The organism is Caballeronia sp. INML2 (assembly GCF_023631365.1).
GTDB lineage: Bacteria > Pseudomonadota > Gammaproteobacteria > Burkholderiales > Burkholderiaceae > Caballeronia > Caballeronia turbans.
Genome location: NZ_JALQDH010000023.1, coordinates 284,302 through 396,864, shown reverse-complemented (window position 1 = coordinate 396,864; position 112,563 = coordinate 284,302). Strand labels below are relative to the sequence as shown.

The window sequence follows — 112,563 nt, the reverse complement described above, 5'->3', positions numbered from 1 at the left end:
GGGAGCCTGTTGCCGCTCGGCGGGCAGAATCTGATTGAAGCGTGCGCGGCGGGCGTGCCGGTGCTGATCGGGCCGCATACGTTCAATTTCACGCAGGCGACCAACGATGCAATCGCGGCAGGCGCCGCACTGCGTGTGCAGGACCCGCAGGAACTCGCGCGCGGGCTGCGCGAGATTTTCGGCGACAAGGCAAGGCGGCTTTCGATGAGCGCGGCCGCGTCGGCTTTCGCAGCGAGGCATCGCGGCGCGACGCAGCGAACGGTGAGCGTGCTGAGCGCATTGCTCGAAGAGGAAAGCGACGCGGCGAAGTGATTTCGTCATCGCGTCGGTGGTGCCTTGACCTGCGGTTCTTCGGTCAATCATCTGACCTTAACCCTTATTCCGCTGACAATTCGAGGGTTGAACGCCGGAAAGGTTAGAGGGATACTGAACCTCCACCCGGCCGCGTCGAACGCACATCCATAGGCCGGACGCCTGCGAACATGCTGCCAAGCTTCTTTCGAGGACGCGCATGCAAGATTTCATCAGGTCCGTCGTCAAAGACATGATTCCGCCAGGCCTCTTGCGCCTGCTGCGGCCCCGCCACATAGCAACCGATGCATGGGGCAGCGTCCGATACGGCACGCACGGTCTCGTGCTCCCGGGCAACAGGCGCTTCGAATATCGGCCTTGCCTCGCGGATCGCTCGGTTTGCAAGCAGATCTTCTTTCTGCGCCAGTACGCCACGGATCATCTCAGCCGCGCGAAGGAGATCGCGGCGTTCTATGAGGCTTGCGAAAATCCGCTGATCGTCGATGCGGGCGCCAATATCGGCGCCGCTGCGGTGTGGTACGCGCTCACGTATCCAAAGGCAAAGATCGTCGCCATCGAGCCGGATGTATCGAATTTTGCGCTGCTCAAGAAAAACGCGGAGGCCTTTCCTGCGATCACGCCGCTGAACGCCGCGATCGCGGCCACGCGCGGCACGCTGTATCTCAACGATCCGGGCGCGGGTGAATGGGCCTTCCGCACGGCCGACCGGCCCATGGAAAATGGGTATGCCGTCGACGCGCTGACGCTCGAAGACGTGATGCCGGCATCCGGCGTGACGCCGTTCATTCTCAAGATCGATATCGAAGGCGCGGAATCGGACCTGTTTTCGCGCCATTGCGATGCCCTGAACATGTTCCCGGTCGTCGTGATCGAGTTGCACGACTGGATGCTTCCCGGCGAATCGAACAGCCGCAACTTCCTCAAATGGCACGTCGAGATGAAGCGCGATTTCGTGCAGGTGGGTGAGAACACGGTCTCGATATCGAACTCGATTGCGCTGGCCTAGCGCGTCTTACGCGAGCAGCAGTCCCTTCTTCTCGATGAAGCCGACGACTTCATCGAGCCCGTCGAGCGCCTTCAGATTGCACATGACGAAGGGCCGCTCGCCGCGCATCTTCCTCGCGTCGCTCGCCATGATGTCGAGATTCGCGCCGACATGAGGCGCGAGGTCGGTCTTGTTGATCACGAGCAGATCCGACTTCGTGATGCCAGGGCCGCCCTTGCGCGGAATCTTCTCGCCGCCCGCCACATCGATCACATAGATAGTCAGGTCGGAGAGTTCCGGGCTGAAGGTCGCCGCGAGGTTGTCGCCGCCGGATTCGATGAACACGATATCGGCGTCCGGAAACTTCGACACCATGCGATCGACGGCCTCGAGATTGATCGACGCATCCTCGCGGATCGCCGTATGCGGACAGCCGCCCGTCTCGACGCCCATGATGCGCTCGGCGGGCAGCGCGCCCGCGACCGTGAGCAGGCGCTGATCTTCCTTCGTATAGATATCGTTGGTGATGGCGACGAGATCGTACTTGTCGCGCATCGCCTTGCAGAGCATTTCGAGCAGCGTGGTCTTGCCGGAACCGACCGGGCCGCCGACGCCGACGCGCAACGGCGGCAGTTTCTTGGTTCGGCGGGCGGCGGAAGAATAAGCGGGAGTGTTCATGAAAATACCGGTTCAGGAGCGGAAGAGCCGCGAGTATTGCGATTCATGCCGCGCGGACAAGATGCCGAGTTGCGGCGCGAAGGTGTTGACCCGTTCGGGCGATGTATCGAGCGCGCGGCGCACGGCGGCGTCGATCGGCTCGCGCAACGCGACGATGATGCGCTGCCCCGCGAGCTGGCCGAGCGGCACGGCCTTGAGCGCGGCGGCCGCCTGATTCTCGACCCAGCTGAACGCGTAGGCGGCGAGCGCTGCTTCCGCCGTCGCATCGTGCGCGAACGCGGCGAAGGCGAACGCGCTCGGTTGCGCGATGGGTTTGATCGCGGCGAGCGTCGCGCGGGGCGATGCGTCGCCCCATTCGAGCGATGCGCACAACTGCGCGAGCGACCAGCCCATCTGCTCGGTTTCGCGTCTCAGTTCCGCCGATTCGCGGCTCGCGATGTATTCATCGTTCGCCGCTCTCAACGCGGCTTCGTCGTGCGAACGCCAATGCTCGATCTGATGCGCGAGCAACGGCAGTTCGCCACGCGCGAGCACGGTGCTCAAGCCGCTCGCGATCCAGTCGCGCGCGCTGTCGCCGTCGTGGACCAGGCCGTGCTCGATCGCCGCTTCGAGTCCCTGCGAATAGCTGAACGCACCGATCGGCAGCGCCGGCGACGCGAGATGCATAAGCGCCGTGAGTTCAGCGATGCGCATGACCGTGATGATGGTGATGATCGTGACCGCACGACGAGTGATCGTGAGCATGGTCGTGATCGTGCGAATGATCATGCCCGTGATGCTCGTCGAAGACCTTTTGCGCGAGCGCGTAGTCTTCGCTGAACGTCTCGTCGTGGCCGTGCTTGTGACCGCCGCCGTATGCGCCGGTTTCGGGCTGGAACGGCTGCGATTCATGCGCGACGAGCACGCCCAGGCGCTTCAGCATGTCTTCGAGCACGGGATCCGCTTCGAGCTTGAGATAGTCCGCGCCGACTTCCACTGGCGTATGGCGATTGCCGAGGTGATAAGCGGCACGCGTCAATAGCCGCACGCTCGGCGCGCGCACGACGAGCACGTCCTGCGTTGCCGCGACCACGCGCACGAAGCCGCCGTCATCCGCGACGAGCATGTCGCCGTCCGCGAGCACGGTGCCGCGCGGCATCACGAGGGCGACTTCCTCGCCGTTGTCGAGCGTGGCGGCGAGACGGCTCTTGCCGCGCGCATCGAAAGGCAGGGTGAGGGTAGGCGCGCGCTTGACGAGCACGGGCGCGAGCTTGGCGGTCAGACGTTTGTCGATGGTACGCATGAAGACTCAGAACAGAAAATAGCGCTGCGCCATCGGCAGAACGGTGGCGGGATCGCATGTGAGCAATTGCCCATCGGCGATCACCTGATAGGTCTGCGGATCGACGCTGATGGACGGCTGCCATGCATTGTGAATCATGTCGGCCTTGGTCACATTGCGGCAGTTCTTCACCGCGACGATCTGCTTGTTGAGGCCGTAACGATCCGCGATGCGCGATTCCGCCGCGAGCTGCGACACGAAGGTCAGCGACGTCTTGCCGAGCGCGCCGCCGCGCGTCGCGAACATCTCGCGGTAATGCACCGGCTGCGGCGTCGGAATGGACGCGTTCGGGTCGCCCATCTGCGCGACCGCGATCATGCCGCCCTTGACGATCATCGCGGGCTTCACGCCGAAGAACGCGGGCTCCCAGAACACGAGATCGGCCCATTTGCCCGGCTCGATGGAACCGACTTCATGCGCGATGCCATGCGTGATCGCCGGATTGATCGTGTACTTCGCCACATATCGCTTCGCGCGGAAATTGTCGTTGCGCGCATTGTCTTCGGCGAGCGCGCCGCGCTGCACCTTCATCTTGTGCGCCGTCTGCCAGGTGCGAATGATGACTTCGCCGACGCGGCCCATCGCCTGCGAATCGGACGACAGCATCGACAACGCGCCGAGATCGTGCAGGATGTCTTCGGCCGCGATCGTCTCGCGGCGAATGCGCGATTCCGCGAACGCGATGTCCTCCGCAATCGACGGATCGAGGTGATGGCACACCATCAGCATGTCGAGATGCTCGTCGAGCGTGTTGACGGTGTAGGGGCGCGTCGGATTGGTGGAAGAGGGCAGCACGTTCGATTCGCCCGCCACCTTGATGATGTCCGGCGCATGGCCGCCGCCCGCGCCTTCGGTGTGATACGTGTGGATCGTGCGGCCCTTGAACGCGGCGATGGTCGTCTCGACGAAGCCCGCTTCGTTGAGCGTGTCGGTGTGGATGGCGACTTGCGTGTCGGTGTCGTCGGCCACCGACAGGCAATTGTCGATCGCGGCGGGCGTCGTGCCCCAGTCCTCGTGAAGCTTCAGGCCGATCGCGCCCGCTTTCACCTGTTCGATCAGCGGCCCGGGCAGGCTCGCGTTGCCCTTGCCGAGAAAGCCTAGATTGACCGGCCAGCCATCGGCGGCCTGCAGCATGCGCTCCATGTGCCAGGGGCCTGGCGTGCAGGTCGTCGCGTTGGTGCCGGTCGCGGGTCCGGTGCCCCCGCCGAGCATCGTCGTCACGCCGCTCGCGAGCGCTTCGTCGATCTGCTGCGGGCTGATGAAGTGGATATGCGTATCGACGCCGCCCGCGGTGACGATCATGCCTTCGCCCGCGATCACTTCGGTCGCCGCGCCGATCGCGATGCTCACGTTCGGCTGGATGTCGGGATTGCCCGCCTTGCCGATCGCGAAGACGCGTCCGCCCTTGATGCCGATATCGGCTTTCACGATGCCCCAGTGATCGAGGATCAGCGCGTTCGTCACGACCGTATCGACGACCTCGGCGGCGGGGCGTTGCGACTGGCCCATGCCGTCGCGAATCACCTTGCCGCCGCCGAATTTCACTTCTTCGCCGTAGGTGGTGAAGTCGCGCTCGACTTCGATGATGAGATCGGTGTCGGCGAGGCGCACGCGGTCGCCGGTGGTCGGGCCGAACATTTCAGCATAAGCGCGGCGGCCGATGCGTAGCGTCATGTTTTCGATGTCCTGTTCAGAGTGGGCCCATCACGAGGCCATTGAAGCCGTAGACGTGCCGGTCGCCTGCGAGCGCGACGAGCTCGATGGTGCGCTCCTGTCCCGGCTCGAAGCGCACGGCCGTGCCCGCCGCGATGTTCAGCCGAAAGCCGCGCGCCTTCTCGCGTTCGAACTTCAGTGCCGCGTTGACTTCGTAGAAGTGAAAATGCGAGCCGACCTGCACGGGACGGTCGCCATGATTCGCGACGACGACCGTCACGGTCTCGCGTCCCGCGTTGAGTTCGTGCTCGCCATCGTCGATGAAGTATTCGCCGGGGATCATGTTCTTAAGGGATCGGATGATGAACCGTCACGAGCTTCGTGCCATCGGGGAAAGTCGCTTCGATCTGGATGTCGGGAATCATCTCCGGCACCCCTTCCATCACGTCGTCGCGCGTGAGAAGCGTGGTGCCGTAGTGCATGACTTCGGCGACCGTCCTGCCGTCGCGCGCGGCTTCCATCAATGCGGCCGAAATGAATGCGACCGCTTCCGGATGATTGAGCTTGAGGCCGCGCGCGCGGCGGCGTTCGGCGAGCAATGCTGCGGTGAAGATCAGCAGCTTGTCCTTTTCTCGGGGCGTGAGTTTCATGAGCTTCTTTTACGGAGAAAGGCGTTTCGGGCCTTGCAATGCTAGCATCGGACGGGCTTTCGGAGAGCTTGCATGTCACTGGATGAAGCGCTGCAGCTCGACGCTCGAGGGCTTTTCGAAAATGGCTTCCGGCGCCCCCGATTCCCACACGCGTCCCTGATGCATGAACACGACCTTGTCGCTCACCTTGCGTGCGAAGCGCATCTCGTGCGTGACCATGATGAGCGTCATGCCGTCGCGCGCGAGATCTTCGACGACCGCGAGCACTTCGCCGACGAGTTCCGGATCGAGCGCCGACGTGATCTCGTCGCAGAGCAGGACGGTCGGCTTCATCGCGAGCGCGCGCGCGATCGCCACGCGCTGCTGCTGGCCGCCGGAAAGCTGATCGGGATAGGCGTCGAACTTGTCGCCGAGACCGACGCGCTCGAGCACAGTATGCGCGGTCGCGCGCGCCTTCGCCTTGTGGATCTTCCTGACCACGGTCTGCGCGAGCATCACGTTCTCTCCCGCGGTCAGATGCGGAAAGAGGTTGTATTGCTGAAACACCATGCCGACCTTCAGACGCAGCGCGCGCAGGTCGGCATGACGCGCATCGATATGCTCGCCATCGATTTCGATCGAACCTTCGTCGATGCTTTCGAGCCCGTTCAACGTGCGCAACAGCGTGCTCTTTCCCGAGCCGCTGCGCCCGATGATCGACACGACCTGACCGCGCTCGACGGCAAAGTCGATTCCCTTCAGCACCTGATTCGCGCCGAACTGCTTGTGAAGATTGCGGGTTTCAACGAGCGGCATTCCATTTCCTTTCGAGCGTGCGCGCATAGCGCGTCAACGGATAGCAAAGCACGAAGTAGATGATGGCGACGAGCCCATAGACGAGGAACGGCCGGAAAGTCGCGTTCGAAATCATCGTGCCGGCCTTCGTGAGTTCCGTGAAGCCGATGATCGATACGAGCGCCGTGTCCTTCACCGCCTGCACCGCGAAGCCGACCGTCGGACCGACCGCGATGCGTGTCGCCTGCGGCAGGACCACGTGTCGAAGCTGCTCGAAGTAGCTCATCGCGAGACTGGATGACGCTTCCCATTGTCCCTTCGGCACCGCTTCGACCGCGCCGCGCCAGATTTCCGCGAGATAGGCGCTCGTGAAGAGCGTGAGACCGACCGTCGCGGCGAGCCACGGCGAAACCTCGATGCCGAGCAGCGGCAGGCCGAAGAACACGAGGAACAGTTGCATCAGCAGGGGCGTGCCCTGAAAGATCTGGATGTACGCCTTGACGAGCGTGCGCAGCAGGTGCGAACCCGAGACGCGCATCACGAGCAGCGCGAAGCCGACGATGCCGCCCAGCACGAATGACACGATCGACAGCACGACGGTCCAGCGCGCCGCGAGCAACAGGTTCTCGACGATTTGCGCGAGGGTGAACTCGATCATCGCGCTGCGCTCCGGTTGCTCATCAGAAAGCGCTTGCCCGTCGCGTTCAACGCGGTGCGCAACACGAGCGCCATCACGAGATACGCAGCCGTAATGAAGAAGCACGTTTCGAAGGCGCGGAAGTTGCGTGACTGAATATAGCTCGCGGCGTAGGTGAGGTCCGGCACCGAGATCTGCGATACCACGGCGGAGCCGAGCATCGTGATGACGATCTGGCTGGTGAGCGCGGGAAACACCTTCGCGAGCGCCTGCGGCAGCACGACATGGCGAAACGTCTCGCCGCGCGACATGGCCAGCGACGCCGCCGCTTCGTGATGCCCCTTCGGCACGGCCGCGATGCCTGCGCGGATGATTTCGATCGAGTACGCGCCGAGATTGAGCGTCATCGCAAGAATGGCCGCGACGTATTCGCTCAGGTGAATGCCGAGCGCGGGCAGGCCGAAGAACACGAAGAACAGTTGCACGATGAACGGCGTATTGCGCACCGCCTCGACATAACCGCCGACGATCGCGGCGAGCCACGCTTGCCGGCTGTCGCGCGCGGCGGCACCGAGTACGCCGACCGACACGCCGAGCGCCGTCGACACGGCGGTCAGTGCGAGCGTCGTCGCCGCGCCGCTCGCGAACATGCCCGCGTACTGCGCGAGATCGGCGAATTGAAGTTCATAGGCCATACGTTGCCGCGCTCTTGATCAAAGGCTCGCGGGCAGCGGCTGGTTGAACCACTTCTTCGACATCGTGTTGAGCGTGCCGTCCTTTTTTGCCTGCGCGATGGTGTCGTCGACCTTGGTCATCAGGCGCGGCTCGTTCTTGTTCATGCCGACGAAGCAGGGCGAATCCTTGATGATGAACTTCGCTTCCGGCCGGCGCGGCGGATTCTTCGCAAGGATCGCGGCCGCGACGATGTTGCCCGCCGCGATCAGTTGCACCTGTCCCGAGAGAAACGCGGAGATGGTCGCGTTGTTGTCCTCGAAGCGCTTGATGGTCGCGTTCGGTGCCATCTGCGACAGCGCGATTTCTTCCAGCGCGCCGCGCGTCGCGCCGACGGTCTTGCCGGTGAGATCGGCGGGGCTGCTCACCTTGATGTCGGTCGGGCCGAACACGCCCTGGAAGTAGGGCGCATAAGGGGTGGAGAAATCGAGCACCTTCTCGCGTTCCGGCGTCTTGCCGAGCGACGAGATCACGAGATCGACCTTGTTGGTCGTGAGATACGGAATGCGGTTCGCGCTGTTCACGGGCACGAGTTCGAGCTTCACGTTCATCGATTTGGCGAGCAACGCGGCCATGTCGACGTCGTAGCCTTGCGGCTTCATGTCCGCGCCGACCGAGCCGAAAGGCGGATAGTCCTCGGGCACGGCGACGCGCAATGTGCCGTTCCTGGCGATGGTGTCGAGGGCGTCGGCGTGCGCGGCGAAGGGCGCGAGGGAAAGCAGCAACGCGACGAGTGCGGTGCGTCGCGCGCGGGAAAACGTGGTGAGCATCGATGATCCTTCGGTCTTGAACGGCCGCATTGGAAGGCGCGGCTCTCGAGCCGAGGCTTAAAGCGAGAGTCGTGCCATCGATGTCTATTCGTTGTATCGCCTGCGTTTGCCGGTTGCGAGCCTGTCGTCGCGCACAACGGGTGTGCAATCCGATGCGCTGCGCTGGTGCGTACTAGGTAGTCCACAAACGCAAAGGCCGCGCATCGACGCCATGCACGACGGGACGAAGGCGCGTCCAGCAATCGGTGAGCGTGTTCTGGAGCGGCTCCATCGAGCGGCTGATCGCGCGCACGATCAAGACGCCCGGTCCGACGCACGATGCGCCGGCGCGCAGGTCATCATCGAAGGGCAGTTGCGCGGTGAGGGCTTCGGCGAGGGCATCGTCGCAAGCGGGGCCGATCGCCCACAGCGTGCCGTAGGCGGGAAAGCCGGCGAGTCCTTGCGCGGCATCGCGCAGCGGATCGTTTGCATCGAGCAGCGTGCGCTCGAACCAGAGCGTCGAGCCGTCACGCCGCGTAATGCGCGATATCGCCTTGATGTGTCCTTGCGTCCACTTTTCGCCGGCGGCGGCGCGGCCGAGCAGCATCGCGTCCCAGCCGATCGCGCTCGCGCCTTCATCGAGTGTGAGATTGAATTCAAGTTCCACGTTCGACGACTCGAACAGGATGTTGTTTTGCGGTAGCCAGTCGAGCTTCGCGTGCGCCGCGAGAGCTATATCGACGCGCTGCGTCGCGAGCTTGCCGTTGGCCTTGTACCATTTGGTCGCGCCGGGCGTCGTGATGACGGCGTGCGTGTGCTCATCAAGGCGCACGTCGATGGACAGGCGGTCGCCGCCCGCCACGCCGCCCGGCGGATGCACGATCACCGAGTGACAGATATCGCCTTCGGGATAGAGCGGCCGTTGCAGCCTCAACGGTCCTTCGTGCTTGCGATGAACGCAAACGGTGCGGCCATGCTGATGCGCGTAGCCGAGTTCGAGCGAGCCGCGCCATGTGTTCGGATTGACGAGCGTCGCGTGCGATTCAAGAAGCATGAAAAAGAAGCGATATGCGCGATGGAGAGGGAATCGTCATCATACGGCGATCAGCTCGCGCACTCCATGCTCGTCCATCTCGGAGCCCGCGCCGCCCGCGACGATTTCGCCGCGACTCATCACCCAGTAGCGATCGGCGAGCTCGCGTGCGAAGTCGTAATACTGCTCGACGAGCAGCACGGTCATGCCCATTTCATCGACGAGCTGTCGCAGCGTGCGGCCGATGTCGCGGATGATAGACGGCTGGATGCCCTCGGTCGGTTCATCGAGGATGAGCAGTTGCGGCTCGCTCATCAGCGCGCGGCCGATTGCGAGCTGTTGTTGCTGACCGCCCGAGAGATCGCCGCCTCTGCGGTTTTTCATGTCTCTGAGGACGGGGAAGAGATCGTAGATGCGATCAGGAATCTTCGATGGCGCTTTTCGGCTCGCTGCGCCGACCAGCAGGTTCTCTTCCACGGTGAGACGCCCGAAGATGTCGCGTCCCTGCGGCACGTAGGCGAGGCCGTTCGCGACACGCGCGTGAGTTGGCATCGACGAGATCTTGTTGCCGCGCCAGTTGATGGTGCCGCTTTTGGTCGGCACGACGCCCATCAGACAGCGCAGCAGTGTCGTCTTGCCGACGCCGTTGCGGCCGAGCAGCACCGTGAGCTCGCCGTCGGGCACGGTCATCTTCACATCGCGGAGGATGTGACTGCCGCCGTAGTACTGGTTCAGGTCTTCGACTTCTAGCATTTTGGCCTGCTTTCTGTTGGGGTTTCGTTTCGCTGGATCCCGTTAGCATGTCGGGCTTGCGCCAAACGAAAGCCCGCGGCAACAAACAAATCACCGCCCGAGATAAGACTCAATAACGGCCTCGTCCCGCTTGACATCATCCAATGTTCCTTCAGCGAGAACCCGTCCTTCAGCCATCACAGTGACCTTGCCACTGTCGCCAGCAAGCGCAGCAACGAACTCCATATCATGCTCGACGACCATCATCGAACACGATCCGCGCAGCTTGTTCAGAAGCTCGGCGAGTTCCATCGTCTCGTGATCGGTCATGCCTGCGGCAGGCTCATCGAGGAGCAAAAGAGCAGGCTGCTGCATCAGCAACATGCCGATTTCGAGCCGCTGCTTCTGTCCATGCGAAAGCTCCCCCGCGAGCCGCGTCGCCTGATGCTGCAATCGAATCAGCTCCAGTGTTTCCTCGATGCGCGCCTGTGCCTGCCGATCCAGCCGCGCGCGCAGAGATGCAAACCAGCGCTTGTCGGTCTTCATCGCGAGTTCGAGGTTTTCCCACACGGGATGGTTCTCGAACACAGTCGGCTTTTGGAATTTGCGGCCGATGCCCGTGCGCGCGATCACCGGCTCCGACATGCGCGTGAGATCGAGCGTCTGGCCGAGAAAGACCTTGCCGTCATCGGGGCGCGTCTTGCCGGTAATGACGTCCATCATCGTCGTCTTGCCCGCGCCGTTCGGGCCGATCACGCAGCGCAACTCGCCCACGTCGATGGACAACGCCAGCTTGTTCAATGCGCGAAAGCCATCGAAGCTCACGGTGACGTCCTCGAGATAGAGAATCGTGCCGTGCGATACGTCGATCTCACCGGGCGCGAGCACATGGCCCAGCCCCGAGATGACGTTGATGTTCTTGTGATTCGATTCGGGCGAATCCGGCGGGGGCGGAATCGGCGGAAGGTCGACGATCAAAGCATGGTGTGCGGTCATTCTGCGCAATCTCCAGCGGTCTTCTTGCGGCGCGCGAGATCGATGAGACCCATGATGCCGTTCGGCAGAAGCAAGGGCACGAGCGTGAAGATGAGGCCGAGGAAGAACAGCCAGTACTCCGCGAAGTATGCGGTGAAAAAGCTCTTCGCGCCGTTCACCGCAAACGCGCCGATGATCGGGCCGATCAACGTGCCGCGTCCGCCGACCGCTACCCAGATGGCCATTTCTATCGAATTTGCCGGCGACATCTCGCTCGGATTGATGATGCCGACCTGCGGCACGTACAACGCCCCCGCGATGCCGCACAGCACGGCCGACACGGTCCAGATGAAGAGCTTGTACGCGAGCGGGCTGTAGCCGAGAAACATCAGACGCGCTTCGCCGTCGCGCACGCCGGTGACGACGCGCCCGAGCTTCGACGTGACGATCCAGCGCGCCGCGAGAAACGCGAGCACGAGCACGGCGAACGTGATGAGAAACAACGCCGTGCGCGTACCCGGATGCGTGACGGAGAAGCCCGCGATGCGCTTGAAATCCGTGAAGCCGTTGTTGCCGCCGAAGCCCGTTTCATTGCGATAGAAGAGCAGCATCGCGGCGAAGGTCATGGCCTGCGTGATGATCGACAGATACACGCCTTTCACGCGCGAGCGGAACGTGAAGAAACCGAACAGCCACGCGAGCACGCCGGGCACGAGCACGACGAGCAGCAACGCGTACCAGAGATGCTCCGTGCCTTCCCAGTACCACGGCAGCTTGTGCCAGTCGAGAAACACCATGAAGTCGGGCAGGTCGCTCTGATACGTGCCTTCGCGGCCGATCGAGCGCATCAGGTACATGCCCATCGCGTAGCCGCCGAGCGCGAAAAAGAGCGCATGGCCGAGGCTCAGGATGCCGCAGTAACCCCACACGAGATCGAGCGCGAGCGCGCCGATCGCATAGCACATGAGCTTGCCGATGAGCGTCATCGCATAGGCGGACAGATGGAACGTGCTCGTCTCGGGCAGCACGAGCGCGCTGACCGGCACGAAGATGCCCATCGCGATGATGAGCGCGATCAGCGCGAGCCATCCGTTACGCGGCAGGAGCGCGGCGCGCGGCGGCAGGCCGAGCGCGAACCCCGCGCGCGCGGCGCCCGCATCGGGTTGCGGCGCGACGTCGAGATTCGCGCCGATGTTGGTCGAGGCGGTCATGGCTCAGGCCTCCGCGCTGCGGCCCTTCAGGGCGAACATGCCCTGCGGACGCTTCTGAATGAACAACACGATGAGCACGAGCACCGCGATCTTCGCGAGCACCGCGCCCCAGAACGGCTCGACGGCCTTGCTCACGAGCCCGAGCCCGAAGCCGCCGATCACCGTGCCCGCAAGCTGGCCGACGCCGCCGAGCACCACCGCCATGAACGAATCGATGATGTAGCTCTGGCCGAGATCCGGCCCGACGTTGCCGATCTGCGAGAGCGCGCAGCCGCCGAGTCCTGCGATGCCCGCACCGAACGCAAACGCATACGAATCGACGCGCGCGGTCTTCACGCCGACGCACGCGGCCATGCGGCGGTTCTGCGTCACCGCGCGCACGAAGAGGCCAAGACGCGTCTTCGTGAGCACGCCCCACGCGATCGCGACCACCGCGAGCGAGAACGCGAGGATCGTCAGACGGTTGTACGGCAGGATGAGGTTCTGCATCACCGTGACGCCGCCGCTCATCCACGAAGGATTCGTCACCTGCACGTTCTGCGCGCCGAAGAGCGTGCGCGTCGCCTGAATCAGGATCAGGCTGATGCCGAAGGTCGTCAGCAGTGTTTCGAGCGGACGTCCATAAAGATGTTTGAGCACGAGCCTTTCCAGCACGATGCCGACCAGCGCCGCCGCGATGAACGATGCGGGCACCGCGAACAGCGGATACCAGTTGAACGCGGCGGGCGCGTAATGCTGCACGAGGTTCTGCACGACATATGTCGCGTACGCGCCGATCATCAGGAACTCGCCGTGCGCCATGTTGATGACGCCGATCAGGCCATACGTGATCGCGAGGCCGAGCGCCGCGAGCAACAGCACGCTGCCGAGCGAGAGGCCCGCGAAGATCGTGCCGAAGATCTCGCTGCGGCGCTGAATCGAATCGAGCGCGTAGAGGCCTTCCTGCGCCGCGTTGCGCACGCGTTCATCGGGTTCGTCGAAGGAGCCGTCGGCTTTCCTCGCGACGATGGGCCGCAGCAGCTCGTACATGTCCAGATCGTGCCGCGCCGCGACGAGTTGCGCCGCTTCAAGGCGCTTGCCGACGTCGGGATCGTGAAGGGCGGTCATCGCCCAGAGCGTGTCGAGGCGCTTCTTCAGTTCGGGATCTTTCTCGATGGCGCGCGCGCGGTCGATCAACGGCTTCATCGAGGCGTCGGGGTTCTTGAGAAGCGCTGCGATCGCTTCGCGGCGTTTGGCGGTATCGGCGGAGGCGAGCTGCAGGCCCGACAACGCGCCGGCGACCTTCGTGCGCAGGATGTTGCTCAACGTGATCTGCTGCGCATCGGGTGCTTCGACGGTCTTGCCGGTGATCGGGTCCTTCGTGCCGTCGTCGGTCTGAATGTAGACGTGGCCGTTGTCGGTCGCGACGAGCGAGCCATCGGACAGCGCGGTCAGCACGGCGACCGATGGCGAATCGGCGTTGGCGATGAGCTTGTCGATGGCGGCGGATCTGGCTTCGAAGTCGTCGCCGGCGAGCGGGGCGAGGTCGTCGCTGGTGAGTGCGCGGGCGCTGAACGGCGCGATCGCGATGAAGAGCGCGAGCAATACGCGCATGAAGGAACCGGTCATGATGGCCTTTCTGATGAGACATGGACGGCCGCGCGAATCAAGAAGGCGCGCGCGGCCTCACTGCTTCAAACCATCACGGCATCACGCGACACGCACGCGCTGACGGCGCAGGAACGCGGGAATGGAGCTGACGATATCCGGCTTGCCCTGATTGCCAGCGATATACGGACTCCACGGCTGCGCGCGCACCGCCGTCTTCGTCTTCCACACGACGTTGAACTGCCCGTCGCCGCGAATTTCGCCGATCATCACCGGCTTGTGCAGATGGTGATTGCCGTCCATCGACAGCGTGAATCCCGAGGGTGCGGCGAAGGTCTGGCCGATCATCGCGGTGCGCACCTTGTCGACGTCGGCGCTCTTGGCTTTTTCGACGGCCTGCTTCCACATGTGGATGCCGACAAAGGTCGCTTCCATCGGGTCGTTCGTCACGCGCTTGTCGCCGCCCGGCAGGTTTTGCGCTTTCACGTACTCGAAGAATTGCTTCTCGAACTTCGAGTTGTTCGTGTTCTTTACCGACATGAAGTAGTTCCATGCGGCGAGATGGCCGACGAGCGGCTTCGTATCGATGCCGCGCAATTCTTCTTCACCGACCGAGAATGCGACGACGGGCACGTCGGTCGCTTTCAGGCCCTGGTTGCCGAGCTCCTTGTAGAACGGTACGTTGGAATCGCCGTTGATCGTAGAGATGACAGTTGTCTTTCCCCCTTGGGCAAAGGTCTTGATGTTCGCGACGATGGTTTGATAGTCGCTATGTCCGAATGGTGTGTAGACCTCTTGTATGTCCGCATCCTTGACGCCCTTGGAATGTAGGAACGCGCGCAGGATCTTGTTGGTCGTGCGCGGATACACGTAGTCGGTGCCGAGCAGGAAGAAGCGCTTGGCGCTGCCGCCTTCCGGACCCATCAGATATTCGACGGCGGGGATTGCCTGCTGATTCGGCGCCGCGCCCGTATAGAACACGTTGCGCGACATCTCTTCGCCTTCGTACTGCACGGGGTAGAACAGCAGGCCGTTGAGTTCCTCGAAGACCGGCAGCACGGACTTGCGCGAGACGGACGTCCAGCAGCCGAACACGACGGCGCACTTGTCCTGCGTGAGAAGCTGACGCGCTTTCTCGGCGAAGAGCGGCCAGTTCGAAGCCGGATCGACGACGACGGGTTCGAGCTGTCGGCCCATGACGCCGCCGCTCTTGTTGATATCGGCGATGGTCATGAGCGCCGTGTCCTTCAGCGACGTCTCGGAGATCGCCATCGTGCCCGACAGCGAATGCAGGACGCCGACCTTGATCGGACCCGTATCGGCGGCCTGCGCCTTCGTGAACGGAAGCTGACCCGCGAGGGCGAGCGCCCCCGACATGGAGCCGAACTTCAGCAGACTGCGTCGTTTCATGATGAATGTTCCCCTTGCCGATGTGTTTGTTTGAGCAATGACGATTGCTCGCATCGTTCTGCAAGGGTTATGCCAATGAGTGTGGAATGCCCGGATCGCTTGGGTTTGCGGGTGGTTCGTGGAAGGTTTTACTGCTGCGTGGTCATGTTGTGGGGCGGGGTTTTGGTGCACATCGGAGGTTGCGTGCATCGTTGCGGTGCGGGTGCGCTTTGTTTTTGCTTATTGCGCGATCCCGTTATCGTGTCGGTCTATTGGCACTGCCTCTTTCCGGGGCGGCTGTCGCTTTCTTCGCACATGTGCCAACCATGTCTCCCTGCTATTGATCGGGACGTTCGATCGGTTCCCAATTCATCGAGTTTGCAGTAGTGATTTGCAAACGAGGGCGAAGTTCTGGATGCGCTTGCACCTGACTAAGAATTGCCATACATCCGATAAGTCGTGCGTGTTCGTTCGTCACTGGTTCGCCGCATTGATCGGCGCGATCAGGAGGCACGTTGAAAACGAATCCTGCGGCCGCTCGCTCTGCAATGGCTGATTGCACGGCGTCTCGATGAACAGTACAGACCTGGAGTTGCTGCGAATCTTCATCGTAAAAAACAATCGTGGCTCGGCGGCGGTCTTTCATCTCAATATCCTCGGCATCGCTGGAAGTTTTCAAAAGCTCGTTGCTTACATAGTAGGTAAGTGCGTGAATCTTGAAAGGTCGCTCGGGCGACTTGGCATTCTTCCATTTCGAAATCGTATTGCGCGTAGCACTCAGCCTCTTCTGCCTCACCGACTCCACGCGCGGCCAATTCGGTCGCATTGTCACCCAATGAATTCGGCTGATACTCGAATAGATGCGCGTCACCAATCCGTGATGACGTCGCGCGACTCTGCGGCACGCTGACTGCGCGGCGCTTCTGCCGGTCCTCTTGGATTGCCTTGACACAGGCTCGCAAGTCCTCGTGGGTCGGCATGGAGGACACAAATACGCCAAACGAACGGGAATTCGCTAGTGAGTTATTCCGAAACTGGGATGCGGACAACGGAAGGGTCCCGCGCAAATCCGATGTACCCATCGGCCGCACAGCGGGCTGGAGCTATTTTCGTGCTGAACCAGTGAAGCAAGCGATGCGATGTGCCAGACCGTGCACGAGCCAAGCCCGGTTAGGCCTTCTAGGGCGACACTTAGGCGAGTGCCATCGGCGGTTGGCAAGCATGGTCAAACTGCGTGTGGCCGCGGGCCTAAACGAGCTGCTTTCTTTGCAGCAGCAAAGAAAGTGACTGCAGCCCCGCACAGGGGCAGTGCTAATAGACCGACGCGAAATCAGGATTCCACGAAAGCTAATAGCACAAAGCCCCAATCAAAAAAACCCTACCGATTAACCATTCGCGCCGGCACGCTCAACGCGAGCAGTGCCCCAAGTACCAAAAACCCCGCAAGCATATACATGCCGCTCGCAGTAGAAGCGGTCACCTGCTTGAGCCACCCGACGAGATAGGGACTCAAAAACCCGGCCAGGTTACCCAAAGAATTGATCATCGCAATCCCCGCCGCCGCGCCCGTCCCAGCGAGAAACGCCGTCGGCAGACTCCAGAACAAAGGCAACGTAGTGAGAATGCCCATCGTCGCAAGCGTGAGGCCGATCATCGCGAGCGTCGTGTTCGACGCCCACACCACCGACAGCACCAGCCCGATCGCGCCGATGAACGCCGGAATCGCGATATGCCAGCGGCGCTCGCCGGTCCGGTCCGCGCTGCGCGCCGCGTACAGCATGCCGATCACCGCCGCGCCATACGGAATCGCGGACAGCAGGCCGACCTGCAATGCATCGGAGACGCCCATCGACTTGATGATCGTCGGCAGCCAGAAGCTCACGCCGTAAAGACCCATCACGAACGAGAAGTAGATGAGGCTCATCAGCCAGACTTTCGGGCTCGACAGGATCTTGCCGAGCGGCAGATCTTCCTTCTCGACGTTATCCGCCGCGATATTGCGCTCGAGCAGTTCGCGTTCTTCCTGCGTGAGCCACTTCGCTTTCGCGATGCGGTCGTCGAGCATCGCGAGCACGACAAGACCGACCACGACCGACGGGATGCCTTCGAGCAAGAGCAGCCATTGCCAGCCGTGCCAGCCATGCACGCCGTCGAAACTCTTCATGATCCAGCCGCTGATCGGACCGCCGATCAGACCGGACAACGCGATGGCCGTCATGAAAAGCGTCGTCATGCGCCCGCGCCTGCGCGCCGGAAACCAGTACGTCAGATAAAGAATGATGCCGGGGAAGAAGCCCGCTTCGGCCGCGCCGAGCAGGAAGCGCATCACGTAGAACATCATCGGCGTCGTGATGAACATCGTGAGCGCGGAAATGATGCCCCACGAAATCATGATCCGCGCGATCCACACCCGCGCACCCACGCGATGCAGGATCACGTTGCTCGGTATCTCGAAGATGAAGTAGCCGAAGAAGAAGATGCCCGCGCCGAAGCCGTACACGGCGTCCGAGAGTTGCAGGTCTGCGGCCATCTGCAGTTTCGCGAAGCCGACATTCACGCGGTCCAGATACGCGACCACGTAGCAGATCAGCAAAAGCGGCGAGAGCCGCCACGCGACCTTGCGATACGTGGCCTCCTCGAAGGCCGATGGCGCACCCGCGCCGGGGCGGGGCATGGGGTTGGCGGTGCTGGCCATGTTGCTCGTCTCCTCTAGTTTTTTAGCGTTCGACGTCGAGCGGATGGGCCCGCTCGCGATTACAGACGCGTAAGGATTCTAGCCCGGCGACATTCACGCCAAACGCTTGTTATTGCTAGGGAAAGCACGGATGTCCGGGCGCACGCCGCATCGTCGCGCGGCGTGCGCGCATCGCTCAGACGCAGCGGCCGCCGTCCACTTCGAGGGCGACGCCCGTGATGAACTCGGCGTCGTCGGAGGCGAGGTAGAGCGCCGCGTTGGCGATGTCCTGCGGCGTCGAGAAGCGGCCGAGCGGAATCGTCGCGAGGAACTTGCGGCGGTGCTCGGGCGTGTCTTCCATGCCCATGAACTCGGAGAGCAGGGCGGTTTCGCCCATCACCGGATTGATGCAGTTCACGCGGATGCGATCCGGGCCCAGTTCCACCGCGAGCGCCTTGCTCGCGATGATCACCGCCGCCTTGCTGCCGTTGTACCAGACGAGTCCCGGGCGCGGCCGCACGCCCGCCGTCGACGCGATATTGATGAACGCGCCGCCGCCCTGCTCGCGGAAGTACGGCACGAACTGCTCGACGCTCCAGTAGATGCTCTTCACGTTCACCGCATAGACGCGGTCGAATTCGGCTTCGGTCACGTCGAGTACGGGCTTGTTGCGATGCGTCGTGCCCGCGTTGTTGACGACGACCTGCACGCTGCCGAAGTCCTGGATGGCCGCGTCGAAGAGCGTTTGCCAGTCGGCGCGCCGGGTGACGTCGCCCGCCACGGCGATCGCGCGGCCGTGCTTCACTTCCGGCGACGACGCGAGCGCGATTTCGCTCGCCACACGTTCGGCCGCCGGGCCGTTGAGATCGTTGACGACGACGTTCGCCCCCTCGCGCGCGAAGGTCTTCGCGATGCCTTCGCCGAAGCCCGAGCCGCCGCCCGTCACGATCACGGTTTTGCCTTGCAGTCGCATGCCTGTCTCCGTTATTTACCCATGTTTGATGGCGATGGTCTTCAGCGTCGTGAAGCCGTACAGCGCTTCGAAACCTTTCTCGCGTCCATGCCCGGAATGCTTCACGCCGCCGAACGGCAATTCGATGCCGCCGCCCGCGCCGTAGTTGTTGATGAACACCTGCCCCGAGCGCACGCGGCGCGCGAGGCGCATCTGCCGCGCGCCGTCGCGTGTCCAGATTCCGGCTACGAGGCCGTAGTCGGTGCCATTGGCGAGTTTCAGCGCATCGGCTTCGTCGTCGAAGGGCATCGCGGCGAGCACCGGGCCGAACACTTCCTCGCGCGCGAGACGGTGCGTCGGCGGGACGTCGCGCAGCAACGTGGGCGCCTGATAGAAGCCCGCTTCGGGCGCATCGCCCACGACTTCGCCGTGCGCGGCCATCGGGATGCCGTCGTGCTGCGCATCGGATAGAAAGTCCCACACGCGCTGCTGCTGCTTCGCGCTGATGAGCGGGCCGCAGTCGAGATCGAGCTTGCTCGGACCGACCTTCAGCGCCGCGAACGCCTGCGACAGCCGCTCGAGCAGCGGCTCGTAGGCCGCGCGTTCGATCAGCACGCGGCTGCCCGCCGAGCATGTCTGCCCCGCGTTCTGCACGATCGCGGCGACGAGCACGGGCAGCGCGGCGTCGAAATCGGCATCGGCGAACACGATCTGCGGCGACTTGCCGCCCAGTTCGAGTGTCACGGGGACGTGGTTATCGGCGGCCATCTTGGTGACGGCCGCGCCCGTCGCGGGCGAACCCGTAAACGAGATGTGGTCGGTGCCCGGATGCCGCGCGAGCGCCGCTCCCGCTTCGTGCCCGTAGCCGGTGACGATATTGAGCGCGCCGTCGGGCAGGCCCGCTTCCGCCGCCAGTTCGGCGATGCGCAACAGCGACAGGCACGCGTCTTCGGCCGGCTTCGCGACGCACGCATTGCCGGTTGCGAGCGCGGCGCCGACGCTGCGCCCGAAAATCTGCAGCGGATAGTTCCACGGCACGATATGGCCCGTCACGCCGTGCGGCTCGCGGATCGTGAGCACGGTATAGCCGGATTGATAGGGCAGGGTTTCGCCGTGCAGCTTGTCGGCGGCGCCCGCGTAGAACTCGAAGTAGCGCGCGATGCCGGTGGCGTCGGCGCGCGCCTGTCTGAGCGGCTTGCCGGTGTCGCGCGCCTCGATCTGCGCGATTTCCTCGTGGCACGCGCCAATCAGCATCGACAGGCGCGCGAGGATGCGTCCGCGCTCGGCGGCGCTCATCGCGCCCCAGTCGCCTTCGAACGCGGCGCGGGCGGCGGCGACGGCGAGGTCGATGTCGGCCGCCGAGCCGCGCGCGATCTGCGCGAAGATCTGCCCGTCCGACGGATCGACGACGGGGATCGTCTCCCTGCCCGATGGCGCGACCCATCGGTTGTTGATGAAATGCTTCGCGTCTTCCATGCACGTCTCCTGAAATCGGGTTTCTGCTGCTGGAATTCGATGCTGAATCCGATTATCGCGCCAACGCCCGGCGCGCGCCGTGCGTGCAAAGGACGCGCAAACCGATTGGCTATAATGACGCAATCAAGCATCCACACGCGCGAGGGTTGCGCGGTTCGTCCAAGGACCGTCCGCCCGTGCGATTCCATCTCCGACCTCAACTTCTCCAGAGAGTGCTCATGAGCTTCAACAACGTACCTCCCGGCCGTGATCTCCCCCAGGATTTCAACGTCATCATCGAGATCCCCGCGCAAAGCGATCCGGTCAAATACGAAGCGGACAAGGACATGGGCCTGCTCGTCGTCGACCGCTTCATCGGCACCGGCATGCGCTATCCGGCCAACTATGGCTTCATTCCGCAAACGCTCTCCGGCGACGGCGACCCGGTCGACGTGCTCGTCATCACGCCGTTTCCGCTGCTCGCAGGTTCGGTCGTGCGCGCGCGTGCGCTCGGCATGCTGCAGATGACCGATGAATCCGGCGTGGATGCGAAGCTCGTCGCGGTGCCGCACGACAAGATCTGCCCGATGACGGCGAACATCAAGTCGATCGACGACGTGCCCGAATACCTGAAGGACCAGATCAAGCACTTCTTCGAGAACTACAAGGCGCTCGAAAAGGGCAAGTGGGTGAAGGTCGAAGGCTGGGCGGGCATCGACGCCGCGCACAAGGAAATCTCTGAAGGCGTCGCGAACTTCAAGAAGTAAGTGCGCTTTTTGACGAAACGCCGCCGCGTTGCCGAAACGCGGCGGCGTTTTTTATTCTTCTTCGCTTGCTTCTGTCTGGGGCAGCAACGATTCGAGCGTCCGCTCTCCCGCGATCAACGCGCGCTTCTGCTGCGCGCTCAGACGCTTCACACGATATTCGGCGCGCAACGCCTCCGATCTCCCTGCCAATTCGAACGACGCCAGCACACGGAGAGGTTTCCTTGCACGCGTATAGCGCGCGCCCTTGCCGCTCGCATGCGCGCAGAAGCGCGCTTCGACGTCCGTCGCGATGCCCGTATAGAGGCTGCCGTCGGCGCATTCGATCAGATAGAGGAACCACGGCATTGCGTTGGGCCGGCGCTCGATGAATGATTTGCCGCGCATTATCGCCGAAAGCACCGCGTCGGGGCGCTTTTGTCCGCTTCGGCGTGCTGCTTCGACTTGCGCGAGAATAGCCGCTTTCGGGCGCCGCTTTTGCACGGCTCGCGCTCATCGATATTTCAGCGAGGTAGCCTGTTGAATCGCGAGGTCGAAATTCATGTAGTCGATGCGCTGGACGAAATTCCGGCCGACGACTGGAACCGGCTCGCCGGCGATAACCCGTTCGTGCGTCACGCGTTTCTCTCGGCGTTGCAGGAAACGGGCTGCGCCGTCAAGCGCACCGGCTGGCGCGCGCATCATCTGATATTGAAACGCGGCGGCGAATTCGCCGGCGCAATGCCGCTCTATCTGAAATCGCATTCGCGCGGCGAGTATGTGTTCGATCACGCCTGGGCCGACGCCTTCGAGCGCCACGGCTTGCGCTATTACCCGAAGGCGCTGTCCGCCGTGCCGTTTTCGCCGGTGACGGGGCCGCGCCTCATCGCCGCGCATCACGAGGATCGCGTGTTGCTCGCGCGTGGCGCCATCGAATTGACGCGGCGTCTCGAACTGTCGTCGCTGCATGTGCTGTTTCCGCACGCGCAGGACGTCGAGGCGCTGACCGACGCGGGCTACATGCTGCGCGAAGGCGTGCAGTTTCACTGGGAAAACCTGCCCGGCGACGGCTACGCGAACTTCGACGCCTTTCTCGCGACGATGAGCCACGACAAGCGCAAGAAAGTGAAGCAGGACCGCCGGCGCGTGACGCAAGCGGGCGTGACGTACACGTGGCTGCGCGGCGCGCAGATCGACGAAAGCGCGCTCGACTTCTTCTACGATTGCTACGACAACACGTATCGCGAGCACTGGAACGCGCCTTATCTGTCGCGCGAATTCTTCGGCCAGATTCACGCCAGCGCGCCCGACAGCATGCTGCTCGTGATCGCCGAAGCAGACGGCGAGCGGCTCGCGTGCGCGCTCAACATGATCGGCGGCGACACGATGTACGGCCGTTACTGGGGCACCCGCGAATTCATCTCGGGGCTGCACTTCGAGACGTGCTACATGCAGGGCATCGCGTATTGCATCGAGCACGGGCTCGCGCGCTTCGAGGGCGGCGCGCAGGGCGTGCACAAGATGTCGCGGGGTCTCCTGCCGACGCCGACATGGTCCGCTCACTGGATCGCCGACCAGCGTTTCGCGCACGCGATCGCCGAGTTTCTCGATGCCGAGACGCAGGCAATGGATCAGCATATCGAGGAACTCGAAGCGCATACGCCGTTCAGGAAGAAGACGTGATGCGATAATCGACGAGACCTTTCGTTGCAATACGCGCACATCCATGTCGACCATGAACAGAAACTTCTTCAACCTGTACAGCCACGACTTCGCGCGCGTCGCGGTCGGCGTTCCGGCCTGCAAAGTGGCCGATCCGGCGTTCAATGCGGCGCAGACGATCGAGCTGGCGAGAGAGGCCGCCGCGCGCGGTGCGGTGCTCGTCGCGTTTCCCGAGCTCGGCATTTCCGCCTACACGTGCGACGATCTCTTCCATCAGCGCGCGTTGCTCGATGCCTGCGAAGACGCACTGCAAAGCATTCTGGACGCGTCGAAGGGACTGAATATCGCGATGATCGTCGGCGCGCCGATCAAGACTGAGCACAAGCTCTTCAATTGCGCGATCGTCATCGCCGACGGATTCATTCGCGGCGTCGTGCCGAAGAGTTATCTGCCGAACTACGGCGAGTTTTACGAGGCGCGTCAGTTCAGCCCCGCCGATGCCGCGGCGACGAACACGCTCACGCTCTGCGGTCAGGACGTGCCGTTCGGCGCATCGCTGCTGTTTCAGATCAAGGATCTTCCGCTCTTCAGATTTCACGTCGAGATTTGCGAGGACGTGTGGGTGCCGATTCCGCCGTCGTCGTTCGCGGCGCTCGCCGGCGCCACCGTGCTCGTGAATCTGTCGGCGTCGAATATCGTCGTGGGCAAGTCGGCGTATCGGCATCAGCTCGTCGGGCAGCAGTCCGCGCGTTGCGTCGCGGCGTATCTGTACACCTCGGCGGGCAATGGCGAATCGTCCACCGATCTGGCCTGGGACGGGCAGGGCCTCATCTACGAGAACGGCGAACTGCTCGCGGAATCCGAGCGCTTCTCGGATCAGTCACATCTGATCTTCGCGGATGTCGATCTCGAACGGCTTTCGCGCGAACGCATGAGACAAACCACGTTCGGCCGCTCGACGCACCGGCACGCACACGAAGTCGAACAGTTCGATGTCGTCGAATTTCCGCTGGCGGTGCCGGCCGACGAGAAGCTGCCGCTCGAACGTCGCGTCGCGCGCTTTCCCTACGTACCCGCCGACGCCGCGCGCCGCGACGAGCGATGCAACGAGGTGTACAACATTCAGGTGCAGGCGCTGTTGCAGCGGCTTCAGTCGTCGGGCATGTCGAAGGTCGTCATCGGCATTTCGGGCGGGCTCGACTCGACGCATGCACTGCTCGTGTGCGCGAAGGCGATGGACCGTCTCGGCTTGCCGCGCGCCAATATCCTCGCCTACACGATGCCGGGCTTCGCAACGAGCGATCGCACGCTGCGGCAGGCGCGCGAGCTGATGGAAGTCGTCGGCTGCACGGCAAGCGAGATCGACATCCGGCCGAGTTGCGTGCAGATGCTCTCGGACATCGGCCATCCGCACAGTTCGGGCGCAGAGCAGTACGACATCACGTATGAAAACGTTCAGGCCGGCGAGCGCACGAGCCATCTGTTCAGGCTCGCGAATCTGAACAACGCGATCGTCATCGGCACGGGCGACCTGAGCGAGCTCGCACTCGGCTGGTGCACCTACGGCGTGGGCGATCACATGTCCCACTACAACGTCAACGCGAGCGTGCCGAAGACCTTGATCACGCATCTGGTGCGCTGGGTCGCGGAGTCGGGGCAGATCGGCGGCGCCGGAACCGATGTGCTCGAAAACATCCTGAGCACCGACATCAGTCCGGAACTCATTCCCGGCAAGACGAGCGGCGTGGTCGAGCAGAAGACGGAGAGCGTCATCGGTCCGTACGAACTGCAGGACTTCAACCTCTACTACACGTTGCGCTTCGGATTTGCACCAACGAAGGTCGCGTTCCTCGCGCTGCATGCATGGCGCAACCGCGATGCGGGCGCGTGGCCGGAAGGTCCGACAGTCGCGCGGAATCAGTACGACCTCGGCGAGATCCGCAAGAATCTGCGGATATTTCTCGATCGGTTCTTCCGCACGAGCCAGTTCAAGCGGTCATGCATACCGAACGCGCCGAAGGTCGGCTCGGGCGGCTCGCTTTCTCCGCGCGGCGACTGGCGTGCGCCGAGCGACGCACAGGCAACGGTATGGCTCAAGGACCTCGAACGCGTTCCTGCGAAAGAGTGATGGCGCGCGAAATTCCGTCATTACATGGCCACCTCGCGATTTTCCGGACGGCTTGCTAGATGAAACGCGGCTAGAATCGAAACCATCTGCCCCACGCGGGGCACGACGTTTTTTTCGAACCCCTTGAATCGATCTTTACGCGAGGCACGCCATGAAACGCATCACCGCCATCATCAAACCGTTCAAGCTCGACGAAGTCCGCGAAGCGCTCGCCGAAGTGGGTCTCACGGGCCTCACGGTCACGGAAGTGAAGGGCTTTGGCCGCCAGAAAGGGCACACCGAGCTTTATCGTGGTGCAGAGTATGTCGTCGATTTTCTGCCGAAGGTGAAGATCGAAGTCGTCGTCGCAAACGATCAAACCGATCAGGTCATCGACGCAATCATCGGCGCTGCGCGCACCGGCAAGATCGGCGACGGCAAGATCTTCGTCGCCGATGTCGAGCGCGTGATCCGTATCCGTACCGGCGAGGAAAACGAAGCGGCGGTCTGAGCGCCGCGTTTCGTCACGTCGATCGCGCCATCCCGGCCCGCCGTTCGCGCGGGCTTTCTTTTTCTTCTCTCGCGTCGTGCATGCACCAGAGCGATGCGCCTCGTCGCTGTGGACTTTTTTGAGCCGGCTTTATTGCCTGGGCGCAGGATTGTCCCATCCGTGCTGTAACATCGAATTCCTGGTTATATCTTTGTAAGGAATTGTTTGATGCATCACGCGATAGGCTTCATTCAGGATCTCGCGGTGATCATGGCTATCGCGGGCGTCGTGACAGTGCTGTTCCACCGTCTGCGGCAGCCGGTCGTCCTGGGCTATATCGCCGCGGGCGTGATCATCGGGCCGTACACCCCGCCGTTCAATCTCATTCACGACGAAGCGACGATCCAGACGCTCGGCGAACTCGGTGTCGTGTTCCTGATGTTCTCGCTCGGGCTCGAATTCAGCCTGCGCAAGCTCTTCAAGGTCGGCGCGACGGCGTTCGTCGCGGCGCTCTCGGAGATCGTGCTGATGATCTGGGTCGGCTACGAGATCGGGCGATGGTTCGGCTGGACCGCGATGGACTCGCTCTTTCTCGGCGCGATGCTCGCGATCTCGTCGACGACGATCATCGTAAAGGCGCTCTCCGAACTCGGCATGAAGGGCGAGCACTTCGCGCAGATCGTGTTCGGCATTCTGATCGTCGAGGATATCCTCGCTATCGCGATGCTCGTGCTGCTCTCCGGGATCGCGCAGACGGGCTCGGTGAGCGCGGGCGTCGCCGTCGTCACGCTCGGCAAGCTGTTGCTCTTCATGACGGTTTCGCTCGTCGTGGGCATTCTGACGGTGCCGCGCGCGCTCAATTACGTGGCGCGCGCGAAGAGCGACGAGATGCTGCTCGTCACCGTGCTCGGCTTCTGCTTCGGCTTCTGCCTGCTCGTCGTGAAGCTCGACTATTCGATTGCGCTCGGCGCGTTCCTGATCGGCGCGATCATGGCGGAATCGAAGCATCTCGCGCGCATCGAGCATCTGATCGCGCCCGTGCGCGACATGTTTTCGGCGATCTTCTTCGTGACCATCGGCCTGCTGCTGAATCCGTCCGTGCTCGTCGATTACGCGTGGCCAATCGCAGTCATCACCTTCGCCGTGGTGCTCGGCAAGATCGTCTCGTGCGGGCTCGGCACGTTTCTCGCGGGCAAGGACGGGCGCACGTCGATGCGTGTCGGCATGAGCGTCTCGCAGATCGGCGAGTTCTCTTTCATCATCGCCTCGCTCGGGCTGTCGCTCAAGGTCACGAGCAGCTTTCTCTATCCGATCGCGGTGGCCGTGTCCGCGCTCACGACGCTCTTCACGCCGTATCTGATCCGCGCCGCCGATCCGCTCACGATGCGCCTCGCCCGTGCGATGCCCGCGCCGCTCGCGCATACCTTCGGACTCTATTCGCAGTGGCTCGCGAGCCTCGCGCCCGTCTCCGGCGGCCCGACGCTCTTCTCGATGACGCGGCGCATCGTCCTGCAGATCGCGGTGAATCTCGCGCTCGTCGCGGCGATTTTCCTCGGCGCGTCGTATTCGGCGCCTTTCGCGTCGGGCTATCTGGCGCGCTGGCTCGACACCGACAACGCGCGGCGCGTCGTGCTGTGGAGCGCGGCGCTCGTGATCGCGCTGCCGTTTCTGGTCGCGGTGTATCGCAAGCTCGAATCGCTCGCGCTGCTGCTCGCCGAAGTGAGCGTGCAGCCCGCGAAAGCGGGGCGCTTCACGCGCGCGATCCGCTCGGCGATCTCCGGGCTCATTCCGATCGTCGCGATGTTCGGCGTCTTTCTGCTCGTCGCGGCGCTGTCGGGCGGCATCCTGCCGCCGTTCGGCCTGATGGTCGGCGTGCTGCTGTGCGCGGCGCTCCTGCTGACGGTGTTGTGGCGCTGGTGCGTGAAAATCCACGCGACGATGCAGATCGCCTTGCGCGAGACTTTCGAGGAACCGCGCGACCATTGACGGCTTTCTTCACGGGATTGCCCTTACAGCGGCTGAAGGGTTCCCCGCGATAATGTGAGCCGATGTGACCAAATGTTTGCTGGTTTGCCCCGTGCCGGTCTGAGGCGGATAATCGGAGTCTGTGCATTCTCCTTATGGCGTTCGAGCGCCTGAATCCGGAATGAGCGATAACAAAACGTCCAACGACGCAAGCAGCACCGCTGCGCGCGCAAGCGCCGCCGACTCTCAAGCCGCTCCGCACAGCGCGAATCCCACGGCGCCGCCCGAAGCGGCGGCAGCGGCCTCGGCGCCCGGCCCGAAGGCGAGCGCGACCGAGCGGGCAGCGACGGATGCGCCTTCCAGCGCATCGAACGTCGAACCGGTCGACACGGCGCAGGCCCGCCGCGACGAAGCGCAGCAGGCCGCCCGCGACGCGCGCGCATCGGCGGCGAGCGCGGCTGCGGCGCAGGAAGCCACGGTGCGCGAAACACCGCGCGCATCCGGCAAGCCCAAGGCGAGTCTCGCCGAGAATTTCGAAGCCGCGACCGAAGCGGAAGCCGCGAGCACGGCCAGTGCGCACTCCGCGGCGTCCGATTCGCCGACCGGCCGCGCGACCGTCCTGCCGCCCGAATTGACGGAGGCGCCGGACTTCAGCAAGCTCAATCCGCCGCCGCTGCCGTTGTCCGAAGAGGCGGCAGCGCCGGCACAGCCCGCATATCTCAAGCACTCGGATTCGGCGTGGTCCGTGTTCGGCCGGATCATCGCCGCGCGTGCGCGTCAGATTTTCGACCGCGCGGGCCAGCGCATCACGCAACGTACGTTGCGTATCGGCGTATCGGCGCGCATCTTTCATCCCGAGCCGGGGGCGAAAGGGCTGCGCGGCAAGACGCTGCAATATCTCGAGGAGTCGATCGCGCACTGGGTCATGTCGCGCGACGTGCTCGTGTTCATGATTCCGACGGTCGGCCATCAAGGGATGCTGCATCCGAGCAACATCCGTCTGCGTGACTATGCGAAGCATCTCGACGGCCTGCTGCTCCAGGGCGGCGCCGACGTTTCTCCGCAGTCCTACGAGGAAGCGACGACGCGTCCCGAATGGCCGGGCGACCGCGTGCGCGACATGTACGAGCTGGAACTGCTGCATGAGTTCGTTGAGTCGGGCAAGCCCGTGCTCGGCGTGTGCCGTGGCTGTCAGCTGATCAACGTGGCGTTCGGCGGCACGCTCTACGGCGACATCGCCACCGATGTGCCGACGGCCGGCATCCACGTCAACGAACACTACGACCAGCATCGCCATTCGATTCGCTTCCCCGATGGTTCCACGCTCGCCAACATGTTCCCGAACCAGCGCGAGGCGATCGTCAACTCGATCCACCATCAGGCGGTGAAGTCGATCGGGCGCGATCTGAACATCGAGGCGGTGTCGGCGGCGGACGGGATCATCGAGGCGGTGCGTTATCGGAAGGCGCCGTTCGTCGTCGGCGTGCAATGGCATCCGGAGTTTCATCGGGCGGGCGGCGCGGAACTGCTCGATTGCACGCCGCTGCTCGATACGTTTCTGCGCGTCGCCCGCGAAACGCGCTTTTGAGCCGAATTTTTGAGCCGAATTCGCGTTTCGGCATGTCGCAAAACGAGAAGGCCCGCTCGATTCGAGCGGGCCTTCTTGTTTTCAAATCCGTGCAGCCGATCTCACCGCGATGGCGTCACGCTCACCGGTGCGAGTCCCGCTTCCGTCTGCTTCTGAAGCTGTTCGACCTGCAATTGCAGCGCGCGCAGCTTGCGTTCGGCTTCCAGCTTGTCCGTCTGCAGCACGGCGGATTCGGCCTGCAATTGCTGCTGACGCTGCGACACTTGCGAATCCTGCTGCTGCGCGAGTTGGAGGTCGGCGGTGAGCCGGTTCGCACGGTCAGCCGATTTCGCGATCACGCGCTCGAGCAAAGCCTTCTGCGCCTGCAATTGCGTGCGGCGGATTTCGCCATCGGCGAGTTCGAAGCTCTTGCGCGAGAACTGCGCATAGATCGATTCGGCGCGGGCCGCGTCCTGTGTCTTGACGACGCGCCACCAGCGCGCGTCCTGCGAGAGCGCGACGTAGTAGAGCATCTCTTGCGCGAGGAAGAAGAGCTTCGCGCCGTAGCTGCCGTTGTGCGTCGCGCGCAGTTCCGTGAGGCTGCCCGCCTGCGCGAGATTCTGCAATTCAGCGATGTTGCCTTCGACGCGCGGCGCGTTCGAATCGGCGTTCAGATCGGACAGATCCATGAGTGCGGACTGTGCGGGCTCGTTTGCGGGAGCCGCAACTTGAGCCGTCGTCGCGGCGGCTTTTGCCGTCGCGGGTGCCGCGAACGTGCTCGTGAACGGCGCGAGGAGGCCACAGAGGGATAAGGCGAGCGTGAGCGTCGCGTAACGGAGATAACGTAGTTGCATCATGTTGGCGTCGGGGCCGGAATGGTTGATTGGGCTGGCGGTGCATGTAGCGCGGCTAACGCGCGCCGTTCGCAGCGCCGCGGCCGTAGGAGGCCGCGTTGCTGTCGAGGGTCGGTGAATGCTGGAGCATCGAATAGAGCGTGGTCGGGTCCATCGACACGGCAACCTTCGTCGGCTGGCTTGCGACTCTTTCGACCGATGTCGCGTGCGCGCGCCGCGGCGCCTCTTGCTTCACGACGCGCTCGCCAACCGTGTGAGCACGCAATGCCGCGCGCTTCGTGTGCGGCGTCAGCACGGCTCTCACGCGAACGTTGTGCTTGCGGTCTTCCGTTGGCGCGATGAAACGCACGCGTGTCTTTTCCGGCGTCGTCGCGGCAGGCGCAGCTTTCGTGTCAGTCGCGGCCGGGTCCACGGCTGCGATGGTGTGGCTGTCTGCGCTCACCGGCGCGGCGACTGCCGATGAAGCCAGCGCTTCCGATGGTTGCGCGATCTGGCCGCGCGTGGGTGCCGCAGTGGCCGTGAGCGCTGCCGTAGCGGCTGCGGGCTGGCCCGGCTGCGTGCGAATCCTGACTTCTTCGGCCGGCGCGGTGCGCATAGTGCTCCGCGAGACCGGTGCGTGACTGAACAGCAACCATACGATGAGCACGCCGCAAGCCGCAGCGATAGTAGCGACGATCGGCTTGCTGAAGCCATGCGTGCCGGCGTCCGACGGCGCGTTGACCGCGAGATGAACGGGAGCGGCGCGGGTTTCGCCGGCCTGGTCTGGAGTGTCCGAGCCTTCGGTCAGGTGCAGCATCGCGCGCGGAATCTCTTCCTTGGAGAAGACGCCCCAGAGGCTCGTGGCGCGGTAAGGCGAGTGGATGTCGGACAGACTGAGGGCCGGCACATAGGCGGTGACGAAGCGTGCCGCGAAAAGCGCAGTTTCGGACTGCGACTGAACCGGGCGCGAGCGCATAGGTGACCATTCGAAACCGAAGCTCAAGGACGGATCCGTCGGCGAGCGCGTCGTCGGCAGACGCAGATTGCCTTCCACTACGATCAAGGGTTCGGACATGAAGTTTCCACATGCATGCGCCCGGGCGCGGGCAAACGAGACGGCCCGCCCGGACCTTCGGGGCGCAAGGAGATAGCACCGCGGGTTCGGCGCGAGGATGGCCGAAATTTGACCCGCGATCATACGAAACGGTTACGTGCCCGACGACCAGAAGATTCCTATTGTCTGTTTTTGACAGGAATGCTTATTGACAGGTGTGATTTCCTTATGCTCAGTCGAGCGCAAACACATAGCGCAGTGAGAAGACGTCGATGCCTGCCATGTGATCCGCTTCGCGTTCGGCGAATGTCCAGCCGCGCGATTCATAGAAGCCGATTGCCGCAGCGTTCTGCTCCAGCACGGAGAGATACAGTTGCCGTGCGCCTCGCGAGCGAGCCCAGCGCGCCGCTTCGTCGAGCATCACGGTGCCTGTGCCGAGGCCGCGATGCCCGGGCAGCGCGTGCAGATTGTCGACGAGCACGCTGCCTGTCTCGTCCGGCTCGACGAGACAAATGAAGCCGACCGGTTCACCTGCATGCTCCGCGATGAACACGCTCGCCGCGCCGGCGGCGACATCCTTCATGCGCGCGTCCCAGTGCGCGACGCGCTCGGCCTGAAGATCGCGATCGAGATACGTGTCCGGCAGGATGCCGCGATATGCCGACGCCCAACTGCGGGCGTGCATCGAGGCGATGAGCGCCGTGTCGTTCGTCGTAGCGACGCGTAGCGAGATTTCCGTATTCATGAATGGGCCGCTTGTAATGTTCAAGTTAGGCGTACGTAACCGTATTTTAATATTGTTTGCGTGAAATTGAGCGAAGTTGCGTGCAGTCATCGGTGGCGCGGCGTTAAGATCGAGGGCGTTCGCATTTACAAGAACCGAAACAGAATCCGCCTCAGTCTTGCGGCCGGTCACGTCCGGACGGCCGTGTACGGTTTTGCGATCGCGCAGAACCGAAGTGCGGCCCACAGCTCCCGAGAAAGTCATGTCCACGACCCATATAGCACCTGCCAACGAATCCAAATTCAAGACGGTATTTCGCGTCGTCAGCGGAAACTTCCTGGAAATGTACGACTTCATGGTCTACGGCTATTACGCTTCGGCGATCGCCAAGACCTATTTTCCGAGCGGCGACGAGTTCGCCTCGCTGATGCTCGCGCTGTCCGTATTCGGCGCGGGCTTCCTGATGCGGCCGGTCGGCGCCATCGTGCTCGGCGCGTACATCGACCACCACGGGCGGCGCAAGGGCCTTATCCTCACGCTCGGGCTGATGGCGGTCGGCACCGCGTGCGTCGCGCTGGTGCCGGGCTACGCGACCATCGGTGCGCTCGCGCCGATCATCGTGCTGGGCGGGCGGCTGCTGCAGGGCTTCTCGGCCGGCGTGGAACTGGGTGGCGTGTCGGTGTATCTGTCCGAGATCGCGACGCGGGGCAACAAGGGCTTTTATTGTTCATGGCAGTCCGGCAGCCAGCAAGTCGCCGTCGTGTTCGCGGCGCTGATCGGCGTGATCATGAACCGCCTCTTGCCGCCTGAGCAGATGAGCGCCTGGGGCTGGCGCGTGCCGTTCCTGATCGGCTGCCTGATCGTGCCGTTCCTCTTCATCATCCGCCGCTCGCTGCGTGAAACCGACGAGTTCCTGGCGAGGAAGCATCGCCCGAGCATGAGCGAGATCGCGCGCTCGATCGCGCAGAACTGGGGCATCGTGCTTGCCGGGATGGGCATGGTCATCATGACGACCGTGTCGTTCTACATGATCACCGCCTATACGCCGACCTTCGGCAAGGAAGTGCTGAAGCTCTCCGCCATCGATGCGCTCGTGGTCACGGTGTGCGTCGGCATCTCCAACCTGGTCTGGCTGCCGGTGATGGGCGCGGTGTCGGATCGGGTGGGGCGCCGTCCGGTGCTGCTCGTGTTCACGATCCTGACCATTCTGACGTCGTATCCGGTGGTGCAATGGCTCGTCGCGGAGCCGTCGTTCGCGCGCCTGCTCATGTGCGAACTGTGGCTGTCGTTCCTGTACGGCAGCTACAACGGGGCGATGGTGGTCGCGCTGACCGAAGTGATGCCCGTCGATGTGCGCACGACCGGATTCTCGATGGCCTATAGCCTCGCGACGACCATCGGCGGATTCACGCCGGCGATCTCGACGTATCTGATCCATGTCACCGGAAACAAGGCCGCGCCCGGACTGTGGATGGGCCTTGCCGCCATTTGCGGGCTGATCGCGACGCTCGTGCTGTATCGCTCGCCCGAGGCGCGCAATCAGTACAAGACGGCCTGACGCATTCGCGAACGTCGAAGAGATCCCCGCTTCGGCGGGGTCTTCTTATGCAGGCAGCAACGCCAGCGCGGCCGTCGTCGCCTCGATCACTTCGCGCCATCGGCCCGGCGCGTGCTGGCGCACGAGATGCGCCTCCGGATACCACGGGTTGTCGGCGGCGCCGATACCCCAGCGCCAGTCGGCGGCGAAAGGCAGCATCACCCAGAGCGGCTTGCCGAGCGCGCCCGCGAGGTGCGCGACGGACGTATCCACGGATACGACGCCGTCCAGCCGATCGACTATCGCGCCCGTGTCGGCGAAGTTCTCGAGACGGCCTTCGAGCGTGTGAATCGACTTCGCGTTCGGATGCGCGTTCAGCACGTCATGCTCGCGGCCTGTCACGAACGGTTGGAGCACGACCCAGTCGATGCCCTCGAGCGCAAAAAGCGGCGCGAGCTCGCCGACCGGCACCGCGCGCGTCTCGCCTGGCTGCATCCGCCCCGACCACGCAATGCCGATCTTGCGCCGCGCCTGGCCGCCGATCGAGCCGCGCCACTTGCGCCGGTAATCGGCGGGCACGACGAGATAGGGCGCGCGGGCCGGAATCGCATCGGGCGAGGTCATGCCGAGCGCGAGCGGCAGGCTGAGCAGCGGGCAGAAAGCGTCCGCGTGCGCCGGGGTTCCATCCGACTTGCTCTTCAATTCGACGCGCGCGGCATGCGCGGCCGGCGCGAGCAGTGGCACGAGCGCGGGCTGCACTTCCAGCACCAGCTTGCCGACGAGCTTCGCCGCAAAAGGCACGAAGCGCGCGAACTGCAAGGTGTCGCCGAAGCCCTGCTCGGCGCGCACGAGCAGCGTGCGGCCCGGCATCGGCTCGCCATTCCAGCGTGGCAAGCGCGGCGAGGGTTCGCCGCCGGGCGTCTGCAAACGCCATTCGTAGGCGGGCAGTCCGCGCGCGTAATCGCCGGTCGTGAGCAGGGCGAGCGCGCGGTTCAGATGCGCGGCGGGCATCGAGGGATCGATGCGCAATGCTTCGTCGAACGCGCGCAGCGCCGCGCGATGTGCGCCGAGCGCGAGATGCGCGTTGCCGAGGCAGAGCCATGCGACGCCATATTTCGGATCGAGACCGATCGCCCGCTCGAAATGCGGCACGGCTTCTTCGTGGCGCCCGAGCTTCGCGAGCGCGTGTCCCAGCCCGAAATACCCTGGTGCGAAGTGCGGCTGCAACGCGACGGCCTTTCGCAGCACCGGCAGCGCATCTTCGGGGTGGCCGTTCGTGTCGAGCAGATTGCCGAGATTGAAATGCGCGGCGACGTAATTCGGCTCGGCATCGAGCGCGGCGCGAAAATGCGCGATCGCGCCGAGCGTATCGCCGAGCGCGTTCAGCGCCATGCCGAGATTGTTGTGCGCGCCGGCATGGCGCGGGCGCAGCGCGAGCGTGCGCTTGAACGCGTGCGCGGCGTCCTTGAAACGGCGCAGCGCGGAGAGCGCATTGCCGAAGTTGTTCCATGCGGCCGGATCGTCGGGCCGCAGGCGCAAGGCCTTTTCGAAGGCATCGGCGGCGTCTTCGTGGCGACCGGCTGCCGTGTAGGCGTTGCCGAGGTTGTACTGCGCGAGCGGAAAACCCGGCGCGAGCGTCAGTGCGTTGCGAAAGCGTTCGATCGCGTCGTCGAGGCGGCCGAGCGCTTTCAGCGCGTTGCCGAGGTTGAGCTGCAGGCCGGCGTCGGTCGGGCGCAGCTCGACGGCGCGGCGCACGAGTTCGGCCGCCTCCGCGTGCTGGCCCTGTTGATGGCGCAGCACGCCGAGGTAATGCAGTGCGTCGACGTGTCGGGGTTCGGCGGCGAGCGCGGCCTGGTAGTCGCGCTCCGCGTCGGTCAGGCGGCCATCGCGATGGGCCGCGAAACCGCGGGCGAATACGGTGTCCATGACGGGGAAGACTTCTGGCCGGGAAAAGCAAACCCCGCATTTTCCCACACCGTCGCCGCGCTTCCGGAGAAGCGCGTTGACATGTTGCGGCGATGGCACTTAACATGTGAACACCTATTCATATGTTAGCGATGACTGTGGCTTCCGATCCGTCCACCACTGCCAGCACGAGCACGTCCGACGACCGCGTCGTCCCGCTCGCCGATCTGTTTCGCCTGCTCGGCGACCCGACGCGCCTGCGCATCGTGCTCGCGTGTGTCGACCAGCGGCGCGCGGTCGGGGCGATCGCCGAGTTGCTCGGGCTGTCGGCGTCGCTCGTGAGCCATCACTTGCGGCTCTTGCGCGCGGCGCGGATCGTGCGCGCCGAGCGCCAGGGCAAGCAGGTGTTCTACGTGGCGGCGGATCGCCACATTAGCGCGATGCTGGGCGAGTTGCTGGAGCACATCGCGGAGCCGCAGGCCGACGCCACCGACATCGAATGACAGCTACCGGAACACGAGTACCTCCCATGAGCACGCATCAGCACGAAGAACACGAACACCACGACGGCCACGCACACGGCCACGAGCATGGGCATTCGCACGGACACGGCGGGCATGGTCATCACCATCACGGCGCGCCGCAGGAAGGGCAGGGCCGAACGTTCGCGCTCGCGGTCGGCCTGAACGTGCTGATCGTGATCGTGCAGGCCGTCTATGGCTTTCTCGCCCATTCGACCGCGCTGCTCGCCGATGCCGGCCACAATCTCTCCGACGTGCTCGGCCTCCTGCTCGCATGGGGCGCCGTGTGGCTCGGCGAGCGCCAGCCGAGTTCGCGCTATACCTTCGGCCTCGGCAGCTCGTCGATTCTTGCTTCGCTCGCCAATGCGGCGCTGCTGCTCTTCGCATGCGGCGCGATCGTGCTCGAAGCGATTCAGCGTCTGCTCAATCCGGCGCCCGTCGCGGGGCTCGACGTGTTCATCGTCGCGACGCTCGGCATGATCGTGAACGGTTTCTCCGCGTGGCTCTTCATGCGCGGCAGCAAGGAGGACCTCAACGTGCGCGGCGCCTTCCTGCACATGGCCGCCGATGCCGCCATCTCCGCCGCCGTCGCGGTCAGCGGTCTCGTCATCCTGTTCACGGGCGCGAGCTGGCTCGATCCGCTGATGAGCCTGATCGTCGTCTCGGTCATCGTCTACGGCACGTGGGGACTCGGGCGCGACGCGATGCGCCTCGCGATGGCCGCGGTCCCGTCCTCGGTCGACATGCCGCGCGTCGAGCAATATCTGAAGCAGCTTCCCGGCGTGCGCGACGTGCACGACCTGCACGTGTGGGCGCTCTCGACGACCGAAAACGCGCTCACGGTCCATCTCGTGATGCCTCAGGGTCACCCCGGCGATGACTTCGTGCAGGGCGTCGTCACGACGCTGCGCCGCGAATATTCGATGCATCATGCGACCGTGCAGGTGGAGTTCGGCGAGGCCTGCCACGCGTGCGTGCTGAGCGAGCGCGGGCACGCGCACTGAGTCCGATGCGGCCGGCGCACGTGCTAAAAGCGGAGGGTACGGGCGTACACTAGACGCCGTGACGTTTGGGAGAGGACTGCATGTTCGCGCCAAAGCTGAATCCGAACGACAAGCTGGATGTGGCGCCCGTTCTGATCGTAGGCGCCGGTCCAACGGGCCTCGCCGCCGCGATGAGCCTCGCGCGCGCGCACGTCCCGGTCAGGCTCGTCGACAAGGCGCGCGAGCCGTCGCCGCATTCACGCGCGATCGGCATTCAGGCGCGCACGCTGGAACTCTTCGAGCAGCATCGCGTGGTCAAGCCGTTTCTCGAACTCGGCCATCGCGCGCGCGTGGCGAATCTCTATTCGAACGGGCAGCGCCTCGCTCGCCTCGACTTCGATCCGCTGCAGACGCGTTATCCGTATCTGCTCTTTCTCGAGCAATCGCAGACCGAACGCCTGCTCGCGCAGCATCTGAAGGGCTATCACGTCGATGTCGAGCGCGGCGTCGAAGTGGTCGATTTCTCGCAGGGTTCGGCAGGCTTGCAGGCGACGCTGCGCCATCCGAACGGACGTGATGAACTGTTGCGGCCTTCGTATCTGATCGCGGCGGACGGCGCGCATAGTTTCGTGCGGCATCGGCTCGGCATCGGTTTCGATGGCAAGACTTTCGATCAAACGTATCTGCTCGCCGATCTCCAGGCGGACTCCGACTGGCCCGATGACGAATTCCACATCTTCGCGTCGGGCGAGGGCCTCGCCGCGCTTTTCCCGATGGGCGGCGACCGCGCGCGCCTGATCGCGGATCTGCCGGCGCCGGTGGCGAGCGCCGTCAACGCGGCCGAAGCGAAAACGGGCCCGACGCTCGATGAATGCCGTGCGCTCATCGAGCGTCGCGTGCATCACAAGATCGCGCTGTCGAACCTGACGTGGTCGTCGTACTTTCACCTGAACAGCCGCATGGTCGACAGGCTGCGTGTCGAGCGCGTGTTCCTCGCGGGCGATTCGGCGCACGTGCATAGTCCGGCCGGCGCGCAGGGCATGAACACGGGCATTCAGGAGGCGTTCAATCTCGGCTGGAAGATCGCGCGGATGCTCGCGGGCGGCGCGCCCGAGCGGCTGCTCGACAGCTATCACACGGAGCGGCATCCGATCGAACGCGACGTGCTGCGCCAGACGAGCATGCTTACGCAGATGGCAGGCGCCGAGCACGGCCCGATGAAACTGATGCGCGATCACGTAATGCCCGCGCTCGCCGCGATCGGCCCGCTGCGCGACGCGATGCGACGCACGGTGAGCGAACTGTCGATCAACTATCGCAAGAGCCCGCTCACGCTTGAGCGTCTGCTCGACGGCGGCCCGCGCGCGGGCGAGCGCGCGCCCGATGCGCGCGTGCATGTCGTCGACGGGCCGCTCGGGCGGCTTCCCGGCGTCGGCTGTCTTTACGATTTGCACGATCCCGGCTGCTTCTCGCTTTTCCTGCTCCTGAACCCGTCCGGCGAGGACGACATCGCGCTTGCGCCCGCGACGATCACCATCGCGCACGCGATGCGCGATCCGGACCTCGACGGCTTCGTGAAAGCGCTCGACAACATCATGCCGAACGCGGTGCGCGTCTGGCGCATCACCGATACGCGCGGCGAGGGCGCGAATTCGCTCACCGACAACTACGGCCGCACGCGTCCCGCGTTCTATCTCGTGCGTCCCGATGGCTATATCGCCGCGCGCGGTCGCGCGCCGTCGGATGTGCATGCGCTCCTGCGTCACTGCGAAATCTGGTTCGGCGCACAGGACGCGAACGCCGAGCGACAGGCGGAACGCGAATACCGCGAAGATTGAAAAAAGCCCTGCATTGCAGGGCTTGGTGTGGTCCGCGTTTGAGTCGTGAACGACGTCAGGCGGGCGCCGTCTTCGGCTGCAAATCGGCCTTGTGCAGACTGAGCGCCTCGCGCACGATCGGCTCCATCGACGCGCTCGCTTCCGGATTGTCGAGCGCGGCGAGAATCGCGAGCCGCATGCGCGGCTCCCAGAAGCGGCGGATATGATCCGCGACGCTGTCGACGGCTTCGGCGCGGTCGGGCATCGAATCGAAAAACTGTCCGATGCGGTTCGCCATCTCGATCAGGTTATCGACATCCATTCGTTATTTTCCTGAAGAAGTGGTCGTGGCGAGGTTGAGTAGCTCGAGCTGCTGCGTGTTGAAGCGCGAGTAGTCCTTCTGCCATTGCGACGGCTGCTCCACCGGCATCACCTGCACCGCCGTCACCTTGTACTCCGGACAGTTGGTCGCCCAGTCGGATGAGTCCGTCGTGATGACGTTCGCGCCCGATTCCGGGAAGTGGAACGTCGTATACACGACGCCCGGCTGCATGCGCTCGGAGATCTTCGCGCGCAACACCGTCTGTCCGGCGCGCGACTCGATGCCGACCCAGTCGTCCATCTTGATGCCGCGATCTTGCGCATCGACCGGATGAATTTCCAGACGATCCTCGTCGTGCCATTGCGAGTTCTCGGTGCGGCGCGTCTGCGCGCCGACGTTGTATTGCGACAGAATGCGCCCGGTCGTGAGCAGCAGCGGATACTTGCGCGTGACCTTCTCCGGCGTCGCGATGAACTTCGTGATGACGAAACGTCCCTTGCCGCGCACGAATTCGTCGATGTGCATGGTCGGCGTGCCGTCCGGCGCCTTCTCGTTGCAAGGCCACTGAATGCTGCCGAGCTCGTCGAGCCGGTCGTACGAGACGCCGTGGAAAGTCGGCGTGAGGCGCGCGATCTCGTCCATGATTTCGGACGGGTTCGCGTAGTTCATCTCATAGCCGAGCGCGCGCGAGAGCTTGATCGTCACTTCCCAGTCGGAGTAGCCCGCGAGCGGCGGCATCACCTTGCGCACGCGCGAGATGCGGCGCTCGGCGTTGGTGAAGGTGCCGTCCTTTTCGAGGAAGGTCGAGCCGGGCAAGAGGACGTGCGCGTACTTCGCCGTTTCATTCAGGAAGATGTCCTGCACGACGATGCATTCCATCGACGACAACGCGTCCGCCACGTGCTGCGTGTTCGGGTCCGACTGGACGATGTCCTCGCCCTGGCAGTAGAGGCCCATGAACGTGCCGTGCATCGCGGCATCGAACATGTTCGGGATGCGCAGGCCCGGCTCCGGCTGGAGCTTCACGTCCCATGCTTCCTCGAAGAGCGAGCGCACGGCCGCATCGCCGATATGGCGATAGCCCGGCAACTCGTGCGGGAACGAGCCCATGTCGCACGAGCCCTGCACGTTGTTCTGGCCGCGCAGCGGATTCACGCCGACGCCTTCGCGGCCGACGTTGCCTGTCGCCATCGCGAGATTCGCGATGCCCATGACGGCGGTCGAGCCTTGCGCATGCTCGGTCACGCCGAGGCCGTAATAGATCGCGCCGTTGCCGCCCAGCGCGTAGACGCGCGCGGCTTCGCGGACCTGTTGCGCGGGCACGCCGGTGATGGCTTCCATGGCTTCGGGCGAGTTTTCTTCCTTCGCGACGAAATCGCGCCATTGCCCGAAGGCGCGCGCCTCGCAGCGTTCAGCGATGAAATCTTCCTTCAGCAAGCCTTCGGTGACGATGACGTGCGCGAGCGAATTGACCATCGCCACATTCGTGCCGGGGCGCAATTGCAGGTGATACTGCGCCTTCACGTGCGGCGTATCGACGATATCGATGCGGCGCGGATCGATCACGATCAGCTTCGCGCCTTCACGCACGCGGCGCTTCAAACGCGAGCCGAAGACCGGATGGCCGTCGGTCGGATTCGCGCCCATCACGATGATCACATCCGATTGCTCGACCGATGCGAAGGTCTGCGTGCCCGCCGATTCGCCGAGCGTCGTCTTGAGGCCGTAGCCAGTCGGCGAGTGGCAGACGCGCGCGCAGGTATCGACGTTGTTGTTGCCGAACGCCGCGCGCACGAGTTTCTGCACGAGATACGTCTCTTCGTTCGTGCAGCGCGACGACGTGATGCCGCCGATCGAGTCGCGGCCGTACTTGTCCTGGATGCGGCGGAACTCGCTCGCCGCGTAGTCGATCGCTTCGTCCCACGACACTTCGCGCCACGGATCGGTGATCTTCGCGCGGATCATCGGCTTCTTGATGCGATCCTTGTGCGTCGCGTAACCCCACGCGAAGCGGCCCTTCACGCACGCGTGGCCTTCGTTCGCCTGGCCGTTCTTGTTCGGCGTCATGCGCACGACTGTGTTGCCCTTCATCTCCGCCTTCAGCGAGCAGCCGACGCCGCAGTACGCGCACGTCGTGATGGCCGAATGCTCGGACTGGCCGAGCATGATGACGGTCTTTTCCTGCAGCGTCGCGGTCGGGCACGCGGCGACGCATGCGCCACACGACACGCATTCCGATTCCATGAACGGCACGTTCTCGCTCGCCGCGACGCGCGATTCGAAGCCGCGTCCGGCGATGGTCAGCGCGAACGTGCCCTGCGTTTCCTCGCATGCGCGCACGCATCGATTGCAGACGATGCACTTCGACGGATCGTAAGTGAAGTACGGATTCGACTCGTCCTTCTTGTCCTTCAGATGGTTCGCGCCTTCATAGCCGTAGCGCACTTCACGCAAGCCGACGACGCCCGCCATGTCCTGCAATTCGCAGTCGCCGTTGGCCGGGCAGGTGAGGCAGTCGAGCGGGTGATCGGATATATACAGCTCCATCACGTTGCGGCGCAGCGATTGCAGCTTGTCGGTTTGCGTGCGCACTTTCATGCCCGCTTCGACGGGCGTCGTGCACGACGCCGGATAGCCGCGCTTGCCCTCGATCTCGACGAGGCACAAGCGGCACGAACCCCACGGCTCGAGCGAATCCGTCGCGCAGAGTTTCGGCACGTTGACGCCGGCTTCGATGGCGGCGCGCATGACAGACGTGCCCGCGGGCACGGTGACGGATTCACCGTCGATTTCGAGCGTCACGTCGATATCGGCGTGACGCAGCGGCGTGCCGTAGTCGGTTTCATCGAGCGGATCGCGGCGCTGCACGGACGCCGCGCTCTTGCACGCGCAGTTGCCGGAGCCGCAGCCGTTGATGGTGTTGGACATTGTCGTCTCCTTGTTCTATGCCGCTTTCTGTGCGGGCGTGCGGGGCAGCCCGAAGTCCTCGGGGAAGTGATCGAGCGCGGACATCACCGGGAACGGCGTCATGCCGCCCATCGCGCAGAGCGAGCCCGACACCATCGTGTCGCACAGCTGGCGCAACAGCGTGATCTGCTTCACCGATGTATCGCCTTCACGGATCTTCGCGATGACTTCCTCGCCGCGCGTCGAGCCGATGCGGCAGGGCGTGCACTTGCCGCACGATTCGAGCGCGCAGAAGTGCATCGCGTATTGCGCGAGTTCGGCGAGGTTCGAGGTGTCGTCGTGAACCACGAGCCCGCCGTGACCGACCACCGCGCCGACCTTCGCGTATTCCTCGTAGTCGAGCGGAATGTCCCACTGGCTTTCCGGCAGATAAGTGCCGAGCGGCCCGCCCACTTGCACCGCGCGCGCCGGACGGCCGCTCGCGGTGCCGCCGCCGTAGGTGTAGAGCAGTTCGCGCAGCGTCACGCCGAATGCCAGTTCGACGAGTCCGCCTTGCTTCACATTGCCCGCGATCTGGAAGGGCAGCGTGCCGCGTGAGCGGCCCATGCCGAAGTCGCGATAGAAGGCCGCGCCCTTCGCGAAGATGATCGGTACGGTCGCGAGCGTGATGACGTTGTTGATGACCGTGGGTTTCCCGTACAGTCCGGTGAGCGCCGGCACAGGCGGTTTCGCGCGCACGATGCCGCGCTTGCCTTCGAGCGATTCGAGCAGCGCGGTTTCCTCGCCGCACACATACGCGCCCGCGCCCTTCGCCACATACAACTCGAACGCATGCGACGTGCCGAGCACGCTCGCGCCGAGCCAGCCGGCATCGCGTGCCTTGTCGATCGCGCGGTTCAGCGTGGCGATCGAATGCGGATACTCGCTGCGCACGTAGATGTAGCCCTTGGTCGCGCCCACCGCCACGCCCGCGATGATCATGCCTTCGATCAGCATGTACGGATCGCTTTCCATGACGAGACGGTCGGAGAAGGTGCCGGAATCGCCTTCGTCCGCATTGCAGACGATGTACTTCTGATCGGCGTGCGCCGCGCGCACCGTCTTCCACTTGATGCCCGCGGGGAATGCCGCGCCGCCGCGTCCACGCAGGCCGGAATCGAGCAGCGCTTCACAGACTGCGTCGCCGTTCATGTCGAGCACCTGGCGTAATCCCTGAAGGCCGCCGAGCGCGGTGTAATCGTCGATCGACAGCGGGTCCGTGATGCCGATGCGCGCGAACGTCAGGCGCTGCTGGTTCTTGAGATAAGGAATCTCATCCACGATGCCGACGTTCTTGTCGTGCGCCTTGCCCTCGTGAAAACCGGCATCGAAGAGCGCGGCGACATCGTCGGCTTCGACATTCGAATAGCCGATGCGCCCCTCCGCCGTCTCGACTTCGACGAGCGGTTCGAGATAGAAGAGCCCGCGCGAACCGTTGCGCACGAGTTGCACGTCCACGCCGCGTTTCTGTGCTTCGCCTTCGATGGCCCGAGCGACGGCGTCCGCGCCGAGCGCGAGCGCAGCGGAATCGATGGGAACGTAAATGCGCGTCATGCCGTCACCTCCGCCACCTTCGTTTGCGCCGCGGCGTACAGGCGGTCGAACTTCGCCGGGGTCACGCGCGCGTGCAATTCGCCGTTGATCATCATCGACGGAGAGAGCGCGCATTGACCGAGACAAAACACGGATTCCAGCTCGGTGTCTTCGGCATGACCGCTGTCGAAGCGGCAACCCGTGTGCCCTTCGATATGGTCCTTCAACGCTTCCGTGCCCATGCTGCGGCACGCTTCCGCGCGGCAAAGCTGCACGGTCACGCGCGCCGGCGGGGCGGAGCGGAAGTGATGGTAGTAGGTGATCACACCGTGCACTTCCGCACGTGACAGCGAAAGCGCCTGCGCGAGCGGCGCGATGGCCGTGTCAGGCACATAGCCGACCTCGTCCTGGATGGCGTGAAGAATGGTCATCAACGTCGCGTCTTGTACCGCGTGGCGACGCACGAGTTCAGCGGATGCAGCGGCGGATAGCTGCGGATGTGTCATGGGGCTCCTCCAACACTCGGCATATGTTTTGTCGGTACATATTTGCGTCGATATAATTACGGGTGCCGAGCCTGAATAAGAACAATAGGCGCCGTGATATATCTTGGCAATAGGATGGAGGATTGCATATGGTGGACGTCGAATGCCGCGCCGAACTGGTCCTGCGGGATGCCGATGGCCGGGAAACCAGTCTCAGCGCGGTTGTGCCGCTTTTACAACTCGTCGCGCAGACGGGCAGTATCGCGAACGCCGCGAGCGCTAAGGGTTTGTCCTATCGGCACGCGTGGGGTTTGTTGCGCGAAATCGAAGCACGTCTCGGCGGCGCGCTGATCACGAAATCGCGCGGGCGGGGCTCGGTGCTTTCTGAACTGGGCGAATCGGTTCTGCGCGCGCAACGTGTGTGCGGCGAACGGCTCGAAGCGCCTCTGCAGGCGGTGGCGAACGATGTCGCCGTGGAACTGAACCGGCGTCTCGCGGGCGGCATCACGCAGGTGCGGATTCACGCGTCGCACGGTTATGCAGTCGCGACGCTCGTGCGCGCGCTCGGCGATCAGCGCGTGCCGGTCGACATCAAGTATCGGGAGAGCGCCGAAGCGGTGAGCGCGCTCGCACGCGGCGAGTGCGAACTGGCGGGGTTTCACTTGCCGATCGGCGAGTTTCGCTCGACTTGCGCGGAGATTTACCGGCCGTTTCTGGACCGCAACAAGCATCAGTTGATCCGGCTCACGCGTCGCACGCAGGGCCTTTTTCTGCCCAAAGGCAATCCGAAGGGTATTTGCGGCTTGCGTGATCTCGCGCGCAGCGACGTGCGCTTCGTCAATCGTCAGCCAGGCTCGGGCACGCGCATGCTGCTCGATTTGTCGTTGCGTCGCGTGGGTGTCGATCCGGACCAGATCAATGGATACGCGACGACTGAACTCACGCATTCGGCGATCGCCGCATTCGTCGCCAGTGGCATGGCCGACCTGGGCTTCGGCGTGCAGCCCGCGGCGCAGCATTTCGCACTCGATTTCATACCGATCATCGACGAGGACTACTTCTTCGCGTGCGAACGCGCGCGGCTCGACGAGGCGCGGCTTGCTTCTGTGTTGCGCATCTTGCGCAGCGCGGGCTTCACGGACAGCGTCGCTCATCTGGAAGGGTACGATCCGGCCCACTGCGGCTTGCTCGTCGATATCGACGACGGCTTGCGCGGCTGAAGTGGGCGCGTGAGGAATTTCGGAAACGCGCGGTAAGAGAGCGGGGCGGGCGTAAAACTGCCGTCGGGGGCGAATTGGGATAACCTAACGCTTTGCTGTCGACTTCTCTGCTCTGCGCGTAATCTCTTCGCGCGATATACCGCCATGAAACTTTCGTTGCTCGCCTGTTCCTCCGCCGCGCTGATCGCTGGCGCGGCGTATCTGGTTCCTGTCGCCTTTGCCCAGAATTCGCCGGGCCTGCCGGGCGGCGTCCTGCAAGACCAGTTCCGCTTCAATGAGCATCCGCAGATGCAGTTCGCGGCCTCAGAGCCTTCGGATAAGTATCAAAAGGGGAAATCGGCGATGCGCCGCCGGGGCGACGAGGGCGATCCCAACGGCTGCAATCTGAAGTGTCCGAAAGACGGCTCGAACTAACTGCTCTTCTGAAAGCGGGGTCCAGGGGTGTCGGCCTGCTGCATCGCGGTTGGAGTCGCCGTAGAACACGTGAGGGATCGGTTGATAATTGACACAAGGCAACAGTATTCGGACCGGTCTGATTTGGTCGATGCGTGTCGCGGCTTATTCTCTCTGGCGTAGCGAAGGTTGTCTCTGTCCTTGCTACGTCTCTCAAGGATGTTTGCCCCGCCTCGTGCGGGGTTTTTTTTGCCTCTCGTGGGCCAAAGAAAAAACCCGCGATGCTTGCGCAGTCGCGGGTTTTTACCGGGTGTTCTGGTGGAGGCGGCGGGAATCGAACCCGCGTCCAGAAGCGCTCTACGAACAGTTCTACATACTTAGTTCTGTCTTTTGATTTAACCGGAACGACGCGGACGAACACGCTTCGTTACAGCGATTCACTAAGTTTTCGACCTTGGCGTCGTGACGCCGCAAAGGCTTATCTGACGTATATGACCTCTCGTGGTATTGCTACCCTAACCCGTCAGTGAATTAGTGAGAGGACGGCGGCCCTTAGGCTGCCAGTGCGAACGTATCGTCGTTTGCAGTTACGATTTTCCCATTGATTAACGAGGTGACGGGTCCTCGGTATGCCCTGACCGCTTCACAACCCCTGTCGAAACCAGGTCGCCCCCAAAGCGTAGGGAAGATTATCCCACGAAAAGCCAAATGAGGCGAACGGCGCGATTTTCAAGCCGTTCGCCTCGCAACTCACGCGATGTCGCGCAACAAGTGCTGAAGTTCTTCCGGCGAATCGACCACGTGATTGGCGTGCCAGCGGTGCGGCGGAATGTCGTCGCCGCAATAGCCGTATGCGGCCGCCACGGTGATCATGCCTGCGGCAAACCCGGCCTGCACGTCGCGCAGATCGTCTCCGACATAGACGATGCGCTCCGGCGCGACATCCAGCAATTCCGCGGCGTGCAGGAGCGGCGCGGGGTGCGGCTTCGAATGCGGCGTGGTGTCGCCGCAGACGAGGCAGCCGGCTCGCGTGTCGAGTCCCAGCAGGCCGATGAGCGGCGCGGCGAGCCGCGTCACCTTGTTCGTGACGATGCCCCAGCGCACGCCGCGTGCATCCAGTTGATCGAGTATCTCCGCGATGCCCGGAAAGAGCGTCGTTTCGATGCACAGATCGGCCTCGTAGTTCGCGAGGAATTCCTCGCGCATCGCGGCAAATTCGTGATGTTCCGGGCCGATCTCGAAGGCGCCGCCGAGCAGTCCGCGCGCGCCCGCCGACGCATAGGGCCGCAGCATTTCGAGCGGCCGCATCTCGAGGCCGCGGTCGTGCCGCATCTTGTTCACCGCGGCGACCAGATCAGGCGCGGTGTCGGCGATGGTGCCGTCGAGGTCGAACAGCACGGCCTGGCACAACGCGAGACCGTCGCCCTCGGTGAGGCGCTGAGGCAGGGGAGTCGTGTCTTCCGGCAGGGGCTTGGTATCGATGGTGCCCGTGGACAAGGGATCGTCGTTGATCATGGCGTCAGGCTTCGCGGCGGCAAGCCATCATATAGTTGATGCTCGTGTCGTTTGACAGACCGAAATGCTTGGAGATCGGCCGATACGTGATGCCCTTGATGTCGACCGTCAAAAGCGAGGCCGCACGCGCGAACGTGGCCAGCTCGGACGGCTTGATGAAGCGCGCGTAATCGTGTGTGCCGCGCGGCAGCATGCGCGCGATGTATTCCGCACCGATTACGGCGAACAAATAAGCCTTCGCGTTGCGATTCAGCGTGGAGAAGAACACCCAGCCACCCGGCTTCACGAGCGCAGCGCAAGCGGCGACGGTGCCCGCGGGATTCGGCACGTGCTCGAGCATCTCCATGCAAGTCACGACATCGTATGAACCGGGCTCGCGCGCGGCGAGGGCTTCCGCCGAGATCTCTTCATACGCGACTTCGACACCGCTTTCGAGGCTATGCAGATCGGCGACGCCAAGTGCGCTCGCCGACAAATCGATGCCTTTCACAGTTGCGCCGCGCGTGGCCATCGACTCGGACAGAATGCCGCCGCCGCAGCCGATATCGAGCACACGCTTGCCCATCAGATGCGCATGCGCATCGATCCAGTCGAGCCGTACCGGGTTCAGTTCATGCAGCGGCTTGAACTCGGCGTTCGGGTCCCACCAGCGATGCGCGAGCTCGCTGAATTTCTGAAGTTCGTGGGGATCGACATTGGTCATGTTCGGAAGGGCCTTGATTGAGTCGTGAATCGATTAGGACCGAGTATATAGGCGCCGCAATGGGCGGGCAAAAAGCTGGATGGATGAAGCCTACCTGAATTGCGCGGCTGATTAAGCCAATGCCCAAAAAGCTTCGGGCATAAAAAAACCCCCGCCGAGGCGGGGGTTCGATCTGCGGCAATCCGGCTCGCGATTACTGCTGCGGCTGACGCGTCGTGCCGACAACTTCGACTTCCACGCGACGATCCGGTGCGAGGCAGGCGATGAGTTGCTTGCGGTTCTTCTGTTGGCAGCTACCCTTCGTGACCGGGTCGCGCTTGCCCTTGCCTTCCGTGTAGATGCGGTTGGCTTCGATGCCCTTGCTGACCAGGTAAGCCTTCACAGCTTGCGCACGGCGCAGCGACAGACGATCGTTGTACTTGTCCGAACCAATACGGTCGGTGTAACCCGTTGCAACCACGACTTCGAGGTTCAGCGCGCCGATCTTCGATGCGAGATCGTCCAGCTTTTCCTTACCGGCCGGCTTCAGGACTGCCTTGTCGAAGTCGAACAGAGCGTCAGCCTGATAGGTAACCTTTTGGCTCTGGATGACCGGGGGCGGCGGAGCGACGGGTGCCGGCGGCGTCGGTGCTTGCGCGACCAGTGCGCCATCGCACTTTGCGTTTGCCGTAGCCGGGGTCCAGAATGCGTCGCGCCAGCACAGTTCGTTCGTGCCGTTCATCCACACATACTCGCCCGTACCGTTCACCCAGTTGTCGTTCACGGCTTGTCGCGAGGCCGGCACCGACTGTGCCGAGGCCGATGCAGCCATAACTGCGGTAGCTGCAATGAACGCGAGCTTTGAAAGTTTATTCATATTTCTCCTCTCGAAATTGAGATTACCGCAGGTTTACTGCGAGCCTGTAGACGAAGACAAGTCATACATTGCTCGAAGTATAACATTCCCTACGGAACAAAACGCGTTGTATAGACTTCGAGCAATGTCTAAGTTTGTGCGTTGGCATTTTGCCATATCGTTCCCTTGCAACGATAAAAATATCCCCGCACGCGCTACGCTCGCAACCTTATGTGGTGCATGCGCAACAAGAAGGGGACAGGAGGCGGTCGGGGTCGGAGAAAGCGCGAAACGTGCGCATATCGCGTGCCCGAGAGCGTTTTCCTGCGGATTTTTATCGTGCGTGTTTATGCGTCTGGCAGAACGGCGAGGCGGCATGATAGCCCGCCTGCGGGACGAACAGACGGAATTCGTTCCCCAGTTTTTGTAAGTAATTGGTACAGCATTGCGCATTGCGAAGTGTCGACGCGCATGCCAGTTTCGGACCCGATACACACTGTATGTATACAGCAGGCGTCCGGGGGCAAATGTCGCGCATGGTAGAATCTCCTGATGCGCTGCGTTCGCACGCATACAAAGGCATGCGCTGCATACGCAGCGCGCAGCGTACGTCGGCTACGCGCTACGCCGGCGCATGTCGCGCGGCCGGCGGGCGAGTCCGCGAGATCACCGCGCGCGCTGCCGTGTCGCCGCTGCAAAGTTCAAGACACGGATAATGGATCAATTCGCCAAAGAGACTCTGCCAATCTCCCTCGAGGAGGAAATGCGCCGTTCGTATCTCGATTACGCGATGAGCGTGATCGTCGGGCGCGCGCTTCCCGATGTCCGCGATGGCTTGAAGCCGGTGCATCGTCGGGCGCTCTACTCGATGCACGAGCTGAACAACGACTGGAACCGCGCGTATAAGAAATCGGCGCGTATTGTCGGCGACGTCATCGGTAAATACCATCCTCACGGCGACGCGTCCGTCTACGAGACGATCGTTCGGATGGCGCAGCCGTTTTCGCTGCGCTACATGCTGGTCGACGGCCAGGGCAACTTCGGTTCGGTCGACGGCGACAATGCCGCGGCGATGCGCTACACCGAAATTCGCATGGCGAAGATCGGCCACGAACTGCTGGCCGACATCGACAAGGAAACCGTCGACTTCGGTCCGAACTACGACGGCAGCGAGAACGAGCCGCTCGTTCTTCCGGCCCGCATCCCCAATCTGCTGATCAATGGCTCGGCCGGCATCGCCGTGGGCATGGCGACGAACATTCCGCCGCACAACCTGCGTGAAATCGTCGACGCCTGTCTGCATTTGCTGAACACGCCCGAAGCCACCGTCGACGAGCTGATCGAGATCGTGCCGGCACCGGATTTCCCGACGGCCGGCATCATCTACGGCGTAGCGGGTGTGCGTGATGGGTACCGCACGGGGCGCGGACGCGTCGTGATGCGCGCGGCCACGCACTTCGAAGAGATCGACCGCGGCCAGCGCATGGCGATCATCGTCGACGAGATTCCATATCAGGTGAACAAGCGCACGCTGCTCGAGCGCATCGCCGAACTCGTCAACGAGAAGAAGCTGGAAGGTATTTCCGACATCCGCGACGAATCCGACAAGAGCGGCATGCGCGTCGTGATCGAACTGAAGCGCGGGGAAGTGCCGGAAGTCATTCTGAACAACCTGTACAAGCAGACGCAGCTTCAGGACACCTTCGGCATGAATCTGGTCGCGCTCGTCGACGGCCAGCCCAAGCTGCTGAATCTGAAGGAAATGCTCGAATGCTTCCTGTCGCATCGACGGGAAGTGCTGACGCGGCGCACTGTATATGAACTGCGCAAGGCGCGCGATCGCGGGCACGTGCTCGAAGGTCTCGCCGTCGCGCTCGCGAACATCGACGAATTCATCGCGATCATCAAGGCCGCACCGACGCCGCCGATCGCGAAACAGGAACTGATGGCGCGTCCGTGGGATTCCTCGCTCGTGCGCGAAATGCTGACGCGCACCGAGACCGAGGCTACGGGCGGCCGCGTGGCCTATCGTCCCGAAGGGCTGAATCCGGCGTACGGTCTCCAGGAAGACGGTCTATATAGATTGTCGGACGTCCAGGCGCAGGAAATTCTGCAGATGCGCCTGCAGCGCCTGACCGGGCTCGAGCAGGACAAGATCGTCGGCGAGTATCGCGACGTGATGGCGCAGATCGCCGACCTGCTCGACATCCTCGCGCGGCCTGAGCGTATCCGTCAGATCATCGTCGATGAACTGGGCCAGGTGCGCGCCGAGTTCGGCGACGAGCGCCGTTCACGCATCGAACTGAACGCGACGGAGCTCAACACCGAAGACCTGATCACGCCGACGGACATGGTTGTGACCATGTCGCACTCGGGCTACGTGAAGTCGCAGCCGCTTTCCGAATACCGCGCGCAGAAGCGCGGCGGGCGCGGCAAGCAGGCGACGCAGATGAAGGAAGACGACTGGATTGACACGCTCTTCATCGCGAACACGCACGACCACATGCTGTGCTTCTCGAACCGCGGCCGCGTGTACTGGATCAAGGTGTACGAAGTGCCGCAGGGCTCGCGCAACTCGCGCGGCCGCCCGATCGTCAACATGTTCCCGCTGCAGGACGGCGAGAAGATCAACGTCGTGCTGCCGATCAAGGAGTTCTCCGCGGACAAGTATGTGTTCATGACGACCGCGCTCGGCACCGTCAAGAAGACACCGCTCGAAGCATTCAGCCGTCCGATGAAGAAGGGCATCATCGCGGTCGGTCTGGACGATGGCGACTATCTCATCGGCGCTGCGATCACCGACGGCGAGCATGACGTGATGCTGTTCTCGGACGCGGGCAAGGCCGTGCGTTTCGACGAAAACGACGTCCGCGCGATGGGTCGCGAGGCGCGCGGCGTGCGCGGCATGCAACTGGAAGACGGGCAGCAGGTTATCGCGATGCTGGTCGCGGGCGGCGAAAACCAGTCGGTGCTCACGGCGACCGAGAACGGTTACGGCAAGCGCACGCCGATCAATGAGTACACGCGTCACGGTCGCGGCACGAAGGGTATGATCGCGATCCAGACGTCGGAGCGCAACGGCCGGGTCGTCGCGGCGACGCTCGTCGAACCGGAGAGCGAGATCATGCTGATCACGACCTCGGGCGTGCTCATTCGCACGCGTGTCTCCGAAATCCGCGAAATGGGGCGTGCAACTCAAGGTGTTACACTCATCAGCCTTGACGAGGGAACCAAGTTGTCGGGACTGCAGCATATCGCCGAGGCGGAAGCCGAGGCTGAACTCGAAGCAGACGCCGGTTCGGATGACACGGCGGCCAAGCCCGGTGACCCAGAGAATGGTGAAGGCGGAGAAAGCGCCTGATATTTTTTGTGTCGCGGGCCTCTCGTTATCGCTTTTGAAAGCTCGGATTAGTTAAGCTGCGCGACGTGAGTTCGTTGCCGGCGTCAGGCGAGGCCGGCGTCGGAAAACGGGCAAGCTCGTCGCCAGTGCTGAACTGGATATTTTTTACAGGGAGTAATGATGCAAGGACGTTTCAAGCAGTGGATGTTGCTGGCCGCTTTCGTGCCGACTTTCGCGATGGCTCAGTCGCTTCAGAACCAGGCGCCCGCACAGTCGGCCGCACCGGCGGCCGCAGCAGCACCGGTTGATCCGGCCAAGCAAGCCGCGATCAAGGACCTGCTCGACGCGATCGATGCGCAGAAGCTGGTCGGTGCGATCGGTAACAGCGCGCAGATGCAATCGAAGCAACTCGTGCCGGCGATCCTCTCGGACGCGCTGTCGGAGAACAAGACGCTGAACGACAAGCAGAAGCAAGCCGCCGTTCCGTCGCTCCAAAAGAATGCAGTGCCGAAGCTGGTCGATTCCGCTGGCCAGGTCTTCGCAACCGACGCATTCCGCAAGGACGCGATGCAGGCTCAGTACGACGCATACGCGAAGTACTACTCGACCGACGAGATCAAGGATCTGACCAACTTCTACAAGAGCCCGACCGGCCGCAAATTCATCCAGGTTCAGGACCAGGTTGGCCGCGACGTCGTGAACGGCCTGATGCAGAAGTACATGCCGCAAGCCATCAAGGCAACGCGCACGCAAGCCGATCAGGAAGTGGCAAGCGTCAAGCCGAGCGCCAAGTAAGCCCGGCGCCGGCCTGACGGAAATCCGCTGGACGGCGCTTGCCGTCCTCTTCATTGGCGGGTTTTCAGGACAGTGCGATAATGGCTGTTTGCGCAAGAAGCGCAAGCAGCCATTTCTTTTTTGGACGTGATGACGCGGTCGTCGTTCGATCCGCCTTCATTCGCGTCTGTCAAATCGGAATTCCGGGATCTCCAGATGCGCGTGTTCAATTTCTCCGCCGGCCCCGCCGCCATGCCAGAAGAAGTTCTGAGGCAAGCAGCCGATGAAATGCTCGACTGGCAAGGCAGCGGCATGAGCGTGATGGAAATGAGCCACCGCGGCGCGGAATTCATGTCGATCCACGAAGCTGCGCTCACCGACCTGCGCGATCTGCTGAAGGTGCCTGCGTCGCATCGGATCCTTTTTCTGCAGGGCGGCGGCATCGGCGAAAACGCGATCGTGCCGATGAACCTGCTCGGCAGAAAGCAGACCGCCGACTTCGTCGTGACCGGATCCTGGTCGACGAAATCCTTCAAGGAAGCGCAGAAATACGGCACGCCGCATCTGGCGGCCAGCGGCAAGACGGAACAAGGCTTCACGCGCGTTCCGGCCTTCTCCGAATGGAAGCTGTCGGACGATCCGGCGTACGTGCATCTGTGCTCGAACGAAACCATCGACGGCGTCGAAGCCTTCGAGATTCCCGATCTCGGCGACATTCCCCTCGTCGCCGATGCCTCCTCCCATATCCTGTCGCGCCCGATGGACATCGCGAAGTACGGCGTGCTCTTCGGCGGCGCGCAAAAGAACATCGGCATGGCGGGCGTAACCGTCGTGATCGTGCGCGAGGATTTGCTCGATCGCGCGCTGCCCATCTGTCCGTCGGCTTTCGAGTGGAAGATCGTCGCGGAAAACAACTCGATGTACAACACGCCGCCGACCTACGCGATCTACATCGCGGGCCTCGTCTTCAAGTGGCTGAAGAAGCAGGGCGGCCTGCAAGCGATCGAGGCGCGCAACGTCGAAAAGGCGAAGCTGCTGTACGACACCATCGATTCCAGCGATTTCTACGTCAACAAGGTCGAGCGCCAGAACCGTTCGCGCATGAACGTGCCGTTCTTCCTCGCCGACGAATCGCGCAATACCGATTTCCTGGCCGGCGCGAAGGCGCGCGGGCTGTTGCAACTGAAGGGCCACAAGTCCGTCGGCGGCATGCGGGCATCGATCTACAACGCGGTGCCGATCGAGGGAGTCAACGCTCTCGTCGATTACATGAAGGAATTCGAGCGCACGGGCGCTTAATAGCGACGACGCTCACTTAACCGCACAAGCTCAAGCACCGCATGGACGACGATCTCAATTCAAGACTCAAACCGCTGCGCGAGCGCATCGATGTGCTCGACGCGCAGCTCATTGCGCTGTTGAACCAGCGCGCATCCGTCGCGCTGGAAGTCGGCGAGGTGAAAAAGCATTTCAATGCGCCCGTGTTTCGCCCGGAGCGCGAGACGCAGGTCATCGCGCGACTGCAGGAAATGAGCGACGGCCCGCTCGCCGATGAACACATCGCGTCGATCTGGCGCGAGATCATGGCCGCGAGCCGCGCGCTCGAACAAACCATCAGCGCCGCGTTTCTCGGGCCCGTCGGCACGTACAGCGAACAGGCGATGTTCGAATACTTCGGGCATTCGATTCATGGCGTGCCATGCCCGTCGATCGACGAGGTGTTTCGCGCCGTCGAAGCGGGCGCGGCGCAGTACGGCGTCGTGCCAGTCGAGAATTCAGCGGAAGGCGCGGTGTCGCGCACGCTGGATCTGCTGCTGCAGACGTCGCTCCTGATCAGTGGCGAGCTCGCGTTACCGATCCATCACAATTTGTTGACGGCGTCCGGCACGCTCGATGGCGCGAAGCGCGTGTGCGCGCATCCGCAGGCGCTCGCGCAGTGTCAGCGCTGGTTGAGCGCAAACGTGCCGCAGCTGGAGCGGCAGGCCGTGTCGAGCAATGCGGAAGCTGCGCGCATGGCGGTCGAGGATCCGACGGTCGCGGCCATCGCCGGCGATCGCGCCGCGACGCACTACGGTCTCGGCGTCGTGTTCTCGATGATTCAGGACGACCCGCATAACCGCACGCGTTTCGTGATCATCGGCAAGCAGCCGACGGATTCGAGCGGCCACGATCAGACGTCGCTCATCGTCACGGTGGAGAACGAGTCCGGCGCCATGTTCAAGCTGCTGGAGCCGCTCGCAAAGCACGGTGTCTCGATGACGCGCTTCGAGTCGCGCCCGGCGCGCTCCGGCGCGTGGGAGTACTACTTTTATATCGACATCGAAGGCCATCGCGACGATGCCGCAGTGGCCGCCGCGCTGGCGGAGCTGGGGCGCAAGTCTGCGTTCCTGAAAATTCTCGGCTCGTATCCGCGGGCGCGCTGATTGGCTCGTCGCCGCTGCGATCGGTCGCGGCGGTTCGTTTCACCTTGCGTCGGACGACGCGCTCTTATCGATGTCCCGTGGCTGCGTTCTCTTTCAACAAACTGGTTATCTTCGGCGTCGGCCTGATCGGCGGATCGCTTGCGCGCGCGTTGCGTGAACGCGCGGGGCTCGCGGGTCGTATCGTCGGCGTCGGGCGTTCGGCTGCATCGGTCGGGCGGGCGCTCGAACTCGGCGTAATCGACGAAGCCGCCGCGCTCGAGGACGACGCCGCGCTCGCCTGCGCGCTACAGGGCGCCGACGTCGTGCTGCTGGCCGCGCCTGTCGCGCAGACCGAGCCGCTGCTCGCGCGCATTGCGCCTTTTCTCGACGCGCGGACCATCGTCACCGATGCAGGGAGCACGAAGACGGATGTCGTCGCTTCGGCGCGCCGCGCCTTGGGTGAGCGCCTCGCGCAGTTCGTGCCGGGGCATCCGATCGCCGGGCGCGAGTCGAGCGGCGTCGATGCCGCGTTGCCGGACCTGTACGTCGATCGCAATGTCGTGCTGTGCCCGTTGCCCGACAACGCGGCGGACGACGTCGAGCGCATCGCGTCGATGTGGCGCGCGACCGGCGCGTGCGTGCGTCAGATGAGCGAGGCGCAGCACGATCGCGTGTTCGCGTCGGTGAGTCATCTGCCGCATGTGCTGTCGTTCGCCCTCGTCGATCAGATTCTCGATACGCCCGACGCCGATCTGAAATTCTCGTTCGCCGCGGGCGGTTTCCGCGATTTCACGCGCATTGCGGCTTCGAGCCCGGAAATGTGGCGCGACATCTGTCTCGCGAACCGCGCCGCGCTGCTGGCGGAACTCGACGATTACACGGCCGTGCTCGCACGGTTTCGCGCGGCGATCGACGCATCGGATGGCGCGGCGCTCGAAGCCGCGTTCGCGCGTTCGCGCGTGGCGCGCAAGGAATGGCAGGAACGCGGCGGCATCAAGCCATCGAACGACATCGCCGCGAAATAAGCTGCGACCCAAGGAAACACTATGGAACATCTCGATCTCGGACCTTTCTCCCGCGCGTCCGGCACCGTGCGGCTGCCCGGCTCGAAGAGCATTTCGAACCGCGTGCTGCTGCTCGCGGCGCTCGCGAGCGGCGAAACGTCCATCACGAATCTGCTCGATTCCGACGACACGCGCGTCATGCTCGCCGCGCTCAACACCCTCGGCGTCGCTGTGCATGAGGATGGCGAGCGCGTGATCGTCGGCGGGACGGGCGGCGCGTTTCCGTCGAAGTCGGCGGAGCTCTTTCTCGGCAACGCGGGCACGGCGGTGCGGCCGCTGACCGCGGCGCTCGCAGTGAACGGCGGCGAATATCGCGTGCACGGCGTGCCGCGCATGCACGAGCGGCCGATCGGCGATCTCGTCGACGGGCTGCGTCAGATCGGCGCTGCGATCGATTACGAACTGAACGACGGCTTTCCGCCGCTGCGAATCCACGCTGCGAAGATCGCGATCGACAAACCGATCCGCGTGCGTGGCGACGTGTCGAGCCAGTTCCTCACCGCGCTCTTGATGAGCCTGCCGGTTGTCGTCGGCCGTAGCGGGCCCGTTGTAGTCGAGATCGAGGGCGAACTTATCTCGAAGCCGTACATCGACATCACGATCCGTTTGATGGAGCGCTTCGGCGTGACCGTCGAGCGCGAGGGCTGGTCGCGCTTCACGATCCCCGCGGGCGCGGGCTACAAGTCTCCGGGCGCGATCATGGTGGAGGGCGACGCGTCGTCCGCGTCGTATTTCCTGGCCGCGGGCGCGATCGGCCACGGGCCGGTGCGCGTGGAAGGCGTCGGGCGTTCGAGCATCCAGGGCGATGTCGGTTTCGCGGACGCGCTCAATCGCATGGGCGCGAACGTGATGATGGGCGAAGACTGGATCGAAGTGCGCGGCGTCGAATCGGATGATGGCAAGCTCGCGCCCATCGACATGGATTTCAATCTGATTCCGGACGCCGCGATGACCATCGCCGTGGCCGCGCTCTTCGCGAGCGGCACGACGACGCTGCGCAATATCGCGAGCTGGCGCGTGAAGGAAACCGACCGCATCGCCGCGATGGCGGCCGAACTGCGCAAGGTCGGCGCGACGGTGGAAGAGGGCGCGGATTTTCTCGTCGTCGCGCCGCCGGCGACGCTCACGCCGAACGCGGCGATCGACACCTACGACGATCACCGCATGGCGATGTGCTTCTCGCTCGTCAGTCTCGGCAGCGTGCCGGTGCGCATCAACGAGCCGAAATGCGTGAACAAGACCTTTCCGGACTACTTCGAGCGTTTTTCGACGCTCGTGAAAGCGTAACCGGAGCGCTGTACCGTGAAACGCGATGACTTCGACTTCAATGACCGTAATAACGGGCCAGACCGGCCAGACTCGATGAAACCGACCCGTCCATTCGACCCCACTCCAGTGATCACCATCGACGGGCCGACCGCTTCGGGCAAGGGCACGGTCGCGGCGATCGTCGCGGCGACGCTCGGCTTTCACCTGCTCGACAGCGGCGCGCTCTACCGGCTCGCGGCGCTCGCGAGCATCCGCTACGAGGTGGCCAAAGACGACGCACCCGGCCTTGCAAAGCTGATCGAAGCGCTCCACATCACCTTCCGCGAAGGTTGCGCGCAACTCGACGGCGTGGACGTCTCGAGCGAAATCCGGCAGGAAGAAGTCGGCAACCGCGCCTCCGCGATCGCCGTTCATTCCGAAGTGCGTCAGGCGCTGGTGGCGCGTCAGCGCGCCTTTCGAAAGCGCCCCGGCCTCGTCGCCGACGGCCGCGACATGGGCACTGTGATCTTTCCCGACGCCACGCTGAAGGTATTTTTGACCGCGAGCGCCGAGGCGCGTGCGGCCCGGCGCTATAAGCAATTGATGCAAAAAGGTTTTTCTGCTAATATGGATGACTTGCTGCGTGATTTGCGCGCACGCGACGACCGGGACATGAACCGGAGCGCCGCGCCGCTCAAGCCGGCGGCGGATGCGAAGACGCTGGACACCTCCGGTTTGTCGATCGATCAAGCGGTCGAACAGATCATCGGCTGGTATAGCGAAGTTCGCGTGTAACGCGTTTGTGTAGTGAAGCAAGGTGCTCCCTCGAAAACGGAGCGTGTGTTAAACCCTTTAACCCCGTGCGGCGTTGCGTCTTACCGGTCCATTGGGGACCATCGCGCAAAGGCTGTGCAAATACAGATTTTTATGTCCGACCTGCAAACCTCCACCCCGAATACCGAATCCTTTGCGGCTCTGTTCGAAGAGTCGCTGACCAAGCAGGACATGCGCGCCGGCGAAGTGATCTCCGCCGAAGTCGTGCGTGTCGACCACAACTTCGTGGTCGTGAACGCTGGTCTTAAGTCCGAAGCCTATATTCCGCTCGAAGAATTCCTGAACGACGCGGGTGAAGTGGAAGTGCAGGCGGGCGACTTCGTTTCCGTCGCGATCGACGCGCTGGAAAACGGCTATGGCGACACCATCCTGTCGCGCGACAAGGCGAAGCGTCTCGCTTCGTGGCTGTCGCTGGAAAAGGCGCTGGACAACAACGAACTCGTGACCGGCACGATCACCGGCAAGGTCAAGGGCGGCATGACCGTGATGGTCAACGGCATCCGCGCGTTCCTGCCGGGTTCGCTCGTCGACACGCGTCCGGTCAAGGACACGACGCCGTACGAAGGCAAGACGCTCGAATTCCGCGTCATCAAGCTCGATCGCAAGCGTAACAACGTGGTGCTGTCGCGCCGCGCCGTCATCGAAGCGACGCAGGGCGAAGAGCGCGCGAAGCTGCTCGAGACGCTGAAGGAAGGCGCGATCGTCGAAGGCGTGGTCAAGAACATCACCGACTACGGCGCGTTCGTGGACCTCGGCGGCATCGACGGCCTGCTGCACATCACCGACATCGCATGGCGTCGCGTGCGTCATCCGTCGGAAGTTCTGTCGGTTGGCCAGGAAGTCACCGCCAAGATCCTCAAGTTCGACCAAGAGAAGAACCGCGTTTCGCTCGGCATCAAGCAGCTCGGCGACGATCCGTGGGAAGGCATCTCGCGCCGTTACCCGTCGGGCACGCGCCTGTTCGGCAAGGTCACGAACATCACCGACTACGGCGCGTTCGTCGAAGTGGAATCGGGCATCGAAGGCCTCGTCCACGTGTCGGAAATGGACTGGACCAACAAGAACGTTGCGCCGTCGAAGGTTGTCCAACTGGGCGACGAAGTCGAAGTCATGGTTCTCGAAATCGACGAAGACCGCCGCCGTATCTCGCTCGGCATGAAGCAGTGCAAGCCGAATCCGTGGGATGACTTCAGCCGCAACTTCAAGAAGGGCGACAAGATCAGCGGCGCCATCAAGTCGATCACCGACTTCGGCGTGTTCATCGGTCTGCCTGGCGGCATCGACGGTCTGGTTCACCTGTCGGATCTGTCGTGGTCGGAAACCGGCGAAGAAGCCGTCCGCAAGTACAAGAAGGGCGACGAAGTCGAGGCCGTGGTTCTGGGCATCGACGTCGAGAAGGAACGCATTTCGCTCGGCATCAAGCAACTCGAAGGCGACCCGTTCAGCAACTTTGTCGCGATCAACGACAAGGGCGCAATCGTCGATGGCATCGTGAAGTCGGTCGATCCGAAGGGTGCGGTCATCACGCTGTCCGGCGAAGTCGAAGGCTACCTGCGTGCTTCGGAAATCGCGCAAGACCGCGTGGAAGATGCGCGCAACGTGCTGAAGGAAGGCGACAAGGTCAACGCGATGATCATCAACATCGATCGCAAGTCGCGTGGCATCAACCTGTCGATCAAGGCGAAGGATTCGGCCGAACAGCAGGAAGCCATGCGCAGCCTGCAGGGCGACTCGAACGCCGCCGCGACCGGTACGACCAACCTCGGCGCGCTGCTCAAGGCCAAGCTCGACGGCCAGAACAGCTAAGCCCTTAACGGCACAGCTGCAGTATGACCAAATCGGAATTGGTCGCCCAGTTGGCGTCGCGATTTCCGCAACTTGTCCTTAAGGATGCGGATTTCGCGGTGAAGACGATGCTCGATGCGATGTCGGAGGCTCTGGCCAACGGTCACCGCATCGAGATTCGCGGCTTCGGCAGCTTCGGGCTCAATCGTCGTCCGTCTCGTGTCGGGCGCAATCCAAAATCGGGCGAGAAGGTGCTGGTACCGGAGAAATTCGTGCCTCACTTCAAGCCGGGCAAGGAATTGCGCGAACGCGTGGACGGCCGCGCAGGCGAGCCTCTGAAGGCGTCGAATGACGACGATGCGGACGATCTCTGATCGGCGCGCATCTTGACTGATGATCCGTCTGGATTTTCGGTTCGCGGCGTCCGGCCACGAGGCAATCGACCAGGAAAGCACCCTTCGGGGTGCTTTTTTTATCCGCGGCGTATTTTTATCGCAGATGTGACGCAACGGGTGCATTGTTTGCTTAAACTCCGCACGGCGAGCGGGCAACCGCCGGCGCCCGGACGCATCAATTACAATACCGGTCACTTTGACCTGGGTGTTCGACCGCGCAGGCCCGGCCGGAAAGGCCGAGTCGACTGGTGCAACCGCTCTTGCGAGACCGTACATGAAATTCATCGTCTGGCTGATCCGCGTTCTGGTATTCGTGCTGTTGCTGGTGCTGGCGCTCGCCAATACCCAGTCCGTGACGCTGAACTTCCTCGCAGGCTACGCCTGGACTGCACCGCTGATTCTGATCGGCCTCGCGTTTTTCGTCGTGGGATTGTTGGCAGGGCTCGTGTCGGCGGTGCCGGCGATGGTGCGTCTGCGCATGGAAAACGGCCGCTTGAAGCGCGAACTGCGCGTCGCGCGTGAAACGCCGGTGGTCAAGGAAGAGCCGCCGATGCCGCCGCTCATCTGATGCGACGCGAAAGCAGACACCTCACATTCAACGACTAATCGCATGGATCTAGACTTCTGGTGGCTGCTCGTCATTCCCGTCGCATTCGCGCTGGGGTGGATGGCGTCCCGCTATGATTTGAAAACGCTGTTGTCCGAGAATGCGAATTTGCCGCGCTCGTATTTTCGCGGTCTCAATTTTCTGCTGAACGAACAGCACGACAAGGCGATCGACGCATTCATCGAGGTCGCCAAGCTCGATCCCGAAACGATCGAACTGCACTTCGCGCTCGGCAATCTGTTCCGTCGCCGTGGTGAAACCGACCGGGCAATCCGCGTGCACCAGAACCTTCTGAGCCGCGCCGATCTGCCCGCGGCCGAACGAGATCACGCGCTTTATGAACTCGGACAGGACTTTTTGAAGGCGGGCCTGCTCGATCGCGCGGAGGAAACATTCCGGTCGCTGAACGCGGGCGAGTACTCCCTCGGCGCGCAGCGGGCGCTCTTGACCATCTACGAGATCGAAAAGGACTGGCCCAAGTCGATCACGACGGCCGAGCAGATCGAGAAGATGGGTGCGCCGTCGCTGCATATGGAGATCGCGCATTTTCATTGCGAACTCGCGCAGGAAGCCTTGCAGCGCAAGAATCCCGACGGCGCACGCGCCGAACTGAAGCTCGCGCTGGCATCCAACCCGGACAACGTGCGCGCGACGATCCTGGCGGGCGATGTCGAAGCGGCCGCAGGCAACGTCGAAGCCGCGATAGCGCACTGGAAGCGTGTCGAGGAACAGAACGAAGCGTATCTGCCGCTCGTCGCCGAGAAGCTGATGAAGGCCTACAGCGCGCTCGGGCGCAGGGAAGAGGGCGTCGACCTGCTGATCGACTACACGACCCGCTATCCGTCGAACGATTTGCTCGATGTCGCCTACAAGCACGTTCAGGAGCTGCGTGGCCTCGAAGCCGCGCACGCGCTCGCGCGCAAGCAGATGCAAAGCGCGCCGAATCTCGCGGGCATGACGCGCCTGCTCGAAGCACAGGAAGCGACGGCCGACGAGCCGCGGCGCGGCGAGCTCGAGTTGATGCGTAATCTCGTGAAACAGCGCACCAAGAACCTGCCGCGTTATACGTGTCAAACTTGCGGTTTCCGCGCGCGACTATTCTATTGGCAATGCCCCGGCTGCAGCGGCTGGGAGACGTACGCGCCGCGCCGCGTCGAGCCGATCACGAGCTCGGCCTGAACGCGCGCTGCACGCATGACAGCAGGCGGCGCGTGAGTGCGCCGCTTCCGCCACCGGCATTTCAAAAACCACCGGAAAGCGTATGAAAGTAACCATCGTCGGCACGGGTTACGTCGGTCTTGTGACCGGCGCGTGTCTTGCCGAAATCGGCAACGACGTGTTTTGCGTGGACGTCGATCCGCGCAAGATCGACATTCTCAACAATGGCGGCGTGCCGATCCACGAGCCGGGCCTTCAGGAAATGCTGAGGCGCACGCGCGCGGCCGGCCGCATCCAGTTTTCCACCGACGTGAAAGCCAGCGTCGAGCACGGCGATATCCAGTACATTGCCGTGGGCACGCCGCCCGATGAAGACGGCTCCGCCGACCTGCAGTACGTGCTCTCGGCGGCGCGCAACATCGGCAAATATTCGAACGGCTTCAAGGTGATCGTCGATAAATCGACGGTGCCGGTCGGCACGGCGCTGCAGGTGAAGAAAGTCGTCGACGAAGAGCTGAAGACGCGCGGGCTCGAAGGCTCGGACAAGCATCGCTTCTCGGTCGTGTCGAATCCCGAGTTCCTGAAGGAAGGCGCGGCGGTCGACGATTTCATGCGTCCCGATCGCATCGTGATCGGCATCGACGACGACTACGCGGGCAATCTCGCACGCGAGAAAATGAAGCGCCTCTACGCTCCGTTCAACCGCAATCACGAGCGCACGCTGTACATGGACGTGCGCTCGGCGGAGTTCACGAAATACGCCGCCAACGCGATGCTCGCGACGCGCATCTCGTTCATGAACGATCTGTCGAATCTCGCGGACACCGTCGGCGCCGATATCGAATCGGTGCGGCGCGGCATCGGCTCGGACCCGCGCATCGGCTATCACTTCCTGTATGCGGGCTGCGGTTATGGCGGCTCGTGCTTCCCGAAGGACGTGCAGGCGCTCGTGCAGACGGCTCGCGAAAACGGCCACACGCTGCGCATTCTCGAGGCGGTCGAAGCGGTGAATCACGACCAGAAGGAAGTGCTCGTCAACAAGATCGTGAAGCGCATGGGCGAAGACCTGCGCGGGCGCACGTTCGCCGTGTGGGGCCTCGCATTCAAGCCCAATACCGACGACATGCGCGAGGCGTCGAGCCGGCGCATCATCGAGGCGCTGCTGCAACGCGGGGCCACCGTGCGCGGCTATGATCCCGTTGCCCGCGAGGAGGCAGGGCGCGTGTTCGCGCTCGATCTCGCGGATCGGCCCGAAGACCTGAAGCGCCTGCAGTTCGTGAATACGCAACAGGATGCGCTGACGGGCGCGGACGCGCTCGTCATCGTGACCGAATGGAAGGAATTCAAGAGCCCGGATTTCTGGCACTTGAAGAGCGCCTTGAAGACGCCGGTGATCTTCGACGGCCGCAATCTGTATGAACCGGAAGCGATGGCCGAAATGGGCATCGACTACTTTGCAATAGGACGTCCCCATGCCGAACTCGACCGCAGCGACAGCAACTAACCCCGACATTCCGGTCGTGCCGCTTGCGCGCATCTCAGCGGCGCGCGTGCTGGTGGTCGGCGACGTGATGCTCGACCGTTACTGGTTCGGCGACGTCAACCGCATCTCGCCCGAAGCGCCGGTTCCCGTCGTGCACGTGCAGAGGAAGGAAGACCGGCTCGGGGGCGCGGCGAACGTCGCCCGAAATGCGGCGGCGCTCGGCGCGCAGGCGGGTTTGCTCTGCGTGGTCGGTCATGACGAGCCGGGGGAGCGCGTCGTCGAACTGCTCGGTGAAAGCAAGGTCGCGGGGCACCTCGAGCGCGACCCCGAACTGCTCACGACGATCAAGCTGCGCGTGCTGTCGCGCCAGCAGCAACTGTTGCGCGTCGATTTCGAGAACACGCCGAATCACGAAGTGCTGCGCGCGTGCCTCGCGCGCTTTGCGGAACTTCTTCCGCAGCACGACGTGATCCTCATGTCGGATTACGCGAAGGGCGGGCTCACGCACGTCACGCAGATGATCGCCGACGCGAAGCGCGCGGGTAAGCCGGTGCTCGTCGATCCGAAGGGCGATGACTGGGACCGCTATCGCGGCGCCACGCTCATTACGCCGAACCGCGCGGAACTGCGCGAAGTGATCGGCCAATGGAAGTCCGAAGAAGACCTGCTGGAGCGCGTGACGAAGCTGCGCACCGAACTCGACCTCTCCGCGCTTCTGCTCACGCGCTCCGAGGAAGGCATGACGCTCTTCACCGAGAACCAGGTGCTGCACACCTCGGCCGAAGCACGCGAAGTGTATGATGTCTCCGGTGCGGGCGACACCGTCATCGCAACGGTCGCGACCATGCTGGGCGCGGGCGTGCCGCTCGTCGACTCGATCGTCTATGCGAACCGCGCGGCGGGCATCGTCGTAGGAAAGCTCGGTACGGCGACCGTCGACTACAACGAACTCTTCGCCTGACCCTATCTCATACTTCGCCATGACCATCATCGTTACCGGTGCTGCCGGATTCATCGGCAGCAATATCGTCAAGGCGCTGAACGAGCGCGGCGAGAACCGCGTGATCGCGGTCGACAACCTCACGCGCGCCGACAAGTTCAAGAATCTGGTCGATTGCGAGATCGACGATTACCTCGACAAAACCGAGTTCGTCGAGCGCTTCAGGCGTGGCGATTTCGGCCGCGTGCGCGCGGTGTTCCATGAAGGCGCCTGTTCGGACACGATGGAAACCGACGGCCGCTACATGATGGACAACAACTTCCGCTACAGCCGCGACGTCATGGACGCGTGCCTCGCGCAAGGCGCGCAGTTCCTGTATGCGTCGTCGGCGGCGACTTATGGCGGGTCGAGCCGCTTCGTCGAGGAGCGCGAAGTCGAGAAGCCGCTCAATGTCTACGGTTACTCGAAGTTTCTCTTCGATCAGATCGTGCGTCAGACGTTGCCGAAGGCGCAGAGTCAGATCGTCGGCTTCCGCTACTTCAACGTGTACGGCCCGCGCGAGACGCACAAGGGCCGCATGGCCTCGGTCGCGTTCCACAACTTCAACCAGTTCCGCTCGGAAGGCAAGGTCAAGCTCTTCGGCGAATACAACGGCTATGCGGCCGGCGAGCAGACGCGCGACTTCATCTCGGTCGAAGACGTCGTGAAGGTGAACCTGTTTTTCTTCGATCATCCGGAGAAGTCGGGCATCTTCAATCTCGGCACCGGACGCGCGCAGCCTTTCAACGATATCGCGTCGACGGTCGTGAACGCGTTGCGCGCACTCAACGGCGAAGCGTCGCTGTCGCTCGCGGAACTGGTGCAGCGCGGGCTCATCGAGTACGTTCCGTTCCCCGACGCACTGCGCGGCAAGTATCAATGCTTCACCCAGGCGGACCAGTCGCGGCTGCGCGCGGCGGGTTACGACGCGTCGTTTCTGACCGTTCAGGAAGGCGTCGATCGCTACGTGCGTTGGCTATTCGGCCAGCTATAAACGCGTTTCGAGTCTCTCTACACTGGGTCTCACGGTCGGCGCTGGTGCCGGCCGGTCCTTCACGGAGACTCAGTCATGTTCAAGCAAGCACTCTCGTCGATCGCCGCGCTCGCCCTCATCTTTTCCATCGAAAGCGCGTGGGCGGCCGTCGATGTCAACACCGCGAACGCCGACGCGCTGCGCGGCGTCAAGGGCATCGGTCCGGCGAAGGCGAAAGCCATTCTCGATGAACGTCAGGCGCACGGCCCATTCAAGGACGCCAACGATCTCAGCACGCGCGTGAAGGGCATGGGCGGCAAGACGGTTCAACGTCTCGAAGCGGAGGGGCTGACCGTCGGCGCCGCGCCGAAGACGGCCGCGCTCGCAACACCGGGTAACGCCGCACCGCCGGGCGCGGCGAACTCGGCGGTCGCGACGCCGGTTTCGGCGTCCACGTCGGCCAAGCCGGTCGTCGTGAAGAAATAGCGGAAGACACAACGGCGCGCCCGGTGCACGGGGCGCCTCCGATCTCCTTCAGCCTTCCGATTTTTTGGGCTCCCCGCGGACGGCCTCCCCGCGGGGCTTTTTGCGTGTGCGGACCGCGCGCACGCGAGGCCGGTGTACTGGCATCCGGCTTTCGACTTCGCGCGGCAATCCATCCGCGCGTCAGGGGTGCGACGGCATCGACAGAACCGGTGGGCTACAATCGACGAATCTCTATATCAAAATCTCCGCGGCAGAGCAGTCGTGCGCGGGGATCGACCGCTTTCGCATATGGCTTACATGACTATCGAAGACACGATCGGCAACACACCGCTCGTGCAGCTCGTCCGCGTCGTGGACGATGAAATCCGCAGCCGCAACAACGTCGTGCTGGGCAAGCTCGAAGGCAACAATCCGGCGGGCTCGGTGAAGGATCGCCCGGCTCTGTCGATGATCAGGAAAGCCGAAGAGCGCGGCCGCATCAAGCCGGGCGACACGCTGATCGAAGCGACGAGCGGCAACACCGGCATCGCGCTCGCGATGGCCGCCGCGATGCGCGGCTACAAGATGGTCCTGCTCATGCCCGAAGATTTGTCGATCGAGCGCCGCCAGAGCATGGCCGCGTACGGCGCGGAGATCGTGCTCACGCCGGTGACGGGCGGCATGGAATACGCGCGCGATCTCGCCGATCAGATGCAGCGCGACGGCAAGGGCATCATCCTCGATCAGTTCGCGAATCCCGACAACCCGCTCGCGCATTACGAAGGCACCGGCCCTGAACTGTGGCGTCAGACCGAAGGCCGTCTCACGCACTTCGTTTCGTCGATGGGAACGACCGGCACGATCATGGGCGTGTCGAAGTATCTGAAGGAGCAGAGTCAGAAGATCGAGATCATCGGCGCGCAGCCGGAAGAAGGCTCGCGCATTCCGGGCATCCGCAAGTGGCCGGAAGCGTATTTGCCGAAGATCTTCGATCGCAGCCGTGTCGATCGCGTGGAGAACGTAAGTCAGGCAGCGTCCGAAGCGATGGCGCGACGCCTCGCATCGGTCGAAGGCATCTTCGCGGGCATTTCGTCCGGTGGCGCGTGCGAGGTTGCGCTGCGCATCGCGCGCCAGGTGGAGAACGCGACGATCGTGTTCATCGTTTGCGATCGCGGCGATCGTTATTTGTCGACGGGCGTGTTTCCGGCTTGATGCCGTAAATAGAAAACCCCGGCTTGCCGGGGTTTTGTTTTTCAGCGCGGACAGGACGTCACTGCGGGTTCGTACCCGTATCGCCCGCCATCATGCGCGCCTTTACCGCCTCGCCCAGTTGATACACCGCGAGCGCGTAGAAGAAGCTGCGGTTGTAACGCGTGAGCACGTAGAAGTTTTTCAGTCCGAGCGTGTATTCGGTCGCGCGGCCGGGCGTGGGCAGATCGACCACGGTGAGCGGCGTCGGCGCTTCAGCCTCGATGTTGAGTCGCGGCTCGTCGAGCAGCATGCCGGCCTTCGTCAGTTGCGCGAGCGACCACTTCGGCTCCGGCGAACCATCGGCGGCCGCCTGCGCGATGCCCTGACTGCCGACGTCGCCGGCGATACGCCACACGACCGGCCGCCCCGGCTCCCAGCCGTTTTGCTTCAGATAATTCGCCACGCTGCCGATGGCATCCGCCGGACTCGTGCGCAGATCGATACGGCGGTTGCCGTCGTAATCGACCGCGTATTGCACGATGCTGCTCGGCAGGAACTGCGGAATGCCGATCGCGCCGGTGTACGAACCGAGCACGGTCGTCGGATCGATCTGCGAATCGCGCGTCCATACGAGCAGGTCTTCCAGATTCTTGCGGAAGGTCACCATGCGCTCGGTGCGGTTCGGCGTGTTCGGATAATCGAAAGTGAGCGTGGTCAGCGCGTCGAGCGCGCGGAAGTTGCCCATGTATTTCCCATAGATCGTCTCCACGCCGATGATCCCGACGATCACTTCAGGCGGCACGCCGAATTGCTCCGCGGCGCGCTGCAACGTCGCCTGATTCGCACGCCAGAATTTCACACCCGCATTGATGCGCACCGGCTCGATGAAACGCCCCTGATACGCGCGCCAGTTTTTGGCTTGCGGCGTCGGGGACGGCAGGACCAGCTTCGCCGCCGTCGCCGAATAACTCACGCGGGAGAACAGGTCATGCAGCGCCGACGAATCGAAGTCGTAGCGCGCGACCATGTCGTTGATGAACGCATCGACATTCGGATTGTTCGCGTAACGCTGCGGCACGATCTCTTCTTCGAACACCTGCCCTTGCGGCGTCGCGGCCTGCGGCTGCTGCGACTGCGCAAAGGCACTGTTGCCGGGGAGAAAGCCGAGCGCGCAGACGAGGGAAGCAATGAGTGCGCGCTTTGCCGGCGTGAACGAAGCCGTGAAGTCGAACGGTGCAAACTGGAAAGTCATAGTGTGCGTGGTTGGGGGCGGTAGGGGCGATGCCTGATGCGCGAGCGGCCAGAACGTCTGTGAGGGTGAATCCATGCGAAACGCTCTGCAACGATTCTTAACGGAACGCAACGGCCTGCAACATGCTGCGCGCAAGCGCTCGCCCGGCAAGGCGTCGGGGCAGTATAACCGACGCTTCGCGCCCGGACTGCCCGTATGCCCGGGCGACGGCGGACGCGCCAAACGGTGTGGTAACTTAACGTCAAATGCGCGGCACGTGGTCGCGTATGACGAAAAAACACGAGACAAGAGCCGACGAAAGCGGCATTGCGAGACATCATGGCCACCGGCTTCTACTCCCACCCCGACTGCCTCCGGCACGACAACGGCCAATGGCATCCCGAATGTCCGGCGCGGTTGCAGGCGATCGAGGATCAACTGATCGCGAGCCGGATCGATTCGCTCATCGAGCGCGAGGAAGCGCCGCTCGCCGAGGAAACCGAACTCGCACGCGTGCACACGCAGGCGCACATCGACTACATCAAGAGCCGCACGCCGGAGTCGGGGAGAAGCGAACTCGATCCGGATACGTCGATGTGCCCCGAGTCCTATCGTGCCGCGTTGCGCGCTGCGGGCGCGGCGATCGCGGCCACCGATGCCGTAATCGAAGGACGTTACGACAACGCGTTCTGCAGCGTGCGCCCGCCGGGCCATCACGCGGAGCCCGCGCGCGCGATGGGCTTCTGCCTCTTCAACAACGTCGCGATCGCCGCGCGTCATGCGCTCGAAGTGCACGGACTGCAGCGGGTCGCGATCGTCGATTTCGACGTGCATCACGGCAACGGCACCGAGGCCGCGTTCAGCGGCGACTCGCGCGTGCTCATGTGCAGCTTCTTCCAGCACCCGTTCTATCCTTTCAGCGGCGCCGATAATCACGCGCCGAACATGGTCAACGTGCCGCTGCCCGCGCGCACGAAGGGCATGGAGGTGCGTGAAGTCGTCGACCTGTTGTGGCTGCCGCGGCTCGAGGATTTCAAGCCGCAGATGATCTTCTTCTCCGCCGGCTTCGACGCGCATCGCGAAGACGACATGGGCAACATGGGTCTTGTCGAGGACGATTACGCGTGGATCACCGAGCAGATTCGCGCGGTGGCGAAGCGTCACGCGCAGGGGCGCATCGTGAGCTGTCTCGAAGGCGGCTACAACCTGTCGGCGCTCGGACGCAGCGTCGTCGCGCATCTGCGAGTACTCGCGGAAATCTAGCCGGGTGCGTGCGTGCGCGCGTAGTCGGCGCGCACCAGAATCCAGTCGATGAGCTCGCGGATCACGCGCTCGCGGTCGAGATCGTTGAGCGTTTCGTGGGCGCTGCCTTGGTGGATCGCGAGCGTGCTGTCCGTCGATCCTGCGTTCGCTTCGAATTCGCGGCTGCCGGCAGGATCGCAGATCGCGTCGGCGCTGCCGTGGAAGACGAGAAGCGGCAGTGTGATGTCGCGGCGTTTCGTCGCCAGGCGCTCCATCGCGGCGAGAATCTGCGCGGCGGTGCGCGCCGGGACCGCGCCGTGAAGCACGAGCGGATCGCGCTTGTACGCTTCGACGACGCCCGGCGCACGCGAAAGCAGCGCCGGGTCAATGCTGAACGCGGCAAGGCGCGGCGCCACGGTCCCGACGATGCGGGACAATTTCGCCCTCCAGCGAGGCGTGCCTGCGCCAATCTTCAATGCCGGACTCGACAGAATCAATCCGGCCAGTTTTCTCTCCCGCGCGCGTTCTGCGGCATAGAGCGCCGCGACCGTGCCGCCCATGCTGTGGCCCATCAGAAAAAGGGGCGTGGCGACGGGCGGCGTCGCGGCGCACGCTTCGAGCAACACGTCGGCATCGCGCAGATAGTCAGTGAACACGCGCACCCACGCCCGATCGCCTGACGACTTCCCATGCCCACGCAGATCGATTGCGATCAGTTCGATGCCCGCCGCGTTCAACGCGATCGCGAGCGCGTCGTAGCGTCCCGCGTGCTCGCCGAGGCCGTGAACGAGCGCGACGCGCGCCCTGAGTTCGACCTCCGGCGCGGGCTGCCAGCGATGCAGGAACAGTTCCACGCCGTTGCGCGTCGTGACGGCGCTCGTCGAATAAACGTTCCGGGACATGGGCTGTAAATATCTCCGTGTTATTAGCCGATCTGAAATCATTATTAAACAGAATGTAACGCGTCCGGTAAAATCTCGGGCGACTACACAGCTACGAGTACAAACAGGCGGCGGCCGGCGGCGCGGGTGCGTTTCACCCGGCGAGCCTTCCGCCGTTTGCATTTTTCATGATCGAAATACGCAATCTCTCGCAACGCTTCGCGGGGCCCCGGGGCTGGGTCGAAGCGCTGCACAACGTCAATATGACGATTCCCGCCGGCGAAGTGTTCGGCATCATCGGGCGCAGCGGCGCGGGCAAGAGCACGCTGGTGCGCACCATCAATCTGCTGACGCGGCCGAGCGAAGGCAACGTGATCGTCGACGGACGCGATCTCACGACGCTCGGCAAGGACGATCTGCGTGCGGCGCGCCGCAACATCGGCATGATTTTTCAGCACTTCAATTTGCTGAGCTCGCGCACGGTGTACGACAACGTCGCGTTGCCGCTCGAGCTTGCCGGCAAGAAGCGCGCGGAGATCGAGGCGGCCGTTTTGCCGCTGCTCGATCTCGTCGGCCTCACGACGCACAAGGACAAATACCCCGCGCAGATCAGCGGCGGGCAGAAGCAGCGCGTGGGCATCGCGCGGGCGCTCGCGAGCAAGCCGCAAGTGCTGCTGTCGGACGAAGCCACGTCCGCGCTCGATCCGGAAACCACGCGCGCGATTCTCGATCTGCTGCGCAAGATCAATCGCGAGCTGGGTCTCACGATCGTGCTCATCACGCATCAGATGGAAGTGATCAAGCAGGTGTGCGATCGCGTCGCGGTGCTCGACGCGGGCCGCGTGGTGGAAGAAGGCAAGGTCGTCGATGTCTTCATGCAGCCGCACCACGAAGTCACGCGCGCGCTGATCGGCGATGTAATCGCGCACGAGTTGCCGCCCGCGTTGAAGGCGCGCGTCATCGAACGTCTTAAGACGGGTAGCGGCCATTTGCTGCGGCTCGCGTTCACCGGCTCGGGCGTCGATCAGCCGATTCTCTCGGAGACGATCCGCCGCTACGAGCTCGATTTCAACATCCTGCACGGCCAGATCGATGAAATTCAGGGGCAGGCGTTCGGCTCGCTCGCGGTGCTCGCGGGCGGCCAGCCGGTGAAGATCGCGGAGGCGATCGAGTATTTGCGTTCTCAAGGTGTCGTCGTGGAGGAGTTGTCCCATGTTGAGTGAAATGTTCGACATGTTCGTGCAGTCGTTCTGGGAAACGCTGATCATGGTCGGCATCTCGGGACTCGTGGGCGCGGCCGTTGGCCTGCCGCTCGGCGTGCTGCTCTATCTGACCGATCGCGATGGCGTGTTGCAGAACATCGGCGTGAATCGCGTGCTCGGCGGCGTCGTCAATGCGGTGCGCTCGACGCCCTTCATCATTCTGCTCGTTGCGGTGATTCCGTTCACGCGCCTCGTCGTCGGCTCGTCGATCGGCACCGCGGCCGCTGTCGTGCCGTTGACCATCGCCGCTGCGCCATTCATCGCGCGGCTCGTCGAGACCGCGCTGCGCGAAGTGGATCGCGGTCTCATCGAAGCCGCCCAGGCGATGGGCGCGACCACCCGCCAGATCGTCTTCAAGGTGCTGTTGCCGGAGTCGCTGCCGGGTGTCGTCGCGGGGCTCACCATCACGTTCGTGTCGCTCGTCGGCTATTCGGCGATGGCGGGCGCGATCGGCGGCGGCGGTCTCGGCGATCTCGGCATCCGCTATGGCTATCAGCGCTTCCTGCCCGAAGTGATGATCACCGTCGTCGTTATCCTCATCGTGTTCGTGCAACTCGTGCAATCGTTCGGCGACTGGCTCGTTCGCCGTCTCAGCCATAAATAATCACTCAAGAAAATCATGCAACGTCGATTCGTTTTGAAGTTCGCCGCCGCGCTTCTGGGCGCAACGCTGTTCAACGGTGTCGCGCACGCCGAGGACGCCATCAAGATGGGCGTGACCGGCGGCCCGCACGCGCAGATCATGGACGTGGTGAAGCAGGTCGCCGCGAAGAACGGGCTCAAGATCACCGTCGTCGAATTCTCCGACTACGTGCAGCCGAACGCCGCGCTCGCCGCCGGCGACCTCGATGCGAACAGCTATCAGCATCTGCCGTATCTCGACGCGCAGGTGAAGGATCGCGGCTACAAGCTCATCAGGGTCGCCGATACCGTGACGTTCCCGATGGGCATCTACTCGAAGAAGCTGAAATCGCTGCCGGCGCTCGGCGATGGCGCGCGCATCGCGGTGCCGAACGATCCGACCAACGGCGGGCGTGCATTGTTGCTGCTGCAAAAGCAAGGCCTGATCAAGCTGCGCGCGGACGCAGGCCTGAAGGCGACGCCGCTCGATATCGTCGAGAATCCGAAGAAGCTGAAGATCGTCGAACTCGACGCGGCTCAGATTCCGCGCTCGCTCGACGACGTCGACGCCGCCGCCATCAACACGAATTTCGCGATGGAAGCCGGGCTGAAGCCGAAGTCGGACGCGATCGCCATCGAAGATCCGCATGGGCCGTACGTGAACATCATCGCGATCCGCGCGGCCGACAAGGACAAGCCGTGGGTCGCCAAGCTGATCGCCGCTTATCATTCGCCGGAGGTGAAGCAGTTCGTCGAAGGCAAGTACGCAGGGGCGGTAATCACGGCCTGGTAATCGTTTTCATGGCGATCTTCGGGTTTTTGTGGATGGAAATAGAACGATCGTTCGATAAAATTCAGCCCATACCTATTGCATGACGACTCAACCCGCCCGATTCCGCGGGGGCTAGTCAGCGCGTCGCTCGTATAATGACGCTGGGTTGACGTAATCGTAACTTTGGAGCGTGTGCATGAAAATTCTGGTGCCAGTCAAGCGCGTGGTCGACTACAACGTGAAGGTCCGGGTGAAGTCGGATAACACGGGCGTCGATATCGCCAACGTGAAGATGTCGATGAACCCCTTCGACGAGATCGCCGTTGAGGAAGCGGTGCGTCTGAAGGAAGCGGGTGTCGCGACGGAAGTGATCGCCGTATCGTGCGGCGTGACGCAGTGTCAGGAGACGCTGCGTACGGCGCTGGCCATCGGCGCGGATCGCGCGATTCTCGTCGAATCCGCTGATGAACTGCAGCCGCTGGCGGTGGCGAAGATCCTGAAGGCGCTGGTCGATCAGGAGAAGCCCGAGCTCGTCATTCTCGGCAAGCAGGCAATCGATGACGATTCAAACCAGACCGGTCAGATGCTGGCCGCGCTCGCGGGTCTGCCGCAGGCGACGTTCGCATCGAAAGTCGTAGTCGCGGATGGCAAGGCAACGGTGTCGCGTGAAGTCGATGGCGGTGCTGAGACGCTTTCGCTGAAGCTGCCCGCTGTAGTCACGACCGATCTGCGCCTGAACGAGCCGCGCTATGTGACGCTGCCGAACATCATGAAGGCGAAGAAGAAGCCGCTGACGACGGTGAAGCCCGCTGATCTGGGCGTCGATGTCGCGCCGCGTCTGAAGACGCTGAAGGTCGTCGAGCCGCCCAAGCGCAGCGCAGGCATCACGGTGCCCGACGTGAAGACGCTGGTCGAGAAGCTCAAGACCGAAGCCAAGGTGCTTTGATCGACACACACGCGGAGAAAACATGACGATTCTGGTAATTGCGGAACACGATAACGCGTCGATCAAGGCAGCGACGCTGAACACCGTTGCGGCGGCGGCGAAGATTGGCGGCGATGTGCATGTGCTGGTTGCAGGCTCGAATGCGCAAGGCGCGGCGGATGCAGCGGCAAAGATCGCGGGCGTCAGCAAAGTGCTGCTCGCCGATGCGCCTCAACTCGCCGAAGGCCTGGCAGAAAACGTCGAAGCGACGGTGCTGAATATCGCGAAGGACTATTCGCACATTCTGGCGCCCGCGACGGCTTACGGTAAGAACATCGCGCCGCGCATCGCTGCGCATCTGGATGTCGCGCAAATCAGCGATATCACCGCGGTCGATAGCGCCGACACGTTCGAGCGTCCGATCTATGCGGGCAATGCGATTGCAACGGTGCAATCGGGCGATCCGATCAAGGTGATCACGGTGCGCGCGACGGGTTTCGATCCGGTCGCGGCAGAAGGCGGCAATGCTGCGGTTGAAAAGATCGAAGCCGCAGCCGATGCAGGCATCTCGCAGTTCGTGAGCCGCGAAGTGACGAAGCTCGACCGTCCGGAACTGACGAGCGCGCACATCATCGTGTCGGGCGGACGTGGTCTGGGCAGCGGCGAGAACTACACGAAGACGCTGGAGCCGCTCGCCGACAAGCTCAACGCGGCGCTGGGCGCATCGCGCGCGGCCGTCGATGCTGGCTATGTGCCGAACGACTATCAAGTGGGCCAGACCGGCAAGATCGTCGCGCCGCAACTGTATGTGGCCGTCGGCATCTCGGGCGCGATTCAGCATCTCGCGGGCATGAAGGACTCGAAGGTCATCGTTGCGATCAACAAAGACCCCGAAGCGCCGATCTTCAGCGTGGCCGACTACGGTCTCGTCGGCGATCTGTTTTCGGTCGTGCCGGAACTGGTGAAAGAGCTCGGCTAAACCGCGCCGTGTGAGTCGAACACTCGCCACAGAGAAAAAGAAAGGGCGCGACAAAACGTTGCGCCCTTTTTTTTCGCACCGAAGTATTTGTAAAAAAAGGAGACAAGACGATGAGCTACAGCGCCCCGGTCAAGGACATGCTGTTCGTCATGAAGGAACTGGCGGGTATAGACAGCATCGCCGCGCTGCCTGGTCACGAGGACGCGGGCTTCGACACGGCACAGGCCGTCGTCGAGGAAGCCGCGCGTTTTTGCAGCGAAGTCCTCGCGCCGCTGAACGTCGCCGGTGACCGCACGCCGAGCGCATGGGCGAACGGCGAAGTCACGACGACGCCCGGCTTCAAGGGCGCGTTCCGTCAGTTCGCGGAAGGCGGCTGGCAAGGTGTCGTCCATCCGGCGGAGTTCGGGGGCCAGGGCTTGCCGAAGCTCATCGCGACGCCGTGCATCGAGGCGCTCAACTCGGCCAATCTCTCCTTCGCGCTCTGTCCGCTGCTCACCGACGGCGCGATCGAAGCGGTCCTCACGGCAGGCAGCGACGAACAGAAGGCGCGCTTCCTGCCGAAGTTCATCTCCGGCGAATGGACCGGCACGATGAACCTCACGGAGCCGCAAGCGGGCTCCGATCTCGCGCTCGTGCGCACGCGCGCCGAGCCGCAGGGCGACGGCACGTACAAGGTCTTCGGCACGAAGATCTTCATTACTTACGGCGAGCACGATATGGCGAAGAACATCGTGCACCTCGTGCTCGCGCGCACGCCCGACGCGCCCGAAGGCGTGAAAGGCATTTCGCTCTTTCTCGTGCCGAAATTTCTCGTCAACGACGACGACGGCTCGCTCGGCGCGCGCAACGACGTGCATTGCGTGTCGATCGAACACAAGCTCGGCATCAAGGCCAGCCCGACCGCCGTGCTGCAATACGGCGATCACGGCGGCGCGACCGGCTATCTGATCGGCGACGAGAATCGCGGTCTCGAATACATGTTCATCATGATGAACGCGGCGCGTTTCGCCGTCGGCATGCAAGGCGTCGCGATCGCCGAGCGCGCGTATCAGCAGGCGGTCGCGTACGCGAAAGAGCGGGTGCAGAGCCGTCCCGTCGATGGCAGCGCGAAGGAGTCCGTGACGATCATCCATCATCCCGATGTGCGCCGCATGCTCTCGACCATGCGCGCCTACACCGAAGGCGCCCGGGCGCTCGCGTATGTCGCGGCGGCGCATAGCGATCTCGCGCACGGTTACACCGACGACGACGCGAAGGAGAGCCACCAGGCGATCTACGAATATCTCGTGCCGATTGTGAAGGGCTTCAGTACGGAGATGTCCGTCGAGGTCGCGAGCCTCGGCGTGCAGGTGCACGGCGGCATGGGCTTCATCGAGGAGACGGGCGCGGCGCAGCATTATCGCGATGCGCGCATCCTGCCGATCTATGAAGGCACGACGGCGATTCAGGCGAACGATCTCGTCGGCCGCAAGACCGTGCGCGACGGCGGCGCGACGGCGCAGGCGCTGCTCGCGAAGATCGATCAGACCATCGCGGCGCTCGCCGAGCGAGACGGACAGCCGTTCAGGTCGATGCATCGGCATTTGAGCGCGGGAAGTCTGTCGCTCGCGCGCGCAATCGAGTTCATCATCGCAAAGTTCAAGAGCGATCCGAATGCCGTCTTCGCGGGCAGCGTGCCGTATCTGCGGCTCGCGGGCATCGTGCTGGCGGGATGGCAGATGGCGCGAGCGATGCTCGTCGCTCATGCGAAGCGCGCGGAGGACGAGCGTTTCCATGGCGCGAAGATCGCGACGGCGGAATTCTTCGCCGAGCACATTCTGTCGCTCGCGCCGGGGATCGAGGCGTCGATCATCAGCGCGAACGGCAGTGAAGGCGTGCTCGCGCTGAGCGAAGATCAGTTCTGAAAACGAGAAGGGCGCCTTCGTCGAAACGAAGGCGCCCTTGACTTTCCTGCGATAGAAGAATTACGCGTTCGCGTATCCCGGACGCGTCTTCACGCCGACATCGCCGAAATAACGATGCACGGAGAGATCGTCGGCACGGATGGCGGGCTGCTTGCCCGACATCAGATCCGCCAGCAACTGGCCCGAGCCGCACGACATCGTCCAGCCGAGCGTGCCGTGACCGGTATTGAGGAACAGGTTCGGCACCGGCGTGCGGCCGACGATCGGCGTGCCGTCCGGCGTCATCGGGCGCAGGCCGGTCCAGAAGGTGGCGCTCGCGGTGTCGCCGCCGCCCGGGAACAGGTCGTTCACGCACATTTCGAGCGTTTCGCGACGCGCCTGCTTCAGCTTCTTGTCATAGCCGACGATTTCCGCCATGCCGCCCACGCGGATGCGGTCGTCGAAACGCGTGATCGCGATCTTGTACGTTTCGTCCAGCACCGTCGAGACCGGCGCGCGTTCGGCATCGACGATGGGCGCGGTGATCGAGTAACCCTTCAACGGATAGACCGGGATCTTCACGAGATCGCCGAGCAGCTTCGGCGAATAGGAGCCGAGCGCGACGACATATGAATCTGCCGTCACCAGTTCCTTGCCGCACTGCACGCCGGCGATACGGCCGTTGCTGACGGTAAGCGCGTCGATCGACGTGTTGTAGCGGAACTTGACGCCGAGCGCTTCGGCCATCGCGGCGAGGCGCGTCGTGAACATCTGGCAGTCGCCCGTCTCGTCGTTCGGCAGGCGCAGGCCGCCAGTCAACTTGTGCGAAACCGCCGCGAGAGCGGGTTCCGCCTTCTTGAGCTCATCTGCCGTAAGCAGTTCGAACGGCACGTTCGCGTCCTTCAGCACAGAGATGTCCTTGCCCGCGCCATCGAATTGCTGTTGCGTGCGGAACAGTTGCAACGTGCCGCCGGTGCGGCCTTCGTAGTGAATACCGGTGTCGGCGCGCAGCGCCTGGAGGCAGTCGCGACTGTATTCGGCGAGACGCACCATCCGGCCCTTGTTGACCGTGTAGCGATCTTGCGTGCAGTTGCGCAGCATTTGCCACATCCACTGCAACTGGTTCATCGTGCCGTCGAGGCGAATCCCGAGCGGCGCGTGCTTTTCGAACATCCACTTGACGGCTTTGAGCGGGACGCCCGGCGCGGCCCACGGCGATGCGTACCCCGGGGAGATCTGACCTGCGTTCGCGAAACTCGTTTCGAGCGCGGGTACGGCTTCGCGGTCGATGACCGTGACTTCGTGGCCGGCGCGAGCAAGGTAGTAGGCGCTCGTGACACCGACGACGCCGCTTCCGAGAATAACGATTCGCATGTGATCTCCATCCAGATTCGATGAACTTCCGCATGCGCGTGCTTTAAGGCGATCGACGCGACAAACCGAAGCTCGTATAGTGTTATCGACTATGGTATGGACTTCGAGGCAGTTTTAGTTATTGTATTTGGTCGATTTTCAGGAAAAACCAATGCGCACACAGCGAAATCCCGTCCGCGCCCTCGACAAGCTCGATCACAAGATTTTGAACATCCTTCAGGAGGACGGCCGCATCGCGATGAAGGATCTGGCGGAGCGCGTCGGGCTGTCGGTGACGCCTTGCATCGAGCGTGTGAAGCGCATGGAGCGTGATGGCGTGATCATGGGCTACTACGCGCGCGTGAATCCGACCGAGTTGGGCGCGGCGCTGCTCGTATTCGTCGAGATCACGCTCGATCACAAGAGCGGCAACATGTTCGAGCAATTCCGCCGCGAAGTTCAGAAGATTCCCGAAGTGCTCGAGTGCCACCTCGTGTCAGGCGATTTCGACTATCTGATCAAGGCGCGCATCGGCGAGATGGCCGACTATCGCAAGCTGCTCGGCGACATCCTGTTGCAGTTGCCGGGCGCGGTGCAGTCAAAAAGTTACGTGGTGATGGAGGAGATCAAGGAGACGCTGAAGATCCTGGTCGAAACGTGATTTTTTGCTTGCGACGATGACTCGATACTGTATATTTATACAGTATCAATGGATGGACTTCGTCGCAATGTCATCGCCCGATCGTGAGTATCCCGTCGCGCCGCCCGCTCCGCTCAAGGGGCGCGGGGCGGTCACGAACGTTCAGGGGCGTTTCGAGAAGGACGAGCGCGAACGCGTAGACGACGGCTGGGCGCACACCGCCGATCCAGAGGACCAAGGCGCACCACCGCTGCGCACCCAGATTTTTGAAGAGCGCGCGAAAAGCATTCTCACGCGCAACAGCTCGCCGGACATCCCGTTCTCCGTTTCGCTCAATCCCTATCGCGGCTGCGAGCACGGCTGTATCTATTGTTTTGCGCGCCCTACGCACAGCTATCTTGGTTTATCGCCGGGACTCGATTTCGAAAGCAGGATCTACGCGAAGGTCAACGCGCCCGAATTGCTCGAGCGCGAACTGGCGAAGCCGACCTACGAAGCCGAGCCAATAGCGCTGGGCGTCAACACGGACGCGTATCAACCCGTCGAGCGCGATCTGCAGCTCACGCGGCGGGTCATCCAGGTGCTGCACGATTGCGGGCATCCTTTCGCGGCGATCACGAAGAATTCGCTGATCGAACGCGACATCGACCTGCTCGCGCCCATGGCCGTGCGCGCTCAGGTGATGGCGGCGATCACCATTACGACCCTCGACGCCGATATCGCGCGAACGCTCGAACCACGCGCCGCGACGCCAGCACGGCGTCTTCGCACGATCCGGACGCTCGCCGAGGCGGGCATTCCGGTAGGCGTGAGCATCGCACCGGTCATCCCGTTCGTGACTGAGCCGGACATGGAGCGTGTTTTGGAGGCGTGCGCCGAGGCGGGGGCGACGAGCGCGAGTTACATCGTGCTGCGTCTGCCGTGGGAAGTTGCGCCGCTTTTCAAGGACTGGCTCGCCGCGCATTTCCCCGATCGCGCGGATCGCGTGATGAGCCGCGTGCGCGATATGCGCGGCGGCAAGGACTACGACTCGAACTTTTCGACGCGAATGAAAGGCGAGGGCCTGTGGGCCGACATGCTCAAGCAGCGTTTTCAAAAGGCGACGAAGCGACTCGGCCTGAACGCGCGGCAGCGCGGCATTCTCGACATGTCCGAGTTCCAGCGGCCCGCGAAGAAAGCAGCGGCGCCGTCCAGCCCGCAGCTCGACTTGTTCTGACGTTTTATTGCGACAGCGTTTTCGCCGCCTCGACCTGACTTTCGAAGTACGTCTGGAACGTGAGCGCGAGACCGGTCATCAGCAGGAACGCGCCGATCAGGAGCGAAAAAATCACGACGAAAATGACCGTCCAGCCGGAGCGGCTACTGCGGCCGGTGTGCGCGTTGAACTGCGCATCCCATTTGGCGTCGGGGCGCAGGCCGTAGACGATCGCGGAGAGAAAGGCGGCGAGCAGCGATATCGCGCCCGGGAACGCCAGCACCCAGCCGAGAAGCGAAGTGCGCTCCGTCTGCGCGAGCAGCAGGTAGCCGAACGCACCCAGAATGATGCCGGCGATATGCGCGCAGCCGTACTTGTCGCGCATTCCATACAGATAGAAGCGGTGCAGGCCGATGGAACCGAACAGAAACGCGAGCGCGGCGGTCAGCGTCTTCGAACGAAAATACGATGGAACCTGCTTGCTGGCCGGCTGCGAGCCGGCTTGCGTGGCGACGGACGAGGAAGTCATCAGCGAAAGCGGTGATAGAAAGAATCGGACGTCGCTTCAAGCGGACGCGGTCAGCCATTTTACGCCGACGCGTGTCCGCGCCACCAATCGCACGTCGCCGCGTCAATGTAAGACTCGCTGGAACGGTCCCCAATCCGCCGTGCATCCAAAAAATGCGTTAAGTGTTTGTTGACGCTCCGGATTACAGCTATAATCGCCTGTTCTCGTTGTTCCGAACCCCGGTTTTCAAGGATTTCAGCATGGTCATCATCCGCTTGGCTCGTGGCGGCTCGAAGAAGCGCCCGTTCTACAACATCGTTGCAACTGACTCGCGTAGCCGCCGTGATGGCCGCTTCATCGAGCGCGTCGGTTTCTACAACCCGGTCGCGACCAAGGGCGAATCGCTGCGCATCGCTCAGGATCGCCTGACGTACTGGCAAGGCGTTGGCGCACAACTGTCGCCGACCGTCGAGCGTCTCGTCAAGCAAGCTCAGCAAGCCCAGCCGGCTGCTTAAGCTCGCTTGGTCGACGCTGTAACAGCCGCTCGAAACCTGCCCAAGGATTCGTCGATGCCCACGCGCGATTTTGAATCCGGCCGCGCGTCGGAAGGTATCGGTCGAGCCAAGCCGGGGCAAGATGAAGGTTCCGCCACGTTTGGCGCGTTCGTCCGCAAGCCGGGCGCGCGCCGCGTGGCGGTCGATCTTTCGAGCACGAAGATGCCGGAAGGCGGAATCGAGCCGGTCGAAGCTTTGCCTGAGGACGCCGTCGAACTCGGTTTCATCGCCGATGCATACGGTCTAAAAGGCTGGGTCAAGATCGTGCCGCACGCGAACGGCAAGCAGGGCGGCGACGCGCTGCTGAGCGCCAGGCGCTGGTGGCTCGCAAAAGGCCGCGATTACAAGTCCGCCCGTTGTCTGCAGTCGAAAGTGCACGCCGATACGATCGTCGCGCGCTTCGCCGGCTGTGATGACCGCGATACGGCACTTGCGCTGAAAGGTCACACGGTGAATATCGCGCGCAGTGATTTCCCGAAGCTCGACAGCGAAGACGAATTTTACTGGGTCGATCTGATCGGCCTGGACGTCGAAAATGAAGCGGGCGTGGCTTTGGGCCGCGTTACCGATCTGATCGACAACGGCGCGCATTCCATCCTGCGGATCGAGTATCCGGGCATCGACAAGGATGGCCAGCCCGTCACCGGCGAGCGGCTGATTCCGTTCGTCGGCGTGTATGTGAAGACGGTGGACCGGGCGGCGAAGCGCATCGTCGTCGACTGGGACGCCGACTATTGAACATCGTCACGTTACGGAGAGAGCGATGCAGTTCGATGTCGTGACGCTCTTTCCCGAGATGTTTCGCGCACTGACCGACTGGGGCATCACCAGCCGCGCGGTGAAGCAGGAGCGGTTCGGTCTGCGGACGTGGAATCCTCGCGATTTCACCACGGACAACTACCGCACCGTCGACGATCGCCCTTACGGCGGCGGCCCTGGCATGGTGATGCTGGCGCGCCCGCTGGAAGAAGCGATCCATGCGGCCAAGGCTGCGCAGCGCGAGCAGGGCATTGTGTCGACGCGCGTCGTGATGATGTCGCCGCAAGGTGCGAAGCTGGACCACGAACGCGTAATGCGGTTTGCGCAGGAGCCGGGTCTCGTGTTGCTGTGCGGCCGTTATGAAGCGATCGACCAGCGTTTGATCGATCGTGAAGTGGACGAAGAAGTGAGCCTCGGCGACTTCGTGCTGTCCGGCGGAGAGCTCCCCGCGATGGCGCTGATGGACGCCGTGGTGCGCCAGTTGCCCGGGGTGCTGAACGACGCGCAGTCGGCGGTGCAGGACAGTTTCGTAGACGTATTGCTCGACTGTCCACACTACACGCGTCCCGAAGAGTACGAAGGCGTGCGTGTTCCCGATGTGCTGCTCGGCGGTCATCACAAGGAAATCGACGCCTGGCGCAGGCGCGAAGCACTACGCAACACATTCAACAAGCGTCCCGATCTGATCGGGCGCGCGCGTGAAAGCAAGATGTTGAGCCGTGCCGACGAGGCATGGCTCGCAGAACTCGCAAAGGAAGCGTCGAAATCTGCATAGATTTCGGGCGGACGAGCGGGAAAATGGGGGCGCTGGCTAATAATCGGCGCCTGAAGCAAACCCATCCTCTACCGGGGCCTGACGCAAATACAAGGCACGCAACTTCGGCAAGATGGCACAAGGAGTCAGTAATGAATCTGATTGAACAACTCGAGAAAGAAGAGATCGCACGCGTTCTGGGCGAGAAGAGCATCCCCGACTTCGCGCCGGGCGATACCGTCGTCGTCAACGTGAACGTGGTCGAAGGCACGCGGAAGCGTGTCCAGGCTTACGAAGGCGTCGTCATCGCCAAGCGTAACCGTGGCCTGAACTCGAACTTCATCGTTCGCAAGATTTCGTCGGGCGAAGGCGTCGAGCGTACGTTCCAGACCTACTCGCCGCTGCTCGCGAGCATCGTCGTGAAGCGCCGTGGTGATGTTCGCCGCGCTAAGCTTTACTACCTGCGTGAGCGTTCGGGCAAGTCGGCTCGAATCAAGGAAAAGCTGGTCTTCAAAGACAAGACTGCTGCTTCCGCAGAGTAAGTCGCCGGCGAAGCGTAGTACGGAAAAAAGCACCCCATGTGGGTGCTTTTTTCTTTGGTGTGTTCAAATTGAGGCTTCGACAGCCCAGTTCTCGACCCGTGTCCACCGGAAAGACTTCGACTCCCCGCATCCTCGAACCCGAAAAGATGCCCGTCCTCTCGACGGGGGAGACACTCCCGCCCATCCCGCCAGAGCGCCTCACGCCGGAAGGCTTGCGCGCGCGTTTCACGATGGATCACGACTGGACGCAGGAAGAGCGCGAGCAGCGCATCAAGGCAATCGGCGGCGATCCGCGTGTGGCTTCCGTGCTGGTGCCGCTCGTCGTGCGCGACGGCGGCTTGACCGTGCTCCTGACGCAGCGGGCCGATCATCTGTCGGATCACGCCGGGCAAATCAGCTTTCCGGGCGGGCGCCGTGAGCCCGAAGACGCCGATGCCGCCGCCACGGCGCTGCGCGAAGCCCACGAAGAAGTCGGCTTGAGCGCGGAACATTGCGAGATCATCGGGGCGATGCCCGAGTATCTGACGGGCACGGGTTTCAAGGTGACGCCCGTCGTTGCGCTGGTGTATCCGCCGTTCTCGCTGAAGGCCGATACGCGCGAAGTCGCCGACATCTTCGAAGTGCCGCTCGCGTGGCTCATGAATCCGGCGAATCACGAAGTGCGTGTCTTTCGATGGGAAGGCGGCGAGCGTCGTTTTTTTGCCATGCCGTATACACCGGGTGAAAGAAAGGCTCCTCATTTCATCTGGGGCGCAACGGCCGGCATGTTGCGCAATTTTTATCGCTTCCTCGCGGCTCGCGCGTGATGGCGCACGAAGTCCGCGCGCCGGCCGTGCCTCGCGCAATTACTCGGCGCGCTAAAGCGGTCAGGCGCTGTGCTATCGTTACGCGAAACTCGAACTAATCCGACTGTTTCGGCGCTGCGCATGACTTTTTTCTCCGTATTGCTGGCCCTCATCATTGAGCAAGTGCGCGCTTTATCGCCGCACAATCCGATTTCGGCGTTGCTCCAATATCATGCGGAATCCACCGCGCACGGCTTCGATGCCGGCAAGGAGAAGCACGGCATCGTCGCGTGGCTGGTCGTCGTGTTGCCGTGGACGCTCGTCGTCGGGCTCGTTTATTACGTGCTGTACCGGATCAACTTCGTTCTGGCTTTTCTGTGGAACGTGGTCATCGTGTACTTCACGCTCGGCTTCCGGCAGTTCAGCCACTATTTCACCGATATCCACCTCGCGCTCAACAACGACGACGTGCCGCGCGCGCGCGAAGTACTGAAGGAATGGACCGGCCTCGACACGATCGACATGCCCGTCAGCGAAATCGTGCGGCATACGCTGGTTCACGCGGTGGTGGCGTCGCATCGGCACGTGTTCGGCGTGTTCTTCTGGTTTCTGATTCCGATCGGCCCGGCGGGCGCGGTGCTGTATCGCATCGCCGAATATCTGGCGCGCGCGTGGTCGAAGCCGAATCCGGAGCGCACCGCCGAGTTTTCGTCGTTCGCGCAGCGCGCGTTCTTTTTTATCGATTGGGTGCCCGCTCGTCTGACCGCGCTCGGCTTTGCGATCGTCGGGAATTTCGAGGATGCGATCTACGCCTGGCGCAATCACGCGCGGCAGTGGCCGGACGCGAACGAAGGTGTGTTGCTTGCGGCGGGCAGCGGCGCCCTGGGCGCGCGTCTCGCGGGTCCGCTGGCGGAGCCGCTTTCAGTCGAAGCGCTTGCCGTGGGCGATGCGAGCCCGCTGCCCGTCGGCGACGACTGCACCCCGCGCACGCTGCAATCGGCCGTCGGCCTGGTGTGGCGCGCGGTGATTCTGTGGATGCTCTTGCTGCTGATGCTGACCATCGCCGTGTGGCTGGCGTAACCCTATTCAGTCGTCGAGAGGATCGCGCGCCATCTGGCAATTCCAGCACACGGTGAATTGCGGCTCCAGCCATTCGCCGCACTGCTTGCATCTCCAGGGCCGGGCGTTCGCGTCCGGCCCTTTTCTTGCGCGCTCCAGAAGGCGCAAGGCCAATGCTTCGTCGCGATCGTCGACGATCCATATTTCCGGCGCGCACTGATCTGCCGGAATCTCTCCCATCGCGCCGTTGAGATAGCGGTTGTGCAACTCGCACGGCACGCCCGCCGTCGTCAGCACGTTCACCCAATGCTGCGCCGTGATCAGGTTGGGGGCGCGCGTGAGTCGCTTCATCGAACGATCTGGCTGGCTTCGTGGACGAGTTGTGCGTAGAGCGCGTGACGCTCGGGGCGGATCTTGCCGGCGTCGACAGCTTCGAGCACCGCGCAGCCCGGCTCGTGCAGATGGTGGCAGTTGTAGAAGCGGCAATGCCCGAGATAGGGCCGGAAATCCGCGAAGGCGCGCTCGAGCTGGCCTTCGGACAGATGGTGCAGGCCGAACTCCTGAAAGCCCGGCGAATCGATGAGCGAGCCGCCGCCGGGCAACTCGTACAGACGCGTGAACGTGGTCGTGTGGCGGCCGCTGTTGAGCGCCGATGAAATCTCGCGCGTGGCGGCGTCGGCGTCGGGAACGAGCAGGTTCACGAGCGTCGATTTGCCCATGCCTGACTGGCCGAGCAGGATCGTCGAGCGGTCTTTCAGACGGCTGTCGAGTTGCGGATGGACGTCGCCGGGCGCCATCTTCGCCGACAGCTCGATGACGGCATAACCGAGTTCGCGATACGGCGCGAGCCGTTCGCGCGCGAGCGGGACCGCGTGTTCGACGTCGATCTTGTTGAGCACGATGAGCGACTCGAGTCCGTGCGCCTCAGCCGCGATCAACGCGCGTCCGAGCAGGTCCTCGCTGAAATGCGGCTCTGTCGCGAGCACGATCAGCAGTTGATCGAGATTCGCGGCGAAGAGCTTCGACTTGAACTGGTCCGACCGGTAGAGCAGATTGCGCCGCTCGCCGATCTCGACGATCACGCCCTGATCCGCCGACGATTGCTCGTAGATCACGCGATCGCCGACCGCCACTTCGCTTTTCTTGCCGCGCGGAAAGCACTGAAGCATCGCGCCGCCGTCTTCCGGCGTCACCAGATAATGGCGTCCGTGCGCCGCGATCACCGTGCCTTCGAGGCGCGCGCCCACGCTCGGACGCTTGAACCCGCGCGTCATGCGGCGTGCTGCATCAGGCGGTCGATGCGCTGCGAGGCGGGCGGATGCGAGTAGTAGAACGCGGTGTAGATGGGGTCGGGCGTGAGTGTCGACGCGTTGTCCTCGTAGAGCTTCACGAGCGCGTTCACGAGATCCTTCGGATCGGTCTGGCTGGCGGCGAAGGCATCGGCTTCGAACTCGTTCTTGCGCGAAGTCAGGCTGCCGAGCGGCGTGATGAAGAACATGAACACCGGCAGCACGAGCATGAAGAGCACGAGCGCGAGGCCGTTGTTGCTGCCGACGAGCGATGGCCGCACACCCAGGCCCTCGTAGAACCACGTCGTCTGAATGAGCCAGCCGAGCAGCGCGAGCATCGCGAGGCTGATGCCGAACATGACGATCATCAGCTTCAGCACGTGACGGCGCTTGAAATGGCCGAGCTCGTGCGCGAGCACCGCTTCGATCTCGCTGCCGGAAAGGCGCGCGAGCAGGGTATCGAAGAAAACGATGCGCTTCGCCGCGCCGAAGCCGGTGAAGTACGCGTTGCCGTGCGCGGAACGGCGGCTGCCGTCCATCACGAACAGACCCTTCGCAGCGAAGCCCGTGCGCGACATCAGATTCGTGATGCGCGCGACGAGCGCCTCGTCCTTCAGCGGCTCGAACTTGTTGAAAAGCGGGGCGATGAAGGTCGGATAGATGATCATCGCGAGCAACTGAAACGCGACCCATACCATCCACGTCCACAGCCACCAGAACGTGCCGGCGCGGTCCATCAGCCAGAGCGTGAGCAGCAGAAGCGGCGCGCCGATCACGACCGCGAGCACCGTGCCCTTCACGAGATCGACGAAAAAGAGTTTCTTCGACATGCGGTTGAAGCCGAACTTTTCTTCGATCACGAAATGGCGGATGTAATCGAACGGCAAGTCGATGATGCTCGTGATCGCCACCACCGACGCCACCAGCGCGATCTGCCCGAGATAGCCGCGGCCGAGCCAGTCCGAAATCGCGAGATCGAGCGCCTGAACCCCGCCGAGCAGCGTAAGCGCGACGAGCACGACCGCGCTCGTGACGACCTCGATCATCGTGAGGCGCGTGCGCTCGACGGTGTAATCCGCGGCGCGCTGATGCGCGGCGAGCGGGATCGTGCCGGAGAATTGCGACGGGACGCCGTTGCGGTGCGCGGCGACGTGGCGAATCTGACGCGACGCGAGCCAGAGCTTGGTCGAGACCATCGCGACCAGGGCGACGACGAAGATCGTCGAGAAAGCGAGAGTGAGGTTGGTCATCCGGGACTTCCGATTGAACTATGCGAGAATTATAGGTTCTAGGCCGTGCCGACGCGCAGTGTTCGAACTCGACATCCCGCAATGGATCAGATAGCGCGCGGGCACGGCGTTTTCATCTCTCAGGCCGCTTTCATGACCGACATCTCCGCCACCCCCGAATCAGACAACAACGCTCTCGTGCGCAGCGACATGAACCTCGTGTGGCTCGACATGGAGATGACCGGTCTCGATCCGGACAACGATCGCATTATCGAGATCGCGGTGGTCGTCACGAATTCGACGCTCGACAGGCTGGTGGAAGGACCGGTGCTCGCGATTCATCAGACGGACGAGGCGCTCGGCCGCATGGACGAATGGAATCGCAACACGCACGGCCGCTCGGGGCTGACCGAACGAGTCAAGGTGTCGACCGTCGATGAAGCAGAAGCCACGCGCCAGATCCGCGATTTTCTCGGCCAGTACGTGCCGCCCGGCAAGTCGCCGATGTGCGGCAACTCGATTTGCCAGGACCGCCGCTTCATGGCGCGTTGGATGCCCGAGCTCGAGACGTTCTTCCACTACCGCAATCTCGATGTCAGCACCTTGAAGGAACTGTGCCGCCGCTGGCAGCCGGCGATCTACAAGGGCTTCCAGAAGCGCGCGATGCATACCGCGCTCGCCGATATCCACGAGTCCATCGACGAACTCAAGTACTACCGCGAGCATTTCCTGATTCCGTCGGCGCCTGCCGCCGCGTCTTAATTTTTCGGCGGGCGGATCGCGTTTTTCGGGCGGAACGCGGCAACCACGTCGGGCCGCGTTTCCACGTAGGGTCCGCCGATCAGGTCGATGCAGTACGGCACGGCCGCGAAAATGCCCGGCACTTTCTGCTTGCCGTCCGCGTTTTTCAATCCTTCGAGCGTTTCGCGGATCGACTTCGGCTGTCCCGGCAGATTGATGATCAGCGCGGCGTGATCTCCAGTCTCGCGGATCACCGCGACTTGCCGCGAAAGAATGGCCGTCGGCACGAAATTCAGGCTGATCTGGCGCATTTGCTCGCCGAAGCCGGGCATCGGCTTCGTGGCGACGGCGAGCGTCGCCTCGGGCGTCACATCGCGGCGCGAGGGGCCGGTGCCGCCCGTCGTGAGCACCAGGTCGCAGCCGTGTGTATCGACGAGTTCGACGAGCGTCGCGGAAATGGTCGCGGCATCGTCCTGGATCAGGCGCGTTTCGGCGCGAAAGGGCGTCGTGAGCGCCTCCGCGAGCCACGCCTGCAACGACGGCAAGCCCTTGTCCTCGTAGACGCCTTGCGACGCGCGATCGCTGATCGACACGAGCCCGACGATCAACTCGTCCGGGTGATTACGCTTCGGTTTCATCACGATCGTCCTCATCGCCTTCGATGTCTTCGTCGTCTTCCGCCCCCGACGCGTTCTTGATCCACTGGAAGAGCTCGCGGTAATAGCGCGGCGGCTTTTGCTGCTCGCGCTCCTTGCGCGCGTTGCGGATCAGCGTACGGCCTTCCTGCGGATCGACGCCCGGATGATTGCGGATGAATTCGGTGAGCGCGGCGTCGTCGGCGAGTAGCTGTTCGCGCGTGCGCTCGATCCAGTGCAGCCGCGCGGTTTCGGACTTGTTCACGCCGCGGTGCGTATCGAGCGCCGTGCGCAGCGCGGCGACCTCGTCTTCGGTCAGCGAGCGCATGACCTTGCCGACGTACTGCAACTGGCGGCGCTTGCCTTCGTGGTCGGTGATGCGGCGCGCCTCGCGCACGGCGTCGTCGAGATGCTCGGGCATCGGCATGCGTTTGAGCGCGTCTTTGGGCAGTGCGATAAGCGCCTCGCCCAGTTCCTGCAGCGCGTGCATTTCGCGCTTGAGCTGGGATTTGCTCGGCCGGTCGTAGCCGTTTTCGTCGATCTCGCGCTCGTCGTCGCGGCCGGAATCGATCGGTTGAATGCGGGTTTTACGGTTCATCCCGACATTGTAGCTTGCGTGCGCACCATGCCTGAACCTCGCGTACGGCTCTGCGACAAAGCTCGGCGGGTGAATGCACGCCGTCCTTGCTATGATCGCGTGATAGGCCATTTCCGTCGCCCGATGCCCGATTGCGTGCGCATCCGGCCGGGAATTCCGAAGCAACCACGACATGCGCGGGCGCACGCCGCCCGACTTCCAAAGGCAACCAAAAATGGCAGCAGACATGGACGTCAAGCAACGCTACTTCCCGCATACGCAGGACGAACTGAAGGAGATTGCCTCCGACATCCTGCGTTACGCGAAGGAACTCGGCGCGAGCGATGCCGCCACCGAGATCTCCGAAGGCGACGGCCTGTCAGTGAGCGTGCGGCGCGGCGAAGTCGAGACGATCGAGCACAATCGCGACAAGATGGTCGGTGTGACCGTATTCATCGGCAAGAAGCGCGGCAACGCGAGCACCGCCGACTTCACGCGCGACGCACTGCGCGACACGGTCGCCGCTGCATACAACATCGCGCGCTTCACGGCTGAGGACAGCGCGGCGGGGCTCGCCGAAGCCGAACTGCTCGAGAAGGCGCCGCAGGACCTCGATCTCTATCACCCGTGGGACATCGATGCGGAAGAAGCCGCCGAGATCGCGCGCCGCGCGGAAGCCGCCGCGTTCGCCGTCGACAAGCGCGTGACCAACTCGGAAGGCGCGAGCGTCTCCGCGCAGCATTCGCAGTTCGTGCTCGCGACCTCGCGCGGCTTCATGGCGGGCTATCCGTACTCGCGGCATTACATCGCGTGCGCGCCGATCGCGGCAGCGGGCCGCGACATGCAGCGCGACGACTGGTACACGTCGAGGCGCGACGCGGCCGGTCTCGCCGACCCCGAAGCGGTGGGACGTTACGCCGCCGAGCGCGCGCTCGCGCGCCTCGGCGCGAAGAGTCTCGACACGCGCAAGTGCCGCGTGCTCTTCGAGGCGCCGCTCGCGGCGGGCATCCTCGGCGCGTTCGTGCAGGCGGTCAGCGGCGGCGCGCTGTATCGCAAGACCACGTTCCTCGTCGACAGCCTCGGCAAGCCGGTGTTCGCGCCGCATATCCAGATCGTCGAGGATCCGCATCTGAAGGGCGGCATGGGCAGCGCGCCGTTCGACGAGGAAGGCGTGCGCACGCAGCGTCGCAGTGTGGTCGAAGATGGCGTCGTGCAGGGCTATTTCCTGTCGACGTACTCGGCGCGCAAGCTCGGCATGCAGACGACCGGCAATGCCGGCGGCTCGCACAATCTGACGATGAAGAGCACGCACACGAAACCCGAAGACGACTTCGAAGCGATGCTGAAGAAGCTCGGCACCGGTCTGCTGCTGACTGAGCTGATGGGCCAGGGCGTGAACTACGTGACGGGCGATTACTCGCGCGGCGCGTCGGGCTTTTGGGTCGAGAACGGCAAGATCGTGCACGCCGTGGAGGAAATCACCGTCGCGAGCACGTTGCAGGAGATGTTCCGTCACATCGAAGCGATCGGCGCGGACACCGTGGTGCGCGGCACGAAGGAAATTGGCTCGGTGCTGATCGAACGGATGACGATCGCGGGACAGTGAACCGCATTCGTCAAAAGACGAAGGCTCCGGAGAGCGTCCGGAGCCTTTTTTCATTCGGAAGCGGCGATGCGCTCGTAGGTCACGAACGCAAACGCGAAATCGTTCGGCGCCGCCGCGCGATGCGGCTCACGGGACACTTCGCGCCACAGTTCCGGATCGGGCGCGGGAAAGCGCGTGTCGCCGTCGAAATCGGCGTCGATCTCGGTGACGATCATCTTGTCCGCGCGCCCGATGGCATCGCGATACAACTGCGCGCCGCCGATCAGAAACGCTTCCTTCGCCGGCTCGAGCGCGAGCGCCGCTTCGAGGCTCGTCACGACGTCGCAACCCTCGTAGTGGCGCGTGGCATCGCGCGATATGACGATATTGCGCCGCCCCGGCAACGGCCGGCCGATCGATTCATGCGTCTTGCGGCCCATGATGATGGGCGCGCCCATAGTCGTGCGCTTGAAGAATGCGAGGTCCTCGGGCAGGCGCCAGGGCAGTTGGTTGTCGCGTCCGATCACGCCATTGCGCGCGCGGGCGACGATCAGGGTCAGCGTCGTCATGTGAAGGAGGTCGAGGCAAAGCGGCGCGCGGGCCGCGCCGTCGGGGCCTCGATTCTAACCGACACGTCCGGCCATATTCGGGATCGAAGCGTCGCGCGGACTCACGTCTCGGGCGAATCGTCGGCGAGCGATGGCACGTAAGCAGGAGCCGGCGCGATCTCGTCCCAGAGCGTCACGCTGACGCCTGAGCCCGGCGGGCGAATGGCGCACTGGCGCATGCCGTCCGATTCGTCCGCGTCTTCACGGTTTTGTTGCGCGTCGCTTGTTTCCTCGCGCCGGAATGAACTTTCGAGTGCCATCGTAACGACATAACCCAAGGTAACTATTTCCGGTATTGAATCATCCGGAAATAAAGTAATCGTCTGGCCGGTATAAACGATTAACCTGAAGTGAATGCAGGAGAAATATGGAACGCTCGTTCTGTAGACAGTATTTCTTACCTTCCGGCAGTGGGGAAGAGGAGCGAATTGCGTGCCATCGGTCAGAAAGCTTTGCCACGCAACGAACGGCGATAATGAGACGCAGACACATTGAGGAAACATGGGTGAAAACGTTTCACGGCTGAAACATGAAGGCAGAAAAACATGAAGTTCTCGCGAAATCGGTATAAGATTTTGTCGTATTAAATTGTGCGCAAAGTTTTTAATAATCGTGTGAGAAATTCTTGTGAGGCCCGTCCTGTCAAGCTTTTGTGGCTAATCCGGCGGCTCTCGCGATATTTGTTTTCGGGGTTTCTGGGTTATAGTAGTCTCTCAAAAACGGCACAGAATCAGACATAAAGGGTTTCGTGGAAGAGTGCGTGGTGTGTCGCGCTATGGCCCGGGGGCGTCGTAACGAATGGCAAGTCCCTCCCCAGACGTTTGCGAGAAACGTGCGAGGGCAGCGAAGTCTGCGATGTAGTGCGAGCCTGAACTACGTGACCTTTTCAACGAATGTTGAACAAAGGATCTGAATAATGGACGTCGCTCGGCGGCAACTCATCTATGTGACTCGCGATCCAAGCGAGACGCTGTGTGCGCGATTCGAGGAGCGCGGCTGGCATATCGAAATCGTCGCGAGCGCGCGAGACACGCGCAAGGCACTGCGTAGCGATCTGGCGACCGGCGGGCTGCTGGATTTGTCGAGTCATTTCGAATCGCATGAACTGGCGGCGTTCGAATCGTCGCTGACGATGACCAACGTGGGCTGGGTCGCGGCCACCGTTGCCGGACAACTCGAAGACGCCGCCGTGCGGCGCCTGATTCGCGACTATTGCTTCGATTACGTGACGCTGCCGACGTCGAACGACCGCATCGTCGATTCCGTCGGTCACGCGTATGGCATGGTTTCGCTGCACGACGCCGCGTCGCACGATGCGCGCAGCGAGGGCCGCGCCGAGGGCGAAATGGTCGGTTCGTGCGACGCGATGCTCGCGCTCTTCCGTTCCATCCGAAAAGTCGCGATGACCGACGCGCCCGTCTTCATTTCGGGCGAATCCGGCACCGGCAAGGAGTTGACGGCCGTCGCCATCCACGAGCGTTCCGCGCGTCGCGATCAGCCGTTCGTCGCCATCAACTGCGGCGCGATTCCGGCGCATCTGCTGCAATCGGAGCTCTTCGGCTACGAACGCGGCGCGTTCACGGGCGCGAATCAGCGCAAGATCGGCCGTGTCGAAGCGGCCAACGGCGGCACGCTGTTCCTCGATGAAATCGGCGATCTGCCGCTCGAAAGTCAGGCGAGCCTGTTGCGCTTCCTGCAGGAACGCAAGGTGGAGCGCCTGGGGGGTCACGGCTCGACGCCGGTGGATGTGCGCATCATCTCGGCGACGCACGTCGACATGCAGACCGCGATGATCGAAGGGCGTTTCCGCGCGGACTTGTATCACCGCCTGTGCGTGCTGCAGATCGACGAGCCGCCGCTGCGCGCGCGCGGCAAGGACATCGAACTGCTCGCGAAGCATATGCTCGACCGATTCAAGAAGGACGCGAGCCGGCGCCTGCGCGGATTTTCGCCCGATGCGATCGCCGCGATTCACAACTACGGCTGGCCGGGCAACGTGCGCGAACTGATCAACCGCGTGCGGCGTGCGATCGTGATGTCGGAAGGGCGGCAGATCACCGCCCGCGATCTCGAACTCGGCGAGTACGTCGAAGTGGCGCCGGTTTCGCTCGCGCAGGCGCGTGAAGCGGCCGAGCGGCAGGCGATCGAACTCGCGCTCCTGCGCCATCGCGGACGCCTCGGCGACGCGGCGCACGAACTGGGGATCTCGCGCGTGACGTTGTATCGCCTGTTGAGCGCGCATGGGATGCGTCACATCGAGGTCGATGCGCCGTCAGAGCACGCTACGCGCGGCTGACGGCAAGTAGCCGCGATCCACCCCCGGACGGGCGCTTCCAGGCGCCCGTTTTTTCGTGCCGCTGCATTGAGCGCCGGCCCCCGTCGCTTGGTAAAATCCGTCTTTACGCCTTCCGTTCGCGAGGGCGCGCAGCATACCCCAGGGAACATCGAATGAAACAGTATCTCGAGCTCGTCCAGACGATCCTCGATACCGGCACTTGGCAGGAAAACCGCACGGGCATCCGCACGATCAGCATTCCCGGCGCGATGCTGCGGTTCGACTTGCAGCAAGGCTTTCCCGCCGTGACGACGAAGAAGCTCGCGTTCAAATCGGCGATCGGCGAGCTGGTGGGCTTTCTGCGGGCGTCGAAGAGCGCGGCGGACTTTCGCGCGCTCGGCTGCAAGGTCTGGGACGCCAACGCGAACGACAATCCGCAATGGCTCGAGAACCCGTACCGGCAGGGCCCGGACGATCTCGGCGACGTCTACGGCGTGCAATGGCGCAAATGGCCCGCGTACAAGCTCGTCGATGCCTGCGCGGGCGACCAGATCGCCGACGCCACCAATCGCGGATTCCAGGTCGTGACGAGCTTCGTCGAAAACGGGCGCGAACAGGTGCTGTTGTACAAGGCGATCGATCAATTGCGCCAGTGTCTCGATACGATCATCGAGCGCCCGACCGACCGGCGCATTCTGTTTCACGCATGGAATCCGGCGAAGCTCGACGAGATCGCGCTGCCCGCGTGCCATCTGCTGTATCAGTTCATCCCGAACGCGGTGACGCGCGAGATTTCGCTGTGTCTTTACATCCGCAGTAACGACGTCGGACTCGGCACGCCGTTCAATCTGGCGGAAGGCGCGGCGCTGCTGCATCTCGTGGGCCGGCTGACCGGATTCAAGCCGCGCTGGTTCACGTATTTCATCGGCGATGCGCACATCTACGAGAACCAGCTCGATATGCTGCATGAGCAACTGAAGCGCGAGCCATTGCCGTCGCCGCAGTTGATCATCTCCGATCGCGTGCCGGATTACGCGGTCACGAAGCGCTACGAGCCGGAATGGCTGGAGAAGATCGAGCCGAAGGATTTCGCGCTCGAAGGGTACAAGCATCACGATCCGCTCACGGCCCCGATGGCGGTCTGAGCGGGCGCTTCAGCGCTGCATGCGAGAACGCGCGGCTTCCGTCCGCGCGTTTTTCGTTTACCGGCTGCTCATCGCCTCAACTTCGATGATGCTTGTTGCCGCCGCCGTGTTGCGGCTGCTGGGCTTGTTGAGGCTGCTGGCGAGGCTCCTGATGCGGCTGGTGCGCGTAACAAAGCTCTACCGCGTGGATAGGAACCCTTCGAAATGCCGATGTCCCGCCGGCGTCACGCGCAAGACACGGCGCCTCGCCGTGTGCTCGATCCAGCCGTGCGACTCGCACGCTTCGAGAAATGCCGCGCCGAGCGCGCCGCCGAGATGCGGCCGGCGCTCGCTCCAGTCGATGCACGTGCACGCGAACCGCCGCCGCCGCGCGCGTTGCGCCTTCAGGTCGATGCCGAGTTCGGCAAACGCCTGCGCGCCTTCCGGCGTCGCGTCGAGCGCGGCGGGGCCATGCGCCTGTTCGTGATCGTCGGAGGCGATGAGCCAGTTGCGCGCGAGCATCCGGTCGAAGATTTGCACGGCCAGTTCGCCCGCGAGATGGTCGTAGCAAGTGCGCGCGAAACGCATCTCGACCGGCACGGCGGAAGGCGGGCGTTCAGGCGCACGCTGCGGCGCGCTCGCCCGCGCGAGATTGGCGAGCGCCTCGATGGCCGCGGCGATGTCCGGCGTCGCGATGCGGTAATAGCGATGCCGCCCGCTCACTTCGAGCGCGAGCAGCCCGCCTTCGGTCAGACGCGCGAGATGCCCGCTCGCAGCCGACGGCGACAGCCCCGCGATCATCGTCAGTTCGCCGGCGGGGCGCGCGGTGCCGTCCATCAGCGACCAGAGCATCGCGGCGCGGCCGGGATCGGCGATCAGCGCACCGATGCGCGACAGTCCGGGGAAATGGCGCACGCGGGATTCGGCTTCATCGAAAGCGGAGTTCATGGCGATGTCCCTGTCGGGCGTGGTAATCGACCTATCCACTCTATAGCGGCTCCGCATCCGATGTTTCACCGCGCGCCGAAATGTCGATGCACGAAGCGCGGCGCTAGAATGACCGCTGGCATCTCAGACAGCAGGAAAACTTCCATGTCCAGATTCTTTCTCGCGAGCGTGATGGGCGTTCTCATGCTCTGTGCGGGCTGCGCGGGCGCACCGTCGTCGGCGGGCGGTGGAGGCAGCATCACGATGTACGGCACCATCGATCAGGGCATCACCGTCCACGACTGAATATTGCCGACCCTATAATCGGCATTCATTTCCGCATCAGACGGGCACCCCATGAATACGCCGACCTCAACTCCCATTCCCGCAGTCCCCAAAAGCCGCGCCGAAACCACCTTTCGCTTTCTCGCCGAGCCGACCTCGGTGAACTTTGGCGGCAAGGTGCACGGCGGCGCGCTGATGAAATGGATCGACGAAACCGCGTATGCCTGCGCCGCGATGTGGTCCGGGCGCTACGCGGTGACGGTGAGCGTCGGCAATATCCGCTTTCGGCGGCCGATTCTCGTCGGCAACCTGGTGGAGTTGCGCGCGCGCGTCGTGACGACCGGACGCACCAGCATGCACATCCACATTTCCGTGCATGCGGGCGATCCGAAGGTCGGCGAGCTCGAGCAGACGACCGATTGCCTGATGGTCTTCGTCGCCGTCGATGAAAAAGGCCAGCCGACGCCCGTGCCTTCCTTCGTGCCGGAAACGGAAGAGGAAAAGCGCCTCGCGAAATACTCGATGGACGTAAAGGATGCGCTCGACGCGATCGTCGAACTGAAGCCGGAAGAGGTTGCGGCGGGCAAGGTCTGATCCCGCCGCTTTTTCTGAAGAAGAACGCGCCTACTTGTTGCCGACCATGTCGCCCGGCTTGACCCATTCGTCGAACTGCTGCTCGGTGACGTGACCGAGCGCGAGCGCGGCGGCTTTGAGCGTCGTGCCTTCCTTGTGCGCCTTCTTCGCGATCTGCGCGGCCTTGTCGTAGCCGATATGCGGATTGAGCGCCGTCACGAGCATCAGCGATTCGTTGAGCAAACTGTCGATGCGCTTCTCGTTCGGCTCGATGCCGACGGCGCAGTTGTCGTTGAAGCTCTGCGCGCCGTCCGCGAGCAGGCGCACGGACTGCAGCACGTTATGCGCGATCATCGGCCGGAACACGTTCAGCTCGAAGTTGCCGCTCGCGCCGCCGAAGTTCACCGCGACGTCGTTGCCGAACACCTGGCAGCACAACATGGTCACGGCTTCGGATTGCGTGGGATTCACCTTGCCCGGCATGATCGAGCTGCCCGGCTCGTTCTCCGGAATCGACAGTTCGCCAAGCCCGCAGCGCGGCCCGCTCGCGAGCCAGCGGATATCGTTCGCGATCTTCATCATGCCCGCGGCGACCGTCTTCAGCGCGCCGTGCGCGGCGACGAGCGCATCGGCGGCGGCCATCACCTCGAACTTGTTCGGCGCGGTCTCGAAGGGCAGGCCAGTGAGCTTGCCGATCGCCGCCGCGACCTTCACCGCGAACTCCGGATGCGCGTTCAGTCCCGTGCCGACCGCCGTGCCGCCTTGCGCGAGCTGATACAGATGCGGCAACGTCGCCTCGACATGCCGGATGCCCTGATCGAGTTGCGCGACGTATCCTGAAAACTCCTGCCCGAGCGTGAGCGGCGTCGCGTCCTGCAGATGCGTGCGGCCGATCTTCACGATCTTGTCGAAGGCCTTCGCCTTATTGTCGAGCGTATCGCGCAGCGTCTTCAGCGACGGAATGAGATGCTTGTTGATCGCCATCGCGGCGGCGACGTGCATCGCCGTCGGAAACACGTCGTTCGACGACTGGCCGCGATTCACGTCGTCGTTGGGATGCACGAGGCGTTCTTCGCCGCGCGAGCCGCCCATGATCTCGCTCGCGCGATTGGCGATCACCTCGTTGAGGTTCATGTTGGTCTGCGTGCCCGAGCCGGTCTGCCACACGGCGAGCGGAAATTCGTCGGGATGCTTGCCGTCGATGATTTCCTCGGCGGCCTGAATGATCGCCTTCGCCTTTTTCGAATCGAGCACCTTCAGCCCTTCGTTCACCTCGGCGGCCGCGTGCTTGATGATCGCGAGCGCCGTGATCAGCTCGGGCGACTGCTTTTCCGTCGAAATCTTGAAGTTCTGCAGCGAGCGCTGCGTCTGCGCCCCCCAGAGCTTGTCGTTCGGCACCGCGATTTCGCCGAACGTGTCCTTCTCCATCCGTACGTCGCCCTTCGCATTCTGTGACATGGCCTGAGTTCCTTACGAAGTTGGATCAAAGCTGCTTGTCGACGGGCAGAAGCATGAAGAGGCCCGTCATCGCATTGCGATAAAACCCTGCCTCGGGATCGAAATTGTAGGTGACGAGACTGCCGTTCGCCTCGGTGGTCCAGACGAGGCCCGACTGCGGCGCGCCCGTGCGCCGCAGTTCCTCGGTGACCGCCGCGCTCGCCAGTTGCACCTGCCAGCTCGTCTTCGGCGAGACGCTGTTCGCGAACAGTCTCGCGGCTTCCTCCGCGACCGGCTTGCTGTGAATCACCAGCGCGAGCTCGGTATTCAGTTTGGCCGAGCGCGGGTCGAGATTCATGGAGCCGATCACGAGGATACTCCGATCGATCACATAGGCCTTCGCGTGCAGGCTCGCGCGCGACTGCGAGCCGAACAGACCGGCGCGCGGGCTGCTTTCGCCCTCGGCCTGAATCGGCTTGAATTCGTACAGCTCGACGCCGTTTTCCAACAGCGGAATGCGATACGGCGCGTAGCCCGCCTGCACGGCGACGGCGTCGGTTGCGGCGAGCGAATTGGTCAGCACCGCGACGCGCACATGGCGCTTCGTCAGATCGCCGAGCGCCTTCACGCCCGCGTCGTGCGGCACGAAGTAGGGCGAGAGAATGAGAAATTCGCTCTGCGCATCCTTCAACAGTTCGATGAGGCGCTGCATCGGCGGGCTCTTGTAGTCGTCGCTCGGATGCTCGATCTTCGATGGCGAATCGACCCGGAATTCCGTCGGCGCCCACACGAGGCCCATTTCCTCGCGCGCGATCTGCTGCGCGAGCGGCGTCGCGTTGAGGGGCTTCGCGTTCAGCGGATCGGCCTGCTGACGCCAGTGGGCGCGCAGGTCGTCGCGGGTCTTGTCGAGTTCGGCGGGATCGAACTTTTGCTTGTTCAGCACGCGCAGCGGGTAGGCGAGCGAGCTGTTCCAGTAGTCGTCGAAGCTCGCGGAGATTTCCTGCGTCACCGGACCGGCCGCGAAAACGTCGAGATCGCGGAATTGCAGCGTCGGGCTCGCGTTGAAGTATTCGTCGCCGAGATTGCGTCCGCCGACGATCGCGATCTGATTGTCCGCGATCATCGCCTTGTTATGCATGCGGCGCGTGAAGTGGCCGAGATTCGTGAAGAAATTCTGCGTGCGCTCGGAAAAGCTGCGCTGCGCGCTGCCAAACGGGTTGAACACGCGGATCTCGATCTTGTCGTGCGAATTGAGCGCCGCCATGATCCGGTCGATGTCCTTGAAGTTCAGGTCGTCGACGAGCATGCGCACCCGCACGCCGCGATCCGCCGCATGAAGCGCCGCGCCCAGCAGCAGCTTGCCCGTGTTGTCTTCCTCGGCGATGTAGTACTGCATGTCGAGCGTCTTCGTCGCCGCGCGCGCGAGCGCGATGCGGGCCTGCAGCGCGTCGGTGCCGGTCGACAGGAGGCGCACCGCGGACTGATCCGGATGCTGCCGTTCCAGCGGCGCGAGCGCGCTTGCGAGCGGCGTCGCTTCGCTCGACGCCAGCGCGTGGCTCACCGGCCGATCGAACGCCGTCGCGGGCGGGCGCGTCGCGCAGGCGGCGAGCGCCGTCGTCAACAGGACGATGGCTACAGTGCGCACTGCGGCGCGGGATCTTCGTTTCCGCGTGACGCCCCGACCGATGTTTTCGTGATGTCCGTCACGCCCCGCAACTTCCCACTTCCCCCGGCTTTCCGACACTTCGATTCCTCGTTTTTGGTTTGTCGCGACTCCGCACGACTCGACACATTCGGCGGACGGCACGATGAAGCAAGGCGCGTTCTTGCGCCGCGCGTCTCGAAATTATTTTATGGGAAACCGGAAAAAGGTCGGACGGAATGCCCGCGAGTGAGGGATAGAGGACGCTGAAGACAAAAAAAAGCCCGCTGGCTGAAAGCGGGCTGACAACCCCTGTCACAGATGTCTCAAGGAGGAGACGGGTTCATCGTAGCAATGCACGCCGCGCGGCCCAACCAAGCATTCGTGCTATGCAAATCGGCGCGCGCGTCGTGTGCTTATCAGACGTGCCCGTGCGGCGCGGCGCTCGCGGCATCGGTGTCGTCCGGCCCGGGCGCGATGCCCGTCTCGATGAAGCGCCGGCTGATGCGATGAAACCGCAGCGTCATCAATGCGGCGACGCTCGCGAGCCCGGCGGCGAGTCCCCACCACAGGCCCTTTGCGCCCAGTTCGAAGTGGAAGGCGAGCACATAGCCGGTCGGGAAACCGACGCCCCAGTAGCCGAACGCGGCAGCGAGCATCGGGATGCGCGTGTCCTTCAATCCGCGCAGGCAGCCGGAGCCGACCGTCTGCATGCCGTCGACGATCTGAAACACGGCCGCGACGCCGAGCAGCGACGCCGCGAGCGCGACGGTATGCGCGTTGGCGGGATCGTCGAGATGCAGATACAGGCCGACGATCGCGCGCGGCACGGTGATGAGCACGAGTCCCGAGCACATCATGAAGCCGACGCCGAGCGCGAGCGCGACGAAGCCCGCGTGCCGCGCCGCCACCGGCACGCCCGCGCCGACCCAGTAACCGACGCGCACGTTCGCCGCCTGGCCGATCGCGAGCGGCACCATGAACGCCACCGACGCGACGTTGAGCGCGATCTGATGCGCGGCGAGCGGCGCCTCGCCAAGGAGGCCGACCATCATGCCGGTGGCGAGAAAGAGCGTCGATTCGACGCCGTAGGTGATCGCGACGGGCCAGCCGAGGCCGAAGAGTTCGCCCATCAGCGGCAGGCGCGGGCGCGCGCGCACGACGAAGTGTCTGTAGCGCGGCCGCAGATGCAGCACCGCGACGAGCGCGATCGCGATGCCCCAGACGGTGATCGCGGTCGCTGCGGCCGAACCGAGAAAGCCTTCGCGCGGCAGGCCGTACGCGCCGTGAATCAGCCCGTAGTTGAGAAAGCCGTTGACGAAAACTCCGCCGATGGAAATCCACAGGAGCCGGCGCGCCGCGCCGATCGCGGGCAGAAACGCGCGCATCATCCCGACGCCGATGAGACTGCCAGGCGTCCCCCAGCGCAGCACCGCGCAATATTCACCGACGTTCTTCGCGAGCGTCGCCGGTTCGTGGAATGCAAGCAGGATCGGCTCGGCGTAGCTCAGCAGCACGAACGCTGGCACGGCGAGCAGGACGGAAAGCATGAGCCCCGTCCAGTAGATGCCGGGCACCCGATCGTCGGCATTCGCGCCGCGTGCATGCGCGACCGATACGGAAACCGACGTCAGCACGCCCTGCAGCAGCGTCACGACGACGAAAAAGAGATTCGCACCGAGACCGCCGGCGGCGAGCGCGTCGGGGCCAAGCGAGCCGAGCAGGATGGTGTCGGTGACGCCCATCGCCATCTGCGCGAGCTGGGCGATGGCGAGCGGCGCGGCGAGACGCGCCGTGTCGACGGCGTGCCGCGAGAGGCTCGGCGGTCCTTGATGCGCGCGCGCGGCGGGCGTGACTTGCGGTTGCATGGCTGATCGGATGGAAACAAAGGCGGCGCATCAGTCAATGCACTGAGCGTCGCGGACTGGAATGCGGAAGGGCAACAAGCGGAGCGCACTGCGAAACGTGCGCTGACGGGAAAACCGACGCTACAGACCCGGCGCTGAAACCAGAACGAAAGACGACTAGCTTATTGCCTCGCGTGCGGCCTGTCGATGACGTGATCGCTTATGAGCCGGATTTCTCAAGCGCGTGGCGCGTGCGCGCAAGCGGCGCGGTGCTACTCGGGCGCGCGCACGTGGATCGTCTGGCCGTCGAGCTTCACCTTCTGGCCCGCGCGGATCTTGCAGGTCTTGCGCAGCTCCACTTTGCCGTCGACGGTGACATCGCCCATCGCGACGCGCGCCTTCGCCGAGCCGCCGCTATCCGCGAGGCCCATCAGCTTGAGCAGATTGTGGAGTTCGACGTACTCGCTCGTGAGGGTGAATTGGAGTGGCGGCATGGGACGGGTGAAGCGGAAAAGGCCTCCATGATAAACCACGAACATGCGTGCGCCGGGCATGCGCCGTGCTGTGCCATCGCGGGACCGGTAATCGGAACGCAAGTGAACAGGTTGGCAAATGTAGCCAGATGAAACCGTCGGTAACAATGACTGGTTTTCGCGAACTTGCCCGATCGTCGCCCGGTCCGACCGGTTGATCGATGCAGCTTCGGTCATCTTTCCAATCGACAAAAGTCGCGCGGTTCGCTCGCCATGATCAGAGCCGCCGACGCCAACTAAAGAGAGGACTAGCTCATGACTCGCGCACGAATCCTTTTGATCGGCTCCGCCATCGCCACGCTCGCCGCTTCGGGCGCTTATGCTCAGACCGCGCCCCAAGCCGCCCCGATGCAGCCTCAGACCGTGCAGCCGATGCAGGCTGCGCCCACGCAGGCGCCCGGCCAGATCGGTAATGCGATGCCCGCACAGGCCCAGCAGCCGATGACGCCGCCGCAGCAGAACATCGTCGCGCCGGCGCCGACCGATCCGCTGGTCCAGCGCCGCACCGCGAACGCGCAGGCGAACGCCGAGTATCGCGCGTCGAAGAAGGCGTCGAAGGCCGAGTTGAAGGCGCAGAACCAGCAGGCGAAGGCGCAGTACAAGGAAGAAGTGCAGAACGCGAAGATCAATCGCAAGGCGGACAAGGACGCCGCGAAGGCGGAACTGAACGCGACGGAGCCGGGCACGCCGAAGGACACGGGCCTGCAGCACTGAGCGTGACGCGCCGCGAGTCCGCGCGGTGCGGCTCGCGGCATCTACAAAAGGGAGGACATCATGAATCGAAAAATCAATGCGCTACTGGCGGCGCTGATTGCCGGAACGTTCGCGAGCGTGAGTGCGGCATCGTTCGCGCAGACGACGTCCGACGCACCGACCGCCGCCGATCAAAAGGCCGCGAAGGAACAGACGAAGGCCGACAAGAAGGCGGCCGTCGCACAAGCCAAGGCCGACAAGAAGAAGACGGAGGCGCAGTCCGACGCCAACGAAGCCGCCGCCGACGCGAAGCTGAAGAACGCGAAGAAGGCGGAGTAGTACGCGCTTTCCGTACCAATGCGAGCCCGGTTCCCCGCGAACCGGGCTCGCTGCTTTTTGGGGCCGAAACTCCAGTCGAGCCAAAGGCTTGCGTGCGCGGGTTGTATGGATATACAGTGTGCGTCACTCATTTCCGCCGCCTTCTTCCACGTGCTCACGCTTCCCGACACCGCCGACGCCGCTTCCGATTCCACCGCGAAACAGGTCGCCGACTATCTCGCGAAGCTCAACGAGGCGCAGCGCGAAGCTGTCGAATTCGGCGTCGACGAACCGGGGCGCGCGGGCGGGCCGCTGCTCGTGATCGCCGGCGCGGGCTCGGGCAAGACCAACACGCTCGCGCATCGCGTCGCGCATCTGCTGGTGAAGGGCGCCGATCCGCATCGCATTCTGCTGCTCACATTTTCGCGCCGCGCGGCGCTCGAAATGACGCGGCGCGTCTCGCGCATCGCGATCAACGCGCTCGGCAAGAAAAGCGCCATCGCGCAGGGGCTGACGTGGTCGGGCACGTTTCACAGCGTCGGCGCGCGGCTGTTGCGCGATTACGCCGATCTCGTCGGACTCGCGCCGTCTTTTACGATCAACGATCGCGAAGACTCCGCCGATCTCATGAATCTGGTGCGGCACGAGCTTGGCTTGTCGTCGAAGGAGAAGCGCTTTCCCGCGAAATCGACCTGCTTCGCGATCTACTCGCGCGTCGTGAACACGGGCGCGTCGCTCAGCCACGTGCTCGATCAGTCGTATCCGTGGTGCCGTGAGTGGGAAGCCGATCTGAAGCGTCTGTTCGCGGCCTACGTCAGCGCGAAACAGGCGCAAAGCGTGCTCGATTACGACGACCTCCTGCTGTACTGGTCGCATCTCGCGGCCGAGCCATCGGTGGCGGCGGATCTCGCGAGCCGTTTCGATCACGTGCTCGTCGACGAATATCAGGACACCAACCGCCTGCAGGCGTCCATCCTGCTCGCGATGAAGCCGGACGGGCGCGGCCTGACCGTCGTCGGCGACGACGCGCAATCCATCTATTCGTTTCGCGGCGCGACCGTGCGCAACATCCTCGATTTTCCGGGCCATTTCGATCCGCCCGCCGCGACCGTCACGCTCGATCGCAACTATCGCTCGACGCTGCCGATTCTCGAGGCATCGAATGCGGTGATCGGGCTCGCGTCGGAGCGCTATACGAAGAACCTGTGGACCGACAAGGCCTCGGCGCAGAAGCCGCGCGTCGTCTCCGTCGCCGATGAAGCCGACCAGGCGCGCTATGTCGTCGAGAAAGTGCTCGAGGCGCGCGAGGCGGGCATGAAGCTCAAGGCGCAAGCCGTGCTGTTCCGCGCCGCGCATCACAGTGCGACGCTCGAAATCGAACTCACGCGGCGGAACATTCCCTTCGTGAAGTTCGGCGGACTCAAGTTTCTCGATTCGGTCCACGTGAAGGATGTGCTGGCGGTGCTGCGCTGGGCGGAGAATCCGCGCGACCGCGTCGCGGGCTTTCGGGTCGCGCAGTTGCTGCCGGGCATCGGTCCGGCGATCGCGGGGCGCTTGCTCGACAGCGTTGCGCAAGACGAGGCGCCGGGTGCGATCGCCAGGTTTCAGGCGCCCGCACGCGCCAGCGAAGACTGGCCGCGCTTCGTCGGGCTGATGGCAAAGCTCTGCGGCCGCGAATCCGGCTGGCCGGCGGAGTTCGAAATGATCCGCCGCTGGTATGAGCCGCATCTGGAGCGCAATCACGAGGACGCTGCGATCCGCATCGGCGACGTGCTGCAGATGGAAAGCATCGCGTCGACGTATCCCACGCGCGAGCGCTTTCTCACCGAGCTCACGCTCGATCCGCCCGACGCGACGAGCGACGAATCCGGCGTGCCGATGCTCGACGAAGACTATCTGATTCTCTCGACCATCCACTCGGCGAAGGGCCAGGAATGGCGCAACGTGTTCGTGCTGAACGGCGTGGACGGCTGCATTCCGTCCGATCTGGGCACGGGCAGCGAAGAGGAAATCGACGAGGAGCGGCGCCTGCTCTACGTGGCGATGACACGTGCGAAGGAAGATTTGCACATCATCACGCCGCAGCGGTTCTACGTGCACAACCAGACGCATCTGGGCGACAGGCACGTCTGGGCGCAGCGCACGCGCTTCATCCCGCCGCATCTGATGCAGAACTTCGAAGCGGCCGCGTGGCCGCCGGTGATCGCACCCGCCGCGCCGACGGCGGCGGGGCTGGCGGCCGCCGCGAAGGCGAGAATCGATATCGCGGCGCGCCTGAAGGGAATGTGGGAGTAGGGCGAAGCGCGTTCAGCGCGGCGCGCGCGAGGTTCGCGGCGCGCGTGGCGATGGCGCGAAGATGCTGCGCAGCCAGGCGGCGAAGCGCGTGAAGCCGTCGTAAGGCTCTTCGATGAACAGCTCGGGCCGCAGCGAGCGCAGGTACTCCAGCACCTGCTGCGCTTCCTGCTTCTGAATCGACCCATAGAAAATGCCGAGCCGCAGCAGGCAGCGCAGTTCGCCGAGCTTCTCGCGCGCGGTCGAGCCGATGCTCGTCTCCACGGCAATTTTCGTTTCGTACACGCGCTGGCGCAGCGAATCGGCAAGACGGAAGGCGGGCGTCTGCATTTTTTCCTCGACTTCGCGAATGTCCGCCGCCGCCGATTTGATCTGTGCCGCGAGCATGTCCACCTGCGACACGTCGCCCTTCGCCTCGGTGACGATCGCCGTCGCCCATTCACGCGACGCCTTGATGAGATCCTCGGCGGTCCAGTCGGCGCGGATCGCGAACGCGAAGCCGTGCTCGGCCGCCTGACGGATCAGGATTTCGACGACATCGGGAAACTCCTTGTCGAGCGCGCGCTTGGCCCACGCGTACTGGCCGTGCGTGAGCATGCGCTGCACCGCCTGCTCGGTGAGCGGGGTGTCGTTGTCGAGCAGCTTTGCGCGCAGGAAGTCCTCGAACGTCGGCGTGACGAATTGCGGATCCAGCTTCAGCGACAGACGCGTGAACGCTTCGAAATCGCGATGCAGCGAAGCGATCGTCTCGTCGCGAAACGAAAGGGTGATTTGACGCATGTTGGTTCCCGGTTCCGCTTCCGATTGATTCGGAGGCGGGCAGTGCCTTCGGCTCCGCCTCTCGGGGCGGAGTCCATTCGTTTCTGATATCGGCGCGCTTTCCGGGAACTTGAGGATTTTTCGAGGCTTTTTGAAAGCCGTTTAGCGGCTGATTGACGGTTGAGCGGCGGAAAACATTTAGCGCAGCACGGCGAACTGCCAGACGAAGAACACCGCCAGCGACACGGCAATCGTTAAAAGCGGCCGTTTGGTGAGCGCGCAGACGATGACCGCCACGATCGCCGCCACGAGCTGCGGATTACGCCAGGTGATCTCGGCCTCGTTGCCGTGCGGCGAGACGGTCATCGGCACGATGATCGCCGTGAGCACCGTCACCGGCACGTACGAAAGCGCGGTGCGCACGATCGGCGGAAACGGCAGGCGCTCGCCCAGCACGAACACGGCGGCGCGGATCGTGTACGTGACCAGCGCCATGCCGAGGATCAACGTGATGTAGTTCATTGCGTGCGCTCCTTGGCGTTCTTCAGGCGATGCTTCGCGTGCGGCCGGTTTTCCATCAGCGTGAGCACCATGCCGACCGCGACGCCCACGAACACCGCCGCGAGCAGCCCGAGCTTGTATGGCCAGCCCTGCCACGCGAACGACAACACGCCCGATGCGAGCGCCGCCGCGACGAAACGCACGGCGACCAGTTGCGGCACGATGATCGCGATGAACGTCGCGACCATCGCGAAGTCGAGGCCGAGCGATTTCAGACCGGGAAACGCCGCGCCGAACACCAGGCCGACGAGTGTCCACAACTGCCAGTTCAGATACATCGAGACGCCGGAGCCGAAGAAGTAATGCGGGCCGGTTTCGCCCGGCGCGCGCTTCTGATAGTGCGCGTAGGCGACGGCGAAGACTTCGTCGGTCAGGAAGCCCGCGAGCGCCCAGCGCCAGCGCCGCGGAAGATGCGCGACATACGGCGCGAGTGTCGCCGAATAGAGGACGTGACGCAGATTGACGACGAGCGTCGTCGCCCAGACGACGGCGAAGCTCGCGTGAGACGCGATCAGGCCGACCGCGATGAACTGCGCGGACCCCGCGAACACCGCGAGCGACATCAACTGGCCATGCCAGAGCGTGAGCGGACTTGCGGTGACGAGCGTGCCGAAGATCACGCCGAAGGGCGCGGCGCCGATCATCATCGGAATGGTGTCGCGCGCGCCGGCCGCGAATTCGCGCAGCGCATGGCCGGACGTTTGTGTGGAACGTTGAGCGGGTGTTGCTTTCAAGATTTCCTCCTATGGAAGCGAGGATACGCAAGACGCCGCTCGACATGCTTGTACGTTCTTGCGCTTTCCTGGCTGGCCGGAAGCTCAGCGCCAGCGGCCGGGCGGCACGCCGAACGTGCGCTTGAAATGGCGCGTGAAATGACTCTGGTCGGTGAAGCCGCTCGCCGCTGCGACGTCGGTCACGGAGGCGCCCGCGCGCAACGCCGGCAACGCCCGCACGATACGCAACTGGTTGCGCCATGCGTGCGGCGCAAGACCGGTTTCGCGCGTGAAGAGACGCGCCGCGTGAAAGGTCGAGAGGCCGACCGTCTGCGCGAGTTCGGCGAGCGTGACCGGTTCGAGCAGATCGTCGGCGAGGCGGGATTTCATCGTCGTGACGCGATGCGCGTCGGCGGCGGGCGGCGCGATGCCCGGGCGCTCGCGGGCGTGGCGGCCGAGCAGCGTCGTCACGGCATCGACGAGCGCGAGTTCCGCGGCGAGCGGATCCGCGCCGGTTTCCAGCAGGCGATGCGCGACGACCAGGCGCCGCGCGAGATCGGGATCGCGGATGATGTCGTCGGAGAACCAGGGCGCCGATTCATGCCGCCCGGACATAGCCCGCGCGAGGCCTTCGACGAACGGCACCGGCAGATAGAACACGCGATAGCGCCACCCCGCATCGACGGCCCGCGCGCCGGTATGCACTTCGCCGGGATTGATCACCGGCACCGAGCCGGCTTCGGCGACGTGATGCGTGCCGCGATAGTCGTAGCATTCCGCGCCGGCTTCGATGACGGGCACCGTGTAGGCGTCGTGCCAGTGCGGCGAGAATTCGTGATCGTAGTATTCGGCGGTCACCATGTCCGCGTCCGGCACGAGCGGAGATCGCCAGTAGCGTGCGGCATTGCGGAAATGGTCGGCGTTCATCGTTCGGGATTGCTGGGGCAGGCGGAATCGCTCAGTTTACAACCTTGCTTTCCGCCCGGCCGGACAGTTGCGCATCACTTCACCGGTATGGTCGTGCCCTCGGGCACCGGTACGGCCGTCACGCTGTTCTTCGGGCTGCCGGTCGCGATGCGGTCGCTATATGTCAGATAGACGAGCGTGTTGCGCTTCGCGTCGACGATGCGCACCACGTGCAGCGTCTTGAAGATGAAGGACATGCCGGCCGAGAAGACATCGGTTTTCAGCTTGAGCGGCTGGGCGAACCTGATCGGCCCGACCTGGCGGCAGGCGATCGATGCTTCGGTCGGATCTTCCGCGATGCCGAGCGTGCCCTTCACGCCGCCCGTGCGGGCGCGGGACACATAACAGGTCACGCCCTGAACGAGCGGATCGTCATAAGCCTCGACGCTCACGCGGTCCGAGCCGGTGAAACGGAAATTGGTGTTGACGCTCGCGATTTCCTCCGCGTGCGCGAGGCCCGCGCCGCAGAGAGTGGCGAGCGCTGCGGCGAGCGCAACGACGGAGCGTTTCATCGTCATCCTTCGGAAAAGAGAAAGGGCGTCGTATTGTATCGACGCCCTTGGCTCTTCAATGCATCTCGCGCTTGCATGCGGTCAATGAAAGATCAGATACAGGATCACCAGCACCACGACCGGTACGCCGAGCAACCATCCGAGTAGGTAAGGCATGTCGTTCTCCTTCGCATGTCGTTAATGACGATTCCAGTATCGCGAGGAAGGCCGGCGCACGTTAGCGGTGCATGTCCGATATACGTGTAGGTGCTGTCCTATCAGGACTTTCTCGATGCTTACAGATTCGTAAGGCGATTCGCTCAGGCGACGTGATTGCGCTTCGCCGCGAAGCCCGCGTAAAGCGTGCGCACGTAATCGAGATGCGCGCCCGCGCACTCGCGCGCCCGCGCCGGATCGCGCGCGACGATCGCATCGAAAATCGCGCGATGCTGCGTCATCAGGTTCGCTTCGACTTCGTCGTCGTAATCGACGAGGCGGTGCGAGGTCAGCATCGATTCGCGGACCAGTTCGTTGAGACCGTGCATCACGTGCGTCAGCGCCACGTTGTGCGTCGCATCGGCGATTGCGAGATGGAAGGCGGCGTCCTTTTCCGCGATGCGCGTGCTTTTGTCGGCGACGGCGGTCTGAAGCGCGTCGAACGCGGCAGCGATGCGCGCGATATCAGCGTCGGTGGCGCGCTCGGCGGCATAAGCGGTGGACAGCGTTTCGAGGCCGTGGCGCAGTTCCAGCACGTCGGCGCTCGCGTTCGGTTGCTGCTCGAGCAGCGCCGCGAGCGGATGCGACACGAGGGGCGCCGTCACGTCAGACACGACGAAACCGCCGCGTCCCGCCGCGCGAATGAAGCCGTCCGATTCCAGCCGGATCAGCGCCTCGCGCAGCGACGGTCGTGAGACGTTCAACTGCTCCGCCAGATCGCGCTCCGCGGGCAGGCGCTGGCCGGGCAAGAGCGTGCCGTTCGAGATCAGTTCGCGAATCTGGCCGGACACGACATCGGAGAGGCGCACACGGGCGTACGAATGCGCATGGACGGGCTGAAAACTCATCGTTGGATGTTTATGCCGGATGAAAGCTGGAGGAAGTCCGAGTTTGACACGAAAGAGGCATCTCATTAAAGTCTTGGTCAGACCAAGCTTACCAAAACGATTGTCCAACCCACGATCGGACCTCATGAAAGTTGCCCTGTTCGTCCCCTGTTTCATCGACGCGTTCTACCCGCAAGTCGGCATCGCCACGCTGGAACTGCTCGAGCGGCTCGGCGTGGACGTCGACTATCCGCCGGATCAGACGTGCTGCGGTCAGCCGATGGCCAATAGCGGCGCACACAAGGACGCCGCGGGCGCCGAGCGCGTCTTCGCGCGCAATTTCGCCGACTACGACTATGTGGTCGGGCCGTCGGCGAGCTGCGTGCATCATGTCCGCGAACATTTCACCGCGATCGAGCAGACGAGCGCGGTCGAAAAGGTTCGTCGCAACACGTACGAGCTCGTCGAATTCCTGCATGACGTGCTGAAGGTGCGCGAGTTTCCGTGGGCCGAGTTTCCGCACAAGGTCGGGCTGCACAACAGTTGCAGCGCGGTGCGGCATCTGCGTGAGACATCGAACTCGGAAGTCGCGGGCGCGCCGTTTTCGAAGCCGCGCGCGCTGCTCGAAGGCGTGAAAGGCATCGAGTTCGTCACGCTCGCGCGTCCCGATGAATGCTGCGGGTTCGGCGGCACGTTCTCGGTCACCGAAGAGGCCGTGTCCGTGCGCATGGGTCAGGACAAGGTGCGCGATCACATCGGGGCGGGCGCGGAGTACATCGTTTCGGGCGACATGTCGTGTCTCATGCATCAGCAAGGCTGCGCGGAGCGCATGAAAGCCGATGCCAAATTCATTCATATCGCGCAGGTTCTGAACGGAGTCCGCGCATGAGCAAAACCGTTCGCATCGATCACGCGAAGGCGGCGGGCGCGTTCCTGCAAAAGCCGGATCACGTCGCGTTCCACGACAAGCGTCTGTGGGATTTGCGCAGCAAGCGCGACGCGCAGGCGCACGGCATCCCCGAATGGGAGACGATGCGCGATCTCGCGTCGCAGATCAAAGAGCACACGCTTTCCAATCTCGCCGATTACATCGCGCAGTTCGTCGATCAGGCCGGGAAGAACGGCGTCGTCGTGCATTTCGCGGCCGATGCGCAGGAGCACAACGAACTCGTCCACAAGCTGATGAGCGAGCGCGGCATGACCTCGCTCGTCAAGAGCAAGTCGATGCTCACCGACGAGTGCTACATGCGCGACTATCTCGAGCCGCGCGGCATCACGGTAATGGAAACCGATCTCGGCGAGCGTATCCAGCAGCTCGATCATCAGGACCCGAGCCATATGGTCGTGCCGGCGGTGCACAAGCTGCGCGCGGATGTGGCCGAGCTATTCGGCAAGACCATCGGCACCGATCCGAAGAACAGCGACATTCACTATCTCGCCGAAAGCCAGCGCATGAACACGCGGCCGTACTTCGTGCGCGAGAAGACGGCGGGCATGACCGGCTGCAACTTCGCGGTGGCGGAAACGGGCACCGTCGTCGTGTGCACGAACGAAGGCAACGCGGATTTGTCGGCGAACGTGCCGCCGCTGCATATCGCGTCGATCGGCATCGAGAAGATCATTCCGACGATCGCCGATCTCGGCGTGTTCGTGCGCATGCTGTCGCGCAGCGCGCTGGGTTCGCCGATCACCCAATACACGTCGCACTTTCGAGAGCCTCGTCCGGGCACGGAGATGCACTTCATCCTCGTCGACAACGGCCGCTCCGAGCGGCTCGCGATGGACGATTTCTGGTATTCGCTCAAATGCATCCGCTGCGGCGCGTGCATGAATACGTGTCCGGTGTATCGGCGCAGCGGCGGGCTTTCTTATGGCGGAACGTACTCCGGGCCGATTGGCGCGATCATCAATCCGACTCACGATCTGAAGCGCTATAGCGCCCTCCCGTTCGCCTCGACGATGAACGGCAGTTGCACCAACGTCTGCCCGGTGAAGGTCAACATTCACGAGCAGATCTACAAGTGGCGCGAGGTGATCGCGGAGAAACACGAAGTGCCGTTCGTTAAGCAGGAAGTCCTGAAGATGGCGGGGCGCCTGCTCGCGAGTCCGACGCTCTATCGCGCGACGGTCGCATCGCTCGGCGGCGCGCTGAAGCGCCTGCCCAACTTCGTGCTCTACAACCCGCTCAACATCTGGGGACGTCAGCGCGATCTGCCCGAAGCGCCCGCCGAGACTTTTCATGAGTGGTACAAGAAGAACCGGAAGCTCGAAAAATGACGACTCGCGAAGCTTTTTTGTCGAAGATCCGCGCGGCGCAGCCTGCATCACGTCCGCGTCCCGATGTGCCGATTTTTCCGGCACCCGAAGGCGATCTCAAGGCGCGTTTCACGGCGGCGCTGACCGCGATGGGCGGCACGT

General features: G+C 63.4%; 111 protein-coding genes and 1 other RNA gene (2 of these 112 cut by a window edge). 57 read left to right on the top strand and 55 right to left on the bottom strand.

What is annotated here, in order from left to right:
* Together waaA and NCT32_RS10365 are read left to right on the top strand one after the other, a co-directional pair.
* A protein-coding gene (gene waaA, locus NCT32_RS10370; protein ID WP_250490171.1) for a lipid IV(A) 3-deoxy-D-manno-octulosonic acid transferase crosses the window boundary here: on the top strand, positions 1–312 show its end. It extends 1,011 nt beyond the left edge of the window; 312 of the gene's 1,323 nt are visible here — the last part of the coding sequence; its start codon lies beyond the left edge, outside the window; its stop codon occupies positions 310–312.
* A 199-nt stretch (positions 313–511) separates the two neighbouring features.
* Entirely contained in the window at positions 512–1,318 is an 807-nt protein-coding gene (locus tag NCT32_RS10365) for an FkbM family methyltransferase (protein WP_250490162.1), read from the top strand.
* Between the two features lie 6 nt (positions 1,319–1,324).
* On the opposite strand, the gene ureG is transcribed toward NCT32_RS10365, so the two are convergent.
* The 20 genes from ureG to NCT32_RS10265 form a co-directional block, all read right to left on the bottom strand.
* Positions 1,325–1,975: an urease accessory protein UreG gene (gene ureG, locus NCT32_RS10360; RefSeq protein WP_061121126.1), complete on the bottom strand. Its 651-nt coding sequence runs from the start codon at positions 1,973–1,975 to the stop codon at positions 1,325–1,327.
* Between the two features lie 12 nt (positions 1,976–1,987).
* Positions 1,988–2,668 (bottom strand): urease accessory protein UreF, encoded by a 681-nt coding sequence (locus tag NCT32_RS10355; RefSeq protein WP_250490170.1) that lies wholly within the window; start codon positions 2,666–2,668, stop codon positions 1,988–1,990.
* Positions 2,655–3,257: an urease accessory protein UreE gene (gene ureE / locus NCT32_RS10350; RefSeq protein ID WP_250476948.1), complete on the bottom strand. Its 603-nt coding sequence runs from the start codon at positions 3,255–3,257 to the stop codon at positions 2,655–2,657. The genes NCT32_RS10355 and ureE overlap by 14 nt, the downstream gene beginning before the upstream one ends.
* A 6-nt stretch (positions 3,258–3,263) precedes the next feature.
* Positions 3,264–4,970, bottom strand: a complete 1,707-nt coding sequence (ureC, locus tag NCT32_RS10345; RefSeq protein ID WP_061121129.1) for an urease subunit alpha — start codon at positions 4,968–4,970, stop codon at positions 3,264–3,266.
* Positions 4,971–4,986: 16 nt separating this feature from the next.
* On the bottom strand, positions 4,987–5,292 hold the full coding sequence (locus tag NCT32_RS10340; protein WP_250490161.1) for an urease subunit beta: 306 nt from the start codon (positions 5,290–5,292) through the stop codon (positions 4,987–4,989).
* Positions 5,293–5,296: 4 nt separating this feature from the next.
* Positions 5,297–5,599, bottom strand: coding sequence for an urease subunit gamma (locus NCT32_RS10335; protein WP_014192076.1), 303 nt, complete (start codon positions 5,597–5,599; stop codon positions 5,297–5,299).
* A 75-nt stretch (positions 5,600–5,674) separates the two neighbouring features.
* Complete coding sequence (locus NCT32_RS10330) at positions 5,675–6,394, bottom strand: amino acid ABC transporter ATP-binding protein (RefSeq protein ID WP_250476947.1); 720 nt, start codon at positions 6,392–6,394, stop codon at positions 5,675–5,677.
* Positions 6,381–7,031: an amino acid ABC transporter permease gene (locus NCT32_RS10325; RefSeq protein ID WP_061121132.1), complete on the bottom strand. Its 651-nt coding sequence runs from the start codon at positions 7,029–7,031 to the stop codon at positions 6,381–6,383. Before NCT32_RS10325 ends, NCT32_RS10330 begins: the two co-directional genes overlap by 14 nt.
* Positions 7,028–7,705, bottom strand: coding sequence for an amino acid ABC transporter permease (locus NCT32_RS10320; protein WP_250490160.1), 678 nt, complete (start codon positions 7,703–7,705; stop codon positions 7,028–7,030). The genes NCT32_RS10325 and NCT32_RS10320 overlap by 4 nt, the downstream gene beginning before the upstream one ends.
* Before the next feature lie 18 nt (positions 7,706–7,723).
* Entirely contained in the window at positions 7,724–8,512 is a 789-nt protein-coding gene (locus tag NCT32_RS10315) for a transporter substrate-binding domain-containing protein (protein ID WP_250490159.1), read from the bottom strand.
* 172 nt (positions 8,513–8,684) lie between these two features.
* The gene (locus NCT32_RS10310) at positions 8,685–9,545 is read right to left on the bottom strand and encodes an urease accessory protein UreD (protein WP_250490158.1); all 861 of its coding nucleotides are present in this window, start codon (positions 9,543–9,545) and stop codon (positions 8,685–8,687) included.
* 39 nt (positions 9,546–9,584) lie between these two features.
* Positions 9,585–10,277, bottom strand: a complete 693-nt coding sequence (urtE, locus tag NCT32_RS10305) for an urea ABC transporter ATP-binding subunit UrtE (RefSeq protein WP_250490157.1) — start codon at positions 10,275–10,277, stop codon at positions 9,585–9,587.
* 90 nt (positions 10,278–10,367) lie between these two features.
* Entirely contained in the window at positions 10,368–11,252 is an 885-nt protein-coding gene (urtD, locus tag NCT32_RS10300) for an urea ABC transporter ATP-binding protein UrtD (protein ID WP_250490156.1), read from the bottom strand.
* Positions 11,249–12,442, bottom strand: a complete 1,194-nt coding sequence (urtC, locus tag NCT32_RS10295; protein WP_250490155.1) for an urea ABC transporter permease subunit UrtC — start codon at positions 12,440–12,442, stop codon at positions 11,249–11,251. The genes urtD and urtC overlap by 4 nt, the downstream gene beginning before the upstream one ends.
* Before the next feature lie 3 nt (positions 12,443–12,445).
* Entirely contained in the window at positions 12,446–14,050 is a 1,605-nt protein-coding gene (urtB, locus tag NCT32_RS10290) for an urea ABC transporter permease subunit UrtB (RefSeq protein WP_250490154.1), read from the bottom strand.
* Positions 14,051–14,131: 81 nt separating this feature from the next.
* Positions 14,132–15,439, bottom strand: a complete 1,308-nt coding sequence (gene urtA, locus NCT32_RS10285) for an urea ABC transporter substrate-binding protein (RefSeq protein WP_250476941.1) — start codon at positions 15,437–15,439, stop codon at positions 14,132–14,134.
* A gap of 316 nt (positions 15,440–15,755) precedes the next feature.
* On the bottom strand, positions 15,756–16,097 hold the full coding sequence (locus NCT32_RS10280; RefSeq protein ID WP_250490153.1) for a hypothetical protein: 342 nt from the start codon (positions 16,095–16,097) through the stop codon (positions 15,756–15,758).
* Positions 16,098–16,796: 699 nt separating this feature from the next.
* Positions 16,797–18,113 carry an MFS transporter gene (locus NCT32_RS10275; protein ID WP_250490152.1) on the bottom strand — a complete coding sequence of 439 codons (1,317 nt, stop codon included), beginning with the start codon at positions 18,111–18,113 and terminating at the stop codon, positions 16,797–16,799.
* Between the two features lie 175 nt (positions 18,114–18,288).
* The gene (locus NCT32_RS10270) at positions 18,289–19,065 is read right to left on the bottom strand and encodes an SDR family oxidoreductase (RefSeq protein ID WP_250490151.1); all 777 of its coding nucleotides are present in this window, start codon (positions 19,063–19,065) and stop codon (positions 18,289–18,291) included.
* 15 nt (positions 19,066–19,080) lie between these two features.
* The gene (locus tag NCT32_RS10265) at positions 19,081–20,520 is read right to left on the bottom strand and encodes an aldehyde dehydrogenase family protein (protein ID WP_250490150.1); all 1,440 of its coding nucleotides are present in this window, start codon (positions 20,518–20,520) and stop codon (positions 19,081–19,083) included.
* Between the two features lie 218 nt (positions 20,521–20,738).
* On the opposite strand from NCT32_RS10265, the gene ppa reads away from it, so the two are divergent.
* A complete protein-coding gene (gene ppa / locus NCT32_RS10260) occupies positions 20,739–21,266 on the top strand; it encodes an inorganic diphosphatase (RefSeq protein ID WP_061121142.1) in 528 nt (175 codons plus the stop codon).
* Positions 21,267–21,317: 51 nt separating this feature from the next.
* Here the strand turns inward: ppa and NCT32_RS10255 are convergent, their stop codons facing one another.
* Positions 21,318–21,611: a GIY-YIG nuclease family protein gene (locus NCT32_RS10255; protein ID WP_250490169.1), complete on the bottom strand. Its 294-nt coding sequence runs from the start codon at positions 21,609–21,611 to the stop codon at positions 21,318–21,320.
* Positions 21,612–21,782: 171 nt separating this feature from the next.
* Here NCT32_RS10255 and NCT32_RS10250 point away from each other — a divergent pair, with 171 nt between their 5' ends.
* From NCT32_RS10250 to NCT32_RS10230, 5 genes are all read left to right on the top strand, one after another.
* Positions 21,783–22,925 carry a GNAT family N-acetyltransferase gene (locus tag NCT32_RS10250; RefSeq protein ID WP_061121143.1) on the top strand — a complete coding sequence of 381 codons (1,143 nt, stop codon included), beginning with the start codon at positions 21,783–21,785 and terminating at the stop codon, positions 22,923–22,925.
* 52 nt (positions 22,926–22,977) lie between these two features.
* Positions 22,978–25,032, top strand: a complete 2,055-nt coding sequence (locus NCT32_RS10245; RefSeq protein WP_250490168.1) for an NAD(+) synthase — start codon at positions 22,978–22,980, stop codon at positions 25,030–25,032.
* Positions 25,033–25,183: 151 nt separating this feature from the next.
* Positions 25,184–25,522 (top strand): P-II family nitrogen regulator, encoded by a 339-nt coding sequence (gene glnK / locus NCT32_RS10240; protein WP_008342452.1) that lies wholly within the window; start codon positions 25,184–25,186, stop codon positions 25,520–25,522.
* A gap of 207 nt (positions 25,523–25,729) precedes the next feature.
* A complete protein-coding gene (locus NCT32_RS10235; RefSeq protein ID WP_250490149.1) occupies positions 25,730–27,487 on the top strand; it encodes a cation:proton antiporter in 1,758 nt (585 codons plus the stop codon).
* A 160-nt stretch (positions 27,488–27,647) separates the two neighbouring features.
* Positions 27,648–29,054 (top strand): gamma-glutamyl-gamma-aminobutyrate hydrolase family protein, encoded by a 1,407-nt coding sequence (locus tag NCT32_RS10230; protein WP_061121145.1) that lies wholly within the window; start codon positions 27,648–27,650, stop codon positions 29,052–29,054.
* 101 nt (positions 29,055–29,155) lie between these two features.
* On the opposite strand, the gene NCT32_RS10225 is transcribed toward NCT32_RS10230, so the two are convergent.
* The 3 genes from NCT32_RS10225 to NCT32_RS10215 form a co-directional block, all read right to left on the bottom strand.
* Positions 29,156–29,890 carry a DUF2968 domain-containing protein gene (locus tag NCT32_RS10225; protein WP_061121146.1) on the bottom strand — a complete coding sequence of 245 codons (735 nt, stop codon included), beginning with the start codon at positions 29,888–29,890 and terminating at the stop codon, positions 29,156–29,158.
* 52 nt (positions 29,891–29,942) lie between these two features.
* On the bottom strand, positions 29,943–30,941 hold the full coding sequence (locus tag NCT32_RS10220) for a hypothetical protein (RefSeq protein WP_250490148.1): 999 nt from the start codon (positions 30,939–30,941) through the stop codon (positions 29,943–29,945).
* Positions 30,942–31,152: 211 nt separating this feature from the next.
* The gene (locus tag NCT32_RS10215) at positions 31,153–31,665 is read right to left on the bottom strand and encodes a GNAT family N-acetyltransferase (RefSeq protein ID WP_250490147.1); all 513 of its coding nucleotides are present in this window, start codon (positions 31,663–31,665) and stop codon (positions 31,153–31,155) included.
* A 241-nt stretch (positions 31,666–31,906) separates the two neighbouring features.
* Here NCT32_RS10215 and NCT32_RS10210 point away from each other — a divergent pair, with 241 nt between their 5' ends.
* On the top strand, positions 31,907–33,202 hold the full coding sequence (locus NCT32_RS10210) for an MFS transporter (RefSeq protein WP_250490146.1): 1,296 nt from the start codon (positions 31,907–31,909) through the stop codon (positions 33,200–33,202).
* Positions 33,203–33,247: 45 nt separating this feature from the next.
* Here NCT32_RS10210 and NCT32_RS10205 read toward each other — a convergent pair whose 3' ends face one another.
* Positions 33,248–35,107 carry a tetratricopeptide repeat protein gene (locus NCT32_RS10205; RefSeq protein WP_250490145.1) on the bottom strand — a complete coding sequence of 620 codons (1,860 nt, stop codon included), beginning with the start codon at positions 35,105–35,107 and terminating at the stop codon, positions 33,248–33,250.
* 122 nt (positions 35,108–35,229) lie between these two features.
* Here NCT32_RS10205 and NCT32_RS10200 point away from each other — a divergent pair, with 122 nt between their 5' ends.
* The 3 genes from NCT32_RS10200 (at position 35,230) to NCT32_RS10190 (ending at position 38,428) form a co-directional block, all read left to right on the top strand.
* Positions 35,230–35,589: an ArsR/SmtB family transcription factor gene (locus NCT32_RS10200; protein ID WP_409241526.1), complete on the top strand. Its 360-nt coding sequence runs from the start codon at positions 35,230–35,232 to the stop codon at positions 35,587–35,589.
* Positions 35,590–35,615: 26 nt separating this feature from the next.
* On the top strand, positions 35,616–36,611 hold the full coding sequence (locus tag NCT32_RS10195) for a cation diffusion facilitator family transporter (protein ID WP_250490143.1): 996 nt from the start codon (positions 35,616–35,618) through the stop codon (positions 36,609–36,611).
* Between the two features lie 80 nt (positions 36,612–36,691).
* Complete coding sequence (locus NCT32_RS10190; RefSeq protein ID WP_250490142.1) at positions 36,692–38,428, top strand: FAD-dependent monooxygenase; 1,737 nt, start codon at positions 36,692–36,694, stop codon at positions 38,426–38,428.
* A gap of 55 nt (positions 38,429–38,483) precedes the next feature.
* Here NCT32_RS10190 and NCT32_RS10185 read toward each other — a convergent pair whose 3' ends face one another.
* The 4 genes from NCT32_RS10185 to NCT32_RS10170 are packed head-to-tail and all read right to left on the bottom strand — an operon-like array spanning position 38,484 to position 43,714.
* Positions 38,484–38,729, bottom strand: a complete 246-nt coding sequence (locus NCT32_RS10185; RefSeq protein ID WP_061121154.1) for a formate dehydrogenase subunit delta — start codon at positions 38,727–38,729, stop codon at positions 38,484–38,486.
* A 3-nt stretch (positions 38,730–38,732) separates the two neighbouring features.
* Complete coding sequence (gene fdhF, locus NCT32_RS10180; RefSeq protein ID WP_250490141.1) at positions 38,733–41,657, bottom strand: formate dehydrogenase subunit alpha; 2,925 nt, start codon at positions 41,655–41,657, stop codon at positions 38,733–38,735.
* Positions 41,658–41,672: 15 nt separating this feature from the next.
* Complete coding sequence (locus tag NCT32_RS10175; protein ID WP_250490140.1) at positions 41,673–43,229, bottom strand: NADH-quinone oxidoreductase subunit NuoF; 1,557 nt, start codon at positions 43,227–43,229, stop codon at positions 41,673–41,675.
* Positions 43,226–43,714 carry an NAD(P)H-dependent oxidoreductase subunit E gene (locus NCT32_RS10170; protein ID WP_061121157.1) on the bottom strand — a complete coding sequence of 163 codons (489 nt, stop codon included), beginning with the start codon at positions 43,712–43,714 and terminating at the stop codon, positions 43,226–43,228. The genes NCT32_RS10175 and NCT32_RS10170 overlap by 4 nt, the downstream gene beginning before the upstream one ends.
* 128 nt (positions 43,715–43,842) lie before the next feature.
* Between NCT32_RS10170 and NCT32_RS10165 the strand changes: the two genes are divergently transcribed.
* Positions 43,843–44,913 (top strand): substrate-binding domain-containing protein, encoded by a 1,071-nt coding sequence (locus tag NCT32_RS10165; RefSeq protein WP_061121158.1) that lies wholly within the window; start codon positions 43,843–43,845, stop codon positions 44,911–44,913.
* Between the two features lie 144 nt (positions 44,914–45,057).
* Complete coding sequence (locus tag NCT32_RS10160) at positions 45,058–45,327, top strand: hypothetical protein (RefSeq protein WP_250490139.1); 270 nt, start codon at positions 45,058–45,060, stop codon at positions 45,325–45,327.
* A 295-nt stretch (positions 45,328–45,622) separates the two neighbouring features.
* Here the strand turns inward: NCT32_RS10160 and ssrA are convergent.
* The 4 genes from ssrA to ompA all read right to left on the bottom strand — a co-directional run bounded on the left by ssrA (position 45,623) and on the right by ompA (position 48,380).
* Positions 45,623–45,980, bottom strand: a transfer-messenger RNA (tmRNA) gene (gene ssrA / locus NCT32_RS10155).
* A 76-nt stretch (positions 45,981–46,056) separates the two neighbouring features.
* Positions 46,057–46,821 carry a phosphoglycolate phosphatase gene (gph, locus tag NCT32_RS10150; protein WP_061121160.1) on the bottom strand — a complete coding sequence of 255 codons (765 nt, stop codon included), beginning with the start codon at positions 46,819–46,821 and terminating at the stop codon, positions 46,057–46,059.
* 4 nt (positions 46,822–46,825) lie between these two features.
* A complete protein-coding gene (gene ubiG, locus NCT32_RS10145) occupies positions 46,826–47,524 on the bottom strand; it encodes a bifunctional 2-polyprenyl-6-hydroxyphenol methylase/3-demethylubiquinol 3-O-methyltransferase UbiG (RefSeq protein ID WP_061121161.1) in 699 nt (232 codons plus the stop codon).
* 193 nt (positions 47,525–47,717) lie between these two features.
* On the bottom strand, positions 47,718–48,380 hold the full coding sequence (gene ompA, locus NCT32_RS10140; RefSeq protein WP_061121162.1) for an outer membrane protein OmpA: 663 nt from the start codon (positions 48,378–48,380) through the stop codon (positions 47,718–47,720).
* A gap of 694 nt (positions 48,381–49,074) precedes the next feature.
* On the opposite strand from ompA, the gene gyrA reads away from it, so the two are divergent.
* From gyrA to cysM, 16 genes are all read left to right on the top strand, one after another.
* Complete coding sequence (gene gyrA / locus NCT32_RS10135; protein ID WP_086961540.1) at positions 49,075–51,720, top strand: DNA gyrase subunit A; 2,646 nt, start codon at positions 49,075–49,077, stop codon at positions 51,718–51,720.
* Positions 51,721–51,879: 159 nt separating this feature from the next.
* Positions 51,880–52,494 carry a DUF2059 domain-containing protein gene (locus tag NCT32_RS10130; protein ID WP_035503315.1) on the top strand — a complete coding sequence of 205 codons (615 nt, stop codon included), beginning with the start codon at positions 51,880–51,882 and terminating at the stop codon, positions 52,492–52,494.
* A gap of 195 nt (positions 52,495–52,689) precedes the next feature.
* Positions 52,690–53,772: a 3-phosphoserine/phosphohydroxythreonine transaminase gene (serC, locus tag NCT32_RS10125; RefSeq protein ID WP_061121180.1), complete on the top strand. Its 1,083-nt coding sequence runs from the start codon at positions 52,690–52,692 to the stop codon at positions 53,770–53,772.
* Positions 53,773–53,813: 41 nt separating this feature from the next.
* Entirely contained in the window at positions 53,814–54,896 is a 1,083-nt protein-coding gene (gene pheA / locus NCT32_RS10120; protein ID WP_061121164.1) for a prephenate dehydratase, read from the top strand.
* Between the two features lie 77 nt (positions 54,897–54,973).
* Complete coding sequence (locus NCT32_RS10115) at positions 54,974–55,900, top strand: prephenate dehydrogenase (RefSeq protein WP_250490138.1); 927 nt, start codon at positions 54,974–54,976, stop codon at positions 55,898–55,900.
* Positions 55,901–55,921: 21 nt separating this feature from the next.
* On the top strand, positions 55,922–57,226 hold the full coding sequence (gene aroA, locus NCT32_RS10110) for a 3-phosphoshikimate 1-carboxyvinyltransferase (RefSeq protein ID WP_250490137.1): 1,305 nt from the start codon (positions 55,922–55,924) through the stop codon (positions 57,224–57,226).
* 75 nt (positions 57,227–57,301) lie between these two features.
* On the top strand, positions 57,302–57,982 hold the full coding sequence (gene cmk / locus NCT32_RS10105) for a (d)CMP kinase (protein WP_250490136.1): 681 nt from the start codon (positions 57,302–57,304) through the stop codon (positions 57,980–57,982).
* A 114-nt stretch (positions 57,983–58,096) separates the two neighbouring features.
* Positions 58,097–59,827, top strand: a complete 1,731-nt coding sequence (rpsA, locus tag NCT32_RS10100) for a 30S ribosomal protein S1 (protein WP_250476930.1) — start codon at positions 58,097–58,099, stop codon at positions 59,825–59,827.
* A gap of 23 nt (positions 59,828–59,850) precedes the next feature.
* On the top strand, positions 59,851–60,180 hold the full coding sequence (locus NCT32_RS10095; protein WP_008342376.1) for an integration host factor subunit beta: 330 nt from the start codon (positions 59,851–59,853) through the stop codon (positions 60,178–60,180).
* A 295-nt stretch (positions 60,181–60,475) separates the two neighbouring features.
* Positions 60,476–60,769, top strand: a complete 294-nt coding sequence (locus NCT32_RS10090) for a lipopolysaccharide assembly LapA domain-containing protein (protein ID WP_250476929.1) — start codon at positions 60,476–60,478, stop codon at positions 60,767–60,769.
* A 42-nt stretch (positions 60,770–60,811) separates the two neighbouring features.
* Positions 60,812–61,987 (top strand): lipopolysaccharide assembly protein LapB, encoded by a 1,176-nt coding sequence (lapB, locus tag NCT32_RS10085; protein ID WP_061121170.1) that lies wholly within the window; start codon positions 60,812–60,814, stop codon positions 61,985–61,987.
* A gap of 82 nt (positions 61,988–62,069) precedes the next feature.
* The gene (locus tag NCT32_RS10080) at positions 62,070–63,470 is read left to right on the top strand and encodes a UDP-glucose/GDP-mannose dehydrogenase family protein (RefSeq protein WP_250490135.1); all 1,401 of its coding nucleotides are present in this window, start codon (positions 62,070–62,072) and stop codon (positions 63,468–63,470) included.
* The gene (gene rfaE1 / locus NCT32_RS10075) at positions 63,439–64,410 is read left to right on the top strand and encodes a D-glycero-beta-D-manno-heptose-7-phosphate kinase (protein WP_250490134.1); all 972 of its coding nucleotides are present in this window, start codon (positions 63,439–63,441) and stop codon (positions 64,408–64,410) included. Before NCT32_RS10080 ends, rfaE1 begins: the two co-directional genes overlap by 32 nt.
* A gap of 19 nt (positions 64,411–64,429) precedes the next feature.
* Positions 64,430–65,422 (top strand): ADP-glyceromanno-heptose 6-epimerase, encoded by a 993-nt coding sequence (gene rfaD, locus NCT32_RS10070; RefSeq protein ID WP_061121173.1) that lies wholly within the window; start codon positions 64,430–64,432, stop codon positions 65,420–65,422.
* Positions 65,423–65,497: 75 nt separating this feature from the next.
* Positions 65,498–65,887: a helix-hairpin-helix domain-containing protein gene (locus NCT32_RS10065; protein ID WP_250490133.1), complete on the top strand. Its 390-nt coding sequence runs from the start codon at positions 65,498–65,500 to the stop codon at positions 65,885–65,887.
* 288 nt (positions 65,888–66,175) lie between these two features.
* A complete protein-coding gene (gene cysM, locus NCT32_RS10060) occupies positions 66,176–67,078 on the top strand; it encodes a cysteine synthase CysM (protein WP_061121175.1) in 903 nt (300 codons plus the stop codon).
* Positions 67,079–67,136: 58 nt separating this feature from the next.
* On the opposite strand, the gene mltB is transcribed toward cysM, so the two are convergent.
* Positions 67,137–68,309, bottom strand: a complete 1,173-nt coding sequence (gene mltB, locus NCT32_RS10055; protein ID WP_250490167.1) for a lytic murein transglycosylase B — start codon at positions 68,307–68,309, stop codon at positions 67,137–67,139.
* 318 nt (positions 68,310–68,627) lie between these two features.
* Here mltB and NCT32_RS10050 point away from each other — a divergent pair, with 318 nt between their 5' ends.
* Positions 68,628–69,551, top strand: a complete 924-nt coding sequence (locus tag NCT32_RS10050) for a histone deacetylase family protein (RefSeq protein ID WP_061120483.1) — start codon at positions 68,628–68,630, stop codon at positions 69,549–69,551.
* On the opposite strand, the gene NCT32_RS10045 is transcribed toward NCT32_RS10050, so the two are convergent.
* Positions 69,548–70,432, bottom strand: coding sequence for an alpha/beta hydrolase (locus NCT32_RS10045; RefSeq protein WP_250476922.1), 885 nt, complete (start codon positions 70,430–70,432; stop codon positions 69,548–69,550). The two genes, NCT32_RS10050 and NCT32_RS10045, sit on opposite strands and share 4 nt — an antisense overlap.
* Before the next feature lie 167 nt (positions 70,433–70,599).
* Here NCT32_RS10045 and NCT32_RS10040 point away from each other — a divergent pair, with 167 nt between their 5' ends.
* The 6 genes from NCT32_RS10040 (at position 70,600) to NCT32_RS10015 (ending at position 76,874) form a co-directional block, all read left to right on the top strand.
* Positions 70,600–71,634, top strand: coding sequence for a methionine ABC transporter ATP-binding protein (locus NCT32_RS10040; protein ID WP_250490132.1), 1,035 nt, complete (start codon positions 70,600–70,602; stop codon positions 71,632–71,634).
* On the top strand, positions 71,624–72,277 hold the full coding sequence (locus NCT32_RS10035) for a methionine ABC transporter permease (protein WP_061120486.1): 654 nt from the start codon (positions 71,624–71,626) through the stop codon (positions 72,275–72,277). Before NCT32_RS10040 ends, NCT32_RS10035 begins: the two co-directional genes overlap by 11 nt.
* A gap of 15 nt (positions 72,278–72,292) precedes the next feature.
* The gene (locus tag NCT32_RS10030) at positions 72,293–73,087 is read left to right on the top strand and encodes a MetQ/NlpA family ABC transporter substrate-binding protein (RefSeq protein ID WP_250490131.1); all 795 of its coding nucleotides are present in this window, start codon (positions 72,293–72,295) and stop codon (positions 73,085–73,087) included.
* Between the two features lie 175 nt (positions 73,088–73,262).
* On the top strand, positions 73,263–74,012 hold the full coding sequence (locus NCT32_RS10025) for an electron transfer flavoprotein subunit beta/FixA family protein (RefSeq protein WP_061120488.1): 750 nt from the start codon (positions 73,263–73,265) through the stop codon (positions 74,010–74,012).
* A gap of 22 nt (positions 74,013–74,034) precedes the next feature.
* Positions 74,035–74,970: an electron transfer flavoprotein subunit alpha/FixB family protein gene (locus NCT32_RS10020; protein ID WP_061120489.1), complete on the top strand. Its 936-nt coding sequence runs from the start codon at positions 74,035–74,037 to the stop codon at positions 74,968–74,970.
* Positions 74,971–75,080: 110 nt separating this feature from the next.
* Positions 75,081–76,874: an acyl-CoA dehydrogenase gene (locus NCT32_RS10015; RefSeq protein WP_250490130.1), complete on the top strand. Its 1,794-nt coding sequence runs from the start codon at positions 75,081–75,083 to the stop codon at positions 76,872–76,874.
* A 60-nt stretch (positions 76,875–76,934) separates the two neighbouring features.
* Here NCT32_RS10015 and NCT32_RS10010 read toward each other — a convergent pair whose 3' ends face one another.
* Complete coding sequence (locus NCT32_RS10010; RefSeq protein WP_250490129.1) at positions 76,935–78,227, bottom strand: D-amino acid dehydrogenase; 1,293 nt, start codon at positions 78,225–78,227, stop codon at positions 76,935–76,937.
* A 151-nt stretch (positions 78,228–78,378) separates the two neighbouring features.
* Here NCT32_RS10010 and NCT32_RS10005 point away from each other — a divergent pair, with 151 nt between their 5' ends.
* Both NCT32_RS10005 and NCT32_RS10000 read left to right on the top strand, forming a co-directional pair.
* Complete coding sequence (locus NCT32_RS10005; RefSeq protein ID WP_061120555.1) at positions 78,379–78,867, top strand: Lrp/AsnC ligand binding domain-containing protein; 489 nt, start codon at positions 78,379–78,381, stop codon at positions 78,865–78,867.
* A 67-nt stretch (positions 78,868–78,934) separates the two neighbouring features.
* The gene (locus NCT32_RS10000) at positions 78,935–80,062 is read left to right on the top strand and encodes a PA0069 family radical SAM protein (protein WP_250490166.1); all 1,128 of its coding nucleotides are present in this window, start codon (positions 78,935–78,937) and stop codon (positions 80,060–80,062) included.
* Positions 80,063–80,066: 4 nt separating this feature from the next.
* Here the strand turns inward: NCT32_RS10000 and NCT32_RS09995 are convergent, their stop codons facing one another.
* Complete coding sequence (locus NCT32_RS09995; protein WP_250490128.1) at positions 80,067–80,570, bottom strand: TM2 domain-containing protein; 504 nt, start codon at positions 80,568–80,570, stop codon at positions 80,067–80,069.
* A gap of 239 nt (positions 80,571–80,809) precedes the next feature.
* On the opposite strand from NCT32_RS09995, the gene rpsP reads away from it, so the two are divergent.
* From rpsP to NCT32_RS09965, 6 genes are all read left to right on the top strand, one after another.
* Positions 80,810–81,064 (top strand): 30S ribosomal protein S16, encoded by a 255-nt coding sequence (rpsP, locus tag NCT32_RS09990; protein ID WP_008342343.1) that lies wholly within the window; start codon positions 80,810–80,812, stop codon positions 81,062–81,064.
* 54 nt (positions 81,065–81,118) lie between these two features.
* The gene (gene rimM / locus NCT32_RS09985) at positions 81,119–81,841 is read left to right on the top strand and encodes a ribosome maturation factor RimM (protein WP_250490127.1); all 723 of its coding nucleotides are present in this window, start codon (positions 81,119–81,121) and stop codon (positions 81,839–81,841) included.
* Between the two features lie 25 nt (positions 81,842–81,866).
* Positions 81,867–82,637: a tRNA (guanosine(37)-N1)-methyltransferase TrmD gene (trmD, locus tag NCT32_RS09980; protein ID WP_250490126.1), complete on the top strand. Its 771-nt coding sequence runs from the start codon at positions 81,867–81,869 to the stop codon at positions 82,635–82,637.
* 131 nt (positions 82,638–82,768) lie between these two features.
* A complete protein-coding gene (gene rplS / locus NCT32_RS09975) occupies positions 82,769–83,158 on the top strand; it encodes a 50S ribosomal protein L19 (RefSeq protein WP_061120495.1) in 390 nt (129 codons plus the stop codon).
* A 146-nt stretch (positions 83,159–83,304) separates the two neighbouring features.
* Positions 83,305–83,964, top strand: coding sequence for a CoA pyrophosphatase (locus tag NCT32_RS09970; protein ID WP_250490125.1), 660 nt, complete (start codon positions 83,305–83,307; stop codon positions 83,962–83,964).
* Between the two features lie 120 nt (positions 83,965–84,084).
* Positions 84,085–85,023 (top strand): CobD/CbiB family protein, encoded by a 939-nt coding sequence (locus NCT32_RS09965; RefSeq protein ID WP_061120497.1) that lies wholly within the window; start codon positions 84,085–84,087, stop codon positions 85,021–85,023.
* A 6-nt stretch (positions 85,024–85,029) separates the two neighbouring features.
* Here the strand turns inward: NCT32_RS09965 and NCT32_RS09960 are convergent, their stop codons facing one another.
* The 3 genes from NCT32_RS09960 to NCT32_RS09950 are packed head-to-tail and all read right to left on the bottom strand — an operon-like array spanning position 85,030 to position 87,541.
* Entirely contained in the window at positions 85,030–85,353 is a 324-nt protein-coding gene (locus NCT32_RS09960; RefSeq protein ID WP_061120498.1) for a DUF2007 domain-containing protein, read from the bottom strand.
* Entirely contained in the window at positions 85,350–86,276 is a 927-nt protein-coding gene (gene rsgA / locus NCT32_RS09955; protein ID WP_061120499.1) for a ribosome small subunit-dependent GTPase A, read from the bottom strand. Before rsgA ends, NCT32_RS09960 begins: the two co-directional genes overlap by 4 nt.
* Positions 86,273–87,541, bottom strand: a complete 1,269-nt coding sequence (locus NCT32_RS09950; RefSeq protein ID WP_061120500.1) for a M48 family metallopeptidase — start codon at positions 87,539–87,541, stop codon at positions 86,273–86,275. Before NCT32_RS09950 ends, rsgA begins: the two co-directional genes overlap by 4 nt.
* Before the next feature lie 132 nt (positions 87,542–87,673).
* Here NCT32_RS09950 and orn point away from each other — a divergent pair, with 132 nt between their 5' ends.
* Positions 87,674–88,282, top strand: coding sequence for an oligoribonuclease (orn, locus tag NCT32_RS09945; RefSeq protein WP_061120557.1), 609 nt, complete (start codon positions 87,674–87,676; stop codon positions 88,280–88,282).
* Here orn and mog read toward each other — a convergent pair.
* Both mog and yjgA read right to left on the bottom strand, forming a co-directional pair.
* Positions 88,279–88,899, bottom strand: coding sequence for a molybdopterin adenylyltransferase (gene mog / locus NCT32_RS09940; protein WP_061120501.1), 621 nt, complete (start codon positions 88,897–88,899; stop codon positions 88,279–88,281). The two genes, orn and mog, sit on opposite strands and share 4 nt — an antisense overlap.
* Positions 88,883–89,494, bottom strand: coding sequence for a ribosome biogenesis factor YjgA (gene yjgA / locus NCT32_RS09935; RefSeq protein ID WP_061120502.1), 612 nt, complete (start codon positions 89,492–89,494; stop codon positions 88,883–88,885). Before yjgA ends, mog begins: the two co-directional genes overlap by 17 nt.
* A gap of 214 nt (positions 89,495–89,708) precedes the next feature.
* Here yjgA and pmbA point away from each other — a divergent pair, with 214 nt between their 5' ends.
* Positions 89,709–91,079: a metalloprotease PmbA gene (gene pmbA, locus NCT32_RS09930; RefSeq protein ID WP_061120503.1), complete on the top strand. Its 1,371-nt coding sequence runs from the start codon at positions 89,709–89,711 to the stop codon at positions 91,077–91,079.
* 50 nt (positions 91,080–91,129) lie between these two features.
* On the opposite strand, the gene NCT32_RS09925 is transcribed toward pmbA, so the two are convergent.
* The gene (locus NCT32_RS09925) at positions 91,130–91,627 is read right to left on the bottom strand and encodes a dihydrofolate reductase (RefSeq protein WP_061120504.1); all 498 of its coding nucleotides are present in this window, start codon (positions 91,625–91,627) and stop codon (positions 91,130–91,132) included.
* 101 nt (positions 91,628–91,728) lie between these two features.
* Entirely contained in the window at positions 91,729–92,169 is a 441-nt protein-coding gene (locus tag NCT32_RS09920; protein ID WP_250490124.1) for a hypothetical protein, read from the bottom strand.
* Between the two features lie 413 nt (positions 92,170–92,582).
* On the opposite strand from NCT32_RS09920, the gene NCT32_RS09915 reads away from it, so the two are divergent.
* A complete protein-coding gene (locus tag NCT32_RS09915; protein ID WP_035503252.1) occupies positions 92,583–93,962 on the top strand; it encodes a sigma-54 dependent transcriptional regulator in 1,380 nt (459 codons plus the stop codon).
* Between the two features lie 152 nt (positions 93,963–94,114).
* Positions 94,115–95,086: a thymidylate synthase gene (locus NCT32_RS09910; protein ID WP_061120505.1), complete on the top strand. Its 972-nt coding sequence runs from the start codon at positions 94,115–94,117 to the stop codon at positions 95,084–95,086.
* A 177-nt stretch (positions 95,087–95,263) separates the two neighbouring features.
* On the opposite strand, the gene NCT32_RS09905 is transcribed toward NCT32_RS09910, so the two are convergent.
* On the bottom strand, positions 95,264–96,013 hold the full coding sequence (locus NCT32_RS09905; RefSeq protein ID WP_061120506.1) for a helix-turn-helix transcriptional regulator: 750 nt from the start codon (positions 96,011–96,013) through the stop codon (positions 95,264–95,266).
* A 144-nt stretch (positions 96,014–96,157) separates the two neighbouring features.
* Here NCT32_RS09905 and NCT32_RS09900 point away from each other — a divergent pair, with 144 nt between their 5' ends.
* Together NCT32_RS09900 and NCT32_RS09895 are read left to right on the top strand one after the other, a co-directional pair.
* Positions 96,158–96,298, top strand: coding sequence for a hypothetical protein (locus NCT32_RS09900; protein WP_250476909.1), 141 nt, complete (start codon positions 96,158–96,160; stop codon positions 96,296–96,298).
* A gap of 51 nt (positions 96,299–96,349) precedes the next feature.
* The gene (locus tag NCT32_RS09895) at positions 96,350–96,871 is read left to right on the top strand and encodes an acyl-CoA thioesterase (RefSeq protein WP_061120508.1); all 522 of its coding nucleotides are present in this window, start codon (positions 96,350–96,352) and stop codon (positions 96,869–96,871) included.
* 30 nt (positions 96,872–96,901) lie between these two features.
* On the opposite strand, the gene fumC is transcribed toward NCT32_RS09895, so the two are convergent.
* The 4 genes from fumC to NCT32_RS09875 form a co-directional block, all read right to left on the bottom strand.
* On the bottom strand, positions 96,902–98,308 hold the full coding sequence (gene fumC, locus NCT32_RS09890) for a class II fumarate hydratase (protein ID WP_061120509.1): 1,407 nt from the start codon (positions 98,306–98,308) through the stop codon (positions 96,902–96,904).
* Positions 98,309–98,333: 25 nt separating this feature from the next.
* Positions 98,334–99,932, bottom strand: a complete 1,599-nt coding sequence (locus NCT32_RS09885; protein WP_250490123.1) for a phospholipase D family protein — start codon at positions 99,930–99,932, stop codon at positions 98,334–98,336.
* A 416-nt stretch (positions 99,933–100,348) separates the two neighbouring features.
* On the bottom strand, positions 100,349–101,797 hold the full coding sequence (locus NCT32_RS09880) for an MATE family efflux transporter (RefSeq protein WP_061120510.1): 1,449 nt from the start codon (positions 101,795–101,797) through the stop codon (positions 100,349–100,351).
* A 251-nt stretch (positions 101,798–102,048) separates the two neighbouring features.
* The gene (locus tag NCT32_RS09875; protein ID WP_061120511.1) at positions 102,049–102,270 is read right to left on the bottom strand and encodes an RNA-binding S4 domain-containing protein; all 222 of its coding nucleotides are present in this window, start codon (positions 102,268–102,270) and stop codon (positions 102,049–102,051) included.
* 294 nt (positions 102,271–102,564) lie between these two features.
* On the opposite strand from NCT32_RS09875, the gene NCT32_RS09870 reads away from it, so the two are divergent.
* The 3 genes from NCT32_RS09870 to NCT32_RS09860 all read left to right on the top strand — a co-directional run bounded on the left by NCT32_RS09870 (position 102,565) and on the right by NCT32_RS09860 (position 105,615).
* Entirely contained in the window at positions 102,565–103,023 is a 459-nt protein-coding gene (locus NCT32_RS09870) for a hypothetical protein (protein ID WP_061120512.1), read from the top strand.
* A 60-nt stretch (positions 103,024–103,083) separates the two neighbouring features.
* Positions 103,084–103,341 (top strand): hypothetical protein, encoded by a 258-nt coding sequence (locus NCT32_RS09865; RefSeq protein ID WP_061120513.1) that lies wholly within the window; start codon positions 103,084–103,086, stop codon positions 103,339–103,341.
* A 150-nt stretch (positions 103,342–103,491) separates the two neighbouring features.
* Positions 103,492–105,615, top strand: coding sequence for an ATP-dependent helicase (locus tag NCT32_RS09860; protein WP_061120514.1), 2,124 nt, complete (start codon positions 103,492–103,494; stop codon positions 105,613–105,615).
* Positions 105,616–105,627: 12 nt separating this feature from the next.
* Here the strand turns inward: NCT32_RS09860 and NCT32_RS09855 are convergent, their stop codons facing one another.
* The 6 genes from NCT32_RS09855 to NCT32_RS09830 all read right to left on the bottom strand — a co-directional run bounded on the left by NCT32_RS09855 (position 105,628) and on the right by NCT32_RS09830 (position 110,166).
* Positions 105,628–106,392, bottom strand: coding sequence for a DUF4088 family protein (locus NCT32_RS09855; protein ID WP_061120515.1), 765 nt, complete (start codon positions 106,390–106,392; stop codon positions 105,628–105,630).
* A gap of 177 nt (positions 106,393–106,569) precedes the next feature.
* The gene (locus tag NCT32_RS09850) at positions 106,570–106,893 is read right to left on the bottom strand and encodes an AzlD domain-containing protein (protein WP_061120516.1); all 324 of its coding nucleotides are present in this window, start codon (positions 106,891–106,893) and stop codon (positions 106,570–106,572) included.
* A complete protein-coding gene (locus tag NCT32_RS09845; RefSeq protein ID WP_250476925.1) occupies positions 106,890–107,579 on the bottom strand; it encodes an AzlC family ABC transporter permease in 690 nt (229 codons plus the stop codon). Before NCT32_RS09845 ends, NCT32_RS09850 begins: the two co-directional genes overlap by 4 nt.
* 171 nt (positions 107,580–107,750) lie before the next feature.
* Positions 107,751–108,572, bottom strand: a complete 822-nt coding sequence (locus NCT32_RS09840) for an AraC family transcriptional regulator (RefSeq protein WP_061120518.1) — start codon at positions 108,570–108,572, stop codon at positions 107,751–107,753.
* A 74-nt stretch (positions 108,573–108,646) separates the two neighbouring features.
* A complete protein-coding gene (locus tag NCT32_RS09835) occupies positions 108,647–109,123 on the bottom strand; it encodes a CreA family protein (protein WP_061120560.1) in 477 nt (158 codons plus the stop codon).
* A gap of 299 nt (positions 109,124–109,422) precedes the next feature.
* Positions 109,423–110,166, bottom strand: coding sequence for a FadR/GntR family transcriptional regulator (locus NCT32_RS09830; protein ID WP_061120519.1), 744 nt, complete (start codon positions 110,164–110,166; stop codon positions 109,423–109,425).
* A gap of 124 nt (positions 110,167–110,290) precedes the next feature.
* Here NCT32_RS09830 and NCT32_RS09825 point away from each other — a divergent pair, with 124 nt between their 5' ends.
* The 3 genes in view from NCT32_RS09825 to NCT32_RS09815 are tightly spaced (each overlapping or abutting the next) and all read left to right on the top strand, a layout consistent with a single transcriptional unit that may run on beyond the window.
* Entirely contained in the window at positions 110,291–111,034 is a 744-nt protein-coding gene (locus tag NCT32_RS09825) for a (Fe-S)-binding protein (protein WP_061120520.1), read from the top strand.
* Entirely contained in the window at positions 111,031–112,422 is a 1,392-nt protein-coding gene (locus NCT32_RS09820; protein WP_061120521.1) for a lactate utilization protein B, read from the top strand. Before NCT32_RS09825 ends, NCT32_RS09820 begins: the two co-directional genes overlap by 4 nt.
* Positions 112,419–112,563, top strand: partial view of an LUD domain-containing protein gene (locus NCT32_RS09815; RefSeq protein ID WP_061120522.1) — the beginning only. The gene runs 437 nt beyond the window's last position; only the first 145 of its 582 coding nucleotides appear in the window; it begins with the start codon at positions 112,419–112,421; its stop codon lies beyond the right edge, outside the window. Before NCT32_RS09820 ends, NCT32_RS09815 begins: the two co-directional genes overlap by 4 nt.

Excerpts from the sequence above, each read along its gene's own strand:
- NCT32_RS10365 (WP_250490162.1), top strand. The coding sequence starts at position 512 with ATGCAAGATTTCATCAGGTCCGTCGTCAAAGACATGATTCCGCCAGGC.
- ureG (WP_061121126.1), bottom strand. The coding sequence starts at position 1,975 with ATGAACACTCCCGCTTATTCTTCCGCCGCCCGCCGAACCAAGAAACTG.
- NCT32_RS10355 (WP_250490170.1), bottom strand. The coding sequence starts at position 2,668 with ATGCGCATCGCTGAACTCACGGCGCTTATGCATCTCGCGTCGCCGGCG.
- ureE (WP_250476948.1), bottom strand. The coding sequence starts at position 3,257 with ATGCGTACCATCGACAAACGTCTGACCGCCAAGCTCGCGCCCGTGCTC.
- ureC (WP_061121129.1), bottom strand. The coding sequence starts at position 4,970 with ATGACGCTACGCATCGGCCGCCGCGCTTATGCTGAAATGTTCGGCCCG.
- NCT32_RS10340 (WP_250490161.1), bottom strand. The coding sequence starts at position 5,292 with ATGATCCCCGGCGAATACTTCATCGACGATGGCGAGCACGAACTCAAC.
- NCT32_RS10335 (WP_014192076.1), bottom strand. The coding sequence starts at position 5,599 with ATGAAACTCACGCCCCGAGAAAAGGACAAGCTGCTGATCTTCACCGCA.
- NCT32_RS10330 (WP_250476947.1), bottom strand. The coding sequence starts at position 6,394 with ATGCCGCTCGTTGAAACCCGCAATCTTCACAAGCAGTTCGGCGCGAAT.
- NCT32_RS10325 (WP_061121132.1), bottom strand. The coding sequence starts at position 7,031 with ATGATCGAGTTCACCCTCGCGCAAATCGTCGAGAACCTGTTGCTCGCG.
- NCT32_RS10320 (WP_250490160.1), bottom strand. The coding sequence starts at position 7,705 with ATGGCCTATGAACTTCAATTCGCCGATCTCGCGCAGTACGCGGGCATG.
- NCT32_RS10315 (WP_250490159.1), bottom strand. The coding sequence starts at position 8,512 with ATGCTCACCACGTTTTCCCGCGCGCGACGCACCGCACTCGTCGCGTTG.
- NCT32_RS10310 (WP_250490158.1), bottom strand. The coding sequence starts at position 9,545 with ATGCTTCTTGAATCGCACGCGACGCTCGTCAATCCGAACACATGGCGC.
- urtE (WP_250490157.1), bottom strand. The coding sequence starts at position 10,277 with ATGCTAGAAGTCGAAGACCTGAACCAGTACTACGGCGGCAGTCACATC.
- urtD (WP_250490156.1), bottom strand. The coding sequence starts at position 11,252 with ATGACCGCACACCATGCTTTGATCGTCGACCTTCCGCCGATTCCGCCC.
- urtC (WP_250490155.1), bottom strand. The coding sequence starts at position 12,442 with ATGACCGCCTCGACCAACATCGGCGCGAATCTCGACGTCGCGCCGCAA.
- urtB (WP_250490154.1), bottom strand. The coding sequence starts at position 14,050 with ATGACCGGTTCCTTCATGCGCGTATTGCTCGCGCTCTTCATCGCGATC.
- urtA (WP_250476941.1), bottom strand. The coding sequence starts at position 15,439 with ATGAAACGACGCAGTCTGCTGAAGTTCGGCTCCATGTCGGGGGCGCTC.
- NCT32_RS10275 (WP_250490152.1), bottom strand. The coding sequence starts at position 18,113 with ATGGCCAGCACCGCCAACCCCATGCCCCGCCCCGGCGCGGGTGCGCCA.
- NCT32_RS10270 (WP_250490151.1), bottom strand. The coding sequence starts at position 19,065 with ATGCGACTGCAAGGCAAAACCGTGATCGTGACGGGCGGCGGCTCGGGC.
- NCT32_RS10265 (WP_250490150.1), bottom strand. The coding sequence starts at position 20,520 with ATGGAAGACGCGAAGCATTTCATCAACAACCGATGGGTCGCGCCATCG.
- ppa (WP_061121142.1), top strand. The coding sequence starts at position 20,739 with ATGAGCTTCAACAACGTACCTCCCGGCCGTGATCTCCCCCAGGATTTC.
- NCT32_RS10255 (WP_250490169.1), bottom strand. The coding sequence starts at position 21,611 with ATGCCGTGGTTCCTCTATCTGATCGAATGCGCCGACGGCAGCCTCTAT.
- NCT32_RS10245 (WP_250490168.1), top strand. The coding sequence starts at position 22,978 with ATGAACAGAAACTTCTTCAACCTGTACAGCCACGACTTCGCGCGCGTC.
- glnK (WP_008342452.1), top strand. The coding sequence starts at position 25,184 with ATGAAACGCATCACCGCCATCATCAAACCGTTCAAGCTCGACGAAGTC.
- NCT32_RS10235 (WP_250490149.1), top strand. The coding sequence starts at position 25,730 with ATGCATCACGCGATAGGCTTCATTCAGGATCTCGCGGTGATCATGGCT.
- NCT32_RS10230 (WP_061121145.1), top strand. The coding sequence starts at position 27,648 with ATGAGCGATAACAAAACGTCCAACGACGCAAGCAGCACCGCTGCGCGC.
- NCT32_RS10225 (WP_061121146.1), bottom strand. The coding sequence starts at position 29,890 with ATGATGCAACTACGTTATCTCCGTTACGCGACGCTCACGCTCGCCTTA.
- NCT32_RS10220 (WP_250490148.1), bottom strand. The coding sequence starts at position 30,941 with ATGTCCGAACCCTTGATCGTAGTGGAAGGCAATCTGCGTCTGCCGACG.
- NCT32_RS10215 (WP_250490147.1), bottom strand. The coding sequence starts at position 31,665 with ATGAATACGGAAATCTCGCTACGCGTCGCTACGACGAACGACACGGCG.
- NCT32_RS10210 (WP_250490146.1), top strand. The coding sequence starts at position 31,907 with ATGTCCACGACCCATATAGCACCTGCCAACGAATCCAAATTCAAGACG.
- NCT32_RS10205 (WP_250490145.1), bottom strand. The coding sequence starts at position 35,107 with ATGGACACCGTATTCGCCCGCGGTTTCGCGGCCCATCGCGATGGCCGC.
- NCT32_RS10200 (WP_409241526.1), top strand. The coding sequence starts at position 35,230 with ATGTTAGCGATGACTGTGGCTTCCGATCCGTCCACCACTGCCAGCACG.
- NCT32_RS10195 (WP_250490143.1), top strand. The coding sequence starts at position 35,616 with ATGAGCACGCATCAGCACGAAGAACACGAACACCACGACGGCCACGCA.
- NCT32_RS10190 (WP_250490142.1), top strand. The coding sequence starts at position 36,692 with ATGTTCGCGCCAAAGCTGAATCCGAACGACAAGCTGGATGTGGCGCCC.
- NCT32_RS10185 (WP_061121154.1), bottom strand. The coding sequence starts at position 38,729 with ATGGATGTCGATAACCTGATCGAGATGGCGAACCGCATCGGACAGTTT.
- fdhF (WP_250490141.1), bottom strand. The coding sequence starts at position 41,657 with ATGTCCAACACCATCAACGGCTGCGGCTCCGGCAACTGCGCGTGCAAG.
- NCT32_RS10175 (WP_250490140.1), bottom strand. The coding sequence starts at position 43,229 with ATGACGCGCATTTACGTTCCCATCGATTCCGCTGCGCTCGCGCTCGGC.
- NCT32_RS10170 (WP_061121157.1), bottom strand. The coding sequence starts at position 43,714 with ATGACACATCCGCAGCTATCCGCCGCTGCATCCGCTGAACTCGTGCGT.
- NCT32_RS10165 (WP_061121158.1), top strand. The coding sequence starts at position 43,843 with ATGGTGGACGTCGAATGCCGCGCCGAACTGGTCCTGCGGGATGCCGAT.
- NCT32_RS10160 (WP_250490139.1), top strand. The coding sequence starts at position 45,058 with ATGAAACTTTCGTTGCTCGCCTGTTCCTCCGCCGCGCTGATCGCTGGC.
- gph (WP_061121160.1), bottom strand. The coding sequence starts at position 46,821 with ATGATCAACGACGATCCCTTGTCCACGGGCACCATCGATACCAAGCCC.
- ubiG (WP_061121161.1), bottom strand. The coding sequence starts at position 47,524 with ATGACCAATGTCGATCCCCACGAACTTCAGAAATTCAGCGAGCTCGCG.
- ompA (WP_061121162.1), bottom strand. The coding sequence starts at position 48,380 with ATGAATAAACTTTCAAAGCTCGCGTTCATTGCAGCTACCGCAGTTATG.
- gyrA (WP_086961540.1), top strand. The coding sequence starts at position 49,075 with ATGGATCAATTCGCCAAAGAGACTCTGCCAATCTCCCTCGAGGAGGAA.
- NCT32_RS10130 (WP_035503315.1), top strand. The coding sequence starts at position 51,880 with ATGCAAGGACGTTTCAAGCAGTGGATGTTGCTGGCCGCTTTCGTGCCG.
- serC (WP_061121180.1), top strand. The coding sequence starts at position 52,690 with ATGCGCGTGTTCAATTTCTCCGCCGGCCCCGCCGCCATGCCAGAAGAA.
- pheA (WP_061121164.1), top strand. The coding sequence starts at position 53,814 with ATGGACGACGATCTCAATTCAAGACTCAAACCGCTGCGCGAGCGCATC.
- aroA (WP_250490137.1), top strand. The coding sequence starts at position 55,922 with ATGGAACATCTCGATCTCGGACCTTTCTCCCGCGCGTCCGGCACCGTG.
- cmk (WP_250490136.1), top strand. The coding sequence starts at position 57,302 with ATGAAACCGACCCGTCCATTCGACCCCACTCCAGTGATCACCATCGAC.
- NCT32_RS10095 (WP_008342376.1), top strand. The coding sequence starts at position 59,851 with ATGACCAAATCGGAATTGGTCGCCCAGTTGGCGTCGCGATTTCCGCAA.
- NCT32_RS10090 (WP_250476929.1), top strand. The coding sequence starts at position 60,476 with ATGAAATTCATCGTCTGGCTGATCCGCGTTCTGGTATTCGTGCTGTTG.
- lapB (WP_061121170.1), top strand. The coding sequence starts at position 60,812 with ATGGATCTAGACTTCTGGTGGCTGCTCGTCATTCCCGTCGCATTCGCG.
- NCT32_RS10080 (WP_250490135.1), top strand. The coding sequence starts at position 62,070 with ATGAAAGTAACCATCGTCGGCACGGGTTACGTCGGTCTTGTGACCGGC.
- rfaE1 (WP_250490134.1), top strand. The coding sequence starts at position 63,439 with ATGCCGAACTCGACCGCAGCGACAGCAACTAACCCCGACATTCCGGTC.
- rfaD (WP_061121173.1), top strand. The coding sequence starts at position 64,430 with ATGACCATCATCGTTACCGGTGCTGCCGGATTCATCGGCAGCAATATC.
- NCT32_RS10065 (WP_250490133.1), top strand. The coding sequence starts at position 65,498 with ATGTTCAAGCAAGCACTCTCGTCGATCGCCGCGCTCGCCCTCATCTTT.
- cysM (WP_061121175.1), top strand. The coding sequence starts at position 66,176 with ATGGCTTACATGACTATCGAAGACACGATCGGCAACACACCGCTCGTG.
- mltB (WP_250490167.1), bottom strand. The coding sequence starts at position 68,309 with ATGACTTTCCAGTTTGCACCGTTCGACTTCACGGCTTCGTTCACGCCG.
- NCT32_RS10050 (WP_061120483.1), top strand. The coding sequence starts at position 68,628 with ATGGCCACCGGCTTCTACTCCCACCCCGACTGCCTCCGGCACGACAAC.
- NCT32_RS10045 (WP_250476922.1), bottom strand. The coding sequence starts at position 70,432 with ATGTCCCGGAACGTTTATTCGACGAGCGCCGTCACGACGCGCAACGGC.
- NCT32_RS10040 (WP_250490132.1), top strand. The coding sequence starts at position 70,600 with ATGATCGAAATACGCAATCTCTCGCAACGCTTCGCGGGGCCCCGGGGC.
- NCT32_RS10035 (WP_061120486.1), top strand. The coding sequence starts at position 71,624 with ATGTTGAGTGAAATGTTCGACATGTTCGTGCAGTCGTTCTGGGAAACG.
- NCT32_RS10030 (WP_250490131.1), top strand. The coding sequence starts at position 72,293 with ATGCAACGTCGATTCGTTTTGAAGTTCGCCGCCGCGCTTCTGGGCGCA.
- NCT32_RS10025 (WP_061120488.1), top strand. The coding sequence starts at position 73,263 with ATGAAAATTCTGGTGCCAGTCAAGCGCGTGGTCGACTACAACGTGAAG.
- NCT32_RS10020 (WP_061120489.1), top strand. The coding sequence starts at position 74,035 with ATGACGATTCTGGTAATTGCGGAACACGATAACGCGTCGATCAAGGCA.
- NCT32_RS10015 (WP_250490130.1), top strand. The coding sequence starts at position 75,081 with ATGAGCTACAGCGCCCCGGTCAAGGACATGCTGTTCGTCATGAAGGAA.
- NCT32_RS10010 (WP_250490129.1), bottom strand. The coding sequence starts at position 78,227 with ATGCGAATCGTTATTCTCGGAAGCGGCGTCGTCGGTGTCACGAGCGCC.
- NCT32_RS10005 (WP_061120555.1), top strand. The coding sequence starts at position 78,379 with ATGCGCACACAGCGAAATCCCGTCCGCGCCCTCGACAAGCTCGATCAC.
- NCT32_RS10000 (WP_250490166.1), top strand. The coding sequence starts at position 78,935 with ATGTCATCGCCCGATCGTGAGTATCCCGTCGCGCCGCCCGCTCCGCTC.
- NCT32_RS09995 (WP_250490128.1), bottom strand. The coding sequence starts at position 80,570 with ATGACTTCCTCGTCCGTCGCCACGCAAGCCGGCTCGCAGCCGGCCAGC.
- rpsP (WP_008342343.1), top strand. The coding sequence starts at position 80,810 with ATGGTCATCATCCGCTTGGCTCGTGGCGGCTCGAAGAAGCGCCCGTTC.
- rimM (WP_250490127.1), top strand. The coding sequence starts at position 81,119 with ATGCCCACGCGCGATTTTGAATCCGGCCGCGCGTCGGAAGGTATCGGT.
- trmD (WP_250490126.1), top strand. The coding sequence starts at position 81,867 with ATGCAGTTCGATGTCGTGACGCTCTTTCCCGAGATGTTTCGCGCACTG.
- rplS (WP_061120495.1), top strand. The coding sequence starts at position 82,769 with ATGAATCTGATTGAACAACTCGAGAAAGAAGAGATCGCACGCGTTCTG.
- NCT32_RS09970 (WP_250490125.1), top strand. The coding sequence starts at position 83,305 with ATGCCCGTCCTCTCGACGGGGGAGACACTCCCGCCCATCCCGCCAGAG.
- NCT32_RS09965 (WP_061120497.1), top strand. The coding sequence starts at position 84,085 with ATGACTTTTTTCTCCGTATTGCTGGCCCTCATCATTGAGCAAGTGCGC.
- NCT32_RS09960 (WP_061120498.1), bottom strand. The coding sequence starts at position 85,353 with ATGAAGCGACTCACGCGCGCCCCCAACCTGATCACGGCGCAGCATTGG.
- rsgA (WP_061120499.1), bottom strand. The coding sequence starts at position 86,276 with ATGACGCGCGGGTTCAAGCGTCCGAGCGTGGGCGCGCGCCTCGAAGGC.
- NCT32_RS09950 (WP_061120500.1), bottom strand. The coding sequence starts at position 87,541 with ATGACCAACCTCACTCTCGCTTTCTCGACGATCTTCGTCGTCGCCCTG.
- orn (WP_061120557.1), top strand. The coding sequence starts at position 87,674 with ATGACCGACATCTCCGCCACCCCCGAATCAGACAACAACGCTCTCGTG.
- mog (WP_061120501.1), bottom strand. The coding sequence starts at position 88,899 with ATGAAACCGAAGCGTAATCACCCGGACGAGTTGATCGTCGGGCTCGTG.
- yjgA (WP_061120502.1), bottom strand. The coding sequence starts at position 89,494 with ATGAACCGTAAAACCCGCATTCAACCGATCGATTCCGGCCGCGACGAC.
- pmbA (WP_061120503.1), top strand. The coding sequence starts at position 89,709 with ATGGCAGCAGACATGGACGTCAAGCAACGCTACTTCCCGCATACGCAG.
- NCT32_RS09925 (WP_061120504.1), bottom strand. The coding sequence starts at position 91,627 with ATGACGACGCTGACCCTGATCGTCGCCCGCGCGCGCAATGGCGTGATC.
- NCT32_RS09920 (WP_250490124.1), bottom strand. The coding sequence starts at position 92,169 with ATGTTTCCTCAATGTGTCTGCGTCTCATTATCGCCGTTCGTTGCGTGG.
- NCT32_RS09915 (WP_035503252.1), top strand. The coding sequence starts at position 92,583 with ATGGACGTCGCTCGGCGGCAACTCATCTATGTGACTCGCGATCCAAGC.
- NCT32_RS09910 (WP_061120505.1), top strand. The coding sequence starts at position 94,115 with ATGAAACAGTATCTCGAGCTCGTCCAGACGATCCTCGATACCGGCACT.
- NCT32_RS09905 (WP_061120506.1), bottom strand. The coding sequence starts at position 96,013 with ATGAACTCCGCTTTCGATGAAGCCGAATCCCGCGTGCGCCATTTCCCC.
- NCT32_RS09900 (WP_250476909.1), top strand. The coding sequence starts at position 96,158 with ATGTCCAGATTCTTTCTCGCGAGCGTGATGGGCGTTCTCATGCTCTGT.
- NCT32_RS09895 (WP_061120508.1), top strand. The coding sequence starts at position 96,350 with ATGAATACGCCGACCTCAACTCCCATTCCCGCAGTCCCCAAAAGCCGC.
- fumC (WP_061120509.1), bottom strand. The coding sequence starts at position 98,308 with ATGTCACAGAATGCGAAGGGCGACGTACGGATGGAGAAGGACACGTTC.
- NCT32_RS09880 (WP_061120510.1), bottom strand. The coding sequence starts at position 101,797 with ATGCAACCGCAAGTCACGCCCGCCGCGCGCGCGCATCAAGGACCGCCG.
- NCT32_RS09875 (WP_061120511.1), bottom strand. The coding sequence starts at position 102,270 with ATGCCGCCACTCCAATTCACCCTCACGAGCGAGTACGTCGAACTCCAC.
- NCT32_RS09870 (WP_061120512.1), top strand. The coding sequence starts at position 102,565 with ATGACTCGCGCACGAATCCTTTTGATCGGCTCCGCCATCGCCACGCTC.
- NCT32_RS09865 (WP_061120513.1), top strand. The coding sequence starts at position 103,084 with ATGAATCGAAAAATCAATGCGCTACTGGCGGCGCTGATTGCCGGAACG.
- NCT32_RS09855 (WP_061120515.1), bottom strand. The coding sequence starts at position 106,392 with ATGCGTCAAATCACCCTTTCGTTTCGCGACGAGACGATCGCTTCGCTG.
- NCT32_RS09850 (WP_061120516.1), bottom strand. The coding sequence starts at position 106,893 with ATGAACTACATCACGTTGATCCTCGGCATGGCGCTGGTCACGTACACG.
- NCT32_RS09845 (WP_250476925.1), bottom strand. The coding sequence starts at position 107,579 with ATGATGATCGGCGCCGCGCCCTTCGGCGTGATCTTCGGCACGCTCGTC.
- NCT32_RS09840 (WP_061120518.1), bottom strand. The coding sequence starts at position 108,572 with ATGAACGCCGACCATTTCCGCAATGCCGCACGCTACTGGCGATCTCCG.
- NCT32_RS09835 (WP_061120560.1), bottom strand. The coding sequence starts at position 109,123 with ATGAAACGCTCCGTCGTTGCGCTCGCCGCAGCGCTCGCCACTCTCTGC.
- NCT32_RS09830 (WP_061120519.1), bottom strand. The coding sequence starts at position 110,166 with ATGAGTTTTCAGCCCGTCCATGCGCATTCGTACGCCCGTGTGCGCCTC.
- NCT32_RS09825 (WP_061120520.1), top strand. The coding sequence starts at position 110,291 with ATGAAAGTTGCCCTGTTCGTCCCCTGTTTCATCGACGCGTTCTACCCG.
- NCT32_RS09820 (WP_061120521.1), top strand. The coding sequence starts at position 111,031 with ATGAGCAAAACCGTTCGCATCGATCACGCGAAGGCGGCGGGCGCGTTC.